103 protein-coding genes, 2 tRNA genes and 2 rRNA genes (2 of these 107 cut by a window edge) are annotated in these 114,728 nt (G+C 71.2%); 37 read left to right on the top strand and 70 right to left on the bottom strand.

Annotated features, from left to right (window positions below):
• Together O7629_RS18835 and O7629_RS18840 are read right to left on the bottom strand one after the other, a co-directional pair.
• Positions 1–2,486 (bottom strand): 23S ribosomal RNA (locus O7629_RS18835) (it extends 620 nt beyond the left edge of the window).
• A 354-nt stretch (positions 2,487–2,840) separates the two neighbouring features.
• Positions 2,841–4,357, bottom strand: a 16S ribosomal RNA gene (locus O7629_RS18840).
• The 16S and 23S rRNA genes sit together here, the layout of an rRNA operon.
• An 805-nt stretch (positions 4,358–5,162) precedes the next feature.
• Here O7629_RS18840 and O7629_RS18845 point away from each other — a divergent pair.
• Entirely contained in the window at positions 5,163–5,378 is a 216-nt protein-coding gene (locus O7629_RS18845) for a hypothetical protein (protein WP_278170711.1), read from the top strand.
• Positions 5,379–5,431: 53 nt separating this feature from the next.
• On the opposite strand, the gene O7629_RS18850 is transcribed toward O7629_RS18845, so the two are convergent.
• The 6 genes from O7629_RS18850 to O7629_RS18875 all read right to left on the bottom strand — a co-directional run bounded on the left by O7629_RS18850 (position 5,432) and on the right by O7629_RS18875 (position 10,877).
• Positions 5,432–6,229, bottom strand: a complete 798-nt coding sequence (locus O7629_RS18850; protein ID WP_278170713.1) for a carbon-nitrogen hydrolase family protein — start codon at positions 6,227–6,229, stop codon at positions 5,432–5,434.
• Between the two features lie 27 nt (positions 6,230–6,256).
• Positions 6,257–7,546: an ATP-dependent Clp protease ATP-binding subunit ClpX gene (clpX, locus tag O7629_RS18855; protein ID WP_123603013.1), complete on the bottom strand. Its 1,290-nt coding sequence runs from the start codon at positions 7,544–7,546 to the stop codon at positions 6,257–6,259.
• Between the two features lie 211 nt (positions 7,547–7,757).
• Entirely contained in the window at positions 7,758–8,420 is a 663-nt protein-coding gene (locus O7629_RS18860) for an ATP-dependent Clp protease proteolytic subunit (protein ID WP_123603014.1), read from the bottom strand.
• A gap of 11 nt (positions 8,421–8,431) precedes the next feature.
• A complete protein-coding gene (locus O7629_RS18865; protein WP_278170716.1) occupies positions 8,432–9,076 on the bottom strand; it encodes an ATP-dependent Clp protease proteolytic subunit in 645 nt (214 codons plus the stop codon).
• A 214-nt stretch (positions 9,077–9,290) separates the two neighbouring features.
• Complete coding sequence (gene tig, locus O7629_RS18870) at positions 9,291–10,637, bottom strand: trigger factor (protein ID WP_278170717.1); 1,347 nt, start codon at positions 10,635–10,637, stop codon at positions 9,291–9,293.
• Positions 10,638–10,803: 166 nt separating this feature from the next.
• A tRNA-Pro gene (locus tag O7629_RS18875) sits at positions 10,804–10,877 on the bottom strand.
• Between the two features lie 155 nt (positions 10,878–11,032).
• On the opposite strand from O7629_RS18875, the gene O7629_RS18880 reads away from it, so the two are divergent.
• Positions 11,033–11,106 (top strand) — tRNA-Gly (locus tag O7629_RS18880).
• A gap of 25 nt (positions 11,107–11,131) precedes the next feature.
• Here the strand turns inward: O7629_RS18880 and O7629_RS18885 are convergent.
• Entirely contained in the window at positions 11,132–11,773 is a 642-nt protein-coding gene (locus O7629_RS18885) for a hypothetical protein (protein ID WP_278170718.1), read from the bottom strand.
• Positions 11,774–12,414: 641 nt separating this feature from the next.
• On the opposite strand from O7629_RS18885, the gene O7629_RS18890 reads away from it, so the two are divergent.
• On the top strand, positions 12,415–13,002 hold the full coding sequence (locus O7629_RS18890) for a hypothetical protein (RefSeq protein WP_278174380.1): 588 nt from the start codon (positions 12,415–12,417) through the stop codon (positions 13,000–13,002).
• Positions 13,003–13,077: 75 nt separating this feature from the next.
• Here O7629_RS18890 and O7629_RS18895 read toward each other — a convergent pair whose 3' ends face one another.
• The 3 genes from O7629_RS18895 to O7629_RS18905 form a co-directional block, all read right to left on the bottom strand.
• Positions 13,078–14,619 (bottom strand): hypothetical protein, encoded by a 1,542-nt coding sequence (locus tag O7629_RS18895; protein ID WP_278170719.1) that lies wholly within the window; start codon positions 14,617–14,619, stop codon positions 13,078–13,080.
• 134 nt (positions 14,620–14,753) lie between these two features.
• Positions 14,754–14,960 (bottom strand): tautomerase family protein, encoded by a 207-nt coding sequence (locus O7629_RS18900; protein WP_278170720.1) that lies wholly within the window; start codon positions 14,958–14,960, stop codon positions 14,754–14,756.
• 45 nt (positions 14,961–15,005) lie between these two features.
• Positions 15,006–15,764, bottom strand: a complete 759-nt coding sequence (locus O7629_RS18905) for an SDR family NAD(P)-dependent oxidoreductase (protein ID WP_278170721.1) — start codon at positions 15,762–15,764, stop codon at positions 15,006–15,008.
• A 103-nt stretch (positions 15,765–15,867) separates the two neighbouring features.
• On the opposite strand from O7629_RS18905, the gene O7629_RS18910 reads away from it, so the two are divergent.
• On the top strand, positions 15,868–16,716 hold the full coding sequence (locus O7629_RS18910; RefSeq protein WP_278170722.1) for a helix-turn-helix transcriptional regulator: 849 nt from the start codon (positions 15,868–15,870) through the stop codon (positions 16,714–16,716).
• A gap of 340 nt (positions 16,717–17,056) precedes the next feature.
• The gene (locus O7629_RS18915; RefSeq protein WP_278174588.1) at positions 17,057–18,460 is read left to right on the top strand and encodes an endo-1,4-beta-xylanase; all 1,404 of its coding nucleotides are present in this window, start codon (positions 17,057–17,059) and stop codon (positions 18,458–18,460) included.
• Between the two features lie 97 nt (positions 18,461–18,557).
• On the opposite strand, the gene O7629_RS18920 is transcribed toward O7629_RS18915, so the two are convergent.
• The 13 genes from O7629_RS18920 to O7629_RS18980 all read right to left on the bottom strand — a co-directional run bounded on the left by O7629_RS18920 (position 18,558) and on the right by O7629_RS18980 (position 34,921).
• The gene (locus tag O7629_RS18920) at positions 18,558–19,682 is read right to left on the bottom strand and encodes an aminotransferase class V-fold PLP-dependent enzyme (protein WP_278170723.1); all 1,125 of its coding nucleotides are present in this window, start codon (positions 19,680–19,682) and stop codon (positions 18,558–18,560) included.
• 28 nt (positions 19,683–19,710) lie between these two features.
• On the bottom strand, positions 19,711–21,060 hold the full coding sequence (locus O7629_RS18925) for an oligosaccharide flippase family protein (RefSeq protein WP_278170724.1): 1,350 nt from the start codon (positions 21,058–21,060) through the stop codon (positions 19,711–19,713).
• Positions 21,057–22,289: a glycosyltransferase family 4 protein gene (locus O7629_RS18930; protein WP_278170725.1), complete on the bottom strand. Its 1,233-nt coding sequence runs from the start codon at positions 22,287–22,289 to the stop codon at positions 21,057–21,059. The genes O7629_RS18925 and O7629_RS18930 overlap by 4 nt, the downstream gene beginning before the upstream one ends.
• Complete coding sequence (locus O7629_RS18935) at positions 22,286–23,560, bottom strand: glycosyltransferase (RefSeq protein ID WP_278170726.1); 1,275 nt, start codon at positions 23,558–23,560, stop codon at positions 22,286–22,288. Before O7629_RS18935 ends, O7629_RS18930 begins: the two co-directional genes overlap by 4 nt.
• Before the next feature lie 48 nt (positions 23,561–23,608).
• The gene (locus O7629_RS18940) at positions 23,609–24,643 is read right to left on the bottom strand and encodes a sulfotransferase (RefSeq protein ID WP_278170727.1); all 1,035 of its coding nucleotides are present in this window, start codon (positions 24,641–24,643) and stop codon (positions 23,609–23,611) included.
• Positions 24,643–25,476 carry an FkbM family methyltransferase gene (locus O7629_RS18945; RefSeq protein ID WP_278170728.1) on the bottom strand — a complete coding sequence of 278 codons (834 nt, stop codon included), beginning with the start codon at positions 25,474–25,476 and terminating at the stop codon, positions 24,643–24,645. Before O7629_RS18945 ends, O7629_RS18940 begins: the two co-directional genes overlap by 1 nt.
• Positions 25,467–26,501: an NAD-dependent epimerase/dehydratase family protein gene (locus O7629_RS18950; protein ID WP_278170729.1), complete on the bottom strand. Its 1,035-nt coding sequence runs from the start codon at positions 26,499–26,501 to the stop codon at positions 25,467–25,469. The genes O7629_RS18945 and O7629_RS18950 overlap by 10 nt, the downstream gene beginning before the upstream one ends.
• Positions 26,501–27,850, bottom strand: a complete 1,350-nt coding sequence (locus O7629_RS18955; RefSeq protein ID WP_278170730.1) for a nucleotide sugar dehydrogenase — start codon at positions 27,848–27,850, stop codon at positions 26,501–26,503. Before O7629_RS18955 ends, O7629_RS18950 begins: the two co-directional genes overlap by 1 nt.
• Before the next feature lie 47 nt (positions 27,851–27,897).
• On the bottom strand, positions 27,898–28,626 hold the full coding sequence (locus tag O7629_RS18960; RefSeq protein WP_278174589.1) for a sugar phosphate nucleotidyltransferase: 729 nt from the start codon (positions 28,624–28,626) through the stop codon (positions 27,898–27,900).
• 25 nt (positions 28,627–28,651) lie between these two features.
• A complete protein-coding gene (locus O7629_RS18965) occupies positions 28,652–30,172 on the bottom strand; it encodes a hypothetical protein (protein ID WP_278170731.1) in 1,521 nt (506 codons plus the stop codon).
• Positions 30,173–30,180: 8 nt separating this feature from the next.
• Entirely contained in the window at positions 30,181–32,418 is a 2,238-nt protein-coding gene (locus O7629_RS18970; protein ID WP_278170732.1) for an acyltransferase family protein, read from the bottom strand.
• 139 nt (positions 32,419–32,557) lie between these two features.
• On the bottom strand, positions 32,558–33,388 hold the full coding sequence (locus O7629_RS18975; protein ID WP_278170733.1) for an IclR family transcriptional regulator C-terminal domain-containing protein: 831 nt from the start codon (positions 33,386–33,388) through the stop codon (positions 32,558–32,560).
• A 72-nt stretch (positions 33,389–33,460) separates the two neighbouring features.
• Positions 33,461–34,921, bottom strand: a complete 1,461-nt coding sequence (locus O7629_RS18980; protein ID WP_278170734.1) for an amidohydrolase family protein — start codon at positions 34,919–34,921, stop codon at positions 33,461–33,463.
• 274 nt (positions 34,922–35,195) lie between these two features.
• On the opposite strand from O7629_RS18980, the gene O7629_RS18985 reads away from it, so the two are divergent.
• Genes O7629_RS18985 through O7629_RS19005 form a run of 5 tightly spaced genes read left to right on the top strand, consistent with a single transcriptional unit; the run spans position 35,196 to position 39,401 of the window.
• Positions 35,196–36,380 carry a CoA transferase gene (locus O7629_RS18985; RefSeq protein ID WP_278170735.1) on the top strand — a complete coding sequence of 395 codons (1,185 nt, stop codon included), beginning with the start codon at positions 35,196–35,198 and terminating at the stop codon, positions 36,378–36,380.
• Positions 36,362–37,159, top strand: a complete 798-nt coding sequence (locus O7629_RS18990; RefSeq protein WP_278170736.1) for a citryl-CoA lyase — start codon at positions 36,362–36,364, stop codon at positions 37,157–37,159. Before O7629_RS18985 ends, O7629_RS18990 begins: the two co-directional genes overlap by 19 nt.
• 42 nt (positions 37,160–37,201) lie before the next feature.
• Positions 37,202–38,065 carry an extradiol ring-cleavage dioxygenase gene (locus O7629_RS18995; RefSeq protein ID WP_278170737.1) on the top strand — a complete coding sequence of 288 codons (864 nt, stop codon included), beginning with the start codon at positions 37,202–37,204 and terminating at the stop codon, positions 38,063–38,065.
• The gene (locus tag O7629_RS19000; protein ID WP_278170738.1) at positions 38,062–38,424 is read left to right on the top strand and encodes a hypothetical protein; all 363 of its coding nucleotides are present in this window, start codon (positions 38,062–38,064) and stop codon (positions 38,422–38,424) included. Before O7629_RS18995 ends, O7629_RS19000 begins: the two co-directional genes overlap by 4 nt.
• On the top strand, positions 38,424–39,401 hold the full coding sequence (locus O7629_RS19005) for a zinc-binding dehydrogenase (protein WP_278170739.1): 978 nt from the start codon (positions 38,424–38,426) through the stop codon (positions 39,399–39,401). The genes O7629_RS19000 and O7629_RS19005 overlap by 1 nt, the downstream gene beginning before the upstream one ends.
• Positions 39,402–39,416: 15 nt before the next feature.
• On the opposite strand, the gene O7629_RS19010 is transcribed toward O7629_RS19005, so the two are convergent.
• The 4 genes from O7629_RS19010 to O7629_RS19025 all read right to left on the bottom strand — a co-directional run bounded on the left by O7629_RS19010 (position 39,417) and on the right by O7629_RS19025 (position 41,905).
• Positions 39,417–40,268: a maleylpyruvate isomerase family mycothiol-dependent enzyme gene (locus tag O7629_RS19010; RefSeq protein ID WP_278170740.1), complete on the bottom strand. Its 852-nt coding sequence runs from the start codon at positions 40,266–40,268 to the stop codon at positions 39,417–39,419.
• A gap of 79 nt (positions 40,269–40,347) precedes the next feature.
• Positions 40,348–40,815 carry a hypothetical protein gene (locus O7629_RS19015; protein WP_278170741.1) on the bottom strand — a complete coding sequence of 156 codons (468 nt, stop codon included), beginning with the start codon at positions 40,813–40,815 and terminating at the stop codon, positions 40,348–40,350.
• Entirely contained in the window at positions 40,812–41,534 is a 723-nt protein-coding gene (locus O7629_RS19020) for a hypothetical protein (protein WP_278170742.1), read from the bottom strand. Before O7629_RS19020 ends, O7629_RS19015 begins: the two co-directional genes overlap by 4 nt.
• Positions 41,531–41,905 (bottom strand): hypothetical protein, encoded by a 375-nt coding sequence (locus O7629_RS19025; RefSeq protein ID WP_278170743.1) that lies wholly within the window; start codon positions 41,903–41,905, stop codon positions 41,531–41,533. Before O7629_RS19025 ends, O7629_RS19020 begins: the two co-directional genes overlap by 4 nt.
• A gap of 222 nt (positions 41,906–42,127) precedes the next feature.
• On the opposite strand from O7629_RS19025, the gene O7629_RS19030 reads away from it, so the two are divergent.
• From O7629_RS19030 to O7629_RS19055, 6 genes are all read left to right on the top strand, one after another.
• Positions 42,128–42,364: a winged helix-turn-helix domain-containing protein gene (locus O7629_RS19030; RefSeq protein WP_278170744.1), complete on the top strand. Its 237-nt coding sequence runs from the start codon at positions 42,128–42,130 to the stop codon at positions 42,362–42,364.
• Positions 42,365–42,403: 39 nt separating this feature from the next.
• Positions 42,404–42,631 carry a winged helix-turn-helix domain-containing protein gene (locus tag O7629_RS19035; RefSeq protein ID WP_278170745.1) on the top strand — a complete coding sequence of 76 codons (228 nt, stop codon included), beginning with the start codon at positions 42,404–42,406 and terminating at the stop codon, positions 42,629–42,631.
• 118 nt (positions 42,632–42,749) lie between these two features.
• Positions 42,750–43,268 (top strand): GNAT family N-acetyltransferase, encoded by a 519-nt coding sequence (locus O7629_RS19040; RefSeq protein ID WP_278170746.1) that lies wholly within the window; start codon positions 42,750–42,752, stop codon positions 43,266–43,268.
• Between the two features lie 599 nt (positions 43,269–43,867).
• Positions 43,868–44,341: a hypothetical protein gene (locus tag O7629_RS19045; RefSeq protein ID WP_278170747.1), complete on the top strand. Its 474-nt coding sequence runs from the start codon at positions 43,868–43,870 to the stop codon at positions 44,339–44,341.
• 96 nt (positions 44,342–44,437) lie between these two features.
• The gene (locus O7629_RS19050) at positions 44,438–55,834 is read left to right on the top strand and encodes a non-ribosomal peptide synthetase (protein ID WP_278170748.1); all 11,397 of its coding nucleotides are present in this window, start codon (positions 44,438–44,440) and stop codon (positions 55,832–55,834) included.
• Positions 55,835–55,897: 63 nt separating this feature from the next.
• The gene (locus tag O7629_RS19055; protein WP_278170749.1) at positions 55,898–56,344 is read left to right on the top strand and encodes a rhodanese-like domain-containing protein; all 447 of its coding nucleotides are present in this window, start codon (positions 55,898–55,900) and stop codon (positions 56,342–56,344) included.
• Between the two features lie 53 nt (positions 56,345–56,397).
• Here the strand turns inward: O7629_RS19055 and O7629_RS19060 are convergent, their stop codons facing one another.
• Genes O7629_RS19060 through O7629_RS19075 form a run of 4 tightly spaced genes read right to left on the bottom strand, consistent with a single transcriptional unit; the run spans position 56,398 to position 59,953 of the window.
• On the bottom strand, positions 56,398–57,048 hold the full coding sequence (locus O7629_RS19060) for a response regulator transcription factor (RefSeq protein WP_278170750.1): 651 nt from the start codon (positions 57,046–57,048) through the stop codon (positions 56,398–56,400).
• A gap of 12 nt (positions 57,049–57,060) precedes the next feature.
• On the bottom strand, positions 57,061–58,191 hold the full coding sequence (locus tag O7629_RS19065) for a histidine kinase (RefSeq protein WP_278170751.1): 1,131 nt from the start codon (positions 58,189–58,191) through the stop codon (positions 57,061–57,063).
• 53 nt (positions 58,192–58,244) lie between these two features.
• Complete coding sequence (locus O7629_RS19070; RefSeq protein ID WP_278170752.1) at positions 58,245–59,042, bottom strand: hypothetical protein; 798 nt, start codon at positions 59,040–59,042, stop codon at positions 58,245–58,247.
• On the bottom strand, positions 59,039–59,953 hold the full coding sequence (locus tag O7629_RS19075; RefSeq protein WP_278170753.1) for an ATP-binding cassette domain-containing protein: 915 nt from the start codon (positions 59,951–59,953) through the stop codon (positions 59,039–59,041). Before O7629_RS19075 ends, O7629_RS19070 begins: the two co-directional genes overlap by 4 nt.
• A gap of 182 nt (positions 59,954–60,135) precedes the next feature.
• Between O7629_RS19075 and O7629_RS19080 the strand changes: the two genes are divergently transcribed.
• The 3 genes from O7629_RS19080 to O7629_RS19090 are packed head-to-tail and all read left to right on the top strand — an operon-like array spanning position 60,136 to position 62,671.
• On the top strand, positions 60,136–60,996 hold the full coding sequence (locus O7629_RS19080) for an ABC transporter substrate-binding protein (protein WP_347403682.1): 861 nt from the start codon (positions 60,136–60,138) through the stop codon (positions 60,994–60,996).
• Between the two features lie 2 nt (positions 60,997–60,998).
• On the top strand, positions 60,999–61,880 hold the full coding sequence (locus O7629_RS19085) for an amino acid ABC transporter permease (RefSeq protein ID WP_278170755.1): 882 nt from the start codon (positions 60,999–61,001) through the stop codon (positions 61,878–61,880).
• Positions 61,877–62,671 carry an amino acid ABC transporter ATP-binding protein gene (locus tag O7629_RS19090; RefSeq protein ID WP_278170756.1) on the top strand — a complete coding sequence of 265 codons (795 nt, stop codon included), beginning with the start codon at positions 61,877–61,879 and terminating at the stop codon, positions 62,669–62,671. Before O7629_RS19085 ends, O7629_RS19090 begins: the two co-directional genes overlap by 4 nt.
• Here the strand turns inward: O7629_RS19090 and egtD are convergent.
• The 4 genes from egtD to O7629_RS19110 form a co-directional block, all read right to left on the bottom strand.
• The gene (egtD, locus tag O7629_RS19095) at positions 62,649–63,611 is read right to left on the bottom strand and encodes an L-histidine N(alpha)-methyltransferase (RefSeq protein WP_278170757.1); all 963 of its coding nucleotides are present in this window, start codon (positions 63,609–63,611) and stop codon (positions 62,649–62,651) included. The two genes, O7629_RS19090 and egtD, sit on opposite strands and share 23 nt — an antisense overlap.
• Entirely contained in the window at positions 63,590–64,342 is a 753-nt protein-coding gene (gene egtC / locus O7629_RS19100; RefSeq protein WP_278170758.1) for an ergothioneine biosynthesis protein EgtC, read from the bottom strand. The genes egtD and egtC overlap by 22 nt, the downstream gene beginning before the upstream one ends.
• Entirely contained in the window at positions 64,342–65,631 is a 1,290-nt protein-coding gene (egtB, locus tag O7629_RS19105) for an ergothioneine biosynthesis protein EgtB (RefSeq protein ID WP_278174590.1), read from the bottom strand. Before egtB ends, egtC begins: the two co-directional genes overlap by 1 nt.
• Positions 65,632–65,726: 95 nt before the next feature.
• Complete coding sequence (locus tag O7629_RS19110) at positions 65,727–67,070, bottom strand: glutamate-cysteine ligase family protein (protein ID WP_278170759.1); 1,344 nt, start codon at positions 67,068–67,070, stop codon at positions 65,727–65,729.
• A 235-nt stretch (positions 67,071–67,305) separates the two neighbouring features.
• Between O7629_RS19110 and O7629_RS19115 the strand changes: the two genes are divergently transcribed.
• The gene (locus O7629_RS19115) at positions 67,306–67,554 is read left to right on the top strand and encodes a hypothetical protein (RefSeq protein WP_278170760.1); all 249 of its coding nucleotides are present in this window, start codon (positions 67,306–67,308) and stop codon (positions 67,552–67,554) included.
• Between the two features lie 132 nt (positions 67,555–67,686).
• Here the strand turns inward: O7629_RS19115 and O7629_RS19120 are convergent, their stop codons facing one another.
• Together O7629_RS19120 and O7629_RS19125 are read right to left on the bottom strand one after the other, a co-directional pair.
• Positions 67,687–67,884, bottom strand: a complete 198-nt coding sequence (locus O7629_RS19120; protein ID WP_278170761.1) for a hypothetical protein — start codon at positions 67,882–67,884, stop codon at positions 67,687–67,689.
• A 120-nt stretch (positions 67,885–68,004) separates the two neighbouring features.
• Positions 68,005–68,763 carry an SDR family oxidoreductase gene (locus O7629_RS19125; protein WP_278170762.1) on the bottom strand — a complete coding sequence of 253 codons (759 nt, stop codon included), beginning with the start codon at positions 68,761–68,763 and terminating at the stop codon, positions 68,005–68,007.
• A gap of 77 nt (positions 68,764–68,840) precedes the next feature.
• Here O7629_RS19125 and O7629_RS19130 point away from each other — a divergent pair, with 77 nt between their 5' ends.
• Together O7629_RS19130 and O7629_RS19135 are read left to right on the top strand one after the other, a co-directional pair.
• A complete protein-coding gene (locus O7629_RS19130) occupies positions 68,841–69,290 on the top strand; it encodes a MarR family transcriptional regulator (protein WP_278170763.1) in 450 nt (149 codons plus the stop codon).
• An 80-nt stretch (positions 69,291–69,370) separates the two neighbouring features.
• Positions 69,371–70,429 (top strand): serine hydrolase domain-containing protein, encoded by a 1,059-nt coding sequence (locus tag O7629_RS19135; protein ID WP_278170764.1) that lies wholly within the window; start codon positions 69,371–69,373, stop codon positions 70,427–70,429.
• A gap of 221 nt (positions 70,430–70,650) precedes the next feature.
• On the opposite strand, the gene O7629_RS19140 is transcribed toward O7629_RS19135, so the two are convergent.
• The 6 genes from O7629_RS19140 to O7629_RS19165 all read right to left on the bottom strand — a co-directional run bounded on the left by O7629_RS19140 (position 70,651) and on the right by O7629_RS19165 (position 74,934).
• The gene (locus tag O7629_RS19140) at positions 70,651–70,848 is read right to left on the bottom strand and encodes a DUF397 domain-containing protein (RefSeq protein ID WP_278170765.1); all 198 of its coding nucleotides are present in this window, start codon (positions 70,846–70,848) and stop codon (positions 70,651–70,653) included.
• Complete coding sequence (locus O7629_RS19145; protein ID WP_278170766.1) at positions 70,835–71,560, bottom strand: helix-turn-helix transcriptional regulator; 726 nt, start codon at positions 71,558–71,560, stop codon at positions 70,835–70,837. Before O7629_RS19145 ends, O7629_RS19140 begins: the two co-directional genes overlap by 14 nt.
• 185 nt (positions 71,561–71,745) lie before the next feature.
• On the bottom strand, positions 71,746–72,639 hold the full coding sequence (locus O7629_RS19150) for a VOC family protein (protein WP_278170768.1): 894 nt from the start codon (positions 72,637–72,639) through the stop codon (positions 71,746–71,748).
• A gap of 21 nt (positions 72,640–72,660) precedes the next feature.
• Entirely contained in the window at positions 72,661–72,954 is a 294-nt protein-coding gene (locus O7629_RS19155) for a Dabb family protein (RefSeq protein WP_278170770.1), read from the bottom strand.
• A 26-nt stretch (positions 72,955–72,980) separates the two neighbouring features.
• Positions 72,981–73,502, bottom strand: a complete 522-nt coding sequence (locus O7629_RS19160; protein WP_278170771.1) for an aromatic-ring-hydroxylating dioxygenase subunit beta — start codon at positions 73,500–73,502, stop codon at positions 72,981–72,983.
• Between the two features lie 4 nt (positions 73,503–73,506).
• Positions 73,507–74,934, bottom strand: a complete 1,428-nt coding sequence (locus tag O7629_RS19165) for an aromatic ring-hydroxylating dioxygenase subunit alpha (RefSeq protein WP_278170773.1) — start codon at positions 74,932–74,934, stop codon at positions 73,507–73,509.
• A 276-nt stretch (positions 74,935–75,210) separates the two neighbouring features.
• Here O7629_RS19165 and O7629_RS19170 point away from each other — a divergent pair, with 276 nt between their 5' ends.
• From O7629_RS19170 to O7629_RS19190, 5 genes are all read left to right on the top strand, one after another.
• A complete protein-coding gene (locus O7629_RS19170) occupies positions 75,211–76,317 on the top strand; it encodes an acetamidase/formamidase family protein (protein WP_278170775.1) in 1,107 nt (368 codons plus the stop codon).
• A gap of 203 nt (positions 76,318–76,520) precedes the next feature.
• Positions 76,521–76,715, top strand: coding sequence for a hypothetical protein (locus O7629_RS19175; protein WP_278170777.1), 195 nt, complete (start codon positions 76,521–76,523; stop codon positions 76,713–76,715).
• Between the two features lie 77 nt (positions 76,716–76,792).
• Complete coding sequence (locus O7629_RS19180) at positions 76,793–77,974, top strand: MFS transporter (protein WP_278170778.1); 1,182 nt, start codon at positions 76,793–76,795, stop codon at positions 77,972–77,974.
• Between the two features lie 25 nt (positions 77,975–77,999).
• Positions 78,000–78,353: a PadR family transcriptional regulator gene (locus tag O7629_RS19185; protein WP_278170779.1), complete on the top strand. Its 354-nt coding sequence runs from the start codon at positions 78,000–78,002 to the stop codon at positions 78,351–78,353.
• Positions 78,350–79,405, top strand: a complete 1,056-nt coding sequence (locus O7629_RS19190; RefSeq protein WP_278170780.1) for a hypothetical protein — start codon at positions 78,350–78,352, stop codon at positions 79,403–79,405. Before O7629_RS19185 ends, O7629_RS19190 begins: the two co-directional genes overlap by 4 nt.
• Here the strand turns inward: O7629_RS19190 and O7629_RS19195 are convergent.
• The 7 genes from O7629_RS19195 to fdxA are packed head-to-tail and all read right to left on the bottom strand — an operon-like array spanning position 79,402 to position 85,084.
• On the bottom strand, positions 79,402–80,331 hold the full coding sequence (locus O7629_RS19195; protein ID WP_278170781.1) for a ribokinase: 930 nt from the start codon (positions 80,329–80,331) through the stop codon (positions 79,402–79,404). The two genes, O7629_RS19190 and O7629_RS19195, sit on opposite strands and share 4 nt — an antisense overlap.
• Positions 80,332–80,335: 4 nt before the next feature.
• The gene (locus O7629_RS19200; RefSeq protein ID WP_278170783.1) at positions 80,336–80,716 is read right to left on the bottom strand and encodes a cupin domain-containing protein; all 381 of its coding nucleotides are present in this window, start codon (positions 80,714–80,716) and stop codon (positions 80,336–80,338) included.
• A gap of 25 nt (positions 80,717–80,741) precedes the next feature.
• Positions 80,742–81,575, bottom strand: a complete 834-nt coding sequence (locus O7629_RS19205) for an aldolase/citrate lyase family protein (RefSeq protein WP_278170785.1) — start codon at positions 81,573–81,575, stop codon at positions 80,742–80,744.
• An 11-nt stretch (positions 81,576–81,586) separates the two neighbouring features.
• A complete protein-coding gene (locus tag O7629_RS19210) occupies positions 81,587–82,774 on the bottom strand; it encodes a TatD family hydrolase (protein ID WP_278170787.1) in 1,188 nt (395 codons plus the stop codon).
• Positions 82,771–83,796, bottom strand: coding sequence for a fumarylacetoacetate hydrolase family protein (locus tag O7629_RS19215; protein ID WP_278170788.1), 1,026 nt, complete (start codon positions 83,794–83,796; stop codon positions 82,771–82,773). The genes O7629_RS19210 and O7629_RS19215 overlap by 4 nt, the downstream gene beginning before the upstream one ends.
• A complete protein-coding gene (locus O7629_RS19220) occupies positions 83,793–84,773 on the bottom strand; it encodes an NAD(P)/FAD-dependent oxidoreductase (RefSeq protein WP_278170789.1) in 981 nt (326 codons plus the stop codon). Before O7629_RS19220 ends, O7629_RS19215 begins: the two co-directional genes overlap by 4 nt.
• A complete protein-coding gene (gene fdxA / locus O7629_RS19225) occupies positions 84,770–85,084 on the bottom strand; it encodes a ferredoxin (protein ID WP_278170791.1) in 315 nt (104 codons plus the stop codon). The genes O7629_RS19220 and fdxA overlap by 4 nt, the downstream gene beginning before the upstream one ends.
• A 183-nt stretch (positions 85,085–85,267) precedes the next feature.
• On the opposite strand from fdxA, the gene O7629_RS19230 reads away from it, so the two are divergent.
• Together O7629_RS19230 and O7629_RS19235 are read left to right on the top strand one after the other, a co-directional pair.
• Positions 85,268–86,611, top strand: coding sequence for a hypothetical protein (locus tag O7629_RS19230; protein WP_278170793.1), 1,344 nt, complete (start codon positions 85,268–85,270; stop codon positions 86,609–86,611).
• Positions 86,612–86,712: 101 nt separating this feature from the next.
• A complete protein-coding gene (locus tag O7629_RS19235) occupies positions 86,713–87,603 on the top strand; it encodes an IclR family transcriptional regulator (protein WP_278170794.1) in 891 nt (296 codons plus the stop codon).
• On the opposite strand, the gene O7629_RS19240 is transcribed toward O7629_RS19235, so the two are convergent.
• The 3 genes from O7629_RS19240 to O7629_RS19250 all read right to left on the bottom strand — a co-directional run bounded on the left by O7629_RS19240 (position 87,600) and on the right by O7629_RS19250 (position 89,317).
• On the bottom strand, positions 87,600–88,379 hold the full coding sequence (locus tag O7629_RS19240) for an IclR family transcriptional regulator (RefSeq protein WP_278170796.1): 780 nt from the start codon (positions 88,377–88,379) through the stop codon (positions 87,600–87,602). The two genes, O7629_RS19235 and O7629_RS19240, sit on opposite strands and share 4 nt — an antisense overlap.
• Before the next feature lie 90 nt (positions 88,380–88,469).
• Positions 88,470–88,880, bottom strand: a complete 411-nt coding sequence (locus O7629_RS19245; RefSeq protein WP_278170798.1) for a nuclear transport factor 2 family protein — start codon at positions 88,878–88,880, stop codon at positions 88,470–88,472.
• Positions 88,868–89,317: a VOC family protein gene (locus O7629_RS19250; RefSeq protein ID WP_278170800.1), complete on the bottom strand. Its 450-nt coding sequence runs from the start codon at positions 89,315–89,317 to the stop codon at positions 88,868–88,870. The genes O7629_RS19245 and O7629_RS19250 overlap by 13 nt, the downstream gene beginning before the upstream one ends.
• A gap of 167 nt (positions 89,318–89,484) precedes the next feature.
• Here O7629_RS19250 and O7629_RS19255 point away from each other — a divergent pair, with 167 nt between their 5' ends.
• The gene (locus O7629_RS19255) at positions 89,485–90,513 is read left to right on the top strand and encodes an aldo/keto reductase (RefSeq protein ID WP_278170802.1); all 1,029 of its coding nucleotides are present in this window, start codon (positions 89,485–89,487) and stop codon (positions 90,511–90,513) included.
• A gap of 19 nt (positions 90,514–90,532) precedes the next feature.
• Here the strand turns inward: O7629_RS19255 and O7629_RS19260 are convergent, their stop codons facing one another.
• On the bottom strand, positions 90,533–91,570 hold the full coding sequence (locus O7629_RS19260) for a sodium:calcium symporter (protein WP_278170804.1): 1,038 nt from the start codon (positions 91,568–91,570) through the stop codon (positions 90,533–90,535).
• A gap of 174 nt (positions 91,571–91,744) precedes the next feature.
• Here O7629_RS19260 and O7629_RS19265 point away from each other — a divergent pair, with 174 nt between their 5' ends.
• Positions 91,745–92,275 (top strand): YetF domain-containing protein, encoded by a 531-nt coding sequence (locus O7629_RS19265; protein ID WP_278170806.1) that lies wholly within the window; start codon positions 91,745–91,747, stop codon positions 92,273–92,275.
• Positions 92,276–92,310: 35 nt separating this feature from the next.
• Here O7629_RS19265 and O7629_RS19270 read toward each other — a convergent pair whose 3' ends face one another.
• The 8 genes from O7629_RS19270 to O7629_RS19305 form a co-directional block, all read right to left on the bottom strand.
• A complete protein-coding gene (locus tag O7629_RS19270) occupies positions 92,311–93,225 on the bottom strand; it encodes an ABC transporter permease (protein WP_278170807.1) in 915 nt (304 codons plus the stop codon).
• Positions 93,222–94,535 (bottom strand): ABC transporter permease, encoded by a 1,314-nt coding sequence (locus O7629_RS19275; RefSeq protein WP_278170808.1) that lies wholly within the window; start codon positions 94,533–94,535, stop codon positions 93,222–93,224. Before O7629_RS19275 ends, O7629_RS19270 begins: the two co-directional genes overlap by 4 nt.
• The gene (locus O7629_RS19280) at positions 94,535–96,178 is read right to left on the bottom strand and encodes an ABC transporter ATP-binding protein (RefSeq protein WP_278170809.1); all 1,644 of its coding nucleotides are present in this window, start codon (positions 96,176–96,178) and stop codon (positions 94,535–94,537) included. The genes O7629_RS19275 and O7629_RS19280 overlap by 1 nt, the downstream gene beginning before the upstream one ends.
• 49 nt (positions 96,179–96,227) lie before the next feature.
• Complete coding sequence (locus O7629_RS19285) at positions 96,228–97,307, bottom strand: BMP family ABC transporter substrate-binding protein (RefSeq protein ID WP_278170810.1); 1,080 nt, start codon at positions 97,305–97,307, stop codon at positions 96,228–96,230.
• An 11-nt stretch (positions 97,308–97,318) separates the two neighbouring features.
• Positions 97,319–98,788, bottom strand: coding sequence for an amidohydrolase family protein (locus tag O7629_RS19290; protein ID WP_278170811.1), 1,470 nt, complete (start codon positions 98,786–98,788; stop codon positions 97,319–97,321).
• Positions 98,785–99,804 carry a zinc-binding dehydrogenase gene (locus tag O7629_RS19295; protein WP_278174591.1) on the bottom strand — a complete coding sequence of 340 codons (1,020 nt, stop codon included), beginning with the start codon at positions 99,802–99,804 and terminating at the stop codon, positions 98,785–98,787. Before O7629_RS19295 ends, O7629_RS19290 begins: the two co-directional genes overlap by 4 nt.
• 190 nt (positions 99,805–99,994) lie before the next feature.
• Positions 99,995–101,242 carry a helix-turn-helix domain-containing protein gene (locus O7629_RS19300; protein WP_278170812.1) on the bottom strand — a complete coding sequence of 416 codons (1,248 nt, stop codon included), beginning with the start codon at positions 101,240–101,242 and terminating at the stop codon, positions 99,995–99,997.
• Positions 101,239–102,708, bottom strand: coding sequence for an aldehyde dehydrogenase family protein (locus tag O7629_RS19305; RefSeq protein ID WP_278170814.1), 1,470 nt, complete (start codon positions 102,706–102,708; stop codon positions 101,239–101,241). Before O7629_RS19305 ends, O7629_RS19300 begins: the two co-directional genes overlap by 4 nt.
• A gap of 75 nt (positions 102,709–102,783) precedes the next feature.
• Here O7629_RS19305 and O7629_RS19310 point away from each other — a divergent pair, with 75 nt between their 5' ends.
• Complete coding sequence (locus tag O7629_RS19310) at positions 102,784–103,866, top strand: NAD(P)-dependent alcohol dehydrogenase (RefSeq protein ID WP_278170816.1); 1,083 nt, start codon at positions 102,784–102,786, stop codon at positions 103,864–103,866.
• Positions 103,867–103,991: 125 nt separating this feature from the next.
• The gene (locus tag O7629_RS19315; protein ID WP_278170817.1) at positions 103,992–106,238 is read left to right on the top strand and encodes a cytochrome P450; all 2,247 of its coding nucleotides are present in this window, start codon (positions 103,992–103,994) and stop codon (positions 106,236–106,238) included.
• Positions 106,239–106,383: 145 nt separating this feature from the next.
• Here the strand turns inward: O7629_RS19315 and O7629_RS19320 are convergent, their stop codons facing one another.
• From O7629_RS19320 to O7629_RS19330, 3 genes are all read right to left on the bottom strand, one after another.
• The gene (locus O7629_RS19320; RefSeq protein WP_278170819.1) at positions 106,384–107,454 is read right to left on the bottom strand and encodes a TauD/TfdA family dioxygenase; all 1,071 of its coding nucleotides are present in this window, start codon (positions 107,452–107,454) and stop codon (positions 106,384–106,386) included.
• A gap of 168 nt (positions 107,455–107,622) precedes the next feature.
• Positions 107,623–107,748 (bottom strand): hypothetical protein, encoded by a 126-nt coding sequence (locus O7629_RS19325; RefSeq protein ID WP_255500449.1) that lies wholly within the window; start codon positions 107,746–107,748, stop codon positions 107,623–107,625.
• Between the two features lie 121 nt (positions 107,749–107,869).
• Positions 107,870–108,472, bottom strand: a complete 603-nt coding sequence (locus tag O7629_RS19330; RefSeq protein WP_278170821.1) for a TetR/AcrR family transcriptional regulator — start codon at positions 108,470–108,472, stop codon at positions 107,870–107,872.
• Between the two features lie 104 nt (positions 108,473–108,576).
• Here O7629_RS19330 and O7629_RS19335 point away from each other — a divergent pair, with 104 nt between their 5' ends.
• The 3 genes from O7629_RS19335 (at position 108,577) to O7629_RS19345 (ending at position 110,576) form a co-directional block, all read left to right on the top strand.
• Positions 108,577–109,569 (top strand): alpha/beta hydrolase, encoded by a 993-nt coding sequence (locus tag O7629_RS19335; RefSeq protein ID WP_278170822.1) that lies wholly within the window; start codon positions 108,577–108,579, stop codon positions 109,567–109,569.
• A 334-nt stretch (positions 109,570–109,903) separates the two neighbouring features.
• Positions 109,904–110,095 carry a hypothetical protein gene (locus O7629_RS19340; protein WP_278170824.1) on the top strand — a complete coding sequence of 64 codons (192 nt, stop codon included), beginning with the start codon at positions 109,904–109,906 and terminating at the stop codon, positions 110,093–110,095.
• Complete coding sequence (locus tag O7629_RS19345) at positions 110,076–110,576, top strand: hypothetical protein (protein WP_278170826.1); 501 nt, start codon at positions 110,076–110,078, stop codon at positions 110,574–110,576. The genes O7629_RS19340 and O7629_RS19345 overlap by 20 nt, the downstream gene beginning before the upstream one ends.
• Before the next feature lie 336 nt (positions 110,577–110,912).
• On the opposite strand, the gene O7629_RS19350 is transcribed toward O7629_RS19345, so the two are convergent.
• Positions 110,913–111,260, bottom strand: a complete 348-nt coding sequence (locus tag O7629_RS19350; RefSeq protein ID WP_278170828.1) for a hypothetical protein — start codon at positions 111,258–111,260, stop codon at positions 110,913–110,915.
• Between the two features lie 7 nt (positions 111,261–111,267).
• Between O7629_RS19350 and O7629_RS19355 the strand changes: the two genes are divergently transcribed.
• Positions 111,268–111,489 carry an antitoxin VbhA family protein gene (locus tag O7629_RS19355; RefSeq protein WP_278170830.1) on the top strand — a complete coding sequence of 74 codons (222 nt, stop codon included), beginning with the start codon at positions 111,268–111,270 and terminating at the stop codon, positions 111,487–111,489.
• An 8-nt stretch (positions 111,490–111,497) separates the two neighbouring features.
• Here the strand turns inward: O7629_RS19355 and O7629_RS19360 are convergent, their stop codons facing one another.
• Entirely contained in the window at positions 111,498–113,120 is a 1,623-nt protein-coding gene (locus O7629_RS19360) for an amidohydrolase family protein (RefSeq protein WP_278170831.1), read from the bottom strand.
• On the bottom strand, positions 113,117–114,728 hold the 3' portion of the coding sequence (locus O7629_RS19365; RefSeq protein ID WP_278170833.1) for an FAD-dependent oxidoreductase. 356 nt of this gene lie beyond the right edge of the window; only the last 1,612 of its 1,968 coding nucleotides appear in the window; its start codon lies off the right edge, out of view — the gene reads right to left on this strand; its stop codon occupies positions 113,117–113,119. The genes O7629_RS19360 and O7629_RS19365 overlap by 4 nt, the downstream gene beginning before the upstream one ends.

Here is a 114,728-nt window from a genome sequence, read left to right on the forward strand (position 1 = left end):
CCTCCGTTACCCTTTAGGAGGCAACCGCCCCAGTTAAACTACCCACCAGACACTGTCCCTGAACCGGATCACGGTCCGAAGTTAGAAACCCAAATCAACCAGAGTGGTATTTCAACAACGACTCCACCGATACTGGCGTACCAGCTTCACAGTCTCCCACCTATCCTACACAAGCTAATTCGAGTACCAATGTCAAGCTATAGTAAAGGTCCCGGGGTCTTTCCGTCCTGCCGCGCGTAACGAGCATCTTTACTCGTAATGCAATTTCGCCGGGCCTGTGGTTGAGACAGTAGGAAAGTCGTTACGCCATTCGTGCAGGTCGGAACTTACCCGACAAGGAATTTCGCTACCTTAGGATGGTTATAGTTACCACCGCCGTTTACTGGCGCTTAAGTTCTCAGCTTCGCCCCGAAGAGCTAACCGGTCCCCTTAACGTTCCAGCACCGGGCAGGCGTCAGTCCATATACATCGAATTACTTCTTCGCATGGACCTGTGTTTTTAGTAAACAGTCGCTTTCCCCTGGTCTCTGCGGCCATACAACGCTCCACCCGCAAGGGGCTTCACGTCTCCGGCCCCCCTTCTCCCTAAGTTACGGGGGCAATTTGCCGAGTTCCTTAACCACAGTTCGCCCGATCGCCTCGGTATTCTCTACCTGACCACCTGTGTCGGTTTAGGGTACGGGCCGCTAGAAGCTCGCTAGAGGCTTTTCTCGGCAGCATAGGATCACTGACTTCACCTGAATCGGCTCGGCATCACGTCTCAGCCTCACGCACCACGGATTTACCTATGATGCAGCCTACACGCTTACCCCGGCACAACCACCGGCCGGGATCAGCTACCTTCCTGCGTCACCCCATCGCTTGACTACTACCCGCCAGGTTCCCGCGCTCCCTCAGATCAGTCCGAAAACCTCACCAAGTTCGGGCAGTTAGCACAACGAGGTTCATCATGGGCGCTCCTTCGCGGGTACGGGAATATCAACCCGTTGTCCATCGACTACGCCTCTCGGCCTCGCCTTAGGTCCCGACTCACCCAGGGCGGATTAGCCTGGCCCTGGAACCCTTGGTCATCCGGCGGAAGGGTTTCTCACCCTTCTTTCGCTACTCATGCCTGCATTCTCACTCGTGCCGCGTCCACAGCTGGGTCACCCCGCTGCTTCACCCCCGGCACGACGCTCCCCTACCCATCCACACACCTGCACCAACCCCCGAAAGAGTCAGCGAAGTACACGCGTGAATGCCACAGCTTCGGCGGTGTGCTTGAGCCCCGCTACATTGTCGGCGCGGAACCACTTGACCAGTGAGCTATTACGCACTCTTTAAAGGGTGGCTGCTTCTAAGCCAACCTCCTGGTTGTCTAAGCGACCCCACATCCTTTTCCACTTAGCACACGCTTAGGGGCCTTAGCTGGTGATCTGGGCTGTTTCCCTCTCGACTACGAAGCTTATCCCCCGCAGTCTCACTGCCACGCTCTCACTTACCGGCATTCGGAGTTTAGCTGATTTCGGTAAGCTTGTAGGCCCCCTAGACCATCCAGTGCTCTACCTCCGGCAAGAAACACGCAACGCTGCACCTAAATGCATTTCGGGGAGAACCAGCTATCACGGAGTTTGATTGGCCTTTCACCCCTAACCACAGGTCATCCCCCAACTTTTCAACGTTGGTGGGTTCGGCCCTCCACGCGGTCTTACCCGCGCTTCAGCCTGCCCATGGCTAGATCACTCCGCTTCGGGTCTAGAACATGCGACTCAAACGCCCTCTTCAGACTCGCTTTCGCTACGGCTACCCCACACGGGTTAACCTCGCCACATGCCACTAACTCGCAGGCTCATTCTTCAAAAGGCACGCCGTCACCCCTAAAGGCTCCGACGGATTGTAGGCGAACGGTTTCAGGTACTATTTCACTCCCCTCCCGGGGTACTTTTCACCATTCCCTCACGGTACTCGTCCGCTATCGGTCACTAGGAAGTATTTAGGCTTACCAGGTGGTCCTGGCAGATTCACGGCAGATTTCAGGGGTCCGCCGCTACTCGGGAACATCCACAGAAGACCAGAAGTTTTCACCTACCGGACTATCACCGTCTACGGCTGGCTTTTCCACACCATTCAGCTAACAACTGGCTTTATCACTTCTCGACCGAATGTCAGTCCGATCAGCAGAGTCCCACAACCCCGACCACGCAACCCCTGACAGGTATCACACGCAGCCGGTTTAGCCTCATCCGCTTTCGCTCGCCACTACTCACGGAATCACTATTGTTTTCTCTTCCTGCGGGTACTGAGATGTTTCACTTCCCCGCGTTCCCTCCACACACCCTATGAGTTCAGGTGCAGGTGACACCACATGACTGATGCCAGGTTTCCCCATTCGGACACCCTGGGATCACAGCTCGGTTGACAGCTCCCCCAGGCCTATCGCGGCCTCCCACGTCCTTCATCGGCTCCTAGTGCCAAGGCATCCACCGTTCGCCCTTGACAACTTGACCACAAAGATGCTCGCGTCCACTGTGTAATTCTCAACAAACGACCAACCCGCAACCCCCAGCCCCACACCAGCACCACCACACACGATGGCCGGTATGCAAGACCAGGCCGCGCCTGGCACAGAGACAACAACCCACCACGTGGCCTGTTCCCTCAGGACCCAACAGGATGCCCACCATCCACACCAGCCGCACCAACACCACCCTCCACACCCCCACCCGAAAGCAGAAGCAGTACTAGCAGCATCAGCCGTTGCCGACACGAACTCACCAGTGTCTCCGCCAATGAGCACCCCCACCCCACACTCGGAGGCGGCAGGCTCCCTACCCGACCTTCGCCGGGAGAGCGCTCCTTAGAAAGGAGGTGATCCAGCCGCACCTTCCGGTACGGCTACCTTGTTACGACTTCGTCCCAATCGCCAGCCCCACCTTCGACAGCTCCCTCCCACAAGGGGTTGGGCCACCGGCTTCGGGTGTTGCCGACTTTCGTGACGTGACGGGCGGTGTGTACAAGGCCCGGGAACGTATTCACCGCAGCGTTGCTGATCTGCGATTACTAGCGACTCCGACTTCACGGGGTCGAGTTGCAGACCCCGATCCGAACTGAGACCGGCTTTTTGGGATTCGCTCCACCTCACGGTATCGCAGCCCATTGTACCGGCCATTGTAGCATGCGTGAAGCCCTGGACATAAGGGGCATGATGACTTGACGTCATCCCCACCTTCCTCCGAGTTGACCCCGGCAGTCTTCGATGAGTCCCCGCCATAACGCGCTGGCAACATCGAACAAGGGTTGCGCTCGTTGCGGGACTTAACCCAACATCTCACGACACGAGCTGACGACAGCCATGCACCACCTGTGACCGCCCCCGAAGGACCCCACATCTCTGCAGGTTTTGCGGCCATGTCAAACCCAGGTAAGGTTCTTCGCGTTGCATCGAATTAATCCGCATGCTCCGCCGCTTGTGCGGGCCCCCGTCAATTCCTTTGAGTTTTAGCCTTGCGGCCGTACTCCCCAGGCGGGGCGCTTAATGCGTTAGCTGCGGCACAGAGAACCGGAGAGGCCCCCCACACCTAGCGCCCAACGTTTACAGCGTGGACTACCAGGGTATCTAATCCTGTTCGCTCCCCACGCTTTCGCTCCTCAGCGTCAGTATCGGCCCAGAGACCCGCCTTCGCCACCGGTGTTCCTCCTGATATCTGCGCATTTCACCGCTACACCAGGAATTCCAGTCTCCCCTACCGAACTCTAGCCTGCCCGTATCGACTGCAAGCCCACAGTTGAGCTGTGGGTTTTCACAGTCGACGCGACAAGCCGCCTACGAGCTCTTTACGCCCAATAAATCCGGACAACGCTCGCGCCCTACGTCTTACCGCGGCTGCTGGCACGTAGTTGGCCGGCGCTTCTTCTGCAGGTACCGTCACTTACGCTTCGTCCCTGCTGAAAGAGGTTTACAACCCGAAGGCCGTCATCCCTCACGCGGCGTCGCTGCATCAGGCTTCCGCCCATTGTGCAATATTCCCCACTGCTGCCTCCCGTAGGAGTCTGGGCCGTGTCTCAGTCCCAGTGTGGCCGGTCGCCCTCTCAGGCCGGCTACCCGTCGTCGCCTTGGTAGGCCATCACCCCACCAACAAGCTGATAGGCCGCGAGCCCATCCCAAGCCGAAAAACTTTCCACACACCACCATGCGGCAGCATGTAATATCCGGTATTAGCCCCGGTTTCCCGGGGTTATCCCAAAGCCTGGGGCAGGTTGCTCACGTGTTACTCACCCGTTCGCCGCTCGAGTACCCCGAAGGGCCTTTCCGCTCGACTTGCATGTGTTAAGCACGCCGCCAGCGTTCGTCCTGAGCCAGGATCAAACTCTCCAACAAAAACTTGTGAAGAAATCAAACCCGGCATATAAAATGCCAAGGAATCACCAACCAGAAAACCACCACAAACGCGGCAGTCAACCAGCCGGGAACCAAACAAACTTTGGCACTGGCTTATCAAGCACCCTGTTGAGTTCTCAAAGAACAAACACACACCAGCAGAACCACCCACACCAAGCAGGCAACCCCACCAGGGCCATCCGTCCCACCCGACTTCCGCCGGGCAACTTCCCTATCTTACCCGGTTGGCTTCGCGTTGTCAAGAGCCAGTTTCAACTCTCTCGCACCACCCGGATTCCCCCGCGCTTGATCCAGCCGCTCTGCGGCTGTCTTTGGTCGGGGTGTCCGGCAGACCGGCCCTCCTCGTTTCCCGAGGCTCGGCCCGGCTCCCTGCCGGCTTCCTACCTTACCCGGTCGGTTTCGCAATCTCAAGTCCGGCTTGCCGGTGAGTCGCACCGCCCGCCCAGTCTGGTTCGGCGGTCACCCGCCCCATCCTGGCTGTCTGCGTTTCCGGCCGTTTTGTCCGTGTCCCGCTGACAGAGAGAAAGTTACGCGGCGCCGCGGCGGAACGCAAGTTGATCTTGAAGATTCTTGGCAAGTTCCACATATGCGCAGGTCAACGTTGGTGCGACCGGACGGGTACGGGTCCTGGCTCGGCGAACTGCCCGGCGGTTGACCTACGCGGCGTGAGGTCCATGGGTGCAGGAGGGCGCCGTGTTGTGCGGCGGCCAGGTCGACGCCGCCGGCGAGGTCGACGTGGCCGCCGGTCCCCCGCACTGTGGCCGACCGTGTCAGAGTGGCTCCCATGACTGTCGAAGGACCACAGGCCATCGACGCCATCTCCGCCCTGCTGCTGCCGTTCTGGCAGATCGTGATCGGTGCTGTGGTGGTGGTAGCCGTGATCGTCTCGATCCACCGGCTCATCCTTCGCGGGCCGTCCCGGATGACGAAGGCGCTGCTGATCCTCGGCGGCGCGATCATCAGCCTCGCGGTGATCGGCGTACTCACCTCTGGTGGTTGACTCTGTGGCCGACGTGGCCGGCAGTCCCGACGGCACTTGCCGCCCGCTCGGCGTCAGAGCCGGCGGTTCGCCAGGCTCGGCAGCTCGCGCCGAATAGTCTCCAGCCGCCCTGGGTCGAGATCAGCGAACACCACACCGGAGGCATCCGGCGCCTGGGCGACGACGACGCCCCAAGGGTCGACCACCATGCTGCGGCCGTAACAGGTACGGCCCGGCTCATGCTCGCCGATCTGGCCGGCGGCCAACACGTAGCACTGGTTCTCGATCGCCCGAGCGCGGAGCAGAACCTCCCAGTGGTCCCGGCCGGTGTGCAGCATGAACGCTGCCGGCACAACCAGAACCTGGGCGCCCAGCTCAGTCGCCAGCCGCCGGTACAGCTCAGGGAACCTCAGGTCGTAGCAGATAGACAGGCCGATCCGGATGCCGTCGCACTCGACCACGACCGGGTCGGTGCCGGGTGCCACGCTGCTCGACTCGTGGTACGAGACCCGACCGGGAATCTCGACGTCGTACAGGTGGATCTTCCGGTAGGTGGCGGCCAGTCCGCCGCCGCCGTCGAAGACCAGGCAGGTGTTGAACGTACGGTCTGGGTCGGGCCCGCGTTCGTGGTAGGAGCCGACCACCACCCACATCCCTAGCTCGCGCGCGGCGTCGGCGAAAAACCGCCCGACTGTCCCGTCGACGGGCTCAGGCTCGGGCAGCCCTGCCGCAGTGCCGAGGTAGTCGACGTACTCGGGAAGCACCGCGAGATCGGCGCCGCCGGCGGCGGCCGACGAGAGCAGACCGTACGCGGTCGCCAAGTTGGCGGCCTGGTCGGAGCGACTGTTCAGCTGGCAGACAGCGACACGCACGGGCGGTGCTCCCTGGTTGTGTTGCGGCTAGGCCGACTTCTCCTCGCGGTCGCGCCGACGCCGGCCGGTGAACTCCCGCGGCACGATCGTCGGGTTGACGTTCTCCAGTACGGCCTCGCGGGTGATCAGCACCCGGGCGGCGTCCGGGTTGCTCGGCACCTCGTACATCACGGAGAGCAGCACCTCCTCCATGATCGCCCGCAGGCCGCGGGCACCGGTGCCGCGGAGCATCGCCTGATCCGCGATGGCCTCCAACGCACCGGGATCGAACTCCAGCTCGACGTTGTCCAACTCGAACAGACGTTGGTACTGGCGGACCAGGGCGTTGCGGGGCTGGGTCAGGATCCGGACCAGGGCCTCGCGGTCCAGGCTGCGGACGTTGGTGATCACCGGAAGCCGGCCGATGAACTCCGGGATCAGCCCGAACTTCAGCATGTCTTCCGGCATGACCTGGGTGAGGATGTCGTCGGTGGACCGCTCGGACACTGCCCGGAGCCGGGCCCCGAAGCCGGTGCCGCCCTGCCCGGTGCGCGACTCGATGATCTGGTCCAGGCCGGCGAACGCACCGCCGCAGATGAACAGCACGTTGGTGGTGTCGATCTGGATGAACTCCTGGTGCGGGTGTTTGCGCCCGCCCTGGGGCGGCACGTTGGCCACCGTACCCTCGAGGATCTTCAGCAGGGCCTGCTGGACGCCCTCGCCGGAGACGTCCCGGGTGATCGACGGGTTCTCCGACTTGCGGGCGATCTTGTCGACCTCGTCGATGTAGATGATCCCGGTCTCGGCCCGCTTGATGTCGTAGTCGGCCGCCTGGATCAGCTTGAGCAGGATGTTCTCGACATCCTCGCCGACGTAACCGGCCTCGGTCAGCGCGGTCGCGTCCGCGATGGCGAACGGCACGTTGAGCATCCGGGCGAGAGTCTGCGCGAGGTGGGTCTTGCCGCAGCCGGTGGGCCCGATCAGCAGGATGTTCGACTTGGCGACCTCGACTGCGTCGTTGGCCCCGGGCGCGCCGGCGGCGTCCGCCTGGATCCGCTTGTAGTGGTTGTAGACCGCGACCGCGAGCGCCTTCTTGGCGTGGTCCTGGCCGACCACGTACGAGTCCAGGAACTGGCAGATCTCCATCGGCTTGGGAAGCTCTTCCCACTTCACCTCGCCGGACTCGGCCAGCTCCTCCTCGATGATCTCGTTGCAGAGATCGATGCACTCGTCGCAGATGTAGACCCCTGGGCCCGCGATGAGCTTCTTGACCTGCTTCTGCGACTTGCCGCAGAAGGAGCACTTGAGTAGGTCGCCGCCGTCGCCGATCCGTGCCACCTACGTTCTCCCTGCGCTCTCGGCCGGTCTCGCCGGCCCTGGCCTAAGGACGGTCTGCCTCGTCAGTGTCGAGCACCTGCCGCCGGTCAACTCCGTCAGACGGTGCATCTCGACGTTACCCGCTGGCGAGGCAAACTCCGACCCCCAAAATCGGGTGTGTCAGAGGTCGGCCAGTCTACTCACTGTCTGGCCGACCTCTGACCGTGCGTCGTCAGCTGGCCGAGCTGGCGGCCAGCACACCCTTCTTCCGGCTGGTCAGGATGGTGTCGACCAGGCCGTAGTCGCGGGACTCCTCCGCCGTCATGATCTTGTCGCGGTCGATGTCCTTACGGACCTTCTCGACCGCCTGGTTGCAGTGCCGGGACAACATCTCCTCCAGCTGGGTCCGCATCCGGAGGATCTCGCGGGCCTGGATCTCGATGTCCGAACCCTGTCCGTACCCGCCCTCGGTGGCCGGCTGGTGGATGATGATCCGCGAGTTCGGCAGCGCCATCCGCTTGCCGGGGGTGCCGGCGGCGAGCAGCACCGCAGCCGCGCTGGCCGCCTGCCCCAGGCAGACCGTCATGATGTCCGGCCGGACGTACTGCATCGTGTCGTAGATCGCCGTCATGGCGGTGAACGAGCCACCCGGCGAGTTGATGTACATGATGATGTCCCGGTCCGGGTCCGTGCCCTCGAGGGTGAGCAGCTGGGCCATCACGTCGTTGGCCGACGCGTCGTCCACCTGCACCCCGAGGAAGATGATCCGGTCCTCGAAGAGCTTGTTGTACGGGTTCGACTCCTTGATCCCGTACGAGGTGCGCTCCACGAACGACGGCAGGACGTACCGGTTGTGCACCGGAGCGAACCCGGGCGGCATGGTCAGGTCAGTCATCGTCGCCTTCCTCAGTTGCGGGTGCCAGCGCCGGTCGGGACCTGCGTGGCTCCAGTGATCACCCGGTCGATGAAACCGTAGTCGAGCGCCTCGGCGGCAGTGAACCAGCGGTCACGGTCCGAGTCCGCCTCGATCTGCGCCGGCTCCTGCCCGGTGTGGAACGCCACCCGCTCCTGGAACATCCGCTTGGTGTAGAGCATCTGCTCGGCCTGGATGGCGATGTCGGAGGCGGTACCGCCCATCCCGCCGGACGGCTGGTGCATCATGATCCGCGCGTGTGGCAGAGCGTACCGCTTGCCCGGCGCACCGGCGCAGAGCAGCAACTGGCCCATGGACGCGGCCATACCCATCGCGATGGTGGCCACGTCGTTGCTGACGTACTGCATGGTGTCGTAGATCGCCATGCCCGAGTAGACCGACCCGCCCGGCGAGTTGATGTACAGGTTGATGTCCCGGTCCGGGTCCTCGGCGGCCAGCAGCAGCAGCTGGGCGCAGATCCGGTTGGCCACCTGGTCGGTCACCTCGCTGCCCAGGAAGATGATCCGTTCCTTGAGCAGGCGGTTGAAGACCGTGTCGTCGAGGTTGCCACTGAGTGAGTCACCGCCGCGGGCCTCGCTCACCCGGTTGGGCATAGCTGGGATGTGCAGATCGGTCATGGCAGCCCTTCGCTCTCCGTGCGTCGTTAAGCCCGACATTAACCGTTGCGAACGGGCCGGGCGCCGTTCTCAGGGTGCTGTTCGCTCACAGCGCAGGGGGCCGCGACACGTGGTGCAGCGGTCACCCCGGTTGAGCAGGCGGGTGGTCCGCTACGACGAACGGGCCATCGGCCGGGCATGTGCATCCCGGCCGACAGCCCGCAGTCGGTCACGCTCAGTGCTCGTGGTTGTGCTCGGCCTCGTTGGCTTCCCGGATGGCGTCCATGCTGATCGGGTTGCCGGCCGCATCCTTCATCGTGATCCGCTCCATCACCAGGCCGAGTGCCTTACCCCGACGGACGTCGCCGTAGACCGCCCCCGCTGCACCCGACCGGGCCAGCTGGTCGTAGTACTGCTGAGGCGCCATCCCGGCCCGCTGGGCGCGGTGCACGATCTCGTGGCCGAACTCGTCATCGGAGACCTGGACGTCCTCAGCGTCGGCGAGGGTGTCCAGCAGCAGTTGGATCTTGACCGCCTTGCCGGCCGCCTCGGCCAGCTCCGCGTCGATGTCGGACTCGGACTTCTCCTCGGAGCCGAGGTAGTCCTCCCAGGAGGCCCCGATCCGCTCCAGCTGGTCGGTCATCGCCTGCTTGCGGTGCTCGACCTCCTCGCGGACCACGCCGTCGGGTGCCGGCACGTCAGCCGCCTCGACCAACTGGTCGAGGGCCTTGTCCCGGGCGGCGTAGATCTGCTCGACCCGCTTGACCCGCTCGACCTTCTGCCGCAGGTCGTTGCGCAGCTCCTCCAAGGTGTCGAACTCGCTGGCCAGCTGGGCGAACGCGTCGTCCAGCTCCGGCAACTCCTTCTCCTTGACGGTACGCACGGTCACCGCGACGTCCGCGTCCCGGCCGGCGTAGTCGCCGCCGACCAGTTGGGTGACGAAGCTGGTCGCCGCGCCGGCGGCCAGCCCGACCAGCACCTCGTCCAGGCCGGGCAGCAACTGCTTGCTGCCGACCTCGTGGGAGAGGTTGGACGCCGAACCCCCCGGCACCTCCTCGCCGTCGACGGTCGCGGCCAGATCGATCTGGACGTAGTCGCCCTCCTGAGCCGGCCGCTCGACCGTCTTGAGGGTGGCGAACCGCTCACGCAGCCCGCCGATCTGGTCCTCGATTTCCTTCTCGTCGATCTGCAGCTCGTCAACGGTGACCTCGATGGTGCTGAGATCCGGCAGGCTCAGCTGCGGACGTACGTCCATCTCCGCGGTGAACTTCAGCGCCTCACCGTCGGTGAAGTCGGTGATCTCCACCTCCGGCCGGCCGAGCGTCTTCACCTCGTGCTCGCGGACGGCGGCCAGGATGTTCTGTGGGATCGCCTCCTGGACGGCCTCGTTGAGCACCGCGCCCCGGCCGATCCGCTGGTCGATCACCGCCGCCGGCACCTTGCCCTTACGGAAGCCGGGGATGGTGACCTGCTGGGCGATCTCCCGGTACGCCTTCCGCAGGCTCGGTTCGAGCTCGACGAACGGCACCTCGATGGCGAGCCGGACCCGAGTCGGGCTCAAGGTCTCGACGGTGCTCTTCACAGGCGTACTCCTTGATGCATGTCAGTCTTTGTCCGGTCGTCGCTGTCGGCTCCGGGCACTCGCCCGGGGCAGCCACCCCCGCCGAGTGGCATGGCACAGCCCATCGAGTGTAGGCCTGCCGGCAGGCCGGATCGTTCTCGCCCGGTGCCGAGCCGGCGGTTGACAGTCGGGGTGGCGGGATTTGAACCCACGGCCCCTCGCTCCCAAAGCGAGTGCGCTACCAAGCTGCGCCACACCCCGTGGCACCGGTCAGTCTATGCCGTCGGCAATCCGCCGCGCCGCCCGGTATCCCGCCGGCTGTCGCATCGGCCCGCCGCGCTGGCCGGCGGACCCCCGTGCGGCAGACCCGCGACAACTTGTACGCTAGACGGCGCGCCCTGCTCGCCGGGGCGCACGCGGGCGTAGCTCAATGGTAGAGCCTCAGTCTTCCAAACTGATTACGCGAGTTCGATTCTCGTCGCCCGCTCCAGTTGCTCCGCCGCAGGTCAGCAGCACTACTTCCCTTCCGGTACGCCGTCGGCGGTCAGGGCGCCCTGCCCCGGCGCGGCCGGCAGGAAGATGTGGGTGTGCCCGTTGCCAGCGTCGACGTTGAGCACGTCGAGTTGTGTCGCGGCGACCGACCAGGTGGTGACCGCGATGTCCCGCTGACGGCCGGCGAGCTCCAGCAGAGTTCCGCGGTCATCCTGTGGAAGGGCCAGCGCCGCCGCGTAAGTGTCGACTGCGGCGTCGAGCGCCCGCACCGCCGCAGCCAGACCGGAACGGGCGATGTTGACGCCGGTGCCGCCGGACGGCGGGTTGGCGAAGTCCTCGACCACGTCTCTGGTGATGCCCCGCCACCCTTCGACGTCGGACTGGGTGGCCGCCGGACCGAGCGGCTGGCCCACCGGCACCGCACCGGCCAGCCCGTCGAGCACCGGCAACAGACTCTCCTGCGTACTGCGGGCAAGTGCGGTCAGCTCCACGATCTGGGCCGCGTTCCGCTCCTCCTCCTGCGCCTGCAACTGCGCGACTCGGTCGTCGAGCGGTGCGGAGTCAGCTGCGTCAGTGGAGTCGCCTGCGGTCACGGCTCCGATCGGCGCGGCGAGTAGTGCGCCCAGCGCGAATGCGATCGCCAGCGGAGCCAGGCGACGGGCCAACGGCGTCCCCGACGGGGCTGCCCGCGTGGCCGGCCGGGCGGACGATCTGGCGGAATCACGGGCGCTGCGGCTTCGGCGGTCTGCCGGCATGGTGGAGCCTCTCCACTGCTGGTGACGGGTGGGGTCACGCGTTGGCTCGCCGAAGGCCGCTGCGTCTTGCAAGGTGGGCCCGGCACCGGCCCGCCGAGGCTGGCACCAAGGTTGAAACCACTTTAACGGACCATCCGACCACACCGGGGGTGCCGAGGCGTCGGCGCCGCTGGCCGGCAGCACGGGAGCGCCGCCGCCCCGGTCGGAATGATCCGGTGGGCGGGGTCGTTGTGCATGGTCGCGCCACGCACTCCGGCCCGCAGCCGCCGGGCGGCAGTCAGGCTCCGGGCCCGGCCGGGCCGCCCCGGTCGGTGGGCCCGGTCGGGAATCGTCGGCGGGTCGGCGTGGTTGTACATGGTCACGGCGCGCAGCAGCGCACCCGCGCCCCACCCCCCTTCGGGGCGTGCCGGAACCGCCGCGAGCCGACATCGCACGTCTGACCCCGTACCACCCGGATGACCGTTTACCGCACACCCGCCCGTGACAGGTGTGGTGTGCCCCCTCGGCAAACGGAAGGTGGACCCCCCATGACCACGATCATCACCCGCACCCTGCGTACCAGCCTGCGGACCACCGCCCTCGGCATCGCCGGGCTGACCCTGGCCGGCGGCGCGATCGCCGCCCCCGCCCTGGCCGCCGACCACGCCCCCACCGCCCTCGCCGCACCCGTGGCCGCCGCCAGCAGCGACAGCGTCGACACCGACAAGCTGACCCCGCACGGCGTGCAGGGCGAGCAGTCCCGAATCGACCTGTCCAGCGAGCAGACCGACAACGTCAAGGGCATCATCGCCGCGACGAAGAAGGCCGGCATGGACGAGCGGGCCGCCGTGGTCGCCATCGCCACCGCCCTGCAGGAGTCCAAGCTGGAGAACCTGGGCCACCTCGGTGACCGCAACGACCACGACTCGCAGGGCCTGTTCCAGCAGCGCCCCTCCTCCGGCTGGGGCACCGTCGAGCAGATCACCGACGTCGAGTACTCCACCACCGCGTTCCTCAACGGGCTCAAAGCCGTCGACGGCTGGCAGGACATGCCACTGACCCAGGCCGCCCAGACCGTCCAGGTATCGGCGTACCCGGACCACTACGCCCAGTGGGAGACCCAGGCCGCCGAACTCGTCGCCCAGCACTGGAACAGCTGACCCGAAACACCACAAACTCAGCGCGAGGGCCGGACCCCGTACCCGGGTCCGGCCCTCGACGCACCCCGAATCGGATCAGTCGAAACGTACAGTTATTTCGATGTCCAGCCAGTCTGGCAGGTCACCGGCGGTCCCGACGCACGCGAGGAAGCTGAGCGGCTGCCCGCTCGAGAATCGTGGTTGAGACTGGCCGAAGATGTCCCGGATCTGTTCCGGGGTGGCCGACTGCCCCTCGTCCAGTGCCACCACCGCGGCGGGGTTGTTGCACTCCGCTGTCGAACGACCGGCCTTGACGAAGAGAACCGTCCGGTCCACCAGCCCGATCCGGGGAACCTCTATCCCGACAAGTCGCCCCGGTGACACGACGCCGAAGGCCGGGAACTGGCCGAGATACGGCACAAAGCCCTCCCAGATGATCTGCCGCTGCAGTCGTACGGTCCTGGTCTGTGGGCCCGGCGGTTCGCTTGGCGCGTCGACGAAGCTGGCGAGCTCGTTGACCTTGGTGTTGTCGTAGTAGTAGACGCGCGGATCGGAGCCGGCCACGAGGAACGCCTCGATCGTGCCGCCGCCGCCCCAGGTGGGAGCGTCGGCGCTGTCGGTGACGTCCTGGTAGTTCCAGCCGCCGTCGTAGTAGGCGTACTCGTAGATGTGTCCGGTGTATGTGCCCTTCGAGTAGACCCGCGCGTCGCCACCGCTGCCCATCGGGAAGCCGGCCAGTCCGGCGGACTCCGGACGGACAGCTCCCACATCTTCGGTGAGATCGCGGTGGTGCCAGCGGCCCTGCCAGTACGACAGTTCGCGCACGTGCTCCGACGTGTCCATGTAGTAGATCCGCGAATCCGGGCCGCCGACGGTGAAGCCAGCCAGCAGATTGCCGTCCGCAGCCGGGGCGCCGATGTCACGGACGAGATCTCGGTGGTGCCAGCGACCCTGCCAGTACGACAGCTCGTGCACGTGCCCGTCGCGGTCCAGGTGGTAGACCCGGGAGTCGGCACCGCCCGCGGTGAACGCGACGAGTGCGAACAGGGCCGCCTCCGGGGCACCGACATCTGCGGTCAGATCGCGATGGTGCCAGCCCTGTTGCCAGTGGGAGAACTCGCCTACATGCCCGTCGTAGTTCATGTAGTAGACCCGTGGATCAGTGCTGGTCGCCTGGAACGCTGCGATGGCGGCGATGGAGCTCGCCGGCGCGCCGGCCTCGGCGGTCAGATCACGATCATGCCAACGGCCATCGTGGTACGCGAGCTCGTGCACATGGTCGTCGTAGTCATCGTGGTAGACCCGCGGCTCCGTTCCGTTCATCGCGAACCCGGCCAACCGCCCTCTCCTGACCACCCGGGCGCCCGCAGCGGCGGTGATGTCACGGTGGTGCCAACCGCCCTGGTAGTAGGCAAGCTCATGCACGTGGTCGTCGCCGCCTGGGTAGTAAAGCCGGGGATCGGTGCCGTTCACCGGAAAGGCGACCAGATCTCCCGCAACGTCCGGGGCACCGGTTTCATGGGTGAGATCGCGGTGGTGCCAACTCCTTGCCTGTGCCGCAGAGACGTCCCGCGCCGAGCCGGCATGCTCCCGCACCTTGTCCCTGGCCTCGTCCAGAACCTTGTTCCCGAGTTTCACGTCGACCTCCCGAATGCGCCCGTACAACGCGCCCGTACGCGGATGGGACCCGCCGGTTTCCTCGCGGCCTACCCACGAACCGCCTGGCTATCCCCGCCAGCCGCAGTAGCCGTCCTCGATCTGCTCCGACCAGCTCAGCTACGGCCGAGCAGGTCGGCGTTGAGGATGGTGCCGCCCAGGCACCAACCACCGTCGGTGACCTCTTCGAGGATCACCAGCGTGGTTGGCCGGGCGCGTTCGCCGTACACGGTCACGAAGGCGTCGGTGACGGCGTCCTGCAGCTTCTTCTTCGACTCCGGGGTCAGCGTGTCGGCGGGAACCTTGAGGTTGGCGTAGGGCATGGGGTTTCCTTCCGGTCGGGCAGGTGATCGGCCTGGTCGGGCAGGTCAGCGGGCGTGCGGGTCGGCGGCGTTGAGGGTGGCCACGACCTGGTCGTAGTCGCCGCGTACCTCGGCGTACCGAAGGAACTTCACTCGCTCGACGAGGATCTCGTGAGCATGCGGGTCGGCCTTGATCAGACCCATCACCTCGTCGGCGTACTCGTCGAGCGGCATCGCGAACTCCGACGTCTGCTGGCCCGGTAGCAGCCCGGTCCGCACGGCGGGCGGGACCAGCTCCGTCACCTGTACGCCGATCGGCGCCAACTGCAGGCGCAGCGTTTCGCTGAGCAGGTGGATCGCCGCCTTGGTGGCGTTGTACGTCGGGGTGACGCGCAGCGGGACGTGCGCCAGCCCGGAGGAGACCGTCATGATCGTGGCATCGGGCCGGGTCTGCAGGTGCCCGGTGAACGCGGCGATCAGCCGGATCGGGCCGAGCAGGTTGGTGGTGACGATCTGCTCGGCGTCGGCGAGGAAGGCCAGGTCCGTCCAGTCCTCGCGCCGCATGATGCCGGCCATCGCGACCAGGACGTTCAGCTCCGGGTAGCGGCCGACGACGGAGGCTGCGGCCTGCGCGATGGACGCCGGGTCGGTGACGTCGATGGGTACGGTGCCGAAGCCGTGCTCGGCGGCGAGCTGGTCGAGCAGGTCGGTGCGGCGGCCGCCGATGATCACGGTGTTTCCGTTGGCCTGCAGCCGCTCGGCCAGGGCGAGTCCGATTCCGGATGTGCCACCGGGCACGAAGATGGTGTTTCCAGATGGGTTCATGCCCACTACCTTCGGCGTCGGCTGCGCCGGGCGGCAGAGACCCGGTGATCGGGGGACCGGCGATCCCTGGTTGGGCCGGGCCCTTCGGTCGCAGGATGGGGACATGGACCGTACCGGCCTGGCCGATTTTCTCCGCCGCCGTCGTGCGGCGCTGCGTCCCGCCGACGTCGGCCTGGTGTCGGGCCCTCGTCGGCGTACGCCCGGGTTGCGGCGCGAGGAGGTGGCGGCGCTGACCGGGATGTCGGTCGACTACTACGTACGGCTGGAGCAGCGGCGCGGGCCGCAGCCGTCGGAGCAGATGCTCGCCGCGCTCGCCCGTACGCTGCGGCTGACCGCCGAGGAACGCGACCACCTGTACCGGTTGGCCGGGCACAACGTGCCGCGTCGCACCCCTGAGGACGGGCATGTCGCCCCGGCCCTGCTGCGGGTGCTGGACCGGATGGCGGACACTCCGGCGTTGATCCTGTCGTCGCTGAGCGAGGTGCTGGTGGCGAACCGCCTGGCGGTGTCGATCTTCGGTGATCCGGCGGCCCGGACCGGGCTGGCCCGCAGCGACGTCTACCGCTGGTTCACCGACCCGGCCGCCCGGTCGGTGTATCCGCCGGCGGACCACGACCGGCAGGGCCGGAGCCTGGTCGCTGCGCTGCGGGTGGCGTACGGTGCGGCGGGTCCCCGGTCACGCGCCGGCGAGTTGGTGCGGGCGTTGCTGGCCGGGTCTGGTGAGTTCCGCGACCTGTGGCAGCGGCACGAGGTGGCCCGCCGGTTCGCCGACCACAAGACGCTGGTGCATCCCGAGGTCGGCGACATCGAGGTGGACTGTCAGGCGCTGTTCACCGAGGACCAGGGGCAGGCGTTGCTGGTGCTGACGCCCCGGCCGGGCAGCGAGGCCGAGGAGAAGATCCGGCTGCTCGCGGTGCTCGGTCAGCAGGACTTCGCCGGTACGGTCCGGTAGCGCACCGGCGCAGTCCAGGCGCGGCGTGGCCCGACGCGGTCCGGTGGCGGTGCGCTCTGCCCCTTGAAGGCGGCGAAACAATCTGGCAATGTTACGCACATCGATGTTAGCGCTCTCAATGTCGGGTGGCCGTCGTCCAGGTCAACCACGCGGTGAGCAGTCGGTAGCGCTAACACCATGTCCATATCGACCTAGAAGGTCACCGTCGCACCCGGGAGCCATCGTGACACCACCGGTTCGTCCCAGCCCCAATTCCACCGGCAGGCGTGCCGTGCCTCCGGCCGTCCGGCGACCCCGCCTGCCCAGACGGATGCTGCTGTCGTTGGCAGCCGTCGCCGCGATGCTCCTCGGCGCGGTCGTGGTGGCCAGCCCGGCCAGCGCGGCGTCGACGTTGGGTGCCGCCGCCGCCGAGAGCGGCCGCTACTTCGGCGCCGCCACGAACTCGTTCATGCTGAACCGCCAACCCCACGCCACCGTCCTCAACCGCGAGTTCAACTCCATCGTGGCCGAGAACGAAATGAAGTGGTACCACACCGAACCCAACCAGAACCAGTTCAACTTCACCGCCGGCGACCAACTCATCGCCCACGCCCGCGCCCGCGGCATGACCGTCCGCGGCCACACCCTCGTCTGGCACGCCCAACAACCCACCTGGGCCCAGAACATGTCCGGCACCGCCCTACGCAACGCCATGATCAACCACATCAACCGCGTCGCCGGCCACTGGCGCGGCCAGATCCACTCCTGGGACGTCGTCAACGAAGCCTTCGCCGACGGCGGCAGCGGCGCCCGCCGCGACTCCAACCTCCAACGCACCGGCAACGACTGGATCGAAGTCGCCTTCCGCACCGCCCGCGCCGCCGACCCCAACGCCAAACTCTGCTACAACGACTACAACACCGACGGCATCAACGCCAAGTCCACCGCCATCTACAACATGGTCCGCGACTTCAAATCCCGCGGCGTCCCCATCGACTGCGTCGGCCTGCAGTCCCACCTCGGCACCAGCCTCGACCCCACCTACCAGCAGAACATCCAACGCTTCGCCGACCTCGGCGTCGACGTCCAGATCACCGAACTCGACATCCAACAGGGCGGAAACCAGGCCAACATGTACGGCCAGGTCACCCGCGCCTGCCTCGCCGTCGCCCGCTGCACCGGCATCACCGTCTGGGGCGTCCTCGACCCCGACTCCTGGCGCACCGGCGCCAACCCCCTGCTGTTCGACGGCAACGGCAACAAGAAACCCGCCTACGACGCCGTACTCAACGCCCTCAACTCCGCCGGCGGCGGCGACCCCGGCACCGGCCCGGTCGACCCGAACGCCTGGTACGTGCTGGTCAACCGTAACAGCGGCAAAGCCCTCGACGTCTACGGCCTGTCCACCGAGGACGGGGGGCGGATCACCCAGTGGTCCCGCAACGACGGCGCCAACCAGCAGTGGCAGTTCGTCGACTCCGGCGGCGGCTACTACCGGCTGAAGTCCCGCCACTCCGGCAAGGTCCTCGACGTCTACGAGTGGTCCACCGCCAACGGCGCGGCCATCGTCCAGTGGACCGACCACAACGGCACCAACCAGCAGTGGCGCCTCGCCGACTCAAGTGGCTACGTCCGGCTGATCAGCCGACACAGCAACAAGGCCCTCGAAGTCCAGGGCGCCTCGACCGCCGACGGCGGCAACATCGTCCAGTACGACGACTGGGGCGGCGCCAACCAGCAGTGGCAACTCGTCCGCGTCGGTTAGTGACCGGCGTCCCGGCCGGCACCGTCCACCGGCCGGGACGCCCCGCCACCCACGCGTCCAGCCCGGCATCGTCCCGGTCAGCCCAGCGTCGTCCCGGTCACTTCAGGATCGTCAGTAGGGCGTCGACCACCCGGTCCTGGTCGGCATCGGTCAGGTCGGGGTGGATCGGCAGGGACAGCTCCTCGGCGTAGTACGCCTCCGCCGTCGGGCACTGCCCCTGCCGGTAGCCGAGATCGGCGAACACCGGATGCCGGTAGACCGGCAGGTAGTTGACCTGTACGCCGATGCCCGCCGCCCGCATCCGGTCGTAGACCTCACGTCGGCGACCAGCGAGTACGCGTACCGGGTAAAGATGCCAGACCGGGTCGGCCCAGGGCCGCCGCTCGGGCAGCCGCAGACCCGGCAGATCGGCGAGCAGTTCGTGGTAGCGGGCCGCCAGCCTGGCCCGGTCGGCCTTGAACCGGGGCAGCCGGGTCAGCTGGTTGAGCCCGAGCCCGCAGAGGACGTCGGAGAGCCGGTAGTTGAGGCCGAAGCTGTGCACCTCCTGGTGCCAGCCGCCCTCGTCGCCGTACCGCAGCTGCTGCGGGTCGCGGACCATGCCATGGTTGGCGAACCGGCGTACCCGGTCCAGCAGGTCCGGATCGGTGCCGGTCACCGCGCCGCCCTCGCCGGTGGTGAGGTTCTTGGTCGGGAAGAACGAAAAGGTCGTCAGGTCGGCGAGCCCGCCGACCGGCACCCCACGGTACGTCGACCCGATCGCGTGCGCCGCGTCGTCGAACAGCAGCGCCCCCGCGTCGGCGGCGACCTTGCGCAGCTGCCCGTACTCGGCGGGATGGCCGGCGTAGTCGACGGCGGTGACCACCCGGGTCCGGGAGGTCACCGCGGCCTGTACGGCGGCCGGGTCCAGGTTGCCGGTGGCGTCCTCGACGTCGGCGAAGACCACCCGGGCGCCGTGCAGCGCGGCGGTCGCGGCCGTCGCGACGAAGGTCAACGGCGTGGTCACCACCTCGTCGCCGGGGCGCAGGCCGACGGCGCCGTACGCGGTGTGCAGCGCGGCGGTGCCAGAGCTGACGCTGACGCAGCCCACCCCGCCGAGGTAGCCGCCCAGCTCGCTCTCGAACCGGCGGACGGTCGGGCCGGCGGTCAGCCACTCGGTACGTACGGCGGCGGCGACCGCCTCGGCGTCGGACTCGTCCAGGCAGGGACGCCCGTAGGGAAGCATCGACATCACTCCATTACTGGTCGGTGGGTCACACCCTGCTGAGCGGGGCAGGTCGTGGTTGGGCGTCACCGGCTCCCTCGGGGTGCGGGTCGTCGGCTCCTCCGGGGCGCGGGTCGTCGGAGTCCGCGAGGCGGGGCCGGTCGGGTCCCTGCCGGCGGGCGGCCCGGCGGGTCAGCAGCAGCCAGGACGACGCCGAGATGCCGGCGTACAGCGTGACGCAGGCGACCGCCGCGCCCGCCGTACCCCACAGCTGGACGGCCAGCAGAAACAGCACCAGCGCAGCCGCGCTCCAGGCCAGGCCGAACGCACCGACCGCGCCCATCCGGCCGGCACCGAGCAGGGCCCGGCTCGCCACCGCGTACGGCACGAACGCGACCTCGGCGACCAGCAGCACCACCAGCAGCGGTCCGGCGGCGGCGAACCCGGGGCCGAGCAGCGGGATGACCAGCAGCCAGCCCAGCAGCCCGGTCACCGCGCCGACGGCGGTCACCACGCCGGCGGTCGCCGCGACCGTGCGGACCGGGCGCAACGGTCCGGACGCGACGGCCGCGTCCCGGTTGACGAGCTGGCCGATCGCGTTCGGCACCATCCTCGGCACCTGGCCGAGGGTGGACGCCACCGAGTAGACGCCGACCGCCGCCGCCCCGGTGAGCGCGCCGAGTACGTAGCGGTCCAGCCGCAGCGCCAGGGCCAGCCCGAGGGTGAGGCCGAGTGCCCGGCAGCCCCGGCCGAGCAGTCGGGACAGTTCGCGTCGGGCCGGGGCCTGGAAGCAGAGCAGCCCGGTGGCCCGCAGCGCGACGACCTGCGCGGTGGTCGCCGTCAGCATGCCGGCCCCCTGCCCGAGCAGCAACGCCCAGACGCTCGGCGCGACGGCGACCGCGATGAGCAGGCCGAGCCCGCCGCCGAGCGTGGTCGCCATCGCCCAGAGACTGCCGGACCGGAACAGACCGGCCGCGTACCAGCCGTCGGGTAGCTGGGTGTGGGCGACGTACCCGCAGGTCAGCACCGACAGGGCGAGCAGGTAGCGGGGGTCGGCGAGCGCCGGGTCGATCAGCGGCGCGGACAGCGCCGACACCGCGACGGCGAGTACGGCGGCGCTGACCGTGGCCGCCATTGAACACCAGGTGTAGCTGGCGACCAGGTCGCGTCGCCGGGCACCGCCGCCCGCCGCCGGATACGCCGAACGCAGTTGCGGCCCGGTGCCGAGGCCGGCGAGCAGCGGGACGATGCCGGCGGTGGACACGCCCAGCACCATCAGGCCGCGGCCGTGCGGGCCGAGCACGCTGGCGGCCAGCAGCGCCGCCACCATGTTGCTGCTCATCTGGACGGCGCTGGAGCCGGCCAGCAGGACCAGGGTGGACCGCCGGTCGCGGGTCACCGCGCCTCGGCCCGCCACAGCGACCGCCACTGTGCCGCGGCGTGCCGGGTCTGGAACGGTGAGGTCGCGAAGCTCTCCCGGATCCGGTCGCGGTCGGCCGGGCCGGTCCGGGCGCTGCGCAGCACCGCCTCGGCCCACCGGTGCGCGCCGGCCGAAAGGTCGACGAGGGTGAGGCCGTCGACGTACCGGGACGCCTCACGCAGGCAGGGCAGGTCGGTGGCGACGACGGGCAGCCCGGCGGCGAGCGCTTCGAGCACCACGCCGGGCAGCCCCTCCCAGTGGGAGGGCAGGACGAACACGTCGGCGGCGGCGAGCACCGGGGCGATCTCGTCCACTTCCCCGCCGAGGATGACCGTCGGGTCGTCCGGCACGTCCGGGTGGGCCGACACCACGTCGTCGACCCCGCACGGCCCGACGATGAGCAGCCGGGTATCCGGCGGAGCCGTACCCGCCGGCCCTGCCGCGCCCGCTGGCGACGCCGTACCGCCTGGGGCGTCGGTCCGGGCCTGGACCGCACGGTGCACGTCGACCAGGAACGGCCGGTTCTTCTCCGGCGCGGCCCGGCCGATGTAGCCGATGACCATGGCCTCGGGTGGGATGCCCCACCGTCGGCGGGCCGATTCCCGGTCGCTGCCGACGACCCGGGTCGCGTCGACGCTGTTGTAGAGGATCCGGCAGCCGGGCATGCCGACTTGACGGCCGGCGTACGCCATCGCCGCGTCGCTGACCGCGACGATGTCGGTGGCGACCACGTGCAGCAGCCGGCGCAGGACGGCGCGCAGCAGCCGGCGGGCGACGGTGTCGCGGCGGCCGTCCCCTTCGCTCCACATCCGGGCGATGCGCACCGGCACGCCCGTCACGGCGGCCACCGCCAGTACCACCGCGCTGAACAGGCTGATGTGCGACACGACGACGTCGGGCCGCCGCCGGCGCAGGCAGCGCCGCAGCCGCAGCGGGAAGGTGACGGCTGGGCGCTGCGGGACCTGGACGACCGCCGCCCCGGCGGCCCGGAACTGCGGTGCCAGGCTGCCTGCCCGTCCGCCCATGGTGATGAACGTCTGGCGCACCTCGGTGGCCGGGACGGCCCGGCACATGTCGAGCGAGAGCGTCTCCGCGCCGCCGCGGTCCAGCGTGCCGATGACGTGGACGACGTGCACGGATCTGCCGGCCGGGCGGTGCGATCCCGCCTGTGGTGGAGCTTCGGTGGGAATGGCAGTTGGGCGGGTCACGCGTAGCTCCTCTGGGTGGCTCGGCTGGGCCCACCGGTGCGACCCCCGGTACGTCCTCCGGTGCGGTCCCCGGTGCGCTCGGCGGTCGCCGCGGCGACGGCCTGGTAGTAGGCGGTCCGCCGGGCGGTGAGCACATCGGCCGAGAAGTCCCGGGCCCGGGTGAGGTTGCGGGCGGACGCGGCGGCCATCAGCTCCGGGCGGTCCAGTAGCGCCGCGACGGCACCGGCCCACCGGCCCGGGTCGTCCGGCGGGACCAGGAACCCGGGTGGCAGCAGCTCGGGGATGCCGCCGACAGGTGAACCGATCGCGGGCAGTGCCCGCGCCATCGCTTCGATCAGCGCGCGGGGCAGCCCTTCGGTGCGCGACGGCATGACGAACAGGTCGGCGGCGTCGAGTTGGCGACGGACGGCGTCGCCGCCGGGCAGCGCGCCGGTGAATACGGTCCGGTCGGCGACGCCGTACCGGCGGGCGAGGTCGGCCAGCTCGGCGCGGTGCCGTCCGTCGCCGACGTGGACCAGCCGGACCGCCCGGCCGTCGGCGGTCAGGGTGGCGAGGGCGGCGATGAGGGTGTCGATGCCCTTGTACCGCTGTTCGAGCGAGCCGACGGAGATCAGGGTGGCCGGCTGCCGGGTCGGTGCGACGGTCCCGGTCCGTCCGATGGTCCGGGCGGTGTCGACGTACGCGGCCGGAGTGAGGTCGACATCGGACACCGCGACGCTCACCGCGCCCGCCGAGGTCGGGTACCTGTCCTGCAGGAAACGGTCGGTTACGTAGGCGGCGCCGATGGCGCGGCGGCACTGCCGGCGCAGCCGGTCGACGTACAGCCGCCGCAGGACGGGCCGCAGCGGGTGGTCCACCACGCCGGGGGCGAACAGGTCGTACGGATCACCGACCACCTCCATGGCGTACGGGAGGCGACGGCGGTCCCGGGCGGTGGCCAGGAGCGTGCCGATCGGCGACGGCGCCCGCAGGATCACCGCGTCCTGCGGGCCGGCGGACTCGCGCACGGCCCGGCCGATCGCCGCCCGGTGGGCGAGGTAGCGGTACGGCCCGAGGTAGTACGGCACCGGCCAGACCTCGACGCCGGGTCCGTCGACCCGTTTCGCCTCGGCGGCCGGCTCGACCGCGTCTTGTACCCGGGCGACGACCCGGACCTCGTCGAACGCCGCCAGGTAGCCGCTCCAGAACTGGTGGTCCTGCCCGGTCCGGGCCCAGATCGCGCCGTCCGGGGTACGGGCGAACCGCGCCTCGATGGTCACCACCACTCGCATCGTCCCTCCACAGGCACCCGTCGGAAACACCCTTGTTCAGGGCGGTATCTACACTTTCAGTCGGTGATGTGCCTCGGATCCGACCGCCTCGGTCTCTGGCGCTGACGGCTCTGGCGCTGACGGGTCAGGCGGCAGGGGGCGGTGGTAGCCGTACCGGCGTAGCAGCGGCGCGCACAGCCCGGTGATGGTCCGGCGGGCGGCGACCGGCAGGCCGGTACGCCACGCGTCGTCGACCCGCAACGCCAGGCGGCCGGTGGTGAACCGCATCCGGTTGCCGGAGACGCTGTGCAACTCGCCCAGCTCCACCTCCCCGCCGGACAGGTAGGACAGATCCAACCCGGTCTGCGGCAGGCCGGCGAGCCGGCCCAGCGTCGCGGCCGCACCCGGCGGATCGGCGAGGAACTCCTCGTACCGCATCCGGTGCACCAGCCGCCCGCCGACCGCGCCGTGCCGCCGCCGGCCCAGCCGGCCCAGCAGGTCGTACGCGGCGTTGTGCCCGCTCCAGGTCAGGGCGCACCGGACCGCCGGGAACCGCGGCACCGCGACGTCGGTGCCGGACTCCGGGTCGTGCACCCGGCGCATCCAGGAGTACGCCACTCCCCTCGGATCCCGCACCAGGTGCAGGATCCGCAGATCGGCCGGACCGGCCCAGCGCAGGCCGTACGCCAACGCGGTGTCCTTGGACGAGTCGACGACGACCCGGGCCCCGGTCACCGCCGCCGCCGCGGCGTAGATGCGCGCGTGGTAGTCGACGTACTCGATCACCCGGGCCCGACGCCGCTCGCCGAGCCACGGGGCGGCGAGCAGCCCGACGTGCCGGGTCCGGCCGACGACGGCGCGCAACCGGGCGATCCGGGCCAGGTCGACATTGTCCCAGCCGCCGAAGGCGTACTCGCCGATCCTGCTCCACAACGGACAGTCTCGGAACGCCGCACCGCACCCGCAGAGCCGGTTGTCCCGTACCCCGTTGTCCCAGACCTGCGCGACCTCGCCCAGCCCGCACACCCCGGGCAGTTCGTTGAGCACCCGCTCGACCAGGGTGCTGCCGCTGCGGCCGATCCCGCCGATGTAGCACAGCCGCATCAGTGCCTGCCCCGGGAGGCGTACACGTAGTACGGGATCCACGGCCGGGGGTCGGCCGGTCGGGTGGTGATTGTGTACCCGGCGTCGCGCAGCAGCGTCTTGACCGGCGCGAAGGTGCGCATCCACGCGTCGGCCGGGCCCTCGGCCTTGAAGTCGTGGCAGGAAACGACGAGGTTGTCGACCACGTCGAGCACGTCGCGGGCCCCCTCCAGCACGCTCAGCTCGGCACCCTCGATGTTCATCTTGAGCAGGTCGACCCGGTCGACCCCGCAGGTCCGCAGGATTTCGTCCAGCCGGCGGCCGGTGACCTCGATCCCGCCGGTGCCCTCCTGGCTGATCCCGTTGCGGATGTGGCTGAGCGCGTCCTCGTCGATGCGGACCGGACCGGCCTCGCCGACCACCGCGCACTCCAGCAGCGTCACGTTGGACAGCCGGTTGAGCTCGACGGTGCGACGCAGGCAGCGGAACGTACGCGGGTGCGCCTCGATGCTGAGTACCCGGCCCCGCTGACCGACCACTCGCGAGAACAACCGGACCTCGGTGCCGACACCGGCCCCGATGTCGACGACGGTGTCACCGGGACGCGGGTGGTAGCCGTACAGGAAGGTGTCCCGGACCACCAGGTCCTCCCGCTCGGCGGACAGCCCGCCCAGCTCGGTGTTGACCACCGTCCCGCCCCGGTACCGGTGAATCCAGGTTTCCTCCTCGTACCGCACGACGCAACGCGAGCGGGACCGTAGCGACAGCGCGATACCGCCGAGCCCGGCGATGATCCGGGGGTCGACCCGGTCGTCGACCACATCGAGGATCCGGCGACGCAGACTCACCGCCATGACGGCACCCGCCCTTCGGTTCGGTCCGGCGCATCTGGCGGCGTCGGATGTTCGGCGCCGGTCGGTCGGCCGTGCTCGCGGTACCAGGCGAAGGTCCGCCCGACACCCTCTTCCAGCGCGACAGCCGGCTGGTAGCCGGTGAGCCGGCGCAGCCGGCCCAGGTCCGGGCAGCGTCGGTGCACCGAGCCGGCCGGCGCCGGTTCGGGCCGCAGACTGGCGTGGCTGCCGGCGGTACGCAGCACCAGCTTCGCCAAATCGGCGATGTTGGTCTGCTCCGTGTCGTCGCCGATGTGCACGATCCGGCCGGCGGCGTCGGGGGTGGCCATCAGCCGGACCACCGCCTCGACGGCGTCGTCGACGTAGCAGAAGGCGCGGTACTGGTCGGCGCCCGGCACCCGGAACGGGTCCTCGCCGCGTAGCGCCCGCAACGACATCTCCGGGACCACGTGGTCGGTGCCCATCCGGGGCCCGTACACGTTGTGGAACCGGCCCACCACGGCCTGTGCGCCGACCGCGCGGGACCCGTGCAGCACGGCCGCCTCGCCCAGCAGCTTGCTGGTGGCGTACGCGAAGCGGGGGGCCGTCACGTCGGCCACCATCGCCGGGACGTCCTCACCGGTCGGTACGGCGGCCACTCCGGCGTCGACCGCGCCGGCGTACACCTCACTGGTGGAGCTGAAGAAGACCCGGTCGGCGGCGTCGATCCAGTCCATCAGGTGCAGCGCGACGAGCGCGTTGATCCGGACCACCCGGGCCGGGTCGGCCTCGACGTTGCGCACCCCGACCACGGCGGCCAGCAGGTAGACCTGGTCCCAGTGGCGGGGCAGCGCCGCCCAGGTCGCGGCCCGGGTGAGGTCACCGGCGACCACCTCGACCGCCGGGTCGGCACAGACCTGAGCGAGTTCGGCGTCGTCGCGGCCCCGGGAGAAGTCGTCGACCACGGTGACCGCGTGACCGTCGGCGACCAGCCGGCGCACCAGGTGCAGGCCGATGAACCCGGCACCGCCGAGGACCAGCGCGCGCATCACACCGGCTCCCTGGTGGACCGGTAGCCCAGGCTCTCGTAGTGCACCCCGGCCGCCCGCACCGACTCCTCGTCGAGGATCCGCCACGAGTCATAGACGAACCGGACCGCGGTGCCGGGCAGCAGCGTGCCCACCGGCAGCCCCCGGTAGTCGGGGTGGTCGTTGAGCACCAGCACCGCGTCGGCCTCGCTGAACGCCTTGTCGAGGCTGACCGGCTCGCCGCCGTGGGCCCGGATGACCTCGTCGGCCACCAGCGGGTCGTGGCCGAGCACCCGTAGCCCGGCCCGGTCGAACGCCGGCAGCATCGCCACGACCGCCGCGCCGCGCATGTCGTCGGTGGGCGGCCAGCCCTTGTACGCCCAGCCGAGGACGGCGAGGGTCGCCCCGGCGGTCGCGCCGCGCAGTTGCCGCAGCCGCCCGATGACGGTCTCCGCCACCTGCACCGGCAACTGCTCGTTGCGTTGCCGGGCAGCGGCGACCAGCAGTGGGGTGTGCGCCGGTGCGCTGGCACCGAACAGGTACGGGTCCTTGGACAGGCAGCTCCCGCCGACGAAGCCGGGGCGGGCCAGGTCGGGTCGCGGGTAGTCGTGGTTGGCGGCCCGGACGACCTCCAACGGGTCCACCCCGTGCGCCCCGGCGAGCAGGGCGATCTCGTTGCCGTACGCGTAGATCAGGTCGGTGTGGCAGTTGTTGGCCAGCTTCACCAGCTCGGCGGTTTCCAGGCTGGAGACCGGGACCACCTGCCGGACGAGCCGGCCGAACAGGGCCACCCCGGCGCGTCGGCTGTCGTCGTCGAGACCGCCGACCACCTGGGGCAGTTCGGTGAGCTCGCGCAGCGCCTGCCCCTGGATGGTCCGTTCCGGTGCCATCACCAGCCGGGCCCGGCCCCAGGCTGCGGTCAACGCCGGCAGGACGACCCGCCGGCTGGTGCCGACCGGCACGGTGCTGCGCACCACGACCAGGGTCTGCGGTCCGCAGCGCCGGGCGATCTCGGTCGCGGCGGCCGCGACGTTGGTCAGGTCCGGCTGTCGGGTGCCGTCGCGGACCGGGGTCGAGGTGCCGTGTCGGACCGGCGTCGAGGTGCCCTCGCGGACCGGGGTCGACACGCAGATGACCGCTGCGTCGAGATCCGGCGGAAGGGTCGGATGGACGAACAGGTTGCGGCCGAGGGTGTCCCGCAGCGCCTCGGCCAGGCCCGGCTCGTACAGGTGGACCCGGCCGGCCGACAGCGCCTCCCGGACGCGCGGCTCGCTGTCGACGCCGTGCACCTCGAATCCGTTGCGGGCCAGGCCGGCCGCCAGGGTCAGCCCGACGTAGCCCATGCCCACGATGCCGATTCGATTCACCATTGTCGCTCCTTGTCCGAGATCGAGGTCTGTCCGGTCCGGGCGCGCGTTCATGCGGGCTCCCGCAGCGCGGCCGGCAGCAGGATCGGTTTCAACGTCTCGAAGCTGCGATTCGCCTCGTCGTAGTCCTCGGGCCGACCGATGTCGAGCCAGTAGCCGTCGAAGTCGTAGGCGGCGGGCGGGTTGCCCTGGTTGATCAGGTCGATCATCAGCTGGTCGAAACCGAACGCGATGCCGCTCGGGTACGCCGCGATCGTCTGCCTGCTGAGCCCGTACACGCCCATGCTGACCCGGTAGTCCAGGGTGGGTTTCTCGTTGAACTCGACGACCTTGTCCCCCTCGACGGCGAGGACACCGAAGTCGACCTTCACCTTGCGCCGGAAGGTCGCCACGGTCACCGGGGCGCCCGAGTCGGTGTGGGCGCGCAGCAGGTCGGCGTAGTTGAGGTTGGTCAGGATGTCGCCGTTCATCACCAGGAACCGCTCCGGCAGCCGGTCGCGCATCGTGAACAGTGGTCCGACGGTGGACAGCGGAGTCCGCTCCTGCGCGTAGTCGACCGACAGTCCGTGCCGCGAGCCGTCGCCGACGAACGCCCGGATCAGCGAGCCGTGGTGGTTGATCGCCATGGTCACGGTCCGGAATCCGCAGGCGGCCAGCTGGTGCAGGACCACGTCGAGGATCGCGAAGTGCTCGCCGATCGGCACCAGTGGCTTGGGCAGCGCCGTGGTGTACGGCCGCAGCCGTACGCCTTTGCCGCCCGCCATGATCACGACATGCATGTCGTCCACCGGTGCACCCCTTCGGCTATTTGAGATGATTTGAGACTAGCAGCACATTAGGCACCGATTGTCGGTATTGACGATGACCGACGGCTGTCCGTGGCCGGCGCGCGATCGCGCAGAGCACCACGAGCGCCAGCGGCAGCGCCTCACCGAGGTAGAAGGCCAGGATGTTGTCCAGATCCGCAGTGACCAGGATGATCGTGATCGCGCACAGTGGCAGGCAGAGCAGCTTCGCCGCGAGGGCGTCACGACGCCTCGCCTGCGCGTAGTACCGGGTGGCGAACCGCAGGAACAGCCCGAGGAACACGAACGACAGCAGGCCGCCGGCCGGTCCGAAGTTGAGGATCGCCTCGCCGGTGACGCCGAAGACCCGTTGGGAGCTCACCCCGGACTCGTACACGCCCGGCCCGTACAGCACTTCCGTACCGACCGCCGACTTGCTCCGGAACCGCTCGGTGCCCAAGCTGCCCGGCACCAGCAGTAGCGGCGCGGCGACGTAGGTGCTCCCGTAGCTCCAGCCGGCGGCACCGACACGTTGCCGGTCCAGCAGCAGCGCCTGAACGTCCGCCCGACCCAGATCGGCCAGCAGCACCGTCGGCAGGTCACGGCCGGTCTCCGCGGAGACCTCCTCGACGGTACGGGTGCCCTTGGCGATGTCGACGACCTCCACCCCGGCACCCTTGTAGAGCCCGTACGCGTACACGAACATGACCACGGCCACCGCCGAGGCGACGAACGCCTTCCGGGTGATCGGCCGGATCAGCAGATGCACCAGGACCAGGCCGAGCACCAGCGGCCACAGCACCGCCGACCGGCTGCCCCGCAGGCCGCCCACCAGGAACTGGACCGCGACCAGACCGACCAGCAGCAGCACCACCAAGTCGGCGCGGCGGCGCAGCAGCTGCCGCCAGCGCACCAGGACCAGGCAGAACAGCAGCAGCGGGAAGGACTCGCTGATCAGCAGCAGCCAACCCAGCCCGGCGAACGCCTCGCGGTCCTGGGTCATCGCGGTGAGGAAGCCGCCCGGCCCGCCGAGCAGCACCACCTCGACGCCGAACGCCAGGACGCCGATGGCGACGGCGACCAGGGCGACCGACTGGAAGCGCGCCGGGTCGAGCCGGGGCGGCGCGGACCGGCGCGGACCCCGACCGGGCAGCGACAGGACCACCCGGTAGACGACCAACCCGACCATGTTCAGCAGCGCCATCGTGCCCAGCGCGGATCGCCACCCGGACCCCGACGGGTGCAGCAGCGTCGGCCAGTAGTCCAGCACCACGTGCAGCACCGGCACGAGGTAGTAGAAGTGGACGCCGAACAGGCCGAGGACCGCCTGCGGGTCGAACACGTCGCGCCGTCGCAGCAGCCACTGGAAGGCGTCGACTCCGATCAGTACGCCGCAGACCGTGACCGGGATCAGGAACCAGTGCCGCAACCGGGGATCCACACAGGCCAGCACCGCGCTGGCGGCCGGGATCAGAGTGGCGGCCAGCAGCCAGCTCGTCGCCGGCGTATGCGCGTCGTCACCCGGGCCAGAACCAGTCACGGTGCCCACTAGGCGCCCAGCAGCCCGATCTGCTCGTCCAACGCCCGCCACAGCAACCGCGAGTAGGTGGCCGAGATGTGGTTGCCGTCGCGCAGCGTGACCACGTTGCCGACCAGCGCCGGGCAGACCGTCGACGTGCAGAACCACGGGGTCGGGTCGACGACCAGTGCGCCCCGATCTCGCGCGGCGTCGGCGATCATCTGCCGTCGACGGGGCTCCAGCACCACGTCGGACACCGCACCGTGACAGGTCCGCGCGTCGGTCAGGTGCAGCGCCAGGCAGTCGACCACGGTCGCCGGCAGCCACGGTACGTCACCGATCAGCACCACCTCGCTGCCGGTGGACCTGATCGTGTCGACGGTCCGGGCCCAGCCGTCGGTCCAGACCTGGTCCCGGTCGGTGTACCCGCCGACCGGGTCGCCGAAGGTGTAGTTGGTCGACGAGGTGACCACCATCGCGGGTCGCAGCTCCCCGATCCGCCGCAGGGCCTGCTCCCGCCACTGGACGCACTCGTCGTACGGCCGGTTGACCGAGTCCAGGTGGAAGCGCACCGACGCGGCACTGCAGAACCCCTTGACCATGACGACCAGTCGCCAGTCGCGCTCGTCGGCCAGCCGGCGCACCGCCGGGAACCAGCTGCCCGCGTGCGAGTCGCCGAACAGCACCACGGTCTGCCGCGCGGCCGGGTCGCCGTACTCGCACGGGTGGTCGCTGCCGGTGTCGGTGATCCGCAGCACGACGCAGCCGTCGTGGAACACGGCCGGAATGTCGGTGGTCACCTCGGGCAGCGGCGGGGTCAGGTTGGCCGGCACCGGGCCGGTCTCGACACTGGCGGCGACCAACCGGGCCAGGTCACGCTCGACGTCGGCCGAGGCGGCCAGCATGGCGGCGGTGTCGACCGGCCGGCCCGGCCCCACCAGCGTCGGCTTCGTCGCCAGCGCCGGCACCGCCACCGCGACGACGGCGGCCGACGCCACGGCGGCCAGGCCGATCGTGCGCCACGGCCGGACCGTGCGCCGGCGCCGCCGCAACGGGGCCTCGACGAGCAGGTACGTGCCGGCGGCGGCGACCAACGCGCCGCCGACCAGGCCCAGGTTCTGCCAGATCGTGCCGTGCCCGCCGAGCAGGGCGGCGCCGATCACCAGGAACGGCCAGTGCCACAGGTACCACGAGTACGACAGCCGTCCGATCCACTGCATCGGACGTAGCGCGAGCAGCCCGCCGGCCCCACCGCTGTGCGGCGCGCAGCCGGCGGCGATCACCAGCGCCGCACCGGCCACCGGCAGCAGCGCCGGGTAGCCGGGGAACGGGGTGGTGCTGTCGAACAGCAGGGCTGCCGCCAGCACGGCGGCCAACCCGGTCCAGGCCATGGCGGCGGCGAGCCGGGCCGGGAGCCGCGACGCGGCGCCGGCCCCGAGGGCGATCAGCACGCCGGCCAGCAACTGCCAGGCCCGCGCCGGGGAGCCGAAGTACGCGTACCCGGGCGACGTCGCGGTCAGCCAGACGCAGAGCGCGAAGGAGAGCACGGCGACGCCGGCCACGACAGCGGACACCAGCCGCAGATCGCCCGGACGCCACCAGGACCGGGCCGGCCGCCAGCGCAGCAGTCGGGGCAGGCCGAGCAACGCGAGCAGCAGCAGCGGCCAGCACAGGTAGAACTGCTCCTCCACCGCCAGCGACCAGTAGTGCTCCAGCGGCGACTCCCGGCGCATCGTGTCCAGGTAGTCGACACTGTTGCGGGCCAGCAGGAAGTTCACGCAGTACGCGGCGCTCGCGATCGCCTGGGTGGCGATCCACTGCAGTTGCAGCGGCAGCCACCACCAGGCGGCGACCAAGGTGGTGATCAGCACCAGGACGGCGGCGGGCAGCAGCCGTCGGGCGCGCCGGGCGTAGAAGCCGAGGATGGAGATGGTGCCGTCGGTGGCGTACTCGCGCAGCAGCACCGAGGTGACCACGAAGCCGGAGATGACGTAGAAGACGTCGACGCCGACGTAGCCGCCGCCGAACAGCGGGACGCCCGCGTGGTAGAGCACGACGAGCAGTACGGCGACCGCACGCAACCCTTCGATGTCCCGCCGGAACGTGCCGTGCCCCCGGCCGCCGGTGATGACCGGCCGGGCCGGCCCCCGAGCCGCGCCCTCGGCCGCCCCCGGCGGCTTCTCCCGGACCGGAGCGGTGGTAGCGGCGCCGGCCGGATTGGCCGCGCGCCCCGGCACGCCCGTCGTGGCCAGCTCGGAACTGGTCATCCGCTGCGCACCTACTCTCCGAACCCTGACAGGTACGGACAGTTCTATCAGTGCTTTTTGTGGCAAGAGCGATGTTTGCCGAATTAACTCTTTAAATCGGAAAAATCACCCAAGGATGATGAAGTGGGGTGCCTGCTGGTCATCTGCTGGCCGGCTCCGGATCCGACTGCTGCCGGACGGTGGTCATCGGCACCGCGCCGAGTCGCGCCCAGTCGTGGCTGATCTCGGCGGCGGTGCTCAGCAGGCGCGGCAGGTGCTCGCCGGTCAGCTTCTCCATCGACGTCTCGGCGGCGTGCACGGTCACGTTCACCGCCGCGACGACCCGGCCGTCGCCGTCGCGTACCCCGGTCGCCACCGACCGAATGCCGGCGGCCAGATCCTGGTCGGCGGCGGCCCAGCCGCGGGCCCGGACCTCGCGCAGCACCCGGTCGAGCTCGGCGCGGTCGGGCCGCCAGCGCGGGGTGATCCCGGACCGGCCTGGGTGGGCCAGCGTGGCGGTCAGCTCGTCCGGTTCGAGCGCGGCGAGCAGCACCTTTCCCATCGAGGTGGCGACCGCCGGGAACCGGGTGCCGATGGTCACCGCGAGGGTGACGATCTTCGGTACGGCGACCCGGGTGACGTAGACGATGTCGCTGCCGTCGAGCTGCGCCATCGACGTCGACTCGCCGGTCTGCCCGACCAGGCGCTGCATGTGTGGGCGGGCCACGTCCCAGATGCTCAACGCGTTGACGTAGGTCATGCCGAGTTCGAGCACCCGCGGGGTGAGGGAGAACCCCCGGTCCGGGCTGCTGCGCACGTACCCCAGCTCGTCGAGGGTGAGCAGGATCCGCCGTACCGTCGGACGGGCCAGCCCGGTCGCCGCCGCAATCTCACTGAGCGTCATGGTGGGGCGGCCCGGCGGAAAGCAGCGCAGCACGTCGAGGCCACGGGCCAACGCCTCGATGAAGTCTGCTCCGGCCTCGCGCGCCACGGCGGCCCCTTCTCGGTGATGATCGGCGGTCCGCCCCGGCGGGCGGTCGACCCGCCGGGGCCCGTCAGACGGTCAATGCTTCCATTGGGCGCTGCCGGCGTCCCACTGGGTGTAGGTGTACGGGTTGTCCAGCACCTTGGTCTCTGGGATGTCCGGGTTCATCCCCTTGGTCCAGGCGTCGTCGCCCATCTCGGCGGTGAGGTGCTCGATGGTGCGCGTCACGGCGGCGCGGGCGGCGGCCAGGTCGACGTCGACGAGGCGGTGCTCGTGCTTGACCAGCCGGCCGTCGATCACCACGCTGTGCACGTCGCCGCGCTGGGCCTGGAACGCGACATGGCCGTACGGGTGCAGAACCGGGAACATCACCGGCGAGGCGTCATTCTTGATCAGCACCACGTCGGCCTTGCGGCCCGGGGTGAGCGCACCGACCAGGCTGTCCATGCCGAGCGCCCGCGCCCCGCCCCGGGTGGCCCAGTCGACGACCTGCTCGGCCCGCAGGTGACAGTGGGTGACGGTCTCCTGCCGGCCGTGCGCCTCGAGGTGTTCGCGGGAGCGGTCGGCGCTGAGCGTGGCGCGCATCGCGGAGAACAGGTCGCCGCTCCACCAGACGCTGGTGTCCATCGACAGCGACACCGGGATGTCGTGCTGGCGCAGCTGCCAGGTGGGCGGGTAGCCCTGGCCGGCGCTCTGCTCGCTCTCGGTGGAGACCGAGGCCGAGCCGCCGGTGGCAGCGATCCGGTTGTACGAGTCGCGGTTGAGGGTGGCGGCGTGCACGTAGACGGTCGACTCGGTCATGAAGCCGTTCTCGTGCATCAGCCGGATGCCGTCGTCGTTGGTGGCACCCCAGACCCCGGCGTGGGTGGTGACCGGCACGCCGAGCTCGCGGGCCACCTCGAAGGCGGCCTTCTCCGGGAAGGTCGGGTCGCCGGTGACGTCGAAGGCCATCTGGAAGCCGAGCATGTCGCCCCGGCCGTGGACGCGGCGGGTGACGAAGTCGCGGAAGTCGGGGCTGGTGGCCCACTCCCAGGGGCCCTGCTGCAGGTTGCCGTAGGCCAGGACGAACCGGCCGGGGACGGCTTCCAGGGCGTCCACGGCGGCGTCGGCGTGCTGCGGGGTCTGCAGCCCGTGTGACCAGTCGACGGTGGTGGTGACCCCGGCGTCGATGGCCTCGATCGCGGCGAGGAGGTTGCCGGCGTACACGTCCTCGGGTCGGAACAGTTTGCCGGATTCGAGGTAGTACCAGACGAAGTACTGGGTCAGCGTCCAGTCGGCGCCGTACCCACGCATCGCGGTCTGCCACATGTGCCGGTGGGTGTCGATCATGCCGGGCATGACGATGCCGCCGGCCGCGTCGATCTCCAGCGTCCCGTCGGGTACGGCGAGCGCCTCGCCGACCTCGGCGATCCGGTCGCCGACGATCAGCACGTCGGCGCGGGGCAGCACCGTGTGGCTGTCGTCCATGGTCAGCACCAGGCCGTTACGGAAGACCACCGGCCGGCCGGCTGCCGCGCTCCGCTGCGCGTCTGTGCTCATCAGCGCCTCTCCCATCCGCTCCACAGGCTTTCGGACCACTGTCCGCTAGACGGTCAATCACGATTCCTGCCAGTGTGTTCCGGGTCACGAGCGACGTCAAGAGAAGATTTCAAACTTGTTTCACCCTAACCTTGAGCACCTTGAACAGGAAGTTTGCTGAGAGCTTGCCGATGCGGGTTGACACGCTCGGATCCGCAACCGAGACTCGATTCTCGGACGATCGTCCGCTGTACGGTCACATTGCCCGTACGGGCACGAGGGAGGCGACCAGAAGATGGCCGAGCACCACGCATCGGGAGCCGACGCGCGACCAGCCGGTGGCACCGGGCCGCTGCACGGTCTACTGGTCGCCGACTTCTCCCGGATCCTCGCCGGCCCGTACGCCACCATGCTGCTCGCCGACCTCGGCGCCGAAGTGATCAAGGTCGAGGGGCCCAGCGGCGACGACACGCGTACCTGGATGCCGCCGACCCGCGACGGCGTCTCCACGTACTACCTGGGGATCAACCGCAACAAACGGTCCATCGCCCTGGACCTCAAGAACCCCGACGACCTGGACGTCGCCCGCCGGCTCGCCGACCGCGCCGACGTCATGATCGAAAACTTCCGGCCCGGCGGGCTGCGCCGCTTCGGCCTGGACTACGACAGCGTCGCCGCCCGCAACGCCAAGATCATCTACGCGTCGATCAGCGGATTCGGCACCGGTGCCGGCGCCGCCTACCCCGGCTACGACCTGATGGTGCAGGCCGTCTCCGGGCTGATGAGCCTCACCGGCGACCCCGACGGGTCGCCGTACCGGGCCGGCATCAGCGTCTTCGACGTGATGTCCGGGCTGCACGCCAGCATCGGCATCCTCGCCGCCCTGCACCACCGCGACACCACCGGCACCGGCCAGCACGTCGAGGTCAACCTGCTGTCCTCGGCACTGTCCGGGCTGGTCAACCACAGCAGCGGGTACGTCGCCGGCGGCGTGGTGCCGTTCCGGATGGGCAACGCCCACCCCAGCCTGTTCCCGTACGAGCCGCTGCCGGTCGCCGACGGCGAACTCATCGTCATCGCCGGCAACGACGGGCAGTTCCGCAAACTGTGCGAGGTGCTCGGCGTACCGGAGCTGGTCGACGACCCCCGCTTCGGCCGCAACCAGGACCGCACCGCCAACCGCGAGGCGCTACGCCCGCTGCTGGTCGAGCAGCTGCGCAAACGCACCCGTGACGAGTGGTTCGAGGTTCTGTTGGCCGCCGGGGTGCCGTGCGCGCCGATCAACACCATCGACGGCGGGGTGGCGCTCGCGCAGCGGCTCGGCCTCGACCCGGTGGTCACCGTCGGCGACGGCGCGGCGGCCGTGCCCGGCATCCGGCACCCGATCACCCTGTCGCAGACCCCGGCACGCTACGACACGCCGCCGCCCGCACTCGACGAACACGGTGAGGAGATCCGCGCATGGCTGACGAGCAGCTGAGCTTCCCGACCTCGATCGGCACCTCCGACCGGACCAGCATCCGGCTGCTCGGCCAGGACCTCGCCGAGGACCTGATGGGCAAGGTCGGCTTCGGTGAGCTGGCGTACTGGCTGGTCGCCGGCCGCCGACCCACCCCCGGGCAGGTCCGGGTCCTCGAAGCGGTGCTCGTCGCGCTGGCCGACCACGGCTTCACCCCGACGGCGATCGCCGCCCGGCTCACGTACCTCAGCGCCCCCGAGTCGCTGCAGGGCGCCATCGCCGCCGGGCTGCTCGGCGGCGGCTCCCGCTTCCTCGGCGTCACCGAGGACTGCGGCCGGTTCCTCGCCGACACCCTCGCCGGGCTCGACAGCCACCCCGACGACGACGCCGGCTGGGACGAGGTCGCCCTGACGGCGGTCCGCGCCGCCCGCGCCGCCAAGCAGCTGCTGCCCGGCCTCGGCCACCCGGTCCACAAGGACGTCGACCCGCGTACCCCGGTGTTGATCCGCATCGCGGACGCCGAAGGTCTGCGCGGGCCGCACCTGCGGCTGTTCGAAGCGATCGGCCGGATCCACCCGCAGGTCCTCGGCCGCACCCTGCCGCTCAACGGCGCCGGGGTGTGCGGTGCCGCGCTGGCCGACCTGGACCTGCCGGTCGACCTGCTGCGCGGCTTCGCCCTGCTGGCCCGCACCGCCGGGCTGCTCGGCCACCTCGCCGAGGAACGCCGCAACCCGCTCGGCATGGACATCTACCGCACCGTCGACCGCAACGCCCGCTACGTCGCCCCGACCGACAGCTGATCCCCCGCCCCCGCCTGATCCCGACTCTTGGAAGGAGCGGCCATGGCCAGCATCGTCGCGGTCATCGCCTCCACCCACCACCCGTTCTACTACCGCGCCACTACCGCCACCGGCGACGACCGGCCACCCTTCGCCGACGAGTGGCAGCGCAAGATCCTCGCCTTCCGGGAGACCCTCACCAAGGCCAACCCGGACGTGCTGGTGATGGTCGGCTCCGACCACTTCCACCAGCTGTGGCTGGACAACATGCCGCAGTTCCTGGTCGGCAAGGCGCCGTTCTACGACGCCAACTGGTACAACGAGGAACGCGAGTTCGGCCTGCCCCGGATGCTGCTCACCGGCCAGGAGGACCTGTCGGCCCATCTGCTGCGGGCCGGCCTGGACGCCGGCTTCGACCTGGCGTTCAGCAACGAGCTGCGGATCGACCACAGCATCACCTGCCCGATCATCACCCTGCGGCCCGAGGCCGACCTGCCGATCGTGCCGATCTACACCAACATCTTCGCCCCGCCGCTGCCGCAGCCGAAACGCTTCGTGCAGCTCGGCGAGGCGATCCGGGACATCGTCGCGTCGTGGCCGAGTCACCTGCGGGTGGCGATCATCGGTACCGGGCACCTGTCGCTGGAGCTGGGCGGGCCCCGCCAGTTCGGCCCGCACGGCCCGGACCCGGAGTTCGACCAGCGGGCGGTGGAGTGGATCGCCAACGGTGACCTGGACGGCTGCCTGGCCGAGGTCACCCTGGACAGCCTGCACTCCCCCGGCAACGCCACCCACGGCTTCATGGACTTCATGCTGATGATGGGGGTCGCCGGAGCCGGCGCGAAGGCCGACCACGTCGACACCCTCGACCTGTTCCACACCATGGAGGCCTACTTCACCTGGTACCCGAACGGAGCGCCGGCATGAGCAAGTACCTTGTGGACAAGTTCCTCTACACCGTCGACCGGGACCCGGAGCTGGTCGAGCGCTACCGGTCCGAGCCGCAGGAATTCGTCACCTGGTGGGAGGCGGAACGGGCGAACTCCGTACTGAACTGCCACACCGGTGAGGCCAGCACCTGGCTGCGCTTCACCGACGACGAACGCGACGCCCTCGCAGCCCACGACCACGTCCGGCTGTTCGAGCTGGGCGCGCACCCGTTCCTCACGTTGACGTTGTTCATCGCCATGTTCGAACGCGACCACGACGAGCCGTTGGCCTACCAGAAGCAGTACGGGCTGCGGCTGGCCCACTTCGCGTTGCCGTACCCGGACATCGCCACCTGATGGCCGCCTCGGAGTCGATGACCGCCGCCGTGCTCACCAGGTACGGCGAACCACCGACCGTGCAGCGCCGGCCCCGGCCGAGACCCGCCGCCGGGCAGGTGCTGGTCCGGGTCGACGCCGCGCCGATCACCCCACTGGACCTGCTCTGCGCCTCCGGCAGCTCCTACCTGGGCGCGCCGGCCCTGCCGTACGTGCCCGGGGTGCAGGGCGTCGGCACCCTCGCCGACGGCTCCGGAGTGTGGTTCCCGACCCGCGCCGGGATGGCAGCGGGCGACGGCGGCCTCGCCGGGTACGCCACCGTGGCCGTCGCCGACCTGGTGCCGCTGCCCGACGGGGTGGACCATCGGCTGATCGCCGCGCTCGGCTACTCGGCGGTCGCCGCCTGGTCGGCGCTGACCCTGCGGGGTGGGCTGCGCGCCGGGGAGGACGTGCTGATCCTCGGGGCCAGCGGCACCGTCGGGCAGGCCGGGGTGCAGATCGCCCGGCTGGTCGGGGCCCGCCGGGTCACCGCCGCCGCCCGGTCGACCGCCGCCGCCGAGCGGCTACGGGCCCTCGGTGCCGACGCGGTGGTGCCGCTGCGCGCCGACGACGACGTACCCGGGCTCGCCGACCGGCTGCGCGATGCCGCCGGCGGCCCGGTCGACCTGGTCCTCGACCCACTGTTCGGGGTGCCGGCGGCAGCGGCGCTGCGGGTGCTGCGGCCCGGTGGCCGGCTGGTCAACCTGGGCGGCTCGGCCGGGGCGACCGCCCCGATCGACTCGGCCACGCTGCGCGGCGGCTCGCTACGGGTGCTCGGCTACACCAACAACGAGCTGACCGGGCAGCAGCGGGCGGCGGCGGTCGCCGCGATCGCCGGGCATGCCCACGCCGGCCGGTTGACCGTCGACCACCAGGTGCGGCCGCTTGACGAGGTGGCCGCCGCCTGGCAGGCCCAGGCCGACGGGTCGGCCGGCGCCCGGATCGTCATCACCCCGTAGGCGCCTGTGCCACCGTCAGACCGCAGTCTCCTCGGCCGGGGTGGTGAAGAAGGTGGCGAGGACGGTCAGGGCGGTACGCGACCCGTCGGGCACGCCGTCGAGCACCGCGGCCGAGCCCCGCCCGGCCAGTGCGTCGGTCACCTCGGTGGCCGGCGGGCCGGCCGTCGCCGCCCGGGTCGCGGTGAGCGTCGCGGTCAGCGTCACCGATTCGTCGGCGGCCACCTCGAATACGCCACCGCCGTCGCCGCCGAGTTCGAGACGCTGGCGCACCTGGGCACCGAACTTCTGCGCCACGGCCGCCGCGATGAGCAGCCCGTACGCGGTCGCGTAGCTGGTCGCCTCGGGGTCGGTCGGGCGGTCGACGCCGAGCGGTAGGAAGATGTCGCGTTCATGCAGCCACGAGTCCCACAGCACGTGCAGTGCCTGCACCGTCCAGTCCATCGGCCCGTACGGCAGGACGACGTCGAACCGGTCGTCGCGGGCCAGCCGGTCCCGGGCCACGGCGAGTGCCTTCTCCGTGGTCGTGACAAGCCGGTCGAGGGTGTCGGCCGGTGACTCGCCGGCCGACGCCGCGAGCCATTGGCGAGGGGTGGTCCGGGGGTCGAAACCGGCCGTCACATCGAACATCCGGTCGCCTGGGTCGGCGGCGACCGCGCCGGTGACGTCGCCCAGGTGTCGGACGGTGTCCTGCACCGACCATCCGGGGCAGCGGCTCGGCGCGGACCACTGCTCGGGGCTCAGACTCCGCAGGTCGTCGCAGAGCTGCCGCCGTTGAGCGGCGAAGACGTCGAGCAGCCGTACCGAATCCAAATCGGACCGACCGGCGGTCCGCAGCAGCAGCTTGTGTGGTGGGCTGTTCCCGGTCATCGTCGCGTCCCCTCCAGTCGCCGAAGGCACAGCATATTCCGGAGTTGGTCCATCAGGGATCGACGGTCGAGGCGGATGCCTAGCCGGGCGGCGACGCGGTGGTGACCATGGCGTCGACCTCGCGTAGCAGTGCGTCGTAGCCGGCCGGGCTGGGCTGCTCGTCGCTGACCAGGGCGACGGTGAGCAACGTCTGTACGGTGACGTTCTCCGCGGTGGCCGGCAACGTCTCGTGGGCGCCGAGCGCGGCAAGCAGCAGGTTCTCCGCGATGACCGGGTCGACCATGGTGCGGTCGGGGTCGAAGCGTTCCCGGACGCTGGCCACGAAGCGGATCACCGCGCCGTGGTCGTCGCGGCGGAACCGCCGGTCGGCACAGAGCACGAACAACGCGCTGAGCAGGTCAAGATAATGTTGGCGGTCGGCTTCGGTGAACCGCTGCACCCAGCGGTCATGGGCGTGCACCTGCCCGGCCATCAGATAGCTCAGCGCCGCCACCGGCTGCTTGCTCGGCGCCGGCTGGTTGGTCGTCACCGGCTTCTTGGTCGTCACAGGCGGATCTCCCGCTTCACGCTGTTCCACAATGTCCGACGAAACACCTGCCAGCGGGTCCGGAACCGCAGGTGCCGACGGTTGGCGGCCACTACCGTCGCCGCCATCCGGGTGCCGATGGCAAGGGCGTCCCCGTTGGGGCTGGCTATCGGATGCACCGCAGCCAGCCGGGCGGTCCGCGCCGCCGGCGGATCGGCACCAGTGTCGAGGGCATCAATGTAGCGGTCCACCGCGCCGGTGCCGACGCTCAGACTGACCTCGACATCATGCAGTCGGCTCAGCGCGACGGCCAGCCGGTCGGCGGTGGCCTGGGCGTGCGGGTGTTCGCTGCGGTGCAGCCGGTCAGCGGCGTACGCGACCCGTTTCCGCAGGTCAGGCAGCTGGGCGGCGGCGTGCGCAGCGTGGTGGCGAGCGGTCTGCAGGCCGTACAGAATGGACGCGACCGCGACCGGCCGGCCACCCGGCAGCTGCGGGCGGCCGGCGCTGACGGCGTCGAGGACTTCGCCGTACGCCTCCCACGCTTCATGCAACGCGGCCTGGTAACGGTCGGTGGCGAGTCGGGCGTCCGGGTGCCGGGTGCCGTCGAGCTGCTCCTCGGCGTGGGTGACGGTGGTCTCCATCGCCAGGGCGACGGTCCGCAGGACGTCGATCGTGTCGGCGGCCACCTGCAACGCCTGCCCGTCAGCGGTGTCGGTCCGCTCAACTGGTGCGTCGGTCATGCCGACCTCCGCCACCAGGTGAACCGCGCCTGGCCGGCGTCGGTGGTCCGGGCCGGGTCGAGCAGGGTCGCGCCGGGCCGACGGAACGGCAGCCGGTGGTAGCGGGCCAGGGTCGCTTCGGCGGCGGCCAGGTCAGCGCAGGGGCCGGGCCGTCCGCAGCCCAGACAACACCCGTTGTACGCCGATGTGGTGTGCGTGTCGACGGCCTGTTGCGCCGCGACGACCAACTTCCGGGCATACGCGGTGTAGACGCTGCCGGCGGACGAGGCCACCGACTGTCCGGCGGTCACCGGCTGTCCGTCGGGTTGGATCTCGGGGTGCTGTTGTTGGCGGTTGGGCAGGGTGGTGGCAGGTCGGGGGTCGATTGTCACCGGTCGGTGCCTCCCGTTCAGGCGTGGAGAGGGCGCACCTGGTCAGCCGGCGGGGCGGCCGGCTGACCAGGCTCCTTGCGGGGAACCAGCTCCGGGTTTGCAGACCAAGGAGCCGGGCTGAACTTTGTCATACTAGTCTGTACAAGTCAACTCCCTACTAGTCTCTACTTGTCTGACCAGCGCAGGGCGTGATCAAATGGCGGTGCAGACCAGGGAGTCCAGATGCCCGCCAAACCGAAGTGGGCGCAGATCGCCGATCACGTCCGTGAGCAGATCGCGTCCGGCCAGCTCAGTCCAGGCGACAAGCTGCCCTCGACCGCCGAAATGCGCTCCGAATACGGCGTCTCCGCTGGCGTCGTTCGGCACGCCATCCTCGTGTTGCAGATGGAGCGCTTGGTCCATGGCGTACACGGGCTTGGGGTGTTCGTCGCCGACCGCGACGAGGCCGCCGGCTCGTAGCGCTGGCGTACCCGCTGCCGGCTGTCGTCAGGAGGGCCAGTGGCCGTAGCGCCGCAGTGGGAGCAGGTCGCGGACGACATCCAGGTGCAGGTCGAGTCCGGTCGACTGCGTCCGGGCGATCGACTGCCGCCCACCGACCAGTTGCGGGAACAGCACCGGGTCGCGACGTCAGTCGTCCGCCAGGCCATCCTCATGCTGCGGGCAGAGGGCGTAGTCCGGTGCGTACCCGGGGTGGGCGTACTCGTTGCCGGCTCGCAGCCGGTGTAGCTCAAGATCATGTGAGCGCTATGGACGTCTCGTCGACGTTGAGACGTCCATAGCGCTCACATGATCTTGGGTGTCAGCAGGCGGATCACCCGGCGCCGGCCGCAGATAGGCTGCACGGATGCATCATCCAGCGCAACCGCAGGTGCGCCGAGCAACGAAGGCCGACGCTCCCGCCCTGGTACGACTGCGGGTCGTCATGCTGCGCGATATGGGCGCACCGGTCGGCGATGAGACGGCCGAGTGGCGGTCGGCAGCCCTAGACTGGTTCGCCCAGTCACTCGGCGGCCCTGAGATGTTCGCGGCGTTCGTGGTCGACGACCCGCAGCACGGCATCGTCAGCAACGCCGTCGGCCAGTGCGACCGGCACGCCCCCTCCCCCGGCAACCCGGGCGGGCTGCGCGGGCACCTGTTCAACGTGTGCACCGAGCCGGCCCATCGTGGCCGCGGCTACGCCCGCGACTGCGTGCGGGCCCTGCTGGACTGGTTCGCCACCGACACCACGGTCAGCGTCGTCGACCTGAACGCCACGGCCGGCAGCGGAAACCTGTACCAGTCGATGGGCTTCGCCCCGGCACGCCACACGGCGTTGCAACTACGCCGCGACCAGATGAGCATCCCGGTACCACCCGCCGGCTGAATCCCTCACGGAAGCTGGCGGATCAACCTACAGGTTTGACAGGTACGCCTTCAGGCTCTTGACTGCTTGGTGAGTCAGGATCGCAGCTTCCTCGACGTTGGCACGGGACAGCTCCGACGATTTTCCGGCTCCCCGGCGAGCAGGGCGTCAAGCTCGTCGGCTGAAGTGCCGGGCGCTTCCGCGAGGCGCGCTCGGGTCAGCGGGTACGGCTCAGCCTTACCCTGATCCCACCGGGCCACGGTGGTCCGATCGACCTGCAGACGCTCGGCCAGCCCTTCCTGACTGAAGCCGGCCACCCTGCGCCTCCTGATGAAGCTGTCCCGCCGTCCGGTCAACTGGACGCCCTCCCGTCGCAGCCCATCCACAGTGTGCGCAAGGAACGCAGATCGGAGAGATCAATTCGACGGGCTGTGGACAACTCGCACTCGCCATCTTTCGTGGAAGTCCACTCCTCCTCCTTGCCCCCAACGTTCTTCTTTCTTGTTAGTTCGATTGCGTGGGAAGCTGCAGGAGTGCCAATAACGGCGACGGCGACCGGAGCGGGCGCGGTCTCGCCCCGAACGACGGAGGCGCTCGGCCAACGTCAGGAGGTACGGCAAGTGAGCGGAGCGGGCAGCGGTTGGCAGGCGTACCCGGATGCCGTCGACGACCACGTGGACCTGCCGCCGGTCAGGCCCGGCCGCGTCGTCGGCGTCGGAGCCATCTGCGACCTCCGACCGCAGCAGGCCGATGCGGCCGATACTCAGAGCTCCTCCGTCGGCGAGTTCGTCATGCTGGACGACGGTCGGCGGGTGCTGCTGCACCAGGACCGCGGCTTCACACTCGGTCGGCGGTCGGCGCGCGCTGCGCGTCCAGATGCCGACCCGGTTGACGAGCCCCGGGAAAGTGTCACCCGGTCCGTGTTGACCGTGGTGCTTCCCGATGACGAAGAGACCGCCGAGGAGCATCCCTGGTCGTGGCTGGCTGACCTCGCACGCTCCCGTGGTCTGGACGTGGTCGCGGACGACCTGCGGGCTCTGCCGTACGAGGTGGTCCTCACCGACGACGTGACCCGCTGGCTCGCACGCGGCTGACGCTCGCTGACGGCCGACGCGACGGGACCCGGGATCCGCCGGGTTCGGGCCGGTCGGACCAGGTGGGGTGTCGACCGGCTCGGCTAGGGTCTGGCCGTGCTGATCACGGACGGGCCGAACGGCGAGAAACACCTGCTCGATGTGCTGATCGCAGCCGCCGACGCCGCCCCCGATCAGACGATCACGCACGTACGCGGGGACGGGGCCGAGCGCGTCGTCACGCACCGGCAGCTGCGCGACGACGCACTGCGGGTCGCCGGTGGGCTGCACGACGCCGGGATCACGGCCGGCACACCGGTGATCCTGCTGGCCGACGGCGGCGACGACTTCCAGCCGATGTTCTGGGGCGCGCTGGCGGCCGGGCTGGTCCCCGTACCGCTGCCGCCGGAACCGACCCGGGTGGCCGGCGTGCGTGACATGCTCGGCGGCGTACCGGTGATCGTCGACGACGCCTGCGCCCCGATTGCGCGACAGGCCGACGCACCGGCGCTGCACATCGCCGGCCTACGCACAGGGCCGACCCGGCGACAGCTGCCGACACCCGACCCCGACGCACCCGCGTTCCTGCAGTTCTCCTCCGGCAGCACCGGCACCCCACGCGGCGTCGAACTGCGGCACCGCAACGTGCTGGCCAACCTGCGGCAGATCGGCCAGGCCGCCGCACTGACCAGCGACGACACCTCGGTCAGCTGGATGCCGTACTTCCACGACATGGGGCTGATCGGCACCCACCTGGCGCCACTGGCCGCCCGGCTGCGGCAGGTCCGGATCGGTCCGCTGACGTTCGCGAAACGGCCGCTGCTGTGGTTCAGCGTCGCGCACCGGCACCGGGCCACGCTGCTGTCGGCCGCCAACTTCGCCCTCGCGCTCGCCGTCCGGCGGGTGCCGGCCGAGAACCTGGCCGGGCTGGACCTGAGCGCCGTACGGCTGATGATGGTCGGCGCGGAGCCGATCTCGCCGGTGGTGTGGCGGGCGTTCGTCGAACGGACCCGGCCCGCCGGGCTCGACCCGGCCGCACTGCAACCGGTGTACGGGCTGGCCGAGGCGACCCTCGCCGTCACCGTCCCACCGCTGGGCGAAACCGCCGTACCGGTGCGGGTGGACCGGACGGCCCTCGCCGCCGGCACAGTGCAGCAGGCTGGCGAGGGCGACCCGGACACGGTGGAGTTCATGGACGTCGGGCGACCGGTGCCCGGCTGCCAGGTGCGCGTCGTCGACGACGCCGGCCGGGCCGCCGGGGACGGTCGAGTCGGTCGGATCGAGGTACGCGGCCCGAACGTGGCCGCCGGCTACCACGGTGACTTGGCGGCCACCGCCGAGGTGTTCGTCGACGGGTGGCTGCGTACCGGTGATCTGGGATTTTTGCGCGACGGCCGGCTCTGCGTGACCGGCCGGGCCAAGGACGTCGTCTTCGTCAACGGCCGTACCTTCCACGCCGCCGACCTGGAGGAGGTCGTCGCCGGCACGGCCGGGCTGCCGGCGGGGCGGGTCGCGGTGCTCGGCTGCACCGACCACGACCATGGTGCCGAGCGGGTCGTGGTCTTCGTGCAGTGGGCCCGGCCGCCGGCCGACGCCGCTGCGGTGCTGGCCCGGGTAGCGGCCCGGATCGTGACGGCGACCGGCCACGACCAGGTGCGGGTGCTGCCGGTGCCGGCCAGGGCGTTCCCCCGCACCACCAGCGGCAAGCTGCGTCGGCCCCGGCTGCGCCAGCGGTACGCCGCCGGTGACTTCGCCGCCGTCGAGCAGCGCTGGGCGGCAACGACTCCGCCGACGCCGGCGATCGCACCGACGATGAGCGCTGTTGCCGGTGGCGGGAGCCGCGACGAGGTGGAGCGGGTCGTGCGGGCGGTGTGGGCGCGGGTGCTGCGCCGGCCCGCCGACGACATCGGCGTCCACGACCGGTTCACCACGCTGGGCGGTTCGTCGCTGCAGGCGATGGAGGTGCTGGCCGGCCTGGAGGACGCGTTCGGCCGCGAACTCGACCCGGCCGAGCTGCGGGAACGGGCGACGGTGGCGGCACTGGCCGACCATCTGCTCACCCCGGTAGCGGACGGGAACGTGGAACCGGCCGGACCGGCGAGTGGTCCAGCGGCCGGGCCGACCGGCGGGCCAGCCGCCGCTGCGGCTGCCGGGGCGGCGGATGGGGTGGCGATCATCGGGCTGGCCTGCCGGTTCCCCAACGCGGACAGCCCGGACGAGTTCTGGCGGCAGTTGCTCGACGGGCGGGACAGTGTCGGCGAGATCCCGCCGCAGCGGTGGCGGCCGGCCGAGGGCGACACCGCCCGCTGGGGGGCGTTCCTCGACGACCCGGCCGGCTTCGACGCCGGCTTCTTCGGCATGTCCGACACCGACGCCGACCACACCGATCCGCACGCCCGGATCTTCCTGGAGTTGGCGCACGAGGCGCTGGAACGCGCCGGGTACGCCGGGCCGCGCCGGCACGGCCGCCGGGTGGGAGTGTTCGCGGCGGTCGGTGAAAGCGGCTACACCGAACTGCTCCGCGCCGAGTCCGACGTCACCGGCGAACCGGCCGCGCTGGTCGGCAACCTGCGCAACCTGATCCCGGCCCGCGTCGCGCAGGCCCTCGACCTGGCCGGGCCGGCGATCGCGGTCGACACCGCCTGCTCGTCGGCGCTGGTCGCGCTGCACCTGGCAGTACGCAGCCTGCGGGAACGCGAATGTGACCTGGCCGTCGTCGGCGGGGTCAACCTGAACCTGACGCCCACCGGGCACCGGCTGCTCGCCGCCGCCGGGGCGCTGTCGCCCACCGGCCGGTGCCGGGTCTTCGCCACCGACGCCGACGGGTTCGTGCCCGGCGAGGGCGGGGCCGCGCTGGTCCTGGCCCGCGCCGCCGACGCCCACGCCGCCGGGGACGAACTCCTTGCCCTGGTACGCGGGACCGCCGTCAACAACGACGGCCGCTCGTTGAGTCTGCTGGCCCCGAACCCGTTACGCCAACGGGAAGTGATCACCCAGGCGTACCGGGACAGCGGCGTCGACCCGGCCATTGTATCCTATGTGGAGGCACACGGGACGGGTACGGAGCTCGGTGACCCGGTCGAGGTGCGGTCGCTGGCGCACGCCTTCCCGCCGCGCCCGGACGGCCGACCCCGGCTGATCGGCTCGGTCAAGTCGAACCTCGGTCACCTGCTCAACGCCGCCGGGATGCCCGCCCTGGTCAAGGTGGTGCTGGCGCTGCGGCACCGGCAACTGCCGCCGTCGCTGCACGTCGACACCCCGTCGCCCCGACTGGACCTGCCCGCCGCCGGGTTCCAGGTGGTGACCGGCGCACAGGACTGGGTCGACGACGGTCCGTTGACCGCCGGGGTGAACGCTTTCGGGTTCGGTGGCACCAACGCGCACGCGATCCTGCAGGAAGCCACGCCAGCGACAGTTCTGCAGCAGGCCACGCCGGCAACAGCTCCGCAGCAGACCGCGCCGGCAGCGGAGCCGACCGCCGGGGCAGCCAGCGCCGGGCCGTACCTGGTGACCTGCTCGGCGGCGACCGAGGCCGCGCTGCGGCAGTCGCTGCAGGCCCTCGCCGCCCATCTCGACGCGCACCCGCAGCTGGATCCCGGCGACGTCTGCGCCACCGTCAACACCGCCCGGGACGACCGGCCGCACCGGGTCGCCGTCGTCGCCGACAGCACCGCCGGGCTCGCCGCCGCGTTGGCCGCCGCCGCGTCCGGCCCGGTCACCGAGGTGGTACGCCGGCCGCGTACCGCCGTGGTGTGGCCCGGCGACGAGACCGGGCCGACGGCGGTCTGCCGGCGGCTCGCTGACTGGGGGGTGGTGCCCGACGCCGTCACCGGCGACGACGCCGACCAGCTGCGGGCGCTGCTCGACCAGGGCTACGACGTGCTGCTCGGTGCCGACCCGGACCGGCTGACCCGGGCGGTACGCGACGCGTCGCCGCAGGCAGCGGACCGGGTCGAGGTGCTGTCGGTGCCGCCGACCGACGCCGACGGCGGGCTGACCGGGCTGGTCGGGGCGCTGTGGCAGCGCGGGGTCGCCGTGGACCGGGTCCGGCTCTCCGGTGGTCGGCGGCGGGTCGCCGTGCCGACGTACCCGTTCCAGCGGCGCCGGCACTGGCTGCCGGAGGCAGCGAAGGACCGGGACGGGCTGGTCCATCAGGTGTGCTGGTCGCCGCTGCCGCTGCCGCTGCTGGCTGGCCGCTCCCCCGCCTCGGTGCACCTGACCGGGCCGGGCGCGGCCCTCGGCCGCCCGTTGGCGGACGGGCTACGCGACCGGCTGACCGCCGACGGCATCGAGCTTGCCACCGGGATCGGTGACGCCGACCTCGTCGTGTACCTGGCCAGCGGTGACGCATTCGACGCCGACGGCGGCGTGGCCCGGCTGGACGAGGCCGTCGACGCCACGCTGCACGGCGTGACCGGGCTGGTCGCCGCGCTGCCCGAACGCGGATTCCGGCTGCTGGTCGTCACCCACGACGCGGTCAGCACCGGGGCCAGCGGTGAACGGCCGGACCCGGTGCAGAGCCTGGTCACCGGGTTGACGGCGGCGCTCGCCGACGAACACCCCGACAGCGTGGTGTCCGGAGTGGATCTGTCAGCGGCCGACGACGTACCGGCGTGGGTCAACGCGCTGGTCGCCGAGCTGGCGACCATGGGGGCACAGCCAGACCCGGCGGCGGTCGAGTCGCGTCCGGTGGCGTGGCGGGGCGGGCAGCGGCTGGGTCGGCGACTCGTACCCACCGCGCCGATCGGCGAGGAGCCGACGGAACCGGTCGACGCCGACGGCGTACAGCTGATTGTCGGTGGCACGGGTGGTGTCGGCGCCGCGCTCGCCGCGGACCTGGCCGCGCGCGGACACCGCCGGATCGTGCTGGCCGGCCGCGCCGCCGCCGCGCCGGACGGGCTGGTCGACCGGCTGCGGGCACTCGGCGCGCGGGTCGACTACCGCCGCTGCGACATCACCGACGCCGCCGACGTCGACGCGCTGATCGCCGGGCTGCCCGACCTCGCCGGGGTGTTCCACGCCGCCGGTGTGGTCCGGCCCGGCCCGCTGCGGTCGAGGTCCGTGGCGCAGCTGCAGGCCGTGCTGGCGCCGAAGGTACGCGGCGGTCACCTGCTGGTCCAGGCGCTGCGCCGGTACGGTCGACGCCCGGCGACCGTGGTGGCGTTCACCTCGGTCAGCGCGCTGCTGCCCGGACTCGCCGGGGCGGTCGGCGACTACGCCGCCGCCAACGCCTTCCTGGACACGTACGCCGCCGTCGAGCGGGCTGCCGGCCGGCCGCTGCGTACCGTCGGGTTCTCGGCCCTGGCCGACGCGGGGATGGCCGCCGACCCGGGGCTCGCGGCGCGGCTGGCCGCCCGGGGCCTCCCGGCGCTGCCGTTCGACGATGCCCTGCCGGCGCTGCGGTCGGCGCTGCGCAGACCCGCCGCGCACCTGGTCGTCGCCCGGCTGACCGCCGCGAGCGAGGCTGCGACAGTCACCGCGAGCGTGCCTCCAGTGGACACCCTGCCGCAACCGCAGGCCGTGCCGAGTAGCGACGCGGATCGGCAGCTGCACACCCCGGGCGAGATCAGGGACGTGCTGCGGCGGCTACTCGCCGACGCGCTGGACTGCGACCCGGCGCGGATCGACGACGACACGTCGTTTCTCTCCCTCGGCCTGGACTCGCTCACCGCCATCGACCTGGTCAAGACCCTCGAAGGCGAACTCGGCCGGCCGCTGCCGACCATGCTGCTGTTCGAGCACGGCACCATCGCCGCGCTCGTCGACCGGCTCGCGGATCCGCCGCCGGCTGCTGTTCCGACCGCCGTCACCGGGGACGACGACGGGGAGTCGTTCGCGCTGTCCGGGGTGCAGCGGGCGTTCCACACGCTGCACCGGCTCTACCCGCAGGTCGCCGCGTACGGGTTCGTCCGGCACGCCGTCACCGGGCAGCTCGACGCCGACCTGCTCGGCCAGGCGCTGGAACACCTGACGCGCCGGCACCCGATGCTGCGGATGCGGTGGACCGACGACGGTGCCGCGCCGCCCCGCCAGCTGATCGGCCCGCCGACGCCGCTCGCCGACTGGTACGCCGTCCACGATGACACCGGCGACGTCGACGCGCTGACCGAACGGCTGTGCAACGAGCCGATCGACCTGACCCGCCGACCGCCGCTGCGCGCCGTGCTGATCCGCACCGGTCCCGCCGACGCCCAACTGCTACTGGTGCTGCACCACGCCGCCGGGGACGGGGCCAGCCTCAGTGTGCTCAGCGAGGAGCTGTGGCAGGTGTACGGGGCGCTGGCCGCCGGCCGCGGACCACAGTTGCCGCCGGTGCCGGCGACGTTCCGCGACCACCTGGCCGTCGCCGCGCCGGCACGCGCGGAGGACCTGGCCTTCTGGCGGGAGACCCTGGCGTCGTGGCCGACCGGGCTGCGGCTGCCGTGGCACGACCCGACCGCACCGCCCGCGCCGCCGTACGCCGCCCATCAGGTCGCCGTCGACCCGCCGACGGTGGCCGCGTTGACCCGGGCGGCCGCGGCCGCGCAGGTGTCGCTGTTCCACCTGCTGCTCGCCGGGTACGCCCGGTGCCTGGCCCGCGCCAGCGGGCAGCGCACCGTCACCGTGTCGGTGGCGCGGGCCGGCCGCGACGCCCGGCTGCCCGGCGTCGACCGGGTCGTCGGGCCGTTCGCCGACACCCTGCCCGTGACGGTCGACGTCGACCCGGTCGAGCCGGCGGCCGACCTCGCGCGCCGGGTCCTGGCCGCCTGGCTGGTCGCGCAGCGGCACGGCACGGTCGACGCGGTCGACCTGGCGCGGGCGACGCCGCGACCCGACGACCCGGCTGGCGGCGGCGGTGGCGGCCGGCCGGTCACCACCAGCCCGGCCAGTTTCAGCTTCGCCCGTTTCCCGGTCATGTCCGACGCCGACCTGCCGGTACGGGTGTCGCCGGTCGCCGCCGGCACCGCGTCGGCCGGCACCCGGCTGGGGCTGCTCTGCTGGCCCGACGGCGAGCGGCTGCGGTTCGCCTGGAACCATCCGGTGGCGTCGCTGGACCGGGCGGCCGTCGCCGGGCTGGCCGCCGATTTCCTCGCCGAACTGGCTGACCTGGCCAAGCAGACCGACCCGCCCTCTACGGAGTCCACGTTGGGGGTACTGCCGTCGGTGGTGGAGCGAATCGGGCAGGTGTGTCGCCGGCACGCCGACGCCGTCGCAGTCGAGGCGGGCGAGCTGCGGATGACGTACCGACAGTTGGACGCCGCCGCCGACCGAGTCGCCGCCGCGCTGCGCCATCACGGCGTACAAGTCGGTGATCTGGTCGGATTGCTGGCCGCGCGCGGACCCGCCGCGGTCGCCGCCGCCGTCGGGGTGCTGCGCGCCGGGGCCGGCTGGGTGCCGTTGGACGTCGCCCACCCGGCGGCCCGCCACCGCGACCAGCTGCGCCGAAGCGGCACACGGGTGCTGTTGCACGACACCGAGTCGACGACGCTGGCCGATGCGTTGGCCGGGCTGGTCACGGTCGACATCGACACGATCATCGCCGACGGGACCGCAGTCGACCCGGTCACAGACGGCGCGGCCGCTGCCGACCCGGACGGTACGGCGTACGTCATCTTCACCTCCGGGTCGACCGGCCGCCCGAAGGGCGTGCCGGTCAGCCACCGGTCGATGGCGAACTACCTGCGCTGGGCGGTCGACACGTTCGGCTACCACAGCGGGGACCGGCTGGCGCAGACGTCGTCGTTGTGCTTCGACGCATCGGTCCGGCAACTGCTGGCGCCGCTGCTGGTCGGGGCGACGGTCGTCGTACTCGCTCCGCAGGTGCTGCGCGACCCCGACGAGGTGCTGAGCCGGGTCGAACACGACCGGATAACGGTCTGGAGCTCGGTGCCGACCCTGTGGGGACAGCTGCTGGCGGCGGCCCAGCGGCGTACCGCCTGGGGCGGGCCACCGGAACTGTCGGCGCTGCGCTGGATCCACGTCGGCGGCGAAACGCTGCCTCCCGGGCAGGTGCGGAGCTGGTTCGACCTGTTCGGTCCCGGGCACCGGATCACCAACCTGTACGGGCCGACCGAAGCGACCATCAACGCCGCCTGGTTCCTGATCGACCGGCGGCCGGCCGACGGCCTGCGGCGGGTGCCGATCGGCCGGCCCGTCGCCGGTGCGACGCTGGCCGTCGTCGACGCCGCCGGGCGGCCCTGCCCACCGGGTGAGGCCGGCGAGCTACTCATCTCCGGGCCCGGGTTGACCAGTGGCTACCTGGACGATGCGGCGCAGACCGAGGCGGCGTTCGTCCACCGCGACGGCCGGCGCTGGTACCGCAGCGGCGACCGGGTCCGCGTCGGACCCACCGGGGACCTGGAATTCCTCGGCCGGCTCGACGACCAGGTGAAGCTGCACGGCCACCGGATCGAGCCGGCAGAGATCGAAGCGGCGCTGGGCAACCACCCGGCGGTCGCCACGGCGGTGGTGCTGCTCCAGACCGAGCCCTATCCCCGGCTCGTCGCGTACGCACAGCTGACGGACCCGACGGCGGACGCTGCGACGGACGCCGCCGACCTGCGCCGGCACCTCGCCGACCGGCTGCCGCCGCAGTGGGTTCCGGCCCGCATCGAGTTGGTACGGGAACTGCCGCTGACCGCCACCGGCAAAGTGGACCGGCAACTACTCACCGAGTTGCCGAGCGAAGAGCCGGAGCCGGCCGGCGAGACACCGCGCACCGGCACCGAACGACGGTTGGCGCAGGTGTGGCAGTCCGTTCTCGGGTTGCCCGCCGTGCACCGCGACGACGACTTCTTCGCCATCGGCGGCGACTCCATCGTGGCCCTCGACGTCTTCGCCCGGCTGCGGGAACACTTCCCGGCCTTGCCCCGCCCGACGGTCATCTACGACCACCGCACCCTGGCCGGCCTGGCTGCGGCGATCGACGCAGCCGCCACCGGGGTTCCGACAGCGGACACGTCGGCTCCGGATGTGCCGGGCCCGGATGCGGCCGCTGCGGACGTACCGACGGTCGGCTACGACCCACGGCCGTTTCCACTCGCCCCCGCCCAGCGTGGCTTCCTGCTCGCCGAGGCCGTCGCGCCCGGCAGCAGCTCGACCTGGCTGGCCCGGCTGCGGCTGTCCGGTCGGCTGGACCGGCGCCGCTTCCAGCAGGCGGTCGACGTCACCGTGGCCCGGCATCCGATGCTGCGTACGGTGTTTCCGGCCGGGGCCCGGCCACCGGTGCAGCAGGAGTTGCCGCCGACGCTGCGGCTGCCGGTGCTGTTCGAGACCATCGAGTCGGCCGACCAGCCCGCCAGTCGGGTCGCCGACCGGGTCGACGACCGGGTCGCGCGGGAGCGTCAGCGGACGTTGGAGCCGTGGGCCTGGCCGTTGCTGCGACTGCTGGTGCTGACCGTCGGGCCGGACGAGCATGTCCTGCTGGTGCACGCCCACCATCTGATCGGCGACGGGTACAGCGCGGCGCTACTCGGGCAGGAACTGCTGGCTCTGCACGACGGGCTGGCGGCCGGAGCGCCGGTAGACGTCGCGCCGCTGCGCACGACGTTCCGTGCCTACGTGGCCTGGCTGCGGCAGCGGCAGGATGCCCCGGACCCGCAGGCAGACCGCTGGCGGCGGGAACGGTTCGGGCAGCCGTACCGGCCGCCGACGCTGCGCACCTCGACCGGTGCCGCAGCGACCGACGTCACCGGGCGGACGCACACCGCAGGGTTCACCTTGGACGGTGCGGTGTCCGCCGCGCTGGGCCGGCTGGCCGCCGCCGCAGGCAGCGGCGGGTACGCGCCGGTGCTCACCGCGTACCGCCGGGGGTTGGCCCGGCTGACCGGCCAGGACGACCTGGTGATCGGTCTGACCGTGACCGGCCGGGATCACCCGCTACCGGACCTGCATCGGCTCTTCGGACCGTGCGCGGTGCTGCTGCCGCTGCGGCTGACCGGTGCCGGGCGGGCGTTCGACGACGATCTGGCCCAGGTGGCCGGCGAGGTCGCCACGGCCCGCCGGCACGGCGCCGAAGGGGAGCTGATTTCGGCCGAGTCCGCTGACAGCCGGCCGACGGCGATGCTGGCCGGGGCGCAGTTCATCTTCAGCTCCCTCGACTTCACCGGGATCGGACCGACCGGTGACGGCGCACCGGGTGGGTTGACGCTGCACTGGGACGACGGCGACAGCGAACTGGAACCGCCGCCGGTCGGCACCGACGTGCTGCTGACCGTCCGACCGGTCGAAGCCGGGCTACGGGTCACCGTCCGGGCCGCGTCGGCAGCGCTGGACGCCGACCGCTTCGCCAGTCTTGTCACTGCGATCGAAGCCGACCTGGTCTGCGCCGGGGCAGCCGGCACCGGGCGGGTCGCCACTGCGACCGGCACCGGGCGGGTCGCCACCGCGACCGGCACCGGGCGGGTCGCCACTGTCGGCACCGTGCTGGACGCGGCGATCGTCGGCTACCTTCCGGCACCGGCCCAGTTGGCGGCGCTGGCCGGGATACCGGCGGCGGCGCTGCCCCGTGAACAGATCCGCGAGCTGCTGTTCCCGGCCAGGGCACCCCGTCTGTTGGAGGAGCTGGTCACGCCGTTCGGCCGCTCCGGGTTCGTCTGCCTGCCGCTGTTCGCCGACGAACTCGGCCCCGGCCTGGCGCCGGTGACGGCTGCCGCGGTCTCGCTCGCCGCCCAGGCAGGTGCCCGGTGCGTGTCGCTGGCCGGCATGCTGCCATCGGTCACCGGCTACGGCTTCGACGTCCTGCGGCAGGTGAATTCGGCGGTACGGGTGACGACCGGGCACGCCGCGACCGCCACGTCGGTGGTGCTGACCACGCTGGCTGCGCTCGACGCCGCCGGGCGTGATCTCGCCACCGGCCCGCTCGCCGTGGTCGGACTGGGCTCGATCGGCCGGTCGGCGCTGGAGCTGCTGCTGAGCCAGGGCGGGCCGCAGCCACCCCGGATCGTGCTGGCCGACCTGCCGGCCAGCCGCCGCCGACTGGCCGACTACCCGGACCGGTTGCGGCGTCTCGGCTACCAGGGTGAGCTGGTCTGGGCCGATTCGACGCCGACGGCCGCGACACAGGTGTACGCGGCGGCGACCATCGTCGCGGCGGTGAGCAGCGCCACCGAGATCGTCGACGTGGACCGGCTGCGCCCGGGGACGGTGCTGGTCGACGACTCGTTCCCGCACTGCGTGAAAACGGCCGACGCGCTGCGGCGGATGCGCCGCGACGGCGACGTGCTGGTGGTCGGTGGCGGGCTGCTCTCCTGCGGCCCGGTGCGGCGGGTCCTGCCCGCCGGTCTGCCGGCGGCGGCGGTCGCCGGGTACGCGGCACGCGGCGCGTTGCCGGACATGGTGGCGTCCTGTCAGCTGGAGTCGCTGCTGCAGGCGGACCGGCCGGAGCTGCCGCTGGTGCATGGTCTGGTGGACCCGGAGCTGGCGGCGGCGTACTGGTCGGCGGCGCGCGCGGCGGGGATAGCGGCGGCCCCGCTGCATCTGGGCGACACCGCCGTCGCGGAGCTGGTCGACGGGCGGCTGCCAGCGCCACTCTGATAGGAACAAGAGGGAGTTGTTCGCCGCCACGACAAGCGGCCGACGCCGGCGACAAGGAGCAGCATGGCCACCACCGAGCACCGCGCCGACCACCTGACGGCCGCTACGCCCGAGCAGCCCGGACCCGGCATCGACCGGCTGCTCGACCAGGTACGCGGACGGCTGGACCGGGTCGACCCGGTGGCTGCCCGGCACGCCCAGCGGGACGGTCGGGCGGTGCTGGTCGATATCCGGCCGGCCGCCCAACGCGCGGAGTTCGGGGAGATCCCCGACGCGCTCGTGATCGAACGCAACGTCCTGGAATGGCGGCTCGACCCACGAAGCGCGGCCCGGATCGACCTCGCCGACGATCCGCAACTGTGGCCGATCATCTTCTGTCAGGAGGGGTACGCCTCCTCGTTGGCGGCCGCTTCACTCCAGAATCTCGGCCTGCCCCGGGCCACCGACCTGACCGGCGGTTTCGCCGCCTGGCAGGCCGCCGGGTTACCGGTGATCAATCCGCACCGGTGAGTGCCGCCTGATCGGCTGGCTGGCCGCCTGATCGACTGGCTGGCCGGTCGGGCTCAGACGAGGCCGTGCCGATGCGCCCAGATCACCGCGTGCACCCGGTCCCGCGCCCCGAGCTTGGCCAGGACCCGGCCCACGTGGGTCTTGACCGTCGACTCGGACAGGAACAGCTCGCCGGCGATCTCCGGATTCGACAGGCCGCGGCCGATGGCCACCAGGACCTCCCGCTCCCGGCCAGTCAGCTCGTCGAGTAGTCGCGCCTGCTGTGGCGCCGGTCGGCGAGGGTCCCGGTAGTGGTCGAGCAGGGAGCGGGTGATCCGGGGCGAGACCACCGCCTCGCCTGCGGCCACCGTACGGACCGCCGCGACCAGCTCCGCCGACGGCACGTCCTTGAGCAGGAAGCCGCTGGCACCCGCGCGGAGCCCGTCGAACGCGTACTCGTCGAGGTCGAACGTGGTCAGGATGAGAACCTTGGTCGCCGGGCAGTGCGTCACGATGTCGGAGGTCGCCTCGATGCCGTCCATGATCGGCATCCGCACATCCATCAGCACCACGTCCGGTCGCCGGTCGCGGGCCAGCAGCGCGCCGGCCCGCCCGTCGCCGGCCTCCCCGACGACGCGCAGGCCCGATGCCGCGCCGAGAACCATCGCCATGCCCTCGCGCACGAGCTCCTGGTCGTCCACGAGCAGCAGCGTCGTCTCACTCATCGGCGTCCTTGCTCATCGGGGCTCTTGCTCATCGGGGTTCTTGCTCGGATGGGGCAGGGTGACCCGCACGGCCCAGCCGATCGGCCGGCGACCGGTCTCGACCGTACCGCCGTAGAGCGCGACCCTCTCGGCCAGGGCGATCAGTCCCTGCTCACTGCCGACCGAGGGGGCCGGAGCGCTGCCCCGACCGTCGTCGGTGATCTCGACCCGGATGGGATCGGCTGAGTAGTCGAGGTCGACGCGGACCTCGGTCGGCTGCTCGGCGTACCGCAGGGCGTTCGTCAGCGACTCCTGGACCACCCGGAACACCACGCGTTGCAGACCGGCCGACTCGACATCGGACCCCCGGCGGCGCAGTGTCACCGGCAGGCCGGCGATCCGGAATGTCTCGACCAGGGTCTCCAGGTCGCCCGGGGTGTCCAGGCCGCCGTCGCGCAGGACACCGAGCAGCCGGCGCATGTCCTTCATCGCCTCCCGGCCAAGGTTGGCGAGCCGCTCCACCGCTGCGCGCGACCGTTGTGGATCGGAGTCGGCCACGGCCGTGGCACCGTCAGCCAGCCGTACCATCATGGTGAGGTTGTGCGCGACGATGTCGTGCATGTCGCGGGCGATCCGAGCCCGTTCCCGGCCCGCCGCCAACTGACCCTCCTGCTCCTTCTCCCGGGCGAGCCGGGTCGCCCGGTCGAGCAGTGCGTGCAGGTAGCGACGGCGGGTGGCGACGTTCACTCCGACCAGCACCGAGCCCACCGCGGCGGCGATCAGGGGAAGCGCGACGGGCTGCAACGCGGCGTACCCGTTGCGCACGACGTTCTCCCCGGCCATGACCACGACGGTGACCACCCCGCCGATGATCCCGGCGCGGGTCGAGCGGTAGACGGCCAGTGAGTACGACACGACCATGAACGGAATCAGCTGGGCCGACTCGCTCACCAGGTCGCCCGCCACCACCACCAGCAGCACCCACCACGGCCGCGACCGCCAGGCCAGCAACGACAGGGCCACCACCGTGTTGACCCCGATCGCCCACCAGTCCCAGGTCTGCGGCAGGCGGAACCCGATACCGGTGTCGAAGCCGAGCGCCAGACAGAACAGCACGACGGGCCAGATCCCCAGCCAGGAGTGGCGTGCCCAGAACGCGCGCACCGCGCCCGCCGGGGACGACGGACGCGATGCTGCCTCGGAGCCGGTGGACACCGTCAGGCGTCCCTGCGGACCAGGGCAGCGCCGCCGAACACAGCGGGAACGCCCAGCCAGGCCAGCACGACCGGCAGATCGGTGGAGACCGGGTCGGTCATCACGCCCGACACCGCCTGCGGGAACGCCAGGCCGGTCAGGTCGATCTGCAGCATGGCGTTCAGCAGAGCCAGCATGATCGGCAACAACAGGACGACGCCCAGCGCGAGGCTGACTCCGAGCGCGGTGCTGCGGAACGCGAGGGTCACGGCAAAGGCGAACAGGGCCACGATGACGCAGTATCCGACCTCCGTGCCGAGCACCGCGACACCGGGTCCGAACGGTATTGCGGAGAACCCGACGCCGCGCAGCAGCGGGACAGCGGCCATGAACACAATGGTCAGCACGATGGCCGCCAGCAGGGCCGCAGCGACAGCGACGACGGCGGCCTTCGCGGCCATCACGGCAAGCCGCCGGGGCGCGGCGATCAGGGTGGTCCGGATCGCGCCGGTCGCGTACTCGGAGCCGACCGCGAGGACCGCGAGAACCACGACACCGATCTGCAGGCCGGCTCTGGCCATACCCATCGAGTCGGTCAGGGCCCGCGTGGCGTTCAGACTCCCGATCTCACTCGCCGGTCCGTAGGAGAGCAGTTGCAGAAGCCCGCCGGCCAGGCCCAGCCCGACCGCGCAGAGCGCGGCGACCGCCACCGACCGGAGAGTACGGAGCTTGGTCCACTCCGCCGCGGCCAGACGTGACAGGCTCAGCCGGACCTGCGGGCTCCCGGTGCTCGATGCAACGGTGCGGATGGTGTCGTTCATGCCAGTGCTCCCTCTGCGGTGTGGCGGGCATGGCCCTGGGTGAGGGCCAGGTAGGCGTCCTCCAGCGAGGCGGGGACGGTGGTGTTCTCGTACAGCAGGATGTCGTGACGGTTGGCCAGCATGGCGATCTCGCGCGCGGCCATCCCGGTGATCTCCAGGGTGCCGTCCGGCCGTTGCAGGACGACCGCACCCCTGGTGCGCAGCACGGTCCCCAGGTCCTCCGACCGGTCCGTGCGTACCCGGGTCGACTGGGTCGCGTAGCGGGAGATCAGCTCGTCGACGGTGGCGTCGGCGAGCACCCGCCCGCGGCCGAGCACGATCAGCCGGTCCGCGGTCTGCGCCAGCTCGCCCATCAGGTGGCTGGAGACCAGGACCGCCCGGCCTTCGCTGGCGAACGACCGCAACAGCGACCGGATCCAGATGATGCCGTCCGGGTCGAGACCGTTGACCGGCTCGTCCAGCAGCAGAGCGGCCGGGTCGCCGAGCAGGGCCGAGGCGAGACCGAGTCGCTGACGCATGCCGAGGGAGAAGTCGCGTACCCGCTTGTTCGCCACGTTCGCCAGCCCGACCAGTTCAAGTACCTCGTCGACGCGGCGGTCGGGGATGCCGTGGGTGTGGGCGAGCACCCGCAGATGGTTCCGGGCGCTGCGGGCCGGATAGATCGACTCGGCGTCGATGTGCGCGCCGACCATCCGCAGCGGGGCGTCGAGTTCGCGGTAGGGGCGGCCGTCGATGTGGCAGTGGCCGGAGGTGGGCCGGTCCAGACCGACCATCATCCGCATCGTGGTGGACTTGCCGGCGCCGTTCGGTCCGATGAAGCCGGTGACGACGCCGGGGTCGAGCCGGAAGGAGACTCCCTCCACCGCTGCCGTGGCGCCGAACATCTTGGTCAGCTCGTGCACTTCGATCATGCAGATGACGCTACGGCTGGCCGGGGTCACCGCCATCGAACCGCAGTTCCCTCCGCCGGTGGTACCCAGGTACCACCCGGTGCGGGCGACAACCATTGATCGCCGGGCCGGCGGCTGATCGAATGTAGTCCCGCCGGCCCGGCGGGAGCACCGCGGCCCAATCGTCAAGGAGCCTCATGAGCATGTCCCGTCGGAGGGTGGGTCTACTGGGTACGGTGTCGGTCCTGGTGGCTGTCGCCGGCTGCTCGCCGCAGCCGGAGGACCCGCCGGTCGACCCGCCGACGCCGGACGCGTGCAACCCACAGTGGTTGGACACCATCGTGCCCGGGACGTTGACCGTCGGCACCGACCAGCCGGCGTACCCGCCGTGGTTCGTCGACGACGCTCCGGAGAGCGGCGCCGGGTTCGAAAGCGCGGTGGCGTACGCGGTCGCCAACCAGCTCGGCTACGAACCGGACAAGGTGAGTTGGGTACGGGTGCCGTTCAACAACGCCATCGCCCCCGGGCCGAAAAACTTCGACGTCGACATCAACCAGTTTTCCATCACCGAGGAGCGCCGCGCCGCCGTCGACTTCTCCAGCCCGTACTACGACGTCAGCCAGGCGGTGATCGCGCTGGACGGGACGCCGGCCGCCGCCGCGACGACCCTGGCCGACCTGCGGGACGTCAAGCTCGGCGCCCAGGTCGGCACGACCAGCTTCCGGGCGATCACCGAGGTGGTTGTCCCGGCGGCCGAGCCGGCGGTGTTCAACAACAACGACGACGCCAAGGCCGCGCTGCGCAACGGCAGCATCGACGCGCTGGTGCTGGACCTGCCGACCGCGTTCTACGTGACCGCCGCCGAGATCGACGACGCGACGATCGTCGGGCAGCTGGCGCAGCCGTCCGGCCAGCCGGAGCAGTTCGGCATGGTGCTCGACAAGGGGTCGCCGTTGACGGCCTGCGTCAGCGCCGCCGTCGACGAACTGCGCGACAACGGCACCCTGGACAGCCTGCAGGCCGAATGGCTGGCCGACGTGGCCGGCGCGCCGGTCCTGTCCTGACGGTGAGCGGGTCCACCGCAGCGGCGGCCGGCAGCGCCGACGGCTATCAGCCCAGTGAGCTGCAGCGGCGGCGGGACGCGTACCGCCGTCGGCAGAGCGTCCGGTCGGTGCTGATCGCCGCCGGTTCCACGGCCGTGCTCGGTGCTCTGCTGGTGGCAGCGGTCGCGAACTCCCCCGGCTGGCCGCGGGTCCAGCAGTCGTTCTTCGACCCGGCCGTGGCGGCGCAGGCGCTGCCGGCGGTGCTACGTGGACTCTGGCTCAACGTACGGCTGCTGGTGTTCTGCGCCGCCGGGGCGCTGGCGCTGGGGTTGGCGATCGCGCTGGCCCGGACCCTGCGCCCGGCGGTGTTCTTTCCACTTCGGGCCGCCGCAACCTCCTACACGTACGTGTTCCGGGGCGCCCCGCTGATCATCGTGCTGTACCTGTTCACCTTCGGGGTGCCGGGGCTGCGGCTCGCCGGCACCCCGTCGGTGCTGGTGCTCGGCGGCTGCGCGCTGGTCATCACCTACGGCGCCTACCTGGCGGAGGTGTTCCGGGCCGGTATCGAATCGGTGCACCCGGCGCAGCGGGCCGCCGCCCGGTCGCTGGGGCTCAGCCACGCGCAGACGATGCGGCACGTGGTGCTGCCGCAGGCGGTTCGGCGGGTCGCGCCGCCGCTACTCAACGACCTGGTGGCGCTGCAGAAGGACGTCGGGCTGATCTCCCTGGCCGGCCCGGTCGACGCGATCCGCGCCGCCCAGATCGAGACCGCCACCAGCTACAACTTCACCCCGTACGTGGTGGCCGGGGTGCTGTTCATCCTGATGGCGATCCCGCTGGTGGCGGTGACCGACTGGGTGACCATGCGGGCCGCCCGGCGGCAGACCTGGGCCGGCGCGGCATGACGCCGACGGCGGATCCGGCCCGGCCCGGCGAGCCACCGGTGGGCGGGCCACCGGTGCTGGCCTGTGCCGGGGTTCGCAAGGTCTTCGGCGACCGGGTCGTGCTGCGCGACCTCAGCCTCGACGTGGCCGAACACGAGGTGGTAGCCCTGATCGGCGGCAGCGGCTCCGGCAAGTCGACCCTGCTGCGGTGCGTCAACCTGCTGGAGACCGTCGACGACGGGATGATCCACCTGGACGGTCGGGACATCACCGACCCACGGGTCGACCCGGACCAGGTGCGGCAACGGATCGGGCTGGTCTTCCAGTCGTACAACCTCTTCCCGCATCTGACCGTGCTGGACAACGTCACGCTGGCGCCACGCAAGGTGCACCGGCTTGCGCGGGCGCGGGCCGAGCAGCGGGCGATGGAACTGCTGGACCGGGTCGGGTTGGCCGATCAGGCGAGGCAGTACCCGGACCGGCTCTCCGGCGGCCAGCAGCAGCGGGCAGCGATCGCCCGGACCCTGGTCAACGCACCCCGGCTGCTGCTGCTCGACGAGGTCACCTCGGCGCTGGACCCGGAACTCGTCGGCGAGGTGCTGGCCCTGATCCGGGAACTGAAGGGTGACGGGATGACGATGCTGATCGCCACCCACGAGATGGCCTTCGCCCGGGAGGTCGCCGACCGGGTCTGCTTCCTGGCCGACGGTGCCATCTGCGAACAAGGGCCGCCGCAGCGGGTGCTCGGTGCGCCCGAGCACCCGCGTACCCGGCAGTTCCTGCGCCGGGTCACCGGCAGCGGGACAGGCTGATCGCGAACCGGCCGGCCGGGTCGGTCCACCAGTGGGTCAACTCGAATCCGGCGGCGGCCAGCTCGGCGCTCACCCCGGCCCGGCGGAACTTCGCCGACACCTCGGTCCGGATCTCCTCGCCGGCGGTGAAGCTCACCGGCAGGTCGAGATCGGCCACGTACACCCGCATGTCCCGGTCGGCGCGCAGCCGCATCTCGATCCACTCCCGGTCGGGGTCCCAGAGCGCGACGTGCCGGAACGCCGCCGGGTCGAAGTCGGCACCGAGCTGCTGGTTCAGTACGCGCAGCACGTTGCGGTTGAACTCGCCGGTCACCCCTTGGCTGTCGTCGTAGGCGGCGACCAGGGTGGCCGGGTCCTTGACCAGGTCGGTGCCGAGCAGCAGCCAGCCGCCGGCGCCGAGCACCCCGCGCAGCGCGGCCAGGAACTCGGCCCGTTCGTCCGGCACCAGGTTGCCGATGGTGCCGCCGAGGAACGCGACGAGCCGGTCGTCGCCGGCCGGGATCCGGTCAAGGTGACGGGTGAAGTCGCCGACAACCGCGTGGACCGGCAGACCCGGGTAGTCCCGGTCGATGGCGGTGGCGGCGTCGCGCAGCGCCGCCTCGGAGACGTCCAACGGCACGAACAGGTCGAGGCTGCCCTGCCGGCGCAGCGCGTCGAGCAGCAGCCGGGTCTTCTCCGACGAACCGGAGCCGAGCTCGACCAGGGTCCGGGCCCGGGTGACGGCGGCGATGTCGTCGGCGTGGGCGGCCAACGCGGCCCGCTCGGCCCGGGTCGGGTAGTACTCCGGCAGGGCGGTGATGCGTTCGAACAGTTCGCTGCCGTACTTGTCGTAGAACCACTTCGGGGGCAGCCATTTCGGGTCGGCGGTGAGTCCGGCGCGGGCGTCGGTCCGCAGCGCGTGCCGCTGGTCGGCGTCGGTCAGCTCGATGTCGATCCGCACAGATCCTCCACGGTGTAGGTGTGCCGGTCGGCGACGACGAGCCGGCGGTCGGCGACCGGGTGCCAGGCCGGGTCGTCGTCGGACGGTTCGGAGGCGATGATCAGCCGCTCCGGCCCGGCGAGGACGGACAGGGAATGGCCGACAGCGCTGGCCCAGGCCCGTTCGCCGTCGGTGAGCAGCAGGTTGAGTCGGGACGCCGGAGCGGCGGCCAGTACGCCGGTGACGGTGTCGGTGATCGCCGTACCCGGGTCGGTGCCGGACCGCAGCCGGTGCCGCAGCAGCGCCCACAGCAGCGCCGAGTCGGTCGGCGCGTCGAGGGTGAGCAGGTCGGTCACCGGCAGGACGGCGGCCAGGGCGGCGACGCTGTCCGGCCAGCCGGCCACCACCCCGTTGTGGCTGAACAGCCAGCGCCCGTCGGTGAACGGCGCGCAGGCCGTCTCGCCGAACGGCATCCCGGGAGTCGCCGAGCGGACCGCGGCCAGCACCGCGTCGGCGGTGGTGGCCCGGCCCAGCTCGACCAGGCCGGGATCGGCCCAGATCGGCGCGGCCCGCCGGTAGCGGACCGGACCGGTCGGGGTGTACCAGCCGACGCCGAAACCGTCGACGTTGACCGTGCCGCCGCCGCGCATGTCCCGGGGCGCCCAGGACTGGCGGTACAGGCCGTACGGCGGCTCGACCAGCAGCTGCGTCAGGCTGACCGGCGGGCCAAGGTAGAGCTGGTGGCGGCACACTAGGCGGTCTCGCCGGGGTGCGGGTCACGGGCGGTACGGAAACCGCTGAAGATCTGCCGGCGGATCGGGTAGTCCCAGTTGCGGAAGGTGCCCCGGCAGGCGGCGCGGTCGGTGCCGAACGAACCGCCGCGCAGCACCCGGTAGTCGCGGCCGAAGAAGACCTCCGAGTATTCGCGGTACGGGAACGCCGCGAAGCCGGGGTAGCCGGTGAACCAGGTGTCGGTCCACTCCCACACGTCGCCGATCAGCTGGTGCACCCCGGCCGGTGACGCGCCGGCCGGGTAGGCGCCGACCGGTGCCGGGTGCAGGTGCCGCTGGCCCAGGTTGGCGTGCTCGAGGCCGGGGTCGTCGTCGCCCCACGGGTAGCGGCGGGACCGGCCGGTGGCCGGGTCGAACCGGGCCGCCTTCTCCCATTCGGCCTCGGTGGGCAGCCGGCGGCCGGCCCAGCTGGCGTACGCCTGCGCCTCGTACCAGCCGACGTGCACCACCGGCTCGTCGGGCACGATCGCCGACCGCCGGCCGAACCGGGTGTAGCTGCCGTCGCCGTGCCAGTGCGCCGGCCCGCTGAGCCGGGCCTGCAGCCGGTGGGACCAGCCCTCGGCGCTCCACCACCGCTCGTCGTGGTAGCCGCCGTCGTCGATGAACCGCTGGTACCGGGCGTTGCTGACCGGCGCGCGGTCGATGAAGAAGGCCGGCACGTCGACGGTGTGCGCCGGGCGTTCGTTGTCCAGCGCCCACGGCTCGGTGGAGGTGCCCATGGTGAACGGTCCGGCGGGGATCAGCGCCTCACCGTCGACGCCTTCGGCCGTCGCCGGCGGCGTCGGCGCGCCGGTGAGCACCGGCGGGCCGGCCCGCAGCTGGTGGGTGGCGAGCATCGTCTCGTCGTGCTGCTGCTCGTGCTGCACGATCATGCCGAAGGCGAAACCCTGCTCGACCAGTCGGCGGCCGTCGAACGTCACCGTGTCGAGCAGGTCGAGGACCTTGTCCCGGACGGTACGGGTGTACGCGCGCGCCTCGGCCGGGTCCAGCAGCGGCAACGCCGGACGGTCGGCGCGAGCGTGTTTGAACGCGTCGTAGAGGTGGTCGATGTCGGCGCGGACCGGTTCCCGGCCGCCGACGTCGCGGACCAGCCACAGCTCCTCCTGGTTGCCGATGTGCGCCAGGTCCCAGACCAGGGGCGACATCAGCCGGGAGTGCTGGCGGACGAGGTCGTCGTCGTCGACCGGGTCGGTCAGGGTGCGGCTGCGCCGCCGCGCCCGGTCGAGGTCGGTGGCGAGCGCGGTACGCAGGTCGGCCGCAGCCGGCGTACGCGCGTCGGGCGCGGCCGCCGATCGTGGATCGCGCGTGGTCGGCGTCTGACGGGTCGGGTCGTAGGCTGTCTCGGTCACCTGGTTCCTCCCCAGGGGTGGGTTCGCTGGTGCAGCCGTCGGCGCAGGGCGCGTACCACGGTGCTGGTCGTCTCGTCGGGCAGGCCGGTGTCGGTCAGGCGTTCGCAGGCCAGCTCGGCCAGCGAGTGAGCGGCCGACGCGACAACCGGATCGGCAAGCCCGTCGCGGGCGGCGGGCAGCCAGCGGTCGGCCGCGTCCATCACCGTCGACGTCGCGGTACGCAGCGTCTCGTCGCGGGCGAACAGCGCGGCCAGCACCGCCGCCGGGACGATCCACTCGCCGTCCGGCTGCGCGTCGAGGTAGCGCAGCTCCAGGTAGCCACGGGGGCGGACCGGCGGGAACATGGTGCTCAGATGCAGGTCGAGGTCGGCGTAGGTCGGCGGTCGGGGCGTGCCGGTGAGGATCCATTCGCCGAAGGTCGCCGGCCCCGGCAGCCGCCAGCCGGTGGGCTCGTCGATGAACAGCGGTGGCGTGTCCAGCACCCGCCGGGTCCAGTCGGCGACCGGATCGGACGGCCGCATGTTGGCGGTCGGATCGGCCGGTGCGGCGGTGCGGACCGGGTCGAGGGTCAGCCAGGTCGCCATCCGGCTCGACACCCAGCCGGTGCGCCGGCCGGCCCGCGACGGCGAGTTGGCGAACAGGGCGAGCAGCGGCGGACCGAGCAGGTGCGCGGCCGACCAACGGAGGGAGAGCTGCCGTTCGCTGCCGGTGTCCAGGCAGACCTGCAGGCCAGCGGTGCCGCACATCATGTCGGCACCGGCCTGACCCTGCCGGGCGAAAGCCGCCGCCATCGCCGTGTAGCGGCGGTTGCGCAGGATCTGCCGGGGCGGCCGGTACGGATCGCATCCGGTCCGGCCGAGCAGCAGGCCGGCCCGGTCGAGTCGGCGGGTCAGCGCGACGACGTCGGCCGACGCGGCCCGGTGCAATGTGGTGAGGGATTCCGTCGGCGGGGTGGAGATCTCCACCTGCCCGCCGGGTTCGACCGTTACCAGTCCGCCCTGTGGAAGCGGGTCGTGCGGGCTGGTGGGGCGTAGTGTCCGCGGGGCGTGGTCACCGAGGGCAGTCGCGAGGTCGGCGGGGTCGAGCGGTCTGGCGGGGTGGTCTCGGTAGTGAACGGTCCATTCGAGTTCGACGCCGATCCGTCGGGGTGGGCCGGTCTTGAAGCAGATCCGGGTGATGTAGCCGGCGGCGGCGGTCGGATCGACGATGGCGGTACCGGCCGGGGCGTCGGCCACGATGCTCGGACCGGTGGACGTCGCAGACTCGGCGGCCACCGGCAGCACGTCGGGCGGATGGGCGGATGGTGGATGGGGAGCTGGTGGATGGGGAGCTTTGGTCATCGCGTCTCCTCCAGTGAACGATCGATCGCGGGTAGCGATCGATCTTCGCTACCGTATCGTCACCGTCCGACATTTGCCGAGACACCGGCGGGGCGCGGGGCGGGCGGCAGGAGACGTTCCCCTTCCGCAACCCGGCGGTCACCTGCGGATTCGCGTCACCCGGGGTGTGATCGCCGCCGGACGGGGTACCGGGACGGGTACCGGCAGGGTCGGTGCCGACCGGAGGGGAGCCAACGTGACCGACGGGGCAAGGATCGACGATGACCAGGTGGTGATGCGGGCGGCCCGGGCCGCGCACGCCCACGCCGACGCGACCACCCAGACCGCCCGGTTTATTGACCGGGTCGGCGCGGCCCCCGACCCGGCGGTGATCGCCGAGTACGCGGCGCTGCTGGCCCGGGAGGAGTCGACCCGCGACGAGCGGGCCGACGCGCTCCGCGACGCCGGGCTGGACGTGCCGAGCCTGGACACCGACGCGGCGTGACGCCAGCCCGGTCAGCGCTGCCGCACGTTGGTCGAGCACGCGGCTGTGAAAATTCAGCGACGGTACGCGTCCCGGCGATGATCTACGTCGAGGACATGTACCTCGCGGTGCTTGTCGTCGGGGTCCCTCTCCTCATTTGGCCTGTTCACGAGCCCGCCGAGGCGCCATGAGCAGTGCCATCTCCTCGGCGCTGGTGCTCTCGCCCCTGGCGAGAGCGTCGTCTGCCTCCGCTATCCGCGCCATCGCGGTCGGGTCGCAGAGCGGTTCGATGGTGGCCTCCAGCGATTCGAGATCCTCGGCAGAGATCAGCACCAGCGGCAACACCGTCATAGGCAACAATTCTGGCCTATGACACCGCCGGTATCCACGGTTGGTCAGATCGGGCAGGCGGAGACGAGGGCAACGCATCCCCCTGGCTCCGCGAAGGCTCCTGGGATCCGTACGGGTGGGTCAGCGCACAAGTTCGCGGCCGCCCGCCAGGGACAGGATCTGCCCGTTGATGTGGCTGTTGGCCGCCGAGGCCAGGTAGGTGATCGCGCTGGCCACGTCGTCGGGGGTGCAGATGCGGCTGGTCGGGGTCTTCTCCGACTCGGCCGCGACGGCCTTCGGGCCCAGAAAGGGGGCGTTCAAGGCCTTTTCGGTGAGAGTGAATCCGGGACGGACGACATTGGTCAGGATGCCGTGCCGGGCTTCCCGGACGGCGAGCACTCGCGCGGCGGTCTCGAGCGCTCCCTTAGCCGTGGCGTAGGCGACCGGCCCGGCCATCGGTTGCTCGACGATGTCGGTCGACACGGCGACGACGCGCCCCCAGCCGGCGGCGCGCATGGCGGGTAGGACCGCGTCGATCAGCGCCACGGGGCCGACCGTGTTGACGGCCAATGACGTGGTGAGGCCGCCGATTTCATCGGCGTCGAAAGCGGGCCACTGTACGGCGTTGGCGATCAGCACGGATATCGGCCCGAGACGCGTGGTGACCTCCTCGACGACGCTCTGCACGGTGGCGAGGTCGCCGTGGTCCAGGCGTACGGCGCAGGCGTCGCCGCCTGCCTGCGCGATGGCGTCGACGACCTCCATCGCGGCGGCGCGGTTGGTACGCCAGGAGACCGCGACGGAGGCGCCTTCGGCGGCCAGATGCCGGGCGGCGGCTCTGCCGATGGCACCGGAAGCGCCGGTGACCAGGGCGACCTTGTTCAACAGACCGGTTTCCATCAGAACTCCATAGCCGACTATAGGTTAGCCGACTATGAATCAGAATCGAACCGTTCGTCAACTCGTACACTCTCCGGGTGGAACTCTCGGACGTCCTGGCGACCAACAAAGCCCTGGTCAAGGTGGCCAAGCTGTACCGGAGCGCGCAGGCTGACGTACTGGCCGGGCTCGCGCTGCACCCGGGGCAGGACGTCCTACTGTGGATTCTCGGGCAGGAGCCCGACGGCCTGACGGTCTCCGAGGTCGCCGCCCGGCTCGGCGTGGAGCAGCCGACGGTGACCCGCAGCCTCAGTCGTCTCGAACACGGCGGCTGGTTCGTCCGGGAATCCGTACCGGGCGACCGGCGCCTCACCCGGATCGTGCTGACCGACAAGGGCCGGGCCGGCGTTTCGCAGATCGAAGCGGCCTGGCGCACCCTCGCCGAAACCGCGACCGCCGGAATGGCGAACGATCAGCGAGCGACGCTGGTCGAGCTGCTCGAAAAGGTACGCGGGAACCTGCTCACCCTCACCACCGAAACCAGCTGAGCAGACCGCCGTGCGTCGTGGCGCCTGCCCGCCGGCAAATCGGTGGCGGCACGGTTCTGCCGGCTGCGATGCTCACCACCGTGCCCGACCTCGCGCTGTTTTCCGCCGCACTGGGCGAACGCGCCGCGCAAGACGCGTTCACCGGCTCGGTCCTGGTCACCGTGGGAGACCAGCGACTGCTGGTCGGCGCGTACGGCTACGCCAACCGGGCCTGCCGCACACCGTGCACCCTGGACACCAGGTTCGACACCGCGTCGGTCACGAAGCTGTTCACCGCCGTCGCCGTACTCCAGCAGATCGAGCGCGGCGCGTTCGCGCTGGAGACCTCGGCGGTCGAGTACCTCGGGCTGACCGGTACCACGATCTCGCCGGACGTCACCCCGTACCATCTGCTCACCCACACGTCCGGGATCGCCGACGACGCCGACGAGTCGGACGGTGAACGGTACGAGGACCTGTTCGTCGACGAGCCGACGTACGCATTCACCGAGACCGCCCACCACCTGCCGCACTTCGTCACCAAACCGCCGAGGTTCGCGCCGGGCGAGGGCTGCCGGTACTGCAACGTCGGGTACATCCTGCTCGGTCTCATGGTCGAGCGGGCCACCGGCGGCTCCTACCGCGAGTACGTGCGCGCCAACGTCTTCGAGCCCGCCGGCATGAGCCGGTCGGCGTTCCTGCGCATGGACGTCGTCGCACCGGATGTCGCCGAAGGCGTGGAGGCGATTCGCGACGCCGACGGCACGATCACCGGCTGGCGGCGCAACATCTTCTCGTACCCGCCGGTCGGCGACCCGGCCGGCGGTGCGTACACGACGGTCGGCGACCTGACCGCGTTCCACCGGGCGCTCGTCGAGGGCCGGCTGCTGGGACCGGAGTCGACCGCCGCGATGCTCGTCCCGTACTCGCAGGCGGAGGGCAACCGGCGCAACGGGTACGGGCTGGAGTTCAGGGCCGACGCCGACGGCCGGGTCCGCTACTACGGAAAGGTGGGCGTGAACTTCGGCGTCAGCGCGCTACTGCGGCACTACCCCGGCCACGGCGCGGGCGACGGCATCACGCTGGCCATGCTCGGCGTCGGCGAGGACACCATCTGGCCGTTGGTCCGGCTGTTCGACGAATCGATGCCGCACCCCTGAGCTGAGCTGGACATCGGGGGACCCAAGTCCGAACGCCAGGACGGTGACACAGCATCGAGGTGAGGCTCACATACCTCATCTCGCGAACTTGACGTGCGCCAGCCTCACCTCGACGTCGAACCGGCCTCACAGGACCTGTCAAGGACTCCACCAAGCATCGAAGGAACCCCGGCCGCCTCGTACAGGTGGCCGGGGTTCCGGGGAGCGTTACTGGAAGCGGGTCAGGCGGCGGTGGTGTCCTTGGTCGACGCGACGAACGCCGACCAGGCGGCCGGGCCGAAGGTCAACGTACCGCCGGCACGGTCCTTGGTGTCGCGCACCAGGACCCGACCGGGAAGGTTGTCGGCCACCTCGACGCAGCTGTCGCCGCCGTTGGCCGATCGGCTGGACTTCCGCCAGCGCGGTTCACTTGCGCTCATCGATCATCCTCAGCATCAGATCCCGGGACTGCACCACCGGCAGCGCGACTCCGTCCACGGATTCCCAGGCTAGTTCCAGCTCGGCCACATCGCCCTGGCTGGACACCACGGTGCCCTTCAACTGGTTGTCGAGGTAGCCACAGCGCCGGCCGTCCGGCAGGTTGGCCAGCACGAACGCGCCGCTGAGGCCGAGGTGCAGCCCGGCGTCGTCCGGCAGCACCCGGATTTTGACCGCCGGCCGGTGGCCGAGGTCCACCAGATGGCCCAGTTGCTCCGTCATCACCTCGCGGGGGCCTCGGCTGAGGGCGAACTCATTGATGATCGCCGAGATCACCACCGGGTTGTCCCGGCCGAGCGTCGCGGCCTGTCGCTCCAGCCGGGTGTGCACCAGTTCGTCGACGCGCCCGTCGTTCATCGTGGAGGTCGCCAACACCGCCCGCATGTAGCTGTCGGACTGGAGCAGACCGGGGATGAGCAGCGGCTCGTAGGTGCGCAACAGCAGCGCCCGGCGCTCGTGCTCGACCCACGGACGCATCCACGGGTACCGGTCCTCCCGCGCCTCCGCCGACAACTTGGCGAACTTGTCATCGGTGCCGAACACCCGGTCCAGGTTGGTGGCGGTGTCGGCCTGCGGGATGTGCCGCCCCGACTCGAATCCCGCGATGAGCGACTTGGACACCCGCAGCGCTGCGCCAAGCTGGCCCTGATTCATCCCACCGGGGGCCATCTTTCACTGATCCGGACAGATAGTCCAGGATGGAACAGAAACTTGTGCAGATTCCGCAGCTGCGCAGAAATTCCAGCCGCCGAATTGATCAACAAGCAGATGCCGTCGAACCACGAGAAAACGACCCCCGGGGAGAATTCCCGAGGGTCGTTCACCTTTTCGTACGATGATCAGAAACGACCCCAGTCGTCGGCGGCCGGGCGCCACACGTCGATGTTGCGTGGGTCGACGGCCATCCGCCGGGCCCGGTGCGTCGCGTGCTCCTCCGGGGTGAACACCCGGTGCCGGTCGCACAGCTCGTAACGCGGGCCGTGCTTCGGGTCGTGCATGTAGAACGCGATCGACGTCGACGCCGAATGGTTGACCAGGTCGGAGGCGATCGGCACCTTCTTGTACTGGGCCCGCGCCCGGCCGCGCATCACGTGGTCGAAGCTCTTCATCTTGAAGCACAGGTGCGCGGCGTAGAACTCTTTGTTGCGCTGCAACGCCAGGCTGTGGTGGTAGCGGTCCTCGCAGCGCAGGAAGACGGTCACGTCGCCGACGTAGTCGCTGGGCAGGAAGCCCAGCACCTTGGTGTAGAAGTCGAGTGACTCCTCGTACTTGTCGGTGGCCAGGAACGGGTGCACCAGGTCCACCGGACGCAGCTCGATCAGCGGCGGTTCGGCGTACTCGACGAACTCGGTGAACAGTTCGACGATCAGCCCGTTGGGGTCCCGTACCGCGAATCCGCGCTGACACAGGCCCTTCATCCGCTCGTGCAGCTCCAGCACCTCGTGGCCGGCGGCGACGACCCGCTCCCGCAGGTCGTCGAGGACCTCGTCGGACTCGACGCTGAACCCGATCGCCGTGGTCCAGCTCTCGGTGCGGTGCGGGGCGGCGATCAGCTCGATGCTGTGGTGCTCGATGTCGGCGCGCAGGAATGCGTACTCGTCGTCGTGCTGCTCCAACTGCAGCCCGACGTGGTACTGCAGGAACTCGATGGAGGCGGCCAGATCCGGCACCTCGATCCGGGCGTACTCCATGCCGTAGGGCCCGCGACGGCGGGTGGCGGCCTCGGTGGACATCTGCGACCCCTTCATGGTGAATTACGCGTCCCCGGCGGTGGGGAGGCTGACGATGACCTGGCGTTCGACGACCGGGCGCCAGCGTTCCCGGACGAACCGCTCGTGCGACTCGCTGTGCAGGTAGTCGAGCAGGTCCTGCTCGGTGGCGAACTCCACGACGAAGCCGTGCGTCATGGTGGTGTCCCGGGTGCTGACGTTGACCCCGCTGCGCCAGTTGCGCATCGCCGGGTACTTGGTCGGAAAGGTGTCCAGCTCGGCGAGGACCGACTCGGCGACCCCGTCCGGCAGGTCGTCGCGGAACTTGAATGCCAACATGTGGGTGATCACGACGGCGGCCCCCGCTACAGGATGAAGCTGAGCCGGGCGCCGGGGTCCATCGACTCCATCACCGGGATGGAGCGGCGGACCCGGAAGCGCAGCCCGTCGTCGTCGACCTTGAGCACATGCTCGTAGCGGCCCACGTAGGTGTAGGCGCCGCCGTCGCGGTAGCGGTGGATGAGGAAGTTGGCGCTGATCCACACAGTCTCCGCGCCGGCCTCCAGCAGGATCACGTTGGAGACCATCCGGTGGGTACGCGAGTGCGGGTTCTCGGCATGCGCCTTGCGGCTCTTGAGCCGCTTCACCCGGGCCCGGATCAGGTCGTAGTCGTCGCAGACGAAGAATCCGGCGGTGGTGGCGTCCCAGCCGGCCCAGTCGGTGGTCGGCACCTCCATCCGGCCGTCCGGCTCGAACATGGTGAACCACTCGTCGAGGCGCCACTCGTCGAGCAGCTGCGCCTCCCGGTAGAGGAAGTCCTCCACGTCGGCCCGGGTCACCTCACGGGCCCCCACGTTGAGCACTGCTCCGCTGGTCGTCGAGGACATCGGGTCACTCCTTCCCGCTGGTAGGGGCGGCGGCGGATCCGTTGGTGGCTGCGGAGCCGCTGGTGAAGACGGTGGACGGGCCGGGTGCGCCGGGGTCGGCCGGCGGGTCACCGGCGACAGCGGTGGTCGCCCCGACCCGGTCGGCCCAGTGCCGCCAGAAGCTGCGCATCGCACCCTCGTCGATGGAGCGGCCCTGGTTGCCCTGCTTCTCGTTGGCCATGCCGCGCGACATGTCGGACCAGTCGTGGGCCGGGTCGGCCGAGTCGGCGGTGGCGACGATGCCGCGCTGCACCGCCTCGTACGCCTCGATGTCGTCCGGGGTGGCCAGGCCGCCGGGGCCGACGAAGCTGACCATGGTCTTGATCCGCAGCGCGCGCACCGACTCCGGCTCACCGGTCTCGACGAACTGCCAGGCCCGCACGTCGGTACGGTCCGGGGCGACCGGTTCAAGCTGGCGGATGGTCAGCGCTTCGAGGTCGAACAGCAGCAGATTGGGGAAGACGAAGAGGATCCGGCTGGCGTCGGCGATCTCGGCGGCGAGCTCCGGCCCGAGTCGGGCAATCATCTCGTTGCGCTTGGCGACGGTACGGGCCTTCTCCTCGTCGCCGAAGCGCGGCTCCCAGACCATGCCGATCCGGCCGTTGTGGCCGGTGAGCACCAGCAGCCCGTGGCCGCCGCCGAGGTCGTAGGCGTACTGGTCGTCGTCGGTGACCGCGAAGCCGGTCTCCCGCAGGTAGCCGACGAAGGTGTTGTGGGTCGGCGCGAAGTGGTAGCCGTCCATGGCGTTCTCGACGGCGAGTTTCCAGTTGCCCTTGACGCTGTAGAGCTGTACGCCGGGCAGGGTCTGCATGCCGTGCGCGCCGATCTTGGCGGTCAGCGACATGTAGTGCGCGGCCGGGCCGAGGTGGGTGAGCAGATCAGGCACGTCGGGGTCGAACGCGATGAAGACGAATCCCTCGTGGATCTGCAGCCGGGGCACCTGGCGCAGTCGCATCGACTCGCGGAAGCCGGGGTCGTCGGGGTAGCTCTCGTCGCCGGGCAGCGCGGCCAGGTCACCGGAGTTGCTGAACGCCCAGGCGTGGTAGAAGCACTGGAAGAACTTGGTGTTGCCCTCGTTGTGCCGGCACAGGATGGTGCCGCGGTGGGTGCAGGCGTTGAGGAAGACCTTGACCTCGCCGGCGGAGTCGCGGCAGAAGATCAGCGGACGGCCGCCGAGGGTACGGGTCTTGAAGTCGCCGGCGTTGGGGATCTCGGTCTCGTGGCCGAGGTACAGCCAGGTGTGGCCCCAGATCTTGGCGATCTCGTCGCGGAACACACCCGGGTCGCGGTACGCCGAGCGGTGCACCCGGAAGCGCATCGCCTCCCAGTCCTCGTCGATCAGCGCGCCACCGTCGGCTCCGCCGAGCGGTCGCACCGGCGTCTGCTGCGTCATCACCCCACCGCCCTCTTTCGTCCCGTCCGCCCGCCTCGGCGGCGCTACGTCATGCGAGACAGTGTCTCGCACTCCGATGCTGCTATCAGAGCCCTCCACCTGTCAAGAGCAGGGCATTTTCCGTGATCGGGTTACTCACTGTTAACAGGACAGCAACACGTTCCTGCGGGTTCGCCGGAAACGATCCGGTCATCCACCCGTCACCCCGGCCCGCCAGCGGCACGCACCGCCGCGCGCCCTGCGCCCGCCGGCCGGGTACCCCTTCCGGAGGAACCGATGCTCCAGCCGCACCAGGGACCGATCGCCGGCGCCCACTACCTGCCGACCACGCCCGAGACCTGCCTGTGGGGCCGGCTGCCCAACCGCAGCCACGCCCCGGTGCTGCGGGTCCGCTCCGGTGAGACCGTGACCATCGACACCCTCAGCCACGAAGGCATCCTCGAAGACCAGGGCCGCGACCCGGTCGGCTACCTCAAGCAGTACGACGTACCCGCCGACGGCGTCCTGACCGACGCCCGCGACCTGGCCGCCTCCGACGTCGCCCACGACTACGACGACGACGGCCCGCACGTGGTCACCGGCCCGATCACCGTCGACGGCGCGCAGCCCGGCGACCTGCTCCGGGTCGACGTGCTCGACCTGACGATCCGGGCCCCGTACGGCTTCGTCAGCAGCCGGCACGGCTACGGCGCGCTGCCCGGTGAGTTCCCGCTCACCCCGGTCGACACCGGGCCGGACAGCGACCCCCGCGAGTACGGCAGCGTCTGCCACTTCACCGAGGTCGCCTCCAGCGGCGGCCGGCTGTACGGCGTACTGCCGTTCGGTGCCGGCCGGGCCGCCCGGTTCCCGCTCGCGCCGTTCCTCGGCCTGATGGGCGTCGCCGTCGACACCGACGAGATGGTGCACTCGGTGCCGCCCGGCGGGCACGGCGGCAACCTGGACATCAACGAACTGCAGGTCGGCTCCAGCCTCTACCTGCCGGTGCAACTGCCCGGTGCCGGCTTCTACGCCGGTGACCCGCACTACGCCCAGGGCGACGGCGAGGTGGCGTTGACCGCCCTCGAAGCACCGCTGCGGGCCACTCTGCGGCTGAGCGTCATCCCGGCCGCGCAGGCCACCGCGCTGGTCGGTGCCGGTGAGGCCCCGCTGGCCGAAACCGCCACCCACTGGATCCCGGTAGGCCTGGACGCCGACCTCAACGAGGCGATGCGCCGGGCGGTCCGGGCCGCGGTCGACTTCCTCGCCCGCACCCAGGGCATGCCCCGCGACACCGCCCTGGCCTACCTGAGCGCCGCCGCCGACTTCGAGGTCAGCCAGGTCGTCGACGCGGTCAAGGGCGTGCACTGCATGATCCGCAAGGCCGACTTCCCGCCCCAGTTCTGACCATACCTGCGCGTCGCGGCACCTCGGCACTCCGCCGAGCAATCCCTTGGGCAACCGTTGTCTGGCAGGGTTACCGGATCAGTCGAGCGTCGGCACCGCGAGCGGCAGCCAGGTGGCACCGGGGCGGCTGGCGGTACGGCGTCCGCGACGACCGGATCGGCCGACAGCTCGACGACGTGCACCGGGCCGGTGGGCTGTACGTAGTGGCGTGCCCGTACGCACCGTGCCCGTCGGACACGTTCGAGTACCCACACCAGGGGTTCGACGCCGTCGAGGTCTGGGACGGACAGTGGGCATCGGACCTGCCGTGGAACGCCGACAACGAGTCGGCGCTGGCGGAGGTGCGCCACCCGGACGGGCGGTTGGCTGCCCTGAGTAACCCGGTCACGCTGGTCTGAGCTGGCCGTGGCGTACCGTCGGGCGTGATCAGTTTCCAGTTCGACCGGGGTACGGTGCCCGACGCCGAGGTCGGCGGGTGACGCGCCGGGGGCTGACCTTCCTGTTCGCGGTGGCCGCCGGTGCCGCCGTCGCCAACCTCTACTGGGCGCAACCGCTGCTCGACCTCGTCGCCGCCGACCTCGACGTCACCACCGCGACCGCCGGTCTGCTGGTCACCGCCACCCAGATCGGCTACGCCGCCGGGATCCTGTTCCTGGTGCCGCTGGGCGACATCCTCGACCGACGCCGGCTGGTACCGGTGCTGATGCTCTGCGCGGCGGGCGCTCTGGTGGCGTGTGCGCTCGCGCCGTCGTTCGGCGTACTGCTCGTGGCGATCACCGTGCTCGGGGTGGCCACGGTCTCCGGGCAGTTGCTCACCCCGCTCGCCAGCGATCTCGCCGACGACAGCCGGCGTGGCAGCGCGGTCGGTACGGTCGTCGCCGGAATTCTGACCGGCATTCTCGCCTCGCGGACCATCAGCGGGCTGGTCGCCGGCGTCGCCGGCTGGCGGGCGATCTTCCTGCTGGCGGCGGTGGCGGCGGTCGGCTTCGCCGTGGTGATGTACCGGGCGATTCCGTCGCTGGCGCCGAAGACCCGGCTGCCGTACCCGGCGCTGATCGCGTCCGTCGCCGCTGTGGTCGCCCGCGAACGCTCCGTCCGGTGGACGTTGGTGCTGTCCGCGACCGGCTTCGCCGCGTTCACCATGTTCTGGACAGCGTTGACGTTCCTGCTCAGTGGCCCGCCGTTCGACTATCCGGTGTCGGTGATCGGGCTGTTCGGCCTCGCCGGTCTGGCTGGCGCGGTCGCCGTACAGCGCAGCGGTCGGCTGCACGACCTGGGCTGGTCGCTGCCCGCCACCGGCGCGGCGTGGGTCCTGGTGCTCGCCTCGTTCGTCACGGCGATCTTCGCCGGACGCAGCGTCCTGCTGGTGATCGTCGTGGTGGTCGCGCTCGACGCGGCGTTGCAGGCGGCCGGGATCCTCAACCAGTTGCGGGTCATGGCTGTCTCACACGAGGCACGTAGTCGGCTGAACACGGCGTACGTGACGGCCAACTTCCTCGGTGGTGCCGCCGGCTCGGCTGCTGCCGCGACGCTCTGGTCGGCTGGCGGCTGGACGGCAGTGTCGCTGGCCGGGGTGGCGCTGAGCTGCTTCGCCCTGACCCTGTGGGTGGTGGGTCGGCGGCACGCGCTCGTCCCGGTCGACCGACTGGCACGATAGTCAAATCATTTGTATATTCAACCGCGTGACACGTCCGATGAGAGAGCCGACGTTCTGGATCCTGGCCGCGCTGGTCGACCAACCGCGACATGGATACGGGGTGATTCAGCAGGTCACGAAGCTCTCCGACGGAGAGACACGGCTGCTCGCCGCCACCCTCTACGCCGCGTTGGACCGGCTGGCCGCCGAGGGCCTGGTGGCCGTTGACCGGGAGGAGGCGGTCGACGGACGGCTACGCCGCTACTACCGGCTCACCGACTCCGGCGGTGCCGCGCTGGCCGCCGAGACGCAGCGGCTGAGCCGCAAGGTAGCGACCGCGAACCGGCTGCTGGACGCGCTGCGCCCACCGGCCGGTCCGGCCACGGTGACGTTCGGATGAGCCCGGCCGGCACCGCACGCCACCGGGGCTACCGCCTGCTCGCCCGCGCCTACCCGCCCGGGCCACGCCGGGCCGAACTGCTCGACACGATGCTGATGGTCGCCGAGGACACCGGCCGCCGCCGGCCTAGCGCCCGCGAGGTCGTCAACGTGCTGCGCCACGCACCACGGGCCAGGCTGGGGCGACCGGGCAACCGCCTCGTGGTGCCGATCGCCGCCCTCGTCGCGATCCTCAGCGGCTTCGTGGCCGCGTCGCTGACCGCCCGGGCCTTCGGCGAAACCGACCGGCCGCTGCCCAGCACGGCGGAGATGACCGCCATCGCCGAACTGGTCACCCCCGACGTCGAGGAACCACCGCTGCAACGGCACGACCGGGTCTTCGTCAATGGCAACGGCGAGGCGCAGTTCGGTCAGGTCCGGTACCAGGTCGACCATGTCACCCCGGTACCTGACCTGCGCGCGTACGACGCCGAGGTAGCCGAGCGGCTGACCGCCGACGGTTGGCGGCTCGGCCCGCTCGCCTACTCGGGACACGCCGATCGGCGTACGGCCGAGGTCCTGACCGCGACCAAGGACGGCTGGTTGCTGACCTTCGCCAACACCTACCAGGCGCTGGAGCCGGAAGGCGGTGGTTGGTTCGAGGTCTCGGTACGCCGGATCGAGCCCGCCGGGATGCCGGTCGGATTCGCCGTCGGCGGGCTGCTCGGCATGGTCCTCGGGTGGCTCCTCACCGGTTGGGCGAGTCGCCGTACCGAGCAGCACCCGCAGGCCAGCGGCGTCCTCGCGCTGCTGGCCTTCATCGCCGCCGGCACCTCCGCCCCGATGATCAGCTCTGTCGTACAGGACTATCTGACCATCGTCGACCAGGGGTTCACCCTGCACGAGGGACCGATCTGGTCGTGGACGGTCCCCGGCGACGAAGGACTGCTGCTCCTCGCCCCGACGATCCTCGTCACCGTCGTCGCGGCGGCCATCGTCGCGCTGTGTCGTCCGCCCCACGGCAATCACCGGCGCCGGCCGGCTACCGACGACCGACCAGGGCTGGCCACCTAGCCGACGGCGAGCACCTCGGCCCGGCGTGGGGCACTGGCCATCGCGCCGGGCCGGGTCACCGTCACCGCCGCCGCCCGGCTCGCCCAGCGCGCCGCGTCGTCGATCGCCGCGCCGTCGAGCAGCGCGTCGGCCAGCGCCGCGCAGAACGTGTCCCCGGCACCGGTGGCGTCCGCCGCGACGACCGGCTCGGCCGGCACCAGATGCTCCCGGTCGGCGGTCACCACCAGGGCACCGTCGGCGCCGAGGGTGACCACCACCGGTCCCCGGGTGCCCAGCGACCGGGCCATCGCTGCGAGCGAGTCGACGCCCTCCGACGGCCCGGTACCGGCAGGCCCGGCACCGGCCGGCACGGCCGCGCCGGCCAGCGCGGCGAGTTCCCCCCGGTTGGGCACCAGCACGTCGACCCGGGCCAGCGTCGCCGCGTCGATCGGCCGGGCCGGCGCCGGGTTGACCACCACCAGACCCCGGGCGGCGGCCACCACCGCGGCCACCACCGCCGCGTCGATCTCCTGCTGCAGCAGTACGGCCGCAGCGTCACCGATCAGGTCTGCGTACGGCCGTAGGTGCTCCGGGGCGAGCCACATGTTGGCCCCGGAGCTGACCGCGATGGTGCTGTCGCCGTCGGCGGTGACCAGCACGATCGCCTGCCCGGTGGGGCGGGGCGCGCGCAGCACCGCCGAGGTGTCGACGCCTTCGGCGGCCAGCAGCCCGGTCAGCCACTGGCCTTCGGCGTCGTCGCCGACCGCGCCGACCATCGCCACCGAACGGCCCAGCCGGGCGGCGGCCACCGCCTGGTTGGCGCCCTTGCCGCCGCCGGCCCGGGAATGGTCGGCCGCGCTGAGCACCGTCTGCCCGGCGGCGGGCAGCTCGTCGAGGGGCACCACCACGTCGACGTTGAGGCTGCCCACCACCACGATGTCAGTCATCGGCTCACCCCTGAGCGGCGGCGGGACGCCAGGCGTGCGCGAGGAAGTCGGCGCGCGGCGGGGCGAATACGTCCAGGTTGATGCACGGGCCCTCGGTCGGCTCGATGTAGTGCTCGGCGCCGCGCGGAATCAGCAGCATCGACCCCGGACCCATGTCGTGCGGTACGCCGTCGACGTAGTAGTTGCACCGCCCGCCGAGGATCATCACCAGCTGGTCGAAGTCGTCGTGGGTGTGCGGGTTGAGCGCCATGCCGACGGCGAGTTCGTGCCAGGCGAGGACCACCTCGTCGGTGGCGTACACCTTGCGTCGCACGCCGGGGCGCACGTCGGTGGCGGGAATGTCGTCCCAGTTGACCGAGGTGCGGTAGAGCTGCGGGTTCAGCACGTCCGGGCTCCCTTCGAGGGCTGGCTCAATTGTCGGTGGCGAGGTGGCGCAGGCCGGCGCCGAGCAGCTGCAGGTCGGAGCCGGCGACCAGGTAGTTGGCGCCGGTCAGCCCGTACCGGCGCAGAATGCCGTCGGCCCGGCCCGGCGCCCACCCACCCAGGGTGACCCCGGCGGCGCGGGCAGCGTCGGCGATCTCACCGACCCGGCGCAGCAGCGGCGCCTGGTCGTCGGTGGTGGCCAGGCCGAGGCTGACGGCCAGGTCGGTGGTGCCGGCGAACGCCACGTCGACGCTGGCGGTGCCGGCCACGCCCGGCCGGCTGACGGCACCCAGGGTGCCGGCCACGCCGGTGAGCAGGTCGGGCAGCGGGTCGTCGGTGTCGGCGGTCTCGATCTGGGCGACCAGCAGCGGCGGGTCGGCCGCCTCGGCCGCCAGGTAGGCGTCCAGCCCGGCGGACCCGTAGCCGGCGGCCGGGTGAGCGAGGCTGATGCTGCGCCGGCCGGTCGGCGCGTACCGGACGGCGGTGTACAGCGCGGCGAGCTGCGCACGGGCGCGGACGGTGGACAGCTGCACCCCGGCGGCTCCGGCCTCCAGCAGCCGGTTCACCTGCGCCGGGTCGACCGCTGCCAGCCGTACCAGGGCCGGCAGGCCGAGCAGCGCGGCGTGCCGCAACTGCCCGGCGGCGGTCCGCTCGTCCAACCCGGAGTGCTCCAGGTCGACCACGACGAAGTCGAGGCCGGCCTGGGCGGCCAGCTCGACCGCGTCGGTGCCGGGCAGTTTGAGAAACGTGCCGACCACCCGCCGGCCGCGCCGCAGCCGCTCGCGCAGCGCGGCCCGGCCGGTGTGCACCCCGGTGCGCATCGGGTCGGCCCTCAGCTGGCCCGGCCGGCGGCACCGGCCTGGTCGGTGGGCAGGCCGCGCCACGGTACGGTCGGCACCCGCTCGCCGGCCAGCAGCACCACTTCCGGTTCCAGCCGGGCGGCGGTGATCTGGTTGCCGGCCGCGTCGGGCAGCACCGCCTCGTCGGCGTCGGCGAGCACGGTGACGTGCGCCGGGCCGCCTTCGACGAGGCTGCCGTAGCCTTCGGCGTCCAGGCCGGTCAGCCGGGCCGGGGCGCTGGTCACCCGGGGCACGATCTGCTCCATGGTCATGCCCAGCGCGCGCAGCTTGGCCATGCTGGTGACCAGGTCGAACACCGGGCCACGCCAGTTGCGGGCCGAGGTGTCCGAGGTGATCACGTCCGGGTAGAAGCCCTGCGCGATCGCCGGTTCGGCCACCTTGAAGCTGAGGTTGCTCTTGCCGTGCGCCGACTCGAACAGCACGCCACGCTCACGGGCGGCGTACACCTCGGGCAGCACGGTGCCGTCGGCCAGGATGCCGTACGGCTTGCCGGTGTAGCAGTGCGCGACGACGTCGCCGGGGCGCAGCATCTCCAGCACGGCCGGCAACGGCTCCGGGGTCTCCCCGATGTGGATCATCAGCGGCAGGCCGGCCTCGGCGGACAGCTCCAGCGAACGCTTGAGCAGCGGCCGCCAGTTGTGCCCGACGACGTCCTCGGAGAGCCGGATCTTGAAGCCGCGGACCCGGTGCGGGTTGGCGGCGGCGACCGCGAGGGCGTCCTCGGGGACCAGGGTGTCCGGGTTCATCAGCTCGCCGAACCGGAAGTCGATCAGCCCGAGCACGCTGACGTTGAGGAAGTTGACCAGCCGCAGCTTGGCCGGGGCGGCGACGTACCGCTCGAAGGCGGCGAAGGTGGAGGCACCCACGGTGCCGGCGTCGCAGGCGGCGACGACGCCCCGGTGCAGGTGCGCCTCGTCCGGCGGGGCACCGACCTTGGACACCTCGGCGAAGATGTGGGTGTGTCCCTCGACCAGGCCGGGCAGCACGTACCGGCCGGCGCAGTCGACCACCTCGCGGGCGTCGGCGGCCAGGCCGGGGGCGATCCGGGCGATCCGGTCGCCGGTCACCGCGACGTCGACGACCTGGCTGGCGCCGGTGGCGGAGTCGAAGACCTCACCACCGGCCAGCACCAGGTCGTACCGGGGAGCATTCTCAGTCATCGGTCAGCGGACTTTCTGTGCGAAGGAGAGGACGGTGCCACCGCATCGGGGGTGCCGTCGGAGGTTGCGGCGGGCTCGTCGTCGGAGATTTCGCCGTCGGGGGTTTCGGCGCAGAACCGGGTACGCAGCGGCAGCACCCCGCCGACCGAGACCTCGACCAGGTCACCGGGGCGCAGGAAGCAGCCCCGGTCCTGGCCGGTGCCGGCCGGGGTGCCGGTAAGGACCACGTCGCCCGGTTCCAGGATTACGTACTTGGTGATCCAGGCGAGCAGCTGCGGCACCGGGAAGATCAGGTCGGCGCTGGTGGCCTGCTGGCGTACCTCGCCGTTGACGGTGGTCCGCACCTCGATGGCGTCGCGGTCGGCGACGGCGGCGATGTCCAGCACCGACGTGCCCAGCGCGCCGAAACCGGGGAAGCTCTTGGCCAGCGTCGGGTTGGCCGAAGCGGCCATCACGTCCCGGGCGGTCAGGTCGTTCGCCGCGGTGATCGCGGCGACGTGCGACCACGCCTGCTCGGCCGGCGTACGGTGCATCCGGGCCCCGATGACCAGCGCGATCTCGCCTTCGTAGTCAGGCTGGGCGCTGATCGAGCTGGGCAGCACCACGGTGGCGTCCGGCCCGGAGCCGGCGCTGGCCGACTTGAGGTAGAGCACCGGTTCGGTGGGGACGGCCCGGCCGGCGGCCCGCGCCTTGCAGTGGTAGTTGAGGCCGACTCCCCACACCGCCCGGGTGCTGCCCAGCGGGGCGACCAGCTCGGCGGTGACGCTGTCCAGTGGCAGTCGGTCGCGGGCCGGCGCGGTGGCGGCCGGGGCCAGACCGCCGCCGGCCCGCAGCAGCTCGGCGACGTCGCGGTACGGCAGGTCGAGCAGTTCGGCGGTGCCGTCGCCGCAGATCCGGGCCAGGCCGTGCCGGGTGGCGAGCAGTTGCAGACCGGTCGGGTCCGCGGTGCTCGCCCCAGTGGCGGGGCCGGGGGTGGTGCCGGTGCCGGGGGTGCGCCGCGCGTCGGCGGCCGGGGCGCTCACGCGGCGTCCGAGGAGTGGCCGGGTACGGTGCTCAGCGCCGGGTTGACCAGCGGTGCCAGGTTGTTGACGGCGGCGGCGGCCTCACCGAAGCCGACCGAGATCAGCCGCACCTTGCCGGGGTAGTCGGTGACGTCACCGGCGGCGTAGACCCGGGGCAGGTTGGTCCGCATCGACCGGTCCACGGTGATGTGCCGTTTGGTCATCTCCAGCCCCCACTGCTGCATCGGGCCGAGGTCGGCGATGAAGCCGAGGGCGGCCACCACCGCCTGGGCGGGCAGTTCCTCGCGCCCGTCGCCGCGTACCTCGCTGATCGTCACCGAGGTGAGCTGTGGGTCGCCGGCGATGCCGCTGACCTCGTACGGGGTGACCACCCGCACGGTGGAGGCGTGCAGCTGCTCGACGCTGCGTTCGTGGGCGCGGAACTGCGGCCGGCGGTGCACCAGGGTGACGTTGGCGGCGTACGGCTCCAGGGCGAGTGCCCAGTCGACGGCGGAGTCGCCGCCGCCGACCACGACGACCTGCTGTCCGGCGAGTTCTTCCAGCCGGGGCACGAAGTAGCGCAGCCCACGACCGAGGTAGTCGCTGCCGACCGGCAGTTCGCGCGGGGTGAAGGTGCCGATCCCGGCGGTCAGCAGGACCGCCTTGGCGCGCACCCGGCTGCCGGTGTCGGTGCCGATCAGCACGTGGTCGGCGGCGTCGGTCAGCTCCACGGCGCTCTCGCCCAGCAGGAAGGTGGGTTTGGCGGTGGCGGCCTGGGTGAGCAGGTCGTCGACGAGCTGTTGACCTTTGATCGCCGGCAGGCCGGCGATATCGTAGATGTCCTTTTCCGGGTAGAGGGCAGCGATCTGTCCGCCGGGTTCGGGCAGCGAGTCGATGATCGCCACGGTCATCCCACGGAAGCCGGCGTAGTAGGCGGCGTACAGGCCGGCTGGGCCGGCGCCGATGATGGCCAGGTCGACGTCGTGTTCGGCGGTCATGAGCCGGTGCTCCCGGCGACGGCCGGGTGGTCGCGACCGACCCGGCCGATCTTGCGGGCGCCGCCGGGGGCACCGAGCTCGCTGAAGAACTCGGCGTTGATCGGGCCGAAGTGTGCCTGGTCGGCCGGCAGGTCGTCCAGGTGGAAGATCGAGGTGACCGGGCAGACCGGTTCGCACCGGCCGCACTCGACGCACTCGTCGGGGTTGATGTACATCATCCGGTCGCCCTCGTAGATGCAGTCCACGGGGCATTCCTCGACGCAGGAGCGGTCCTGTACGTCCACGCATTCGTCGGTGACCACGTAGGTCATCGGTCCTCCCGCATCAGTGGGCCTTTCGCCGTCCTGCTCGCGTCTCGCGCCTCTGCGACCTGCGGTTATCTGGTTGGACAGCGGCGTCGTTGATGTGACGTCACGCTAGAGACCCCACCCTGGCTATGTCAACATGCGAGACGTCATCTTGGATAACTGTCACGGGAGTGATGGGATGAGGCGATGAGCGAGGACCGGATCGTCGACGCCCTGACGGTGCTGGCCGCCGGGCCGACCCCGTACGGACAGGAGTTGGCCACCGCCGAACGACTGGCCGGCTGGGGCGGCGCCCGCTGGCCGGAGCTGGCCTGGCGGGTCGACCGGCTGCCAGCGACCGCCGAGCTGCCGCGCAGCGCCAACCTCGTGGTCAGCGCCGGCCACGGCGACGCGCCGGAGCTGCTGATCTGCTCCCACCTCGACACCTCCCTCACCGGTGACCCGGACTTCGACGAGCCGGTGACCGGCTCGTGCGGTCCGGCGGGTGGGCTGCGCCGGTCGGTCGGACCGGACGGCGATGCCCTGGTAGACGGCTTCGGCCTCGGGGTCGCCCGGGCCGCCGCCGCGACCGCGCTGGTCGGTTTCGTCGCCGCCGCCGAGGCGCTACGGGCGGCCGACCGGCCGCACCGGCTGACCCTGCTGCTGGCCGCCGCCGGAACCCACCGGTACCACCTGTCACAGACGCCAGCGCCTCCCGCCGGTGGGTCGCGACCGCGCGCTGATGCCGGCACCGTGACCCGGCAGCAGCCCGGCGGTGTGGCCCGGTATCTGGACCGGCACCCGCCACCGGCGGCAGCGGTGCTGGCCAAGACCAGTCCGCCGGGCGTACTGACCGCCGAACCGGGCGCCCTCTACCTGCGGGTACGGCTGACCGGCCGGTTCCATCCGGTACTGGCCCGCGGGCACGCGGTGCCGCCCGGCGGTCTGATCACCCATCTCGGCGTGGTGATCGAGGCGTTGGAGGCCTTCCGGCGGCGGCACCTGGCCGCCCGGGCCGATCCGACCGCCGCAGTCGGCGCCGAAGTCGGCATCGGCGCGGTACGCGCCGGGCAGCCGGCCAAGCCGGATCTGCTGCCGGGCCGGCTTGACCTGCACCTGTACCTGGTGACGGTGCCCGGTGACGATCCGGCGCGGATCCGCGACGAGGTGCACGCCGCCGTCACCGCCGCGACCGCCGGCACCCCGCTGGCCGGGTGCCCGGTCTCGGTGGACGGGCAATTGGTCCATCCGGCCGCGGCCACCGCCCCGGACGCGCCGATCGCGCGGCACGCGTGCGACGCATGGACAGCGGCGTACGGTGAACAGCCACCGCCGGTCCTCGGCTGGACCGGTTCGACCGACGGGGTGGTGCTGCGCGGTCGGGGCGTGCCGACGGTACGGCTGGGACCGCCCGGTCGCGGCGCCGATCCCGCTGATCCCCGACGGGACCGGTACGCGCTGGCCGATCTGCGGATGTTCGCCGGTATATATGCGGACATCGCGGTACGGCACACCGGCACCATCGACAGCGCAGGGTACCGTATGGCATGATGCTGTCTCACTTTCCGTACGCGTTCCGGCCGCCCGCACCTACCCCCGTCCGGTGCGCACGCCCCGCCGCTTCCGACCAGGAAGCCAGATAAGGAAGCCAGATGGCGGACGACAGCTCTCCCGCCGAGGTGAGCCCCCCGGTGCTCGCCGAACCGAGCACCCCGGCGATCCAGACCGTGCAGCGTGCCGCGGTGATCCTCAACGCGTTCACCGCAGCCCGTCCCCGGCTGAGCCTCAACGAGCTCACCGCCAGCCTCGGCACCAGCAAGGCCACCGCGCACCGCTACACCAAGGCGCTGCGGGAGAGCAACCTGCTGCGCTACGACGAACGCGAGGGCCTCTACTCCCTTGGCCCGCAGATCCTCACCCTGTCCGCTGCCGCCCGCGCCGCCATGCCGGTGATCAGCATCGCCGGGCCACACATGCAGCAACTGGTCCGCGAGGTCGACGAGACCGTGGTGCTCAGCGTCTGGGACGGCGACACGGCGGTGGTGGTACGCGCCGACGACAACACCGACCGGGTGATCCGGGTCAGCGTCCGCACCGGGTCCCGACTGTCGCGCACCGAGTCCGCCCAGGGCCGGGTGTTCTGCGCGTTCCTGCCGGCGGAGGACGTCCCCGGGCTGGCCGCCGATTTGGCGGCCTCGGCCGAGCTGCGCCACGAGGTCGACAAGATCCGCCGCACCGGCATCTCCGCCAACACGCCGTCGGTCAACGGGGTACGCAGCATCGCCGCGCCGATCTTCCGGGGCCAGACGCTGATCGCCGCCATGGCGATCGTCGGCACCACCACGTCGGTGCCGGAGGGCACCGACAGTCCGCTGGCCGCCGCCCTGCAGCGCGCCGCCGCCGTGGTCACCGCCGAACTGGGCAGCGTCGCCGGCAACGGCCACCAGCCGCCGGGCGATCCCGGGCGCAACGGCCACCAGCAGGACGGCAACGGGCGGACCAGCCACCAGCAGGGTGGCAACGGGCGGACCAGTCGGCGTTAACCGGCGATCGCCCCCAACGTCTCGGACAACTCCCCCGCGACCTGCCGCAGCTGATCCGCCGCCTCGGCCTGCGCCGTACCGGCCAGCGCCACGCTGGTGCCGAGCACCGCGAGCGCGGCGACCACCTGGGTACGTTCGAACACCGGGGCGGCGATCACCCGTACCCCGAAATCCTCCGGCGAGTTGACCGCGACGCCGTCGCGACGGACCTGCGCGACCACCTCCCGCAGCGCGGCGGACAGCCGCAGCTGCCGGGCCACCACCGGGTTCTCGGCGGGCGACAGGTACGCGCAGAACACCCGGCCCTGGGCCGAACGGGTCAGCTCCAACGGCGAGCCGGTACGCACGCTGAGCCGCACGTCCCCACTGGTGTTGTCCATGCAGCGGACCACCGTCGGCGCCTCGCCGTTCCAGATGCTCAGCACCGAGGTCTGGTTGGTGTCGCGGGTCAGCCGGTCGAGGTATGGCTCGGCGACGGTGACGATCGGCAGCGCGGCGCGGGCCGCCGCCTCCATCGCCAGGATCTGCGGCCCCAGTGTGTAGGTGGCGGTGGCGACGTCGAACCGCAGCAGGTTGGCGGCGCGCAGCGCCCGCGCGTACCGGTGTGCGGTGGCCCGGCTGATCGCCAGGTCGGCGGTCAACTCGGCCAGGGTGAGCCGGGGCCGTTCCACGGTGAACGCCCGCAGGATCGTCGCGGCGCGCTGCACCGTCTGGATGGCCGGCCCGTCGCCGGTCACCTCGCTCGCCTCACCCGCCGCCCGACCCGTGACCACCACGGCGCCACTCTACCGAGCACCAGCTGGCCGACGGGACCAGCCGGGCGATAGGGATTAGCCAGCCGATAGGAATCAGCCAGTCGGCAGGAATCAGCTAGCGGCGGCGATCTGCCGGTGCACCTCGGCGCTGTCCCAGTAGTCGACCCGGCGGGCGATCAGCCCGTCGGCGTCCACCTCGAAGCGGAACATGCCCCGGATGCGGACCGGCGCGCGGCCGGCCGACACCAGCCGAAACGACATCCGGTACGCCACCGCCGCCCGGTCGCCGTCGACCAGCAGATCCTCGACCTCGTAGTGCAGGTCGGCGAACTCGGCCAGGAAGCCGTCCAGCCGGGCGCGGTACGCGGCCCGGCCGGTGACGGTGCGGCCCAGCGCCGCGGTGTGCTCGTTGACGAACCCGGGACTGACGCAGCCGGCGACCGCGTCGGCGTCCCGGGCGTTGAGCGCGGCCAGGTAACGCCGCACCGCGTCGCGGGTGCGTCCGCCGGTCAGCTCCCCCACAGCCGCCGTACGGTGTCGAACACCTGCTGGTCGTGGGAGATCTCGATGACGTTGCCGTCCGGGTCCTTCAACGCGCAGATGTAGCCGACCGGCGGCGGCATCTGCCGTGGCTCCCAGTGCAGGCAGCCCATTTCCCGGGCCCGTTCGGCGATCTCGTCGACGTCGGACCGGTTCGGCACCTCGATGCCGATGTGCGCGAACGGGTGCAGCAGCCCCAACTGGCCGCCCTTGTCCTTGTTGAACGAGACCAGCACCAGCACGAACGGCGTCTCGACCTGCTTGTCGTTGGAGAGCCAGACGCTCTCGCCGTCGGCGTCGGCGAAGCGCTCCACCACCACCAGCGGGGTGAGCGAGGTGTAGAACGAGATGGCCTTGTCGAGGTCGCCGGTGGGCAGTGCCACGTGCGTCCATCGGGCGTGGGTCAGGCCGGTCGCCACAGGAACCTCCAGTTGCCGAAATGTCTGTTGCAGCGCGTCTACCAGGCTATTCGGCACGCTAGCCGGGATCCATGTGCCGGGGACACAAACCCGGCGATCGGCCTTCGAGCCGGGGCAACGGTGCCGCCGTCGGTGCTCGGGTGACAGGCTGGCGGCGGGAGGTCCTGATGCAGTACCGCAGACTTGGCGGCACCGGCGTCGAGGTGAGCACGCTCTGCCTCGGCGCGATGATGTTCGGTGCCTGGGGCAACACCGACGAGCAGGAGTGCCGGCGGATCGTCGGGGAAGCGCTCGACGCCGGAATCAACGTCGTGGACACCGCCGACGTGTACGCGCACGGCGAATCCGAGCGGATCCTCGGCCGGGCGCTGCGGGGGCGACGCGACGACGTCGTGCTGGCCACCAAGTTCCACGAACCGATGGGGGACGACCGCAACCGGCGCGGCAACTCACGGCGTTGGATCCGGCAGGCGGTCGAAGCGAGCCTGCGCCGGCTCGGCACCGACCGGATCGACCTCTACCAGGTGCACCGGCCCGACCCGGGCACCGACATCGACGAAACCCTCGGTGCGCTGTCCGACCTGGTCCGCGAGGGCAAGGTGCTGATGGTCGGCTCCTCGGCGTTCCCCGCCGAGGAGATCGTCGAGGCGCAGTGGGTCGCCCAGCGACGGCAGCGGGAACGGTTCACCACCGAACAGCTGCCGTACTCGATCATGGCGCGGGGGGTGGAGGCCGGGGTGCTGCCGACCTGCCAGCGGCACCGACTCGGGGTGCTCGCCTTCAGCCCGCTCAACGGCGGCTGGCTGACCGGCAAGTACCGCTCCGCCGAGGTCCCCGCCGACTCACGGGCCGGACGCAACGCCGACCACTTCGACTTCCGCGACGCCGCCGCCCGGCAGCGCAAACTCGACATTCTCGGCGAGCTGGAGAAGCTGGCCGCCCAGGCCGGGCTGAGCCTGATCGAGCTGGCCCTCGGTTTCGTGCTGAGCCACCCGGCGGTGACCAGCGCCATCGTCGGCCCGCGCACCCTGCCGCAGTTGCGCAGTCAGCTCGGTGCCGGGGAGCTGACCGGGCTACCGGCCGCAGTGCTGGACCGCATCGACGAGCTGGTGCCGCCAGGACACAACGTCAACCCGGCCGACGCCGGCTACCGGCCGCCGGCACTCACCGACCCGGCGCTGCGCCGCCGGGACTGACCCACACCGGAACAAGCGGTCAGGCGGCGCGGACCAGTAGCAGCAGCACCGTGACCAGGTAGACCACCGGGATGGCGACGCCCTCGAAGCCGACGCCCCGGCGTTGCCGCAGGAGCAGGCCGGCGGCGAGGGTCACGGTGAGCAGCGTGGTCGACCCGGCGAGCAGCAGGCCGGCGGAGGCCGCGTCGGTGTAGACCGACCCCGGCCGGTACGCCGCGTCGGCGAGGAAGATCATCAGTGAGTCGAACGCGTTGCCGCCGAGAATGTTGCCGATCCCCAGGGTCAACGCTCCGATCCGGACCGCCGCGATCAGGGTGACCAACTCCGGCAACGACGTGATCGCGGTGGTGATGGTGAACCCGACGAAGCCGCTGGGCAGTCCGGTCGCCGCGATCACCCCCAGGCCGCCCTGCCCGATGAGGTAGCCGGTGCCGCCGACGACGGCGGCGAGCGCGGCCAGCCGCCACCACAGCCGGCGGGTGCTGGGCGCACCGTCGGCTTCGCCGTCGGGGTCGTCCGGGACGTCCTGCCGGGTGTCCGAAGTCTGCTCGGCCCGCCACATCGGGTTCTGCCGCAGCCGGCGGACCAGGTGCAGTCCGTACAGGTAGAGGACCGGGATCAGCAGGCTCGCCGGATGCACCCAGCCGAGAGTCAGGCCGGGCGTGGCGTAGGCGACGATCGGCAGGCAGAGCAGCGCCACCAGCACCAGCGCCTGCATGATGTTCTCCAGCGAGGCGGCGGCGTGCTCGATGTTCGACCGCCGGTAGAGCAGATCGGCGATGGCCAGCCAGACCGTCTGTACGGCGATGCCGCCGATCGGGTTGGCGATGGCGAACTGGGCGTCGCCCTGCCAGGCGCCGATCGCGGTGGTGGCGATCCCGGGTAGCGAGGTGACCGCGCCGAGCAGCAGTGCTCCGGCGACGGCCTCGCCCATCCCGGTCCGGTCGGCGAGGGTGTCGGCGGTCGCCGCCAGGGACTTGCCGGCGAAGACGATGACGAGCAGGGCGACCGCCAGCGCCGCGATGCTCGGTGCCAGCGGCCACGTCGACCCGGTCACCGCCGCCCACCGTCGTCTCTTCGTGGATGATCCGGTGGCGGTGGGCACAGCCGAGCCGTCCTCGTCCGTTCAGGTCCCATGACCGCCCTCGCTACCCGATCACCGCCGCGGCGAATCATCCGCTCGTGAGCCGGTCGCCGGATAGCCGGGAACCGTCGCGGGTATCCGAGCAGGATGTTACTCGACAACCCACAAGAGCTGTGGCGAGTCACCGCTGTCGGTGTCCTGACCTACGTCCTTCTCGTCGGCGTACTCCGGGCGTCCGGCAAACGGACCCTGGCGAAGCTGAACGCCTTCGACCTGGTCGTCACGGTCGCGCTCGGCTCCACTCTGGCGACCATCCTGCTCTCCGGCGACGTCTCGTTCGCCGAAGGCGCGGCGGCGCTGGTCCTGTTGGTGGCTCTCCAGTTCGCCGCGACCTGGCTGTCCGTACGGTGGGCTCCGCTCCGGTCCGCGCTGAAGTCCACTCCGACGCTGCTGCTGCACGACGGTGAACTGCTCACCGCGGCGATGCGCCGTCAGCGGGTGACCGACAACGAGATCCGGCAGGCGGTCCGGGCGCAGGGCGTCGGGGACCTCGCCCAGGTGGCCGCCGTGGTGCTGGAGACCGACGGTTCGTTCAGCGTGATCACCCGTCAGCAGATGGGCGACGGTACCGCGTTGGAAGACGTCACCCGAGGAACGACGCGCCGAGCCGGGCGGTGACGCTGAGCCGGGCGCGCCGGTAGTCAGGTCGCCGACTAGGTGGTGCCCCGCTGGAATGGTTTGGCCAGCGCTCTCGGTTCCCGGTGCTGGGTGGCGAAGACCAGCATGGCCAGCAGCGCCAGCAGGTACGGTGCGGCGATGAGCAGCTGCGAGTTGATGGTCACCCCGAGCGCCGGCAGCGCCAGCCGCATCGCGTCGGCGAGGCCGAACACCGCGCAGCCGACCATGGTCCGACCGAGCCGCCAGGCACCGAAGATCACCGCGGCGATCACCAGGTAGCCACGGCCGGCGGTCATGTTCTGGTTGAACGAGCCGACCTCACCCACCGCCAGGTAGGCACCGCCCAGCCCGGCGAGCAGACCACAGAACAGCAGCGCTTGCCGGCGCCGGTGGTTGACCCGGATCCCGCTGACGTCGGCGGCCTGCGGGTTCTCCCCGACCGCCCGCAGCTCCAGGCCCCACCGGCTGCGCTCCACCAGCCACCAGGTGAGCGGTATCGCGATCAGCAGCAGGTACGCCGGCCAGCGCTGCACGAACAGCATCGGTCCGATGATCGGGATGTCGCGCAGCACCGGGATGTCCACCCGCCACACCTGGTGCCCGGTGAAGCTGCTGATGGTGATCAGGTAGCTGGTCAGGCCGAGCACCAGCGCGTTGAGCACCAGACCGACGACGAACGTGTTGATCTGGGCCCGGTGCGACAGGTTGGCGTGCAGCACGGCGACCAGCACGCCGACGAGGGCACCGGCGGCCAGCCCGATGGTGGCGCTGCCGGTGGCGCTGGCCACCGCGATCGAGCCGAACGCCGCGCCGAGCATCATGCCCTCGACCGAGATGTTCAGCGTGCCGGCGCGCTGCGCCACGTACTCGCCGCAGGCGGCGAAGGCCAACGGGATGGTCAGCCGCGCCCCGCTGGACAGAATGGTGGCGATGTTGTCGGCGGCGCTCATGCCGGCCTGCCTTCCATGGTGGTCTTCTCCCTACCGGTCGGCCCGTTACCGGTCTTCTCGCTACCGGTCTTGTCGCTACCGGACGCCTCCGGGACGTCGATCGCCGGCACCTCGGTGCCGGTTGCCGCGGGTTCCCCCGTCGACGGCGTCGGGGTCGGCAGACCGCCGGTCGGCGGCGGAGTGCCGGCCGGTTGGCCGCCGGCCCGCCGCCGGCGCAGCAGGGCGATCACCGCCGGCGGCGCCACGAACGCCAGCACCAGCAGCGCCTTGACCACGTCGACCAGGAACGACGGCACCCCGGTGGCGGCCAGGAAGCTGGCTCCGGCGCGCAGCACGCCGAACAGCACCGCGACCGGGACGGCCAGCAACGGATTGTTCCGGGCGACCAGGGCGACCAGCAGGCCGTCCCAGCCGAGGTTCAACGACATCCCCGGCTGCAGTCGGTGGCTGCCGATCGGGCTGGTCAGCAGCAGCGCGCCGGCCAGCCCGGCGAAGGCTCCCGAGATGGCCAGGGCCATCCCGCCGAGGGCACCGACCCGGACCCCGGCGTGCTGGGCGGTGACCGGGTTGAGCCCGAGCATCTTGAGCCGGAACCCCCACCGGGTCCGGGTCATCGCCAGGCTGATCGCCACCGCGATCAGGACGGCCAGGATCAAACCCCCGTTGACCTGCAGGTTCGGGTACTCGCCGAGGGAGGCGAGCCGGGCGTTCTCCGGCAGCGGGTTGGACTGCGGCGAGACCACCCCGGTGCCCAGCCGGGACTCCTGCAGCAGCCACGGGGTGTTGACCGCGAACGCCACCAACTGCTGGGCCAGGAAGGTCATCAGCAGCGTGCTGACCACCACGTTGACCCCTCGGAAGCGGTACATCAGCGCGCTCAGCCCGGCCCAGCCGCCGGCGGCGAGCAACGCGGCGAGCAGCACGACGACCAGCAGCAGCGGTCCGGGCAGGGCGAGTCGCAGGCCGACCCAGGCGCCGGCCAGCGCCCCGATCAGCACCTGGCCCTCCTGGCCGATGTTGAAGAAGCCGGACCGGGCGCTGACGCAGGCGCCGACCGCGACCAGCAGCAGCGGCGCGACGTAGAGCAGCGAGTTGCTCCATGCTCGCGGACTGGCCATGCTGCCCTGGTAGAGCGCCTGTACTGAGGCGCTCGGCGAGCCGCCGGTGACCGCGATCAGCAACGCGGACAGGCCGAGGGCGACGGCGACCGTGACCACCGTCGCCGCGGTGACCTGCCAGCCGCCGGGGCCGGGGGTGAGCCGGGCCAGCAGCCGCCGGCCGGCCGGGTCCGGACCGGTCAGGGTGGCCATCAGTGGCTCACCCCGCCGACCAGCATCCCGAGGCGTTCCGCAGTGGCCTCGGCGGGGTCGAGCACCCCGACGATCCGACCCGAGGAGATCACCGCCACCCGGTCGGACAGGGCCATCACCTCTTCGAGTTCGGTGGAGATCAGCAAAACCGCCACCCCTTCCGCGGCGGCCTGCCGCAGCCGCACGTACATGTCTTCGATCGCGCCGACGTCCAGCCCGTGGGTGGGCTGGGCGGCGATCAGCACCTTGGGTCCGGCGGACAACTCCCGGGCCAGCACCACCCGCTGCTGGTTGCCGCCGGAGAGGCTGCGTACCGGGGTGTCCGGGGACGGGGCGATGATGTTGAACTCGGTCATCCGCTGCCGGGCGATCTGCTGGATCCGCCGCCGGCTGAGTACCCCGCCGGTGCCGGAGACCCCGGCCAGCGACTTCATTACCAGGTTCTCGGCGATGGTCATGTCCAGCACCACGCCGGAGCGGTGCCGGTCCTCGGGCACGATGCCGAGTCCGGCGGTGTGCAGCGCGCCGGCCCGCTCGAGGTCGACCGGCTCGCCGCCGATCTCGACCGTGCCGGAGTCGGGCACCAGCAGCCCGGAGAGCAGATCGCCGAGGGTGGCCTGACCGTTGCCTTCGACGCCGTACAGGCCGACGATCTCGCCCGGTGCGACGTCGAGGTTGAGGGCGTCGAGGATCCGCAGCTCGCCGAGGAGCACGGTGACGTCGCGCAGTCGCAGCACCGGCGGGGAACCTGCTGTCGCCGGCTCGGCCGGTCCGTCGGCGGTTCGCCCCGCCGGCTGGTCCCCGGCCGGCCGGTCATCTGCTGGTTGGTCCCCTGCCGGCTGGTCGCCGGAACGTTCGACCGGCAGCATGCCCAGCGCGGCGCTCTCCGCCCGCAGCGACACCTCCCGGCCGACCATCTGCCGGGCCAGCAGCTGCGGGGTGGTCTGCGCGGTCGGCCCGTGGAAGACGACCGCCCCTCGGCGCAGCACGGTGACCTGGTCGGTGGCCGCGATGATCTCGGCCAGCTTGTGGCTGATCAGGATGACCGCCCGGTTCTCCGCCTGCACCACCCGGCGCAGCACGGTGAACAGCTCGGCCGACTCGGCCTGGGTGAGCACCGATGTCGGTTCGTCCAGGATCAGCACCGACGGGTCGCGGCGCAGACACTTGATCAGCTCGACCCGCTGCCGTTCCCCGGCGGAGAGCCGGTCCACCCGGGCCATCGGGTCGATCGGCAGGCCGTACCGCTGGGCGACCTGCTCGACCTGGGCGCAGGCGGCGCCCTTGTCGACCCGGCCGCTGTCGCCCATGATCACGTTTTCCCAGACGGTGAGCGGGTCGATCAGGCTGAAGTGCTGGTGCACCATGCCCAGCCCCAGATCGGCCGCCCGCTGCGGGGTGTCGATCTCCACCGGCTCGCCGCCGCGCAGGATGCTGCCGGCGTCCCGGTGCACCAGCCCGAGCAGGATCTTCATCAGGGTCGACTTGCCGGCCCCGTTCTCGCCGAGGAGGCCGTGGATCTCGCCGGGTCGTACGGCGAGATCCACGGCGTCGCAGGCGACGACCGGACCGTAGCGCTTGCTCACTCCGCGCAGGGTGAGCGCCGGCGCCGTGTGGTCGTCGGTGTGCACAGTCCGTTCCACCTCGATAGTCGGGTCAGCAAGTGGTTTCCGATGTGCGGTCGGTGGCGGGTCAGCCGCCGAGCCGCTCCACCTCGGCGGCGGTGTCGATGTTGCCCTCCGCCACGTCGGTGACGAAGGCCTCCATCCGCTCGGTCTGCTCCGCCGTCGGGTCGCAGATCTTGATCGCCGGGTACGGGTCGATGCCGATCTGCCACACCTTGGTGGTGCCCATTTCCAGCTCGCCCTCGGCGAACAGGGTCAGCGCGGCGGCGAAGTAGGCACCCGGGTCGAAGATGACCGAGATGTCGAACTTCGGCTCGGTCGAGTCACACCGGTCGGTGCCCGGGGTCAGGGTGATCGCGCCGCCCTCGTTGGCAAGTTCGGTTGCGGCGTCGGTGGCCCCACCGAGGTACGGGTAGACCACGCTGACGCCCTGGTCGATCTGCGCCTGCACGGCCTCCCGGGCCTTTGCGGAGTCGTTGAAGTCACCGGTGTAGGTGATCACCAGCTCGGCCTCGGGGACCACCATCCGGATCCCGGCCTTGAAGGCCCGGGCGGCGTTGATCGCGAAGTCGACCTCCATGCCGGTGACGAAGCCGGCCTTGGTGTCGCCGTTCTCCTCCATCAGCAGACCGGTGGCGTACCCGGCGGCGAGCATGCTCTGGTTCGGGTCGTCGCTGGAGATGACGATCTCCGGGGTCTGCGGGATGTTCTCCGACGACGGCACGTACCAGGCGACGTTCTCGCAGGCCGGCTCCTCGGAGGCGGGGATGGCGTCCTTGAGCTCGGAGGCGCCCAGCGCCACCATGTCGACGCCCTGCTGGCACAGCGCCCGGGCCGAGCTGAGCGCCTCGGTCGGCGGCACCGAGCCCCGCTTGATGACCTCCCAGCCCTGCTCGTTGGCGAACCGCTCGGCTTCGGCGACAAAGCTCTCGTAGTAGCCGTTGTCATTGATGTCACCGGGGCTGAGCACCCCGATCAGCACCTTGCCGTCGCCGTTGACGTCCGGCTGGCCGGCGATGACGGTGCCGCCGCCCTCGGAGCCGGCGGGGTCCGGCGCGGTGGCGTCGTTGTCGGCGCAGCCGACCAGGGCGAGGCTGACGGCGCCGGCGAGCAGCGCCGCCGCACCCTTTCCGATCCTTATTGTCACAGCTGTTCCTTTCACCTTGGGGGCGTCGCGCCGGCCGGTCCGGTCCGGTGCGCGCGGTACTCGGTCGCCGGCACGGCAGGCCAGCGATGGGGGATGTCGATGCCGGCCCGGCGGAGCAGGTCCGCGCCGCGCGACGCGACCTCAGCCCGCAGGGCGTCGACGTCGACGGTGGTGATCCGTCGGTCCCGGACCACCGGCCGGCCGTCGACCAGTACGTCCCGCACGGTGTGGCTGGCCGCGCCCCAGACGAGCTGGGTGGCCAGGTCCCCGCGTGGGGTCCACGCGATGGTGCGGGTGTCCAGTACGACCAGATCGGCGGCCTTGCCGACCTCGATCGAACCGGTCAACCGCCCCAGCCCGACGGCGTCGGCGCCGTCGACGGTGGCCAGGGCGAAGATCTCGTCGGCGGGTAGCGGCTCGGCCGCGCCGCGGTCGCGGTCCAGCCCGGCGAAGAGCCGGGCCGCCCGCCACACGTCCGGGGTGTCGCCGGCGTTGTGCGAGTCGCAGCCCAACGCCAGCCGGCCGCCGGCCCGCCGCAGCTCGGTGTGCCGGCCCGCCCGGGTGAAGCCCTGGCCGAGCCGCAGGTAGGCACCGGGGCAGGAGGCGACGGCGGTGCCGCTGCCGGCGAGCGCGTCGAGTTCGTCGTCGTCGAGCCAGACGGCGTGGCCGAGCAGCAGACGGGGGCCGAGCACGCCGAGGTCACGCAGGTGCAGCACCGGACGGGGACGGCCGGCGACCGCGTACCCGGCCGGGTCCTCGGCGCTCGGCGACAGGTGCCAGGTCATCGGCACGTCGAGTCGCTCGGCCAGCTCGGCGGCACCGGTGAACAGCTCGTCGCTGACCAGATCGTGGCCGACCAGGGTGACCCAGCCGGTGACCAGCCGGTCGCCGGCCAGCGCGGTGACCGTCTCGGCCTGGGCGTCGAGGGTGTCGGCGGCCGGCATCGAGTACGGGGCGTCGGCGGTGTCCCAGCCCCAGCGGCCGACCCGGCCCCGGATGCCGGCGGCGCGCAGCCCGGCGGCGACCCGCAGCGGATGCGCCACGGTGCCCGGTTCGAGCAGGGTGGTGACGCCGTAGCTGAGCGCCTCGACGGCGGTGAGGGTGGCCGAGAGTTCGTCGTCGTCGCCGGTGACGGCGGCGTGCAGCGGCACGATCCAGTCGAAGATCGCCTGCTGGGCGGGGACGTCGTCGGGGATGCCGCTGCGGATCAGCGGGTCGGCGGTGGTGTGCTGGTGGGCGTTGACCAGACCGGGGACCACCAGGCAGCCGGCCGCGTCGAGCTCCGGGGTGTGCGGGTACGCGACCCGCAGCGCACCGGTCGGGCCGATGTCGGCGATCCGGCCGTCGACCACCGCGATCGCACCGCCGGTGACCACCTCCCGGCCGGGGGCCATGGTGACGATGTCGGCGTCGACGACCAGCAGGTCGGCGCGGGCGGTGCCGGGTCCGGAGTCGGCGGTCAGGGCCGCGGGCGTGGTCATGGCCGGATCAGGATCTTGCCGACGAGGTCACCGGACTCCAGCCGGGCGTACGCCGCGGGCAGGTCGGCGAGCGGATATTCGGCTCCCCGGACCACCCGCAGCCCGCCCGCGAAGTAGGCGTCGAGCATGGCGGCGAAGTCGGCCGGGGCGTACGCGCCGGCGCCGAGCAGGCGCAGACCCTGGTGGTAGACCTGGGCCAGGGACAGACTGACCTGGTCGCCGCTGGTGTTGCCGAGCAGCACCAGCCGGCCGCCGGTGCGCAGGCTGGCCAGGGAGCTGTCCCAGGTGGCCGCACCGACGTGGTCCAGGACCAGGTCGGCGCCGTGCCCGCCGGTGTGCTCCCGGACCTCGGCGGCGGTCCGGTCGTCCAGGTCGAGCGCCACGTCGGCGCCGAGGGAGACGGCGGCGGCCCGTTTGGCTTCGCTGCGGGCCACCGCGATCACCCAGGCGCCGCTGGCGCGGGCGAGCTGGATGGCGGCGATGCTGACCGCGCTGGTGGCGGCCTGGATCACCACGGATTCGCCGGAGCGCAGGGTGCCGACCCGGTGCAGGGCGTGCCAGGCGACGCTCCAGGCGGTGGGCAGTGCGGCGGCGTCGGCGAGGTCGACGTGGTCGGGGACCCGGTGGGCGACGGCGGCCGGTACGGCGACGTACTCGGCGAAGCCGCCGGGTCGGTTGCCGCCGACGACGCGCAGCGTGGCGCAGTAGCCGGGGTTGCCGCCGACGCAGGCGGCGCAGTGCCCGCAGCCGATGGTGGGGTCGAGCACGACCCGGTCGCCGGTGCGCAGCGTGCCGACCTCGGCGCCGGTGGCGACCACCTGTCCGGCGACGTCCATGCCGGCGACGTGCGGCAGCGTGAAGCCGGGGAGCAGGCCGGGCCCGCGCAGCTGCAGCAGGTCGAGACGGTTCAGCGCGGCGGCGGTGACGGCGACGACGACCTCGGCCGGGCCGGGCTCGGGGTCCGGCAGGGCGCGCGGCCGTACGACTTCGGGGCCACCGAAGTCGGTCTGAACCATCGCTCGCACCCTTGCCTCCACCGGTCTACCAAACAATATGCCGTCTTGCATTGTGATTCGCGCTGCTTAGCGACGTACTTTGCCTGCGCTCCGGCGACCTGTCAACGCCTCGACCGAAACTGGCTCAGCTACGTAACGTGCCCGTGATCCAGGCCGGCGCAACCGGGCGGAAGTCGCCATCGACCTGCGGTTATCCGCCGTCGCCGGCGACGATCAGCAGCTCCCGCGCGACCAGCGCGGTACGCAGCACAGCGGCGGTCGACGGATGCAACGGATCCACCCCCAGCAGCCGCTTGATCAGACCCACCCGGTAGCCGACGGAGTTACGGTGCAGATGTAGTTGTTCACTCACAGCTTGCCTGCTCCCCCCGGTCGCCAACCAGTGGTCCAGGGTGCGGAGCAGGTCGTCGCGCTGCGCGATCGGCCCCAGGTGCCGGTCCACGTACCAGCGCAGCCGCTCCTGCGGCACGGCCAGCAGCAGTTGCGCCAGACCCGCCCGCTCGAACGGCAGCTCGGCCGACTCCGCCGCCGCCGGGCTGCGGCGCAGCAGCAGCCGCAGCAGCAGCCGGGCGTCCCGGAACGAGTCGGGGGTCGCGGCCGGGCCGGTCACCGACCGGCCGCCGGCCACCCGGACCTGGCCGGCACCGACGATCTGCTCCAACCGGCCGCGCAGCCGGGCCACCTCCCGCTCGGCGTCACCCTGCAGCAGGGTCCAGCCCAGCCGGCCGTCGGCCAGCACCGGCCGGTCCAGCCAGGTCAACGCGGATGCCCACCGGCGGCGCTGGGTGCCGGTGTAGCCGAGTGCCACCGCCGCATGCGGCTGGTCCAGCCGCCACCGGTACGCCGCCGCGGCGCGCACCAGGTCGGCCTGACCGGCCGGGGACCGGTCACCGGAGCCGTCCCGCAGGGCCAGTAGCAGCCCGTCGGCACCCACCGGCGCCGGCGGCTGCGGCGGCTCCCGGCGTACCGCCTCGATGAGCAACGCGGTGACCGCGGCCCGGGCGTAGTCGAGCTGGCCGGTCCCGACCGGCTCGGCCAGCAGCAGGACACCGAGCCGGCGGCTGCCGGACCCGACCGGCACCGACCGGCCGAGCCAGCCGTCGACGCACCGCACCCGGTCGCCGCGCAGCGCGCCCGGGTCGGCGACGGCGCTGCCGCAGTTGGCGGCGGCCGTGACACCACTGGCCGTGCCGCTGGTGGCGGCGCTGGCGCTGGTGTCGTCGCCGGGGTCGTGGCTGGTGGCCAGCAGCTCCCCGGTCTCGGCGACCAGCCGGCAACCATGGCCGGTGGCCTCGGCCAGCCGGGCCAGCAGCACCGGCCAGCCGGCACCGCCGAACGCGAGGTCGGTCAGCCACTGGGCGAACTGGGCCGGCGTCGGTTCGGCGGCCACAGCCAGCCGGGGCCGGACCGGCACCGGAAGGTCGGCCGCCCCGGTCACGTCGGCGATCGATCGAGCAGCCGGACCGCGACGGCCTTCTCCTGGGTGTACTCGCGCAGCGCCGCATACCCGCCGCCCCGGCTGAACCCGCTCTCCTTCTGCATGTTGAACGGGAACCCGATCACCCCGGCGTCGTGGAACTGGTTGACCGCCACCTGGCCGCTGCGGGCCTGGCCGGCCACCCGCAACGCCCGGGACACGTCGGAGGTCCAGACGCAGGTGAGCAGGCCGAAGTCGGTGCCGTTCATGATCGACACCGCTTCCTCGGTGGTCCGGAACCCCTGCACGGCCAGGACCGGGCCGAAGATCTCCTCGCGGGCCAGCCGCATCGTCTCGTCGACGCCGTCGAACACGGTCGGGGCCACGTACCAGCCGTCGCCGAACGCGGCCGTGGCCGACTCCCCGCCGGTGACCAGCCGCGCCCCGGCGCCCGGCGCCTCGGCCAGAAACCCCCGGACCCGCTCGTACTGGGCCTGGCTGACCAGCGGACCCATGTCCAGGTCCTGCTCCCACGACCCGACCCGGACCTCGGCCATCGCGGCGGCCACCCGCTCGACCACCTCCGCCCGGATCGACTCCTCGACCACCAGCCGGGAGCCGGCGTAGCAGTTCTGGCCGGCGTTCTCGGTGATCGAGGCGACGATCGCCGGCACGGCGGTGTCCAGATCCGCGTCCGCGAAGACCACGTTCGGCGACTTGCCGCCGAGTTCGAGCTTCACCGGGACCAGGTGCTCGGCGGCGGCCCGCATCACCGCCCGGCCGGTGACGGTCGAGCCGACGAAGCTGATGTGGTCGACGTCCGGATGGCCGGTGAGCGCCACGCCGGCCTCCGGGCCGAGCCCGGTCACCACGTTGAGCACCCCGGGCGGCAGGCCGGCCCGCCGGGCCAGCTCGGCCAGGGCGAACGGGGCGAGCGGGGCGATCTCGGACGGCTTGAGCACCACGGTGTTGCCGGCGGCCAGCGCCGGGGCGACGTTCGCGGCGGTGAGCACAGCCGGCACGTTCCACGGGATCACCACCGCGCAGACGCCGTACGGCTCCGGGCGGGTGTAACCGAAGTAGTCAGGGGTACGGGTGGGCAGGGTGACCCCGGTCAGCTTGTCGGCCGCGCCGGCGAAGTAGTCGACGATGCCCTGCGCGATGTAGATGTTGAGCCGCCCGCCGGAACGGGGTTTGCCCACGTCACGGGCCTCATGGGCGGCGAGCTCCTCGACGTGGGCGGCGATCAGGTCGGCCCACCGGCGCAGCGCGGCGCCGCGTTCGCTCGGCGAGGTCGCGGCCCAGCCGGGGGCGGCCCGACGGGCGGCGGCGACCGCGCGGTCCACGTCGACGGCGCGGGCCCGGGCGACCGGCTGGATGCTCCGCCGGGTCGCCGGGTCGAGCACCGGAAGTTCGCCACCGTCGGCGGCCGCCTCCCAGGCACCGTCGATCAGCTGGCGGGCAGCGGGAATGTCCAGGTCAGCCATGGTGGAATCCTTGACCCTCCATGTTCCGCATGTCAAGATGCAGTCTCGCTTTGTGAGTACACCGGGAGGATTTGCGTGCGGGTCACGGCGGCGGTACTGGACAGCGCGGGTGCACCGTTCACCCTGCAGGAGCTCGACCTGGCCGGACCCGGCCCGGACGAGGTGCTGGTACGCGTACACAGCGTCGGTATCTGCGGCACCGACCTGGAGTTCGCCAACTTCTTCCCCACCCCGGCGGTGCTCGGCCACGAGGGTGCCGGCGTGGTCGAGCAGGTCGGCGAGCGGGTCACCGGGGTCTCGGCCGGCGATCACGTGGCGATGAGCTTCACCTCGTGCGGCAACTGCCCGCTCTGTCTGACCGGTAGCCCGGCGTACTGCCGCAGCTTCGACGCGGTTAACTTCGCCGGCCGCCGCCCGGACGGCAGCAGCGCGCTGTCCCGCGACGGCGAGCCGGTCAACGGACACTTTCTCGGCCAGTCGTCGTTCGCCAGCCACGTGGTCGCCCCGGCCCGCGCCGTGGTGCCGATCAGCAAGGAGATCGACCTGCGGCTGGTCGGGCCGTTCGGCTGCGGCTTCGGCACCGGAGCCGGCGCGGTGCTCAACGTGCTCCGCCCACCGGTCGGGTCGTCGATCGTCGTCTTCGGTGCCGGCTCGGTCGGCGTGGCGGCGATCCTGGCCGCCCGGATCGCCGGCTGCACCACGATCGCCGCGGTCGACGTCAACGCCGACAAGCTGGACACCGCCCGCCTGCTCGGCGCCACCCACGGCGTCGACTCGCGCACCGGGGACGCGAAGGAACTGCTCGCCGCGATCGCCCCGTACGGCTTCGACTTCGCGATCGACGCCACCGGACGCGAGGAGGTGCTGCGGACCGCGGTCGAGTCACTCGGCCCGCTGGGTCGGTGCGGCGTCGTCGGGGTCGGCCCCAGCGAACAGATGAGCTTCGACTGGCGCAGCATCCTCAACGGGCGCACCGTCACCGGGATCATCGGCGGCGACAGCCTGCCCCAGGTGTTCCTGCCGAGGCTGCTGGACCTGCACACCGCCGGCCGGTTCCCGGTGGACCGACTGCTCAGCTACTACCCGTTCGAGCAGATCAACGAGGCGGTGGCGGCGGTACGCTCCGGCACCGTCGGCAAGGCCGTCCTGACGCTCTGACCCGACCGTGTCCCACTGCGAAACGTTGTCTCGCCATGTGAGTGGGATTACCCTCGGCTCCAGACACCCAGTGGCGCGGCTGGGAAACACCGCGCGGCAGTCAGCACATGTGGAGCTCGCCCGCCATGACTGAATCTCGTATCGCGGGTCCGTCCGACCCGCAGTCCGCGGCACCGTTCGACCACCACTCCGCCGAGTGCAACGCCGACCCGGTCGGCTACTACCGGGCGTACCGCGACAAATGCCCAGTCGGCCGGACCGACGCGCACGGCGGCTTCGTCTACACCACCCGGTACGCCGACGTGGTCCGCGTCGCCCGCGACGACGACACCTTCTCCTCGGCCCGCGCCACCGCCGGCGGCGACGGCACCGCCATCGTCATCCCCCGCGGACCCGGCCTGGAGCAGTACCCGATCGAGCTGGACCCGCCGGCCGCCGGCGACTACCGCGACCTGATCAACCCGCTGCTCACCCAGGACGCGGTCGCGAAACTCGCCCCGATGATCGCCCGGCACACCACCCGGATCATCGACGACTTCGTCACCGAAGGCTCGGTCGACTTCGTCCGCGACCTGACCAACCCGCTGCCGGCCGCCGTCACCCTCGACTGGCTCGGCTTCCCCGAGGCGGAATGGCCCAAGCTGGCCAAGCCGATCCACGACATCTTCGCCGCCCTGCCCGGCAGCGAACGCGCCAAGAGGGGCGGCCAGGGCCTGGCGTACATGGACGAACGGATCCGGGAGCTGATCCACGCGCGGCGCGCCGAACCGGCCGACGACGCGGTCAGCTACCTGGTCGCCCAGCGCCGACCCGACGGCGAACTGTTCGGCGTCGACGAACTGGTCTCCGTCATCGGTTTGCTGATCGCCGGCGGGGTGGACACCACCACCTCGTTGACCGGCTCCACCCTGGTGCACCTGAGTCGCAACCCGGAGCAGCGGCAACGGCTGATCGAGTCACCCGACCTGCTCGACGGCGCCACCGAGGAGTTCCTGCGGGTCTTCGCGCCGTCCCAGTCGATGGCCCGTACCGCCCGCGCCGACGCCGAGGTCGGCGGCTGCCCGGTCAGCGCCGGCGAACGGATCCTGATCCCCTGGGTCGCCGCCAACCACGACCCAGCGGTCTTCCCCGAGCCGGAGCAGGTCCGGCTGGACCGCGACGCCACCCGGCACCTCAGCTTCGGCATCGGCAGCCACCGGTGCGCCGGCGCCCACCTGGCCCGACTGATGTTCCGCGAAATGATCACCCAGGTGCTGACCCGGCTGCCGGACTACCAGGTCGTCGAAGACGGTCTCGTCGGCTACCCCACCAAGGGGAACCAGACCGGCTGGGACGCCATCCCGGCCGTGTTCACCCCCGGCCGCCGCGCCGCCGACGCGGCGGCCGGAGGTGCCCCGGCGCTCACCCGCCCCGGCGGCGACCGGGAACTTGTCGTCGAGGCGGTCACCCGGGCCGCCGACGAGGTGCTGGAGGTACGGCTGGCCGCCGCCGACGGCGCACCGCTGCCGGCCTGGGCGCCCGGCGCCCACCTGGAGGTGCGGCTGCCGTCCGGCCGGGTCCGGCAGTACTCGCTCTGCGGCGACCCGGCCGACGTCGGCGGCTACCGGATCGGCGTGCTGCGGGAGGCCGCTGGGCGCGGCGGCTCTGTCGAGCTGCACACCGTCGCCGCCGCCGGCGCGACGCTGACGGTACGCGGCCCGCGTAACCACTTCCCGCTGGTCAACGCCGACGAGTACCTCTTCCTCGCCGGTGGGATCGGGATCACCCCGATCCTCGCCATGGTCCGCGAAGCCGGCCGGCGCGGTACGCCGTACCGGGTCGTCTACGGCGGCCGCAGCCGCGCCTCGATGGCCTTCGCCGACGAACTGGCCGCCCTCGCCGGCGACCGGGCCGTGCTGCTGCCGCAGGACGAGGCCGGGCTGCCTGACCTGGCCGGGCTGATCGGTGGCGTCGGCGACGGCACCGCCGTCTACTGCTGCGGACCCGGCGCGATGATCAACGCGGTGGAGCGGGTGTGCGCCGACGCCGGACGCACCGGGCAGCTGCACGTGGAACGCTTCGCCGCCGGCGACGATCTGGAGGTGGCGTTCGACCCGGCGGCCAACACCGAGTTCGACGTCCAGTTGGCCCGCACCGGGGTCACCCTGCGGGTACCCAAGGACAAGCGGATGATCGAGGTGCTGCGCGAGGCCGTGCCCGGCCTGACCTACGACTGTGAGAAGGGCTACTGCGGGGCGTGTGAGACCCGGGTGCTGGCCGGTACGCCGGAACACCGCGACTCGCTGCTCACCGAGGACGAACGGGCCGCCGGCCGCAGCATGATGATCTGCGTCGGCCGGTGCAGCTCCGACCGCCTGGTGCTCGACCTCTGATCAACGGGTACGGCGAAGGGCGGGACCGGATCACCCGGTCCCGCCCTTTCTGCCCTGTCACCGGCGCCGGTCAGCTGAATGCGGACGGCCCGCCACGCTGCGACATTGAAGCGTGACGGGCCGTCCACGTACTGGGCGGGTGAGGTCAGTTGCCCCACTCGAAGTTCGGCTCGGCGGCCTCGGCGATCTTGAACCGGCCACCTGGCACCACGGCCACCGCGCTGCGGTCGGTGACCACGTTCTTGCCGAAGCCGTCGACCAGCGGTCGGCCGACGTCACGCTTGAGCCACAGCCGCAGCAGGTGCCGTCGACGCTCCGGCTCCGGGTAGTCGACGTAGCCGGTCCGCGAGTGCAGAGCGGCGTAGTTCAGCAGCCACTGCACGTCGCCGGGCTGGAAGTCCATGTCCAGCGCCAGGCCCGGCTCCTGGGCGATCTCGTCGTAGAGGTGCAGCAACTCGATCTGGGCCTCGGTGAGCCGGGGCACCTCCGGGTAGTCCTGCGCCGAGAAGATCATCGAGCTGCCGGCGTAGGTGCTGAAGATGCCGTCGACGTAGCTGCAGATCGGCGACAGGTAGGTCTTCGCCGGGGCGTCGTGGTCCTGCTTGTACCAGTCCCAGTGCCACGGCTCGAACAGCAGCGGCGCCAGGTCCGGCCGGCGGCGCCGGATCTCGTTGTAGATGGTGGTACCGCTGACCAGGCTGCTCGCCCCGCCCTCCTTCGCCGCGCGCAGGCACATCAGCGCGACGACGTCGGAGCTGTCGGAGTGGAACGGCAGCCGGTCACGCACCCGCGACGGCAGCGCCGACGGGTCGTCGAGGGTCTTGTTGGAGGTGGCGATGACGTGGTCGAGCACGTCACCCATCTGGTTCTGCCCCATCGGTACGCCGAGGTGCAGCCCCATCAGGAAGAAGATCGCGCCGGCGAGGGTGTCGCCGTACTCCTCGGTGCGCAGCCCGCGCACCAGGATGAAGCCGCGGCCGGAGTCCATCTGCTGGGCGCATTCGGCGTTGAGGCCGGCGCAGACCGGCAGCGGGTAGTCGGCGGCGGTGACCGTACGCAGGTCGGGGTCGTCGGCGACGAACTTGCGCCCGACGGTCTCCAGCTCGGTCCGCTCGGCGTCACTGAGGTGGTAGATCCATTCGGTGGACTTGCTCAGCTCGTCGCCGCGCCAGGCGGACGGGCCGGAGATCGGGGCCAGGTCGATTGCGGTCGTCATGATGATGCGCTCCGAGGGTCGTCGGTTCTGATGGAAGAGTCGGCCGGTGTCCCGGGTGCGACGCGCGGTGGCGTGCGCGGACCGGATCGGTCAGGACAGGGGTGGCGTGCCCGCCGTGTCGCCCGGCGTGTCAGGTGCCGGGGCGCGACGGTCGGGCGTACTCGAAAATCAGAACGGGGTCTGCGGGTCCCCGGCAGCGGTCCCGGGGCGCATGCCCTCGCGCGGCGGGTGGACCCGCAGCGGCTCCTCGTAACCGCGCACCAGCAATCCAGCACCTTGCGGAACTCGGATCATGGCGTTCTCCTGCGGCTGGGTGGTCGTGTCCGCCAGCCTAGGCCAGTACCTATCAACCGTCAACAGAGATGCCATCTCGCAATACGATCAAACCCGATCGGTCGCCGGCCGGGCGTACCGGCTAACGGAGCGCCCTGTCGAGCAGATCGACAAGCGTGTCGGCTGCCGCGACCGCGTCGAACCCGGGGTCGGCGAGGCGCTGCGCCACGATCGCGTCGATCGCCCCGTTGACGATGACGGCCGTACCACGGGAATCGACGTCGGCGCGGTAGTCGCCGGCCGCCATCGCCGCGTCGATCAACCCCGCGACCGCCGCCCGGCGACCCTCGTCGTCCGGGCTGTCGGTGATCCCGGCGTCGGCGGTGATCGCCTCGATGATCATGCGAGCGTGATCAGGACGGGCGTCGAGGTGGCCGACCAGCGCCCGGATGTACGCGTACAGCGCGGCGGCACCCGACTGGTCGGCGACGGCCGCGCCGACCGCAGTGGTGAGCGCGTCGATCACCGTCTGGTAGGCGGCCCGGAGCACGGCGTCCTTGGTCGGGAAGTGGTAGAGCACGGCCGCCTTGGAGACCTCGGCGGCCTCGGCGATCCGGGCCAGCGAGGCCCCTCGGTACCCGTGCTCGGCGACGAGATCGATGGTCACCTGGACGAACTGCGCCCGCCGCGCCCGTTCGGTGATCGTCAGCGGCTTGCCTGCCAGGTCCGGACCGGTCGATGACATGAGTCCGAGCCTACCTGTCGGGCAGAAATTCTACCGCGTGGTTAGACTTCTGACCGTACGGTAGATCGACGACAGCCGGAGCGCACGCCCGGAAAGGAGCCCAGATGCGCCGCCTACTCCCCCGCCTGCGCCGCCGACGCTGGCTTGTCGTCGGCATCGCCGCCCTGATCACCACCATCGCGCTACTGACCGGCTGCCTCGCTGTCCGCACCCCCGCGCCGGTCGGCCACTTCACCTCGGCCGCCGCCGCAGACCGCTTTCTCGCCGCGTACGACCGGGCCATGGCGGACCTGCCGAGCGCCGACCGGACCTTGGACGTACGGACCAGCTACGGCGTGGTGCGGCTCTACCACTTCGCCGGCGCCGAGCCGGACGCCGATCCGCTGCTGCTGTTGCCGGGTCGAGCCGCAGCCTCGCCGGTCTGGGCCGACAACCTGCCCGCACTGCTGCGACTGCACAGCGTCTACACCATCGACCTGCTCGGCGAGCCGGGGATGAGCATCCAGCAGCGGCCGATCGAGACCCCCACCGACCACGCCCAGTGGCTGCACGAGGTGCTGATCGAGTTGCCGGAGCCGGCCATTCACCTGGTCGGGCTCTCGATCGGCGGTTGGACCGCGATGAACCTGGCGGTGCACCGACCGGAGAAGATCGCCAGTGTCACCCTGCTCGATCCGGTCCTGGTCTTCGCCGACCTGTCCTGGCAGGCGATCGTCCGGTCGATCCCGGCCAGTGTCCGCTGGTTTCCCAGGTCCTGGCGCGACGACTTCGCCAGCTGGACCGCCAACGGCGCGCCCGTCGAGGACGTACCGGTGGCCCGGATGATCGAGGCCGGCATGCAGACGTACGCGCTGAAGCTCTCCGCCCCGCACCGGATCACGCCTGAGGACCTGGCCGGGGTACGGACGCCGACGCTGGCGCTGCTCGCCGGCGAGTCCCGGATGCACGACACGGCCGAAGCGGCCGAGGTCGCCGAGCGGGCACTACCCGACGCGACGGTGATCGTCTACCCGGACGCCTCGCACGCAATCAACGGCGAGTACCCGGACCGGATCGCCGCCGACATCGCAACCTTCCTCGCAGCGTCCGGCCCTTAGCCGCCCAGGCTCGGCCCTGGAGCCACCCGCACGAAGGATCGTGCTCACCACCAGCAAAAACGTTGATCAGATAAGTAGTGAATTCGGAAGCATTCTCACGATAGCCGCCAAGCAGCGGACGACTCTGGAAAGACACCGAACCGACCGGCTTGGATAGCCCAGTCGGAGGAGTCAGCGCTGGTCACGACATGATCATTTCTGTTGCCGTACCGCACATCAGCTCAGATCGTTTCATCTGGCGTGTCAGGTAGGTTACGACGGGTAGCACAGATGGGTGGATGCATCTAAGATGAGCCATGCCCAACCAGACGATGATCAACTCTGGGAGGCCACAATGACTGCCGCCAACCTTCCCGGGCCAACTGTCACCGAACTCAATGCCTCCGAGTGGAAGCAAGCAGTCCAGGAGGCGTTGGATAAACTGCATATCACATACCAACAACTCGCCGAGATGGCGAGGGCACGGCAGTTCGATTCACTGGAAGCACAAAAGCTGTGGATCTCCATTGGCGAATTCGACAAATAAGGCGCTCATCGAGCAGTCCCGACAGTTTGCCGAGAACCTGCGGATACTTCTCAACAACACAGTCTGCGACTCAGCGACGATCGCAGCCAGGATCGCAGCCGATCAACACCATGCGATCGTCGGCACCCAACTAACCGGCATCACCGCCCGACCGGCCAGGATGAGGTCGGCCGCAGCGTCCCCCATCTGGCTAGACGTGATGTGCCGGCTCAATCTCGACGAGGACGAGGGCACGTTTCTGACCGTCCAGGCCTCGGTCTGCAGCCTGCTGGTAGGCGACGAGAAAATCGAGTTGTTACACTACGACTACGAACGAAACAAGGCCCGTTACACGGAAGCACATATCCAGGTCAACGCACGCCACGAGGCATTCGAACGCCACCTTGCCGAGACCCGGAAAAAGGGGATCAACGGGCTGAATAAAATTCACCTCCTAGTTGGTGGACGCCGGTTCCGCCCCCGCCCTGGAAGACCTTCTTGAGTGTCTTATTGTCGAAGATCTCGTGCCACCGAAGACCGACTGGGAGACCACCCTCAATCAGAGCCGGAACCGGTACCGTCGCAAACAAGCAGCCGCCGTGGTCCGGCGCGATCCCACATGCGCTGTTGAGGAACTCGAACGGCTTGGCTACCAGGTCAACCCACCGGGCGACGCCAACCGTCGGACGCTGCTGGACCGGCTGGTGCGGCCACGACAGCGCGGCGATGTTCCCGATGGAGAGCGTCAGAAGCCCCGAAATTCCCGCCGCAGACGCTGAATGCGTTCCGGCAGCGTCCAGGAAGGTACGCCACACAATCGCCAGGGCGATGCCGTCTGCTACGAGATCGCGGTCGGCGTCGCGGCGGTGGTCGACATGGCCGTCACGCCGCCAGCACCACGGCGGCGTGACGGCCGCCGGGACATGGTCAGCGGCGGTCGAGGTCGGCGCGGGTCAGCAGCGACTGCAGCCGGATGCCCTCGGCCGACGACCGCCGCGCCTTCGGCCAGCCAAGCGACACCGTACTCCTTCGCCGTCTTACGCACGATGGCACCTGGCAGTCCGATGTGGCGACCCACCGCAGTCACCACCGCGATGCCACCCATCTCCAGGCCGGCGAGTACCTCGGTCTCCGGCGGCACCAGCGCGGCCTTACCGACGGTAAGTGTGTAGACAATCGGGCACACTCGGGAAGTGCTGGTTGAGACGTTGTCGGTTCACGAAACCCGTGAGCAACTACCCGGCGAGATGGCTGCCGAGCGTACCCGGTCGTTTATTCAGGCAGCAGCCTCGGTAAGGGCTGAAGGGTTGACGGCGAGCGCCCACGTCGAGACTGTCATGGAGCGGTGGACTGGCGGCGAGATCAGCACTGAGCAGATGCGTAATCTCGTCCGGCGGCTCTATGGCGCGGCGTGACCGTCGATTCATACCTCGGTGTAACGCACCTCGCCGGCGACCACGGTGGCCAGTACGGTGCCGGCGGGCAGCGCGTCGGCGTCCGGGGTGAGCGGGTCGACGTCGAGCACGGTCAGGTCCGCCGGCTCGCCGACCCGGAGCACTCCGCTGCCCCAGCCGGCCTGCGGACTGCCGGCCACCTGCGCCGCGCCGGTGGTGAACAGTGCCAGGGCCTCGGCGGCTGTGACCGCCTGGTCCGGCCCGAGCGGCTCGTCGCGGCCCCGTACCCGACGGGTCCGGGCCTGCCAGATGCCGTGCAGCACCGACATCGGCGGACCCGGCCCGTCGGAGCCGCCACCGACCGTCACGCCCGCGTCCAACCATGAGCGAAGCGGGTTCGCGGCGGCCGCCGCTGGCTCGCCGAGCCGGTCGATCAGGTTGAGCCCGAACGCCCACTGCAGCGCCGGATGCGCCGACACCGGCACGCCGAGCCGCTGGGCGGTGGCCATCGCCGCCGGACCAGGGCCGAGGTAGGCGTGGATCAGGTGAAAGCCCAGTCCGGCGATCGGCGTACCGGCCGCGACCTCGGCGAAGACCGACAGGGTGAGGTCGATCGCCGCGTCGCCGACGGCGTGCACACCGACGCCCCGCCCGTGCGCCGCAGCCGCCGCGCAGTGCGCCCGCACCGTCTCGGTACGCAGACTCTGGTTGCCGTGGTAGCCGTCGGTGCCCGGCCAGGGTGACGACAGCAGCGCGGTGCCGAGCGAGCCGCCGCCGTCGAGGAACAGCTTCGTCGGCCCGGAGCGCAGCAGACCCGGCGCGGCCCGGTCAAGATCACAATCATCGAGGGTACGGCGAAGCTGCGCGTCGTTGACGTCGTCGCCACCCAACGGCATCGCCACGGTACGCAGCCGCAGCGCACCGGCCCGGCCGGCCGCCGCGTACGCGGCCAGTTCGGCGGCCGGCACCGCCGGGTCGACGGCGGTGGTGATGCCATGGGCGAGCAGCGCCGCCTGCCCGGCCGTGATCCAGTCGATCCTCGTCTGCTGGTCCGGCTCCGGGACCACCGCACGGACCAGGGCCACCGCCGGATGTTCGACGAGCAGCCCGGTCGGGGTGCCGTCGGCGTACCGGTCGATCCGCCCGCCGGGCGGGTCCGGGGTGCCGGCGGTGATCCCGGCCAGCCGCAGCGCGGTCAGGTTGGCGATGCCGTCGTGGCCCTTGCGGTCCAGCAGCACCGGCCGGCCAGGGGCCGCAGCCTCCAACTCGGCGGCGCCGGGTAGCCGGCGTTCGGCCAGGTCACCGGGGTCGAAGCCGGCATCGGCCTCGATCCACCGGCGGGTCGGATTCCGGCGGGCGTACCCGCTGATCCGGTCGCAGATGTCGCGGACGCTGACCGCGTCGTCCAGCCCGACCCGGGCGGCGGCCCGGCCGGCCCAGATCAGATGGACATGGCTGTCGACGAAGCCGGGCAACACCACCGCGCCGGGCGGGGCGAGCTCCGGCGTACCGGTGGGGACAGCGGCGCGGGCGGCGCGCAGGTCGCCGACGGCGGCTATCCGCCCGGCGCGCACGGCCACCGCCTCGGCCCGCGGGCCGGCCGGGTCCATCGTCCGCACGTCGCCGACGACGAGCAGGTCACCGCCGGTCACCGGGTCACCTGCCGGAAGGCGAGGGCCTCGTGCAGGGTCCGGGCCGCCCGCGCCCCGGCGTGCACCGCGTCGTGCAGCCGCCCCGGGCGCAGCGCGTCGCCGCAACGCAGCACCGGCCGGCCGGCAGCCACCTCGACGGCAGCCTCGTACAGGTCGTGGTGGGGTTCGCGACCGACCGCCGCGACGATTAGCCCGGCCCGCAGTACCGTTCCGTCCACCTGCACCTCCTGGTCGTCGGTGACCCTGGCCCGGTGGCCGAGCACGGTCCGCACCCCGACCGAGGCGAGCAGGTCGGTCCAGGTCGGTGGGTCGTCGGGGGGTTCGTCGTCGAGCACCTGGGTGGTGTCGCCGAGCAGCGTGACGTCGGCACCGCGCCGGGCCAGCGCGGCGGCCGTGCTGGTGCCGGTCCGGCCGGCTCCGATCACCAGCACCCGACCGTCGGCGGGCAGCGGCACCAGGCCGCGCAGCACGTCGAGCGCGGGCACCGCGCCGGGCAGCGACCGCGCCACGCCGCCGGTGGCGACCAGCAGCCCGGCCCACTCTCCACCGAGGTCCGTCGGGTGCAGCGGGGCGTCGACCACCTCGACGGCGCTGGCCGCGAGCCGGTCGGTCAACCAGCGCAGGTACGGGGCGAAGCTGTCGTGCACCCCGCTGTCCACCGCGTCCCGCAGGGCACCGCCGGGCCGGCCACCGGTGTAGAGCCGGACCCGGTGTCCGTGTTCGGTGAGCCGGTGCGCGGCTTCCAGGCCGGCCGGACCGGCCCCGGCGACGAGCACCGGCGGCGCCAGGCCAGGCGACCGGTTGGCCGGCCGCACCGGGCCGGACGACGCTGAGGCCGGCGGCAGGCTCAGCGACGGGTTGACGGTGCAGGCGACCGGCCGGCCAACCAGGGCGGCACGGGCGTGGCAGCCGTCGTTGCCGCGTACGCAGGGGCGGATCCGCTTGGCGGCGCCGGCGAGCGCCTTCTCCGCCCAGTCCGGGTCGGCGAGGAAGGCCCGGCCGAGCGCGACCAGGTCGGCGGTGCCGTCGCGGAGCAGCGTGGCGGCCTGCGCCGGTTCGGTGATCCCGCCGCACGCGATGGTGGGCAGCCCTGCGGTCCGCAGGGTCCGGGCCGATCGCCAGACGGCGCCCGGTGGCACCGCGGCCGGCGGCACCTGGCGTACCCGCGTGGCGTGGTTGCCGGACGACACGTGTACCGCGTCGACCTGGCCGGTGGCGGCCAGGGCCGCGACCAGCCCAGTGGTCTCGGCCAACTCCTGCCCACCGGGTTCGTGGTCGCGGTCGGACAGCCGTACGGTGAGCGCCACCTCGGCCGGCAGCGCCGCACGGCAGCGGGCGACGACCTCCAGCAGGACGCGACGTCGCCGGGCCGGATCGCCGCCGTAGTCGTCGTCGCGCCGGTTGGTGTGCGGAGAGAGGAACCCGGCGAGCAGGTAGCCGTTGGCCGCCTGGATCTCCACCACCTGGAAGCCGGCCTGGGCCGCGCGGCGGGCGGCCCGGCCGAACCCGTCGACGACCACGGCGATCTCGTCGACGGTGATGGCGCGGGGCCGCAGCCCGAGTCGGCGTTCGATGGCGGGCCAGGGCACCGCCGACGCGGCAAGCGCC

The organism is Solwaraspora sp. WMMD792 (genome assembly GCF_029626105.1).
GTDB lineage: Bacteria > Actinomycetota > Actinomycetes > Mycobacteriales > Micromonosporaceae > Micromonospora_E.

Excerpts from the sequence above, each read along its gene's own strand:
- O7629_RS18845 (WP_278170711.1), top strand. The coding sequence starts at position 5,163 with ATGACTGTCGAAGGACCACAGGCCATCGACGCCATCTCCGCCCTGCTG.
- O7629_RS18860 (WP_123603014.1), bottom strand. The coding sequence starts at position 8,420 with ATGACTGACCTGACCATGCCGCCCGGGTTCGCTCCGGTGCACAACCGG.
- O7629_RS18865 (WP_278170716.1), bottom strand. The coding sequence starts at position 9,076 with ATGACCGATCTGCACATCCCAGCTATGCCCAACCGGGTGAGCGAGGCC.
- O7629_RS18900 (WP_278170720.1), bottom strand. The coding sequence starts at position 14,960 with ATGCCCTACGCCAACCTCAAGGTTCCCGCCGACACGCTGACCCCGGAG.
- O7629_RS18905 (WP_278170721.1), bottom strand. The coding sequence starts at position 15,764 with ATGAACCCATCTGGAAACACCATCTTCGTGCCCGGTGGCACATCCGGA.
- O7629_RS18910 (WP_278170722.1), top strand. The coding sequence starts at position 15,868 with ATGGACCGTACCGGCCTGGCCGATTTTCTCCGCCGCCGTCGTGCGGCG.
- O7629_RS18915 (WP_278174588.1), top strand. The coding sequence starts at position 17,057 with ATGCTCCTCGGCGCGGTCGTGGTGGCCAGCCCGGCCAGCGCGGCGTCG.
- O7629_RS18920 (WP_278170723.1), bottom strand. The coding sequence starts at position 19,682 with ATGCTTCCCTACGGGCGTCCCTGCCTGGACGAGTCCGACGCCGAGGCG.
- O7629_RS18935 (WP_278170726.1), bottom strand. The coding sequence starts at position 23,560 with ATGCGAGTGGTGGTGACCATCGAGGCGCGGTTCGCCCGTACCCCGGAC.
- O7629_RS18940 (WP_278170727.1), bottom strand. The coding sequence starts at position 24,643 with ATGCGGCTGTGCTACATCGGCGGGATCGGCCGCAGCGGCAGCACCCTG.
- O7629_RS18945 (WP_278170728.1), bottom strand. The coding sequence starts at position 25,476 with ATGGCGGTGAGTCTGCGTCGCCGGATCCTCGATGTGGTCGACGACCGG.
- O7629_RS18950 (WP_278170729.1), bottom strand. The coding sequence starts at position 26,501 with ATGCGCGCGCTGGTCCTCGGCGGTGCCGGGTTCATCGGCCTGCACCTG.
- O7629_RS18955 (WP_278170730.1), bottom strand. The coding sequence starts at position 27,850 with ATGGTGAATCGAATCGGCATCGTGGGCATGGGCTACGTCGGGCTGACC.
- O7629_RS18960 (WP_278174589.1), bottom strand. The coding sequence starts at position 28,626 with ATGCATGTCGTGATCATGGCGGGCGGCAAAGGCGTACGGCTGCGGCCG.
- O7629_RS18970 (WP_278170732.1), bottom strand. The coding sequence starts at position 32,418 with ATGACCAGTTCCGAGCTGGCCACGACGGGCGTGCCGGGGCGCGCGGCC.
- O7629_RS18980 (WP_278170734.1), bottom strand. The coding sequence starts at position 34,921 with ATGAGCACAGACGCGCAGCGGAGCGCGGCAGCCGGCCGGCCGGTGGTC.
- O7629_RS18985 (WP_278170735.1), top strand. The coding sequence starts at position 35,196 with ATGGCCGAGCACCACGCATCGGGAGCCGACGCGCGACCAGCCGGTGGC.
- O7629_RS18990 (WP_278170736.1), top strand. The coding sequence starts at position 36,362 with ATGGCTGACGAGCAGCTGAGCTTCCCGACCTCGATCGGCACCTCCGAC.
- O7629_RS18995 (WP_278170737.1), top strand. The coding sequence starts at position 37,202 with ATGGCCAGCATCGTCGCGGTCATCGCCTCCACCCACCACCCGTTCTAC.
- O7629_RS19000 (WP_278170738.1), top strand. The coding sequence starts at position 38,062 with ATGAGCAAGTACCTTGTGGACAAGTTCCTCTACACCGTCGACCGGGAC.
- O7629_RS19005 (WP_278170739.1), top strand. The coding sequence starts at position 38,424 with ATGGCCGCCTCGGAGTCGATGACCGCCGCCGTGCTCACCAGGTACGGC.
- O7629_RS19010 (WP_278170740.1), bottom strand. The coding sequence starts at position 40,268 with ATGACCGGGAACAGCCCACCACACAAGCTGCTGCTGCGGACCGCCGGT.
- O7629_RS19020 (WP_278170742.1), bottom strand. The coding sequence starts at position 41,534 with ATGACCGACGCACCAGTTGAGCGGACCGACACCGCTGACGGGCAGGCG.
- O7629_RS19030 (WP_278170744.1), top strand. The coding sequence starts at position 42,128 with ATGCCCGCCAAACCGAAGTGGGCGCAGATCGCCGATCACGTCCGTGAG.
- O7629_RS19040 (WP_278170746.1), top strand. The coding sequence starts at position 42,750 with ATGCATCATCCAGCGCAACCGCAGGTGCGCCGAGCAACGAAGGCCGAC.
- O7629_RS19055 (WP_278170749.1), top strand. The coding sequence starts at position 55,898 with ATGGCCACCACCGAGCACCGCGCCGACCACCTGACGGCCGCTACGCCC.
- O7629_RS19060 (WP_278170750.1), bottom strand. The coding sequence starts at position 57,048 with ATGAGTGAGACGACGCTGCTGCTCGTGGACGACCAGGAGCTCGTGCGC.
- O7629_RS19070 (WP_278170752.1), bottom strand. The coding sequence starts at position 59,042 with ATGAACGACACCATCCGCACCGTTGCATCGAGCACCGGGAGCCCGCAG.
- O7629_RS19075 (WP_278170753.1), bottom strand. The coding sequence starts at position 59,953 with ATGATCGAAGTGCACGAGCTGACCAAGATGTTCGGCGCCACGGCAGCG.
- O7629_RS19080 (WP_347403682.1), top strand. The coding sequence starts at position 60,136 with ATGTCCCGTCGGAGGGTGGGTCTACTGGGTACGGTGTCGGTCCTGGTG.
- O7629_RS19090 (WP_278170756.1), top strand. The coding sequence starts at position 61,877 with ATGACGCCGACGGCGGATCCGGCCCGGCCCGGCGAGCCACCGGTGGGC.
- O7629_RS19110 (WP_278170759.1), bottom strand. The coding sequence starts at position 67,070 with ATGACCAAAGCTCCCCATCCACCAGCTCCCCATCCACCATCCGCCCAT.
- O7629_RS19120 (WP_278170761.1), bottom strand. The coding sequence starts at position 67,884 with ATGACGGTGTTGCCGCTGGTGCTGATCTCTGCCGAGGATCTCGAATCG.
- O7629_RS19125 (WP_278170762.1), bottom strand. The coding sequence starts at position 68,763 with ATGGAAACCGGTCTGTTGAACAAGGTCGCCCTGGTCACCGGCGCTTCC.
- O7629_RS19140 (WP_278170765.1), bottom strand. The coding sequence starts at position 70,848 with ATGAGCGCAAGTGAACCGCGCTGGCGGAAGTCCAGCCGATCGGCCAAC.
- O7629_RS19145 (WP_278170766.1), bottom strand. The coding sequence starts at position 71,560 with ATGAATCAGGGCCAGCTTGGCGCAGCGCTGCGGGTGTCCAAGTCGCTC.
- O7629_RS19150 (WP_278170768.1), bottom strand. The coding sequence starts at position 72,639 with ATGTCCACCGAGGCCGCCACCCGCCGTCGCGGGCCCTACGGCATGGAG.
- O7629_RS19155 (WP_278170770.1), bottom strand. The coding sequence starts at position 72,954 with ATGTTGGCATTCAAGTTCCGCGACGACCTGCCGGACGGGGTCGCCGAG.
- O7629_RS19160 (WP_278170771.1), bottom strand. The coding sequence starts at position 73,502 with ATGTCCTCGACGACCAGCGGAGCAGTGCTCAACGTGGGGGCCCGTGAG.
- O7629_RS19165 (WP_278170773.1), bottom strand. The coding sequence starts at position 74,934 with ATGACGCAGCAGACGCCGGTGCGACCGCTCGGCGGAGCCGACGGTGGC.
- O7629_RS19170 (WP_278170775.1), top strand. The coding sequence starts at position 75,211 with ATGCTCCAGCCGCACCAGGGACCGATCGCCGGCGCCCACTACCTGCCG.
- O7629_RS19190 (WP_278170780.1), top strand. The coding sequence starts at position 78,350 with ATGAGCCCGGCCGGCACCGCACGCCACCGGGGCTACCGCCTGCTCGCC.
- O7629_RS19195 (WP_278170781.1), bottom strand. The coding sequence starts at position 80,331 with ATGACTGACATCGTGGTGGTGGGCAGCCTCAACGTCGACGTGGTGGTG.
- O7629_RS19205 (WP_278170785.1), bottom strand. The coding sequence starts at position 81,575 with ATGCGCACCGGGGTGCACACCGGCCGGGCCGCGCTGCGCGAGCGGCTG.
- O7629_RS19210 (WP_278170787.1), bottom strand. The coding sequence starts at position 82,774 with ATGACTGAGAATGCTCCCCGGTACGACCTGGTGCTGGCCGGTGGTGAG.
- O7629_RS19220 (WP_278170789.1), bottom strand. The coding sequence starts at position 84,773 with ATGACCGCCGAACACGACGTCGACCTGGCCATCATCGGCGCCGGCCCA.
- fdxA (WP_278170791.1), bottom strand. The coding sequence starts at position 85,084 with ATGACCTACGTGGTCACCGACGAATGCGTGGACGTACAGGACCGCTCC.
- O7629_RS19230 (WP_278170793.1), top strand. The coding sequence starts at position 85,268 with ATGAGCGAGGACCGGATCGTCGACGCCCTGACGGTGCTGGCCGCCGGG.
- O7629_RS19235 (WP_278170794.1), top strand. The coding sequence starts at position 86,713 with ATGGCGGACGACAGCTCTCCCGCCGAGGTGAGCCCCCCGGTGCTCGCC.
- O7629_RS19255 (WP_278170802.1), top strand. The coding sequence starts at position 89,485 with ATGCAGTACCGCAGACTTGGCGGCACCGGCGTCGAGGTGAGCACGCTC.
- O7629_RS19265 (WP_278170806.1), top strand. The coding sequence starts at position 91,745 with ATGTTACTCGACAACCCACAAGAGCTGTGGCGAGTCACCGCTGTCGGT.
- O7629_RS19270 (WP_278170807.1), bottom strand. The coding sequence starts at position 93,225 with ATGAGCGCCGCCGACAACATCGCCACCATTCTGTCCAGCGGGGCGCGG.
- O7629_RS19275 (WP_278170808.1), bottom strand. The coding sequence starts at position 94,535 with ATGGCCACCCTGACCGGTCCGGACCCGGCCGGCCGGCGGCTGCTGGCC.
- O7629_RS19290 (WP_278170811.1), bottom strand. The coding sequence starts at position 98,788 with ATGACCACGCCCGCGGCCCTGACCGCCGACTCCGGACCCGGCACCGCC.
- O7629_RS19295 (WP_278174591.1), bottom strand. The coding sequence starts at position 99,804 with ATGGTTCAGACCGACTTCGGTGGCCCCGAAGTCGTACGGCCGCGCGCC.
- O7629_RS19305 (WP_278170814.1), bottom strand. The coding sequence starts at position 102,708 with ATGGCTGACCTGGACATTCCCGCTGCCCGCCAGCTGATCGACGGTGCC.
- O7629_RS19315 (WP_278170817.1), top strand. The coding sequence starts at position 103,992 with ATGACTGAATCTCGTATCGCGGGTCCGTCCGACCCGCAGTCCGCGGCA.
- O7629_RS19320 (WP_278170819.1), bottom strand. The coding sequence starts at position 107,454 with ATGACGACCGCAATCGACCTGGCCCCGATCTCCGGCCCGTCCGCCTGG.
- O7629_RS19325 (WP_255500449.1), bottom strand. The coding sequence starts at position 107,748 with ATGATCCGAGTTCCGCAAGGTGCTGGATTGCTGGTGCGCGGTTACGAG.
- O7629_RS19330 (WP_278170821.1), bottom strand. The coding sequence starts at position 108,472 with ATGTCATCGACCGGTCCGGACCTGGCAGGCAAGCCGCTGACGATCACC.
- O7629_RS19335 (WP_278170822.1), top strand. The coding sequence starts at position 108,577 with ATGCGCCGCCTACTCCCCCGCCTGCGCCGCCGACGCTGGCTTGTCGTC.
- O7629_RS19340 (WP_278170824.1), top strand. The coding sequence starts at position 109,904 with ATGACTGCCGCCAACCTTCCCGGGCCAACTGTCACCGAACTCAATGCC.